Raw genomic sequence first — 114,796 nt, 5'->3', positions numbered from 1 at the left:
ATCGCCTGTCCGCAAGCTGGGATTATCACGAGATCTTCGTCGCCAGCGTCAACGCGCCCGACGCGGTGGAGCATCTCCAGCGAGCCCTTCAGGAAGAAGGCGTCGCGCACTCGGAGGAAGCCCTGCCGATGCGCGCCTCGGAGGATTTCGGCCTGTTCGGCCACAGCGCGACGTCGGCCATGTTCTTCCTCGGCGCCGGCGAACGCCACCCTGCCCTGCACAATCCGGACTATGATTTCCCCGACGATTTGATCCCGATCGGCTCGAGGATATTCATGCGCACGGCGCGCAATTTGCTGGGGTGAGAGCTGCCAAATGGCCGACCGGGGCGAGCCAGAACGCTGGGCTGTGGCGGAACAGCTTCGCTAAACGTCGAGAACGACCATCATTCCACGGACCTCGGCCATTTCGAGCAGCAGATCCTGCACGCTGTCCTCGGTAAGCGCCTCGCCGGTTCGCGCCACCAGTTCGTCAATGCTTTCCCTCATCGAAATGGCGGCAACCCCGGTTTTTTCGGAGAGCAACCGTCCGATGGCAGCGCGGATCCGGGCAGTCTGGTCAGGCATGATCTCCCTTTCATGCTGGGGTGACGACATACGTTTTCTCTAACGCGTTCCTTTGCCACAACTTCTGCGAGCTTTAGCTTAAGGGTGCAAGTCGTTCGAGAGGGACGATATTCACTATTTGGCGGATAGTTGCCCAACGACGACACCAACGACGCAACTCCTCGTTGCTGGATCCAGACTTCACCATTCCCGAAGGTACGTGACGCCCCATCCCGATTGGAGGTTGCATCGACAATCGCGATTGGCCCTTGCCGAGGTCGGCGGCCTCGCTCATCCATGGCGGGTGGAAACGACAGCCAGGACCAGAAGATGACCGATCCCAGCCTTCACATCGTCGAAGCGACGATCCAAGAGTTGCGGTGCGCACTCGACGAAGGCACGGTCACCAGCGTCGAACTTGTCGGTGCTTATCTCAGGCGCATCGCGCATTTCGACCGGCACGGCATCAGCCTCAATGCGGTCCCCATCCTCAACCCGGCCATGTTCGAGGAAGCCGCGGCATCGGACCGGCGCCGCAACCAGGGCAAGACGCTCGGCCCGCTCGATGGTATCCCCTACACCGCCAAGGACAGCTACAAGGTATCTGGCTTGACTGTCGCCGCCGGCTCGCCGGCCTTCGAGCATCTCATCGCCAACGAGGACGCCTTCACCGTCGCCCGGCTGCGCGCCGGCGGGGCGGTCCTGATCGGCCTCACCAACATGCCTCCGATGGCCAATGGCGGCATGCAGCGCGGCGTCTATGGCCGCGCCGAAAGCCCTTACAATGCCGATTACCTGACTGCCGCCTTCGCGTCCGGCTCCTCGAACGGCTCGGGCACCGCGACGGCGGCGAGTTTCTGCGCCTTCGGGCTTGGCGAGGAAACCTGGTCGTCCGGCCGTGCGCCGGCCACCAACAACGCGCTGGTCGCCTACACGCCTTCGCGGGGCGTCATTTCGGTGCGCGGCAACTGGCCCCTGGTGCCGACCATGGATGTCGTCGTGCCGCACACGCGCAGCGTGCCCGATATGCTCGAACTGCTGGATGTGATCGTCGCCGACGATCCCGAGACGCGGGGCGATTTCTGGCGCGCGCAGCCCTGGGTCGCGCTGCCGAAGAGTTCCGAACTGCGGCCGCCGCGCTACACCGGTCTCACAGTTGCGGGGTCGCTGGAAGGGATGCGGCTTGGCGTGCCCGGAATGTATATCGGCCGTGACAGCGGCGCCGACCGGCCGATCGAAACCCGCGCCTCCGTGCTTGATCTCTGGGAGCAGGCGGCGGCGGACCTCAGGCGGCTTGGGGCCGAAGTGGTGGAAGTCGATTTTCCCCTCGTCTCCAACTATGAGCGCGATCGCCCCGGCGCGCGCACCATGGTCGAGCGCCGCCTAGTGCCACGGGAGTTCGCCGACCGTGAAATCTGGGATCTCTGCATTTCAGCTTGGGACGATTTTTTGCGCGCGAACGCCGATCCGAACATCCCCGATCTCGCTTCGGTCGACGGTCCGAAGATTTTTCCGCAGCCACCGGGCACGCTGCCCGACCGCTATGAAGGCGGTTTCGACCTGGCGGAGTATGTCGAGCGCGCGAAATCCGGCGTCACGCCGTTCCGGGACATTCCGACGATGGAGGACGGGCTGAAAGGGCTGGAAGCGACGCGGGGGCTCGATTTCGAGGACTGGCTGGACGCCAACAGGCTTGATGCCGTCGTGCTGCCCGCAGTCGCCGATGTCGGGCCGGCGGATGCCGACATCAATGAGGCCTCCGCCGCGCTCGCCTGGCGCAACGGCACCTGGGTCGCCAACGGCAATCTGGTGTGGCGGCATTTCGGCATTCCGACCGTCACCGTGCCGATGGGTACGATGGCCGATATCGGCATGCCGGTCGGCCTGACCTTCGCCGGCAAAGCCTATGACGATGTAAGGCTGCTGCGCATGGCCGGCGACTTCGAACGCTCCACGCAGCGCCGCACGCGCCCGCCACGCACGCCGGAACTCGCCGATGATGTGTTTTCGCGCCGGTCCGCCCCAGCCGGCAATGGCAAGGCGCCTGCGCTCGCAATCAAGCTAGCGGCCGAGGCGCGCGGCACCGGCGATCAGGACGAGATCATCATCACGCTCGACCTCCCCGTCGACGCAACCGAGACGGAGCGCGCCAGCATCAAGGTGCACGTCAACGGCGAGGCCGTCGCGATGCAGCGGGCCGGCGCGCTTTTGACCGGCCGGGCGTTTGTCCCGGCCGCGGAGCATCAACGGATCCACAGCGTCTGGCGCGGCCCCTACGGCTCGATCGTCACGGCGGTGATGCGGCTGCGGGATGGATGCAGCGCGGGCGTCTATGTGGTCACCGGCGGGATTGGATGACGATGAGCCCGCGCGGGCCAATTTCGCGCCGGGCTCGCTATGTGAACCGGGGAATTATGAGGAGCCAGCCATGATCAAAGTCAAACAACTCGCCCATGTCTGCATCTTCGCCAACGATCTGGACGAGACACGGCGCTTCTACGAAAATGTCCTTGGCATGGATATCCAATTCAATTTCCTGCGCGATCGAGAGATTTTCGGTTTCTACCTCAATTGCGACGGCCGCAGCCATATCGAGGTTTTTCAGAAAGAGGGCGCGCGGTTCGGCGAGACGAACCAGATCAACCATTTCTGCCTGGAAGTGGAGGATATCGACGCCGCGATCGCGCATATTGCATCCAGGGGTGTGGAGGTCACCGCGAAAAAACTCGCCTGCGACGACACATATCAGGCCTGGCTGCGCGATCCCAACGGCGTGAAGATCGAACTGTTCGAATACACCGGCAAGAGCGCGCAATTCACCGGCGGCGACCGCGTCGCCGATTGGTAGGCTGTCGCGGTTTCAGTGGGCACTAGCCCCGCGCGGCCCAGAGCAAACCGCGCTCGACGATGACAGCCATTTCCGGCACGGCGAACTCATCCGCGGTGTGCCCGAGCGAACTGTAAAAAACCTTCCCCGCGCCATACCGTCGCTTCCAGACCACCGGCATGACCACGCCGCCAATGCCCGGAAAATGCGCACCGGTGAAAGTTGTCGTCGCCAGCACGTCGTTGCTCGGATCGACATGCATGTAATACTGCTCCGACCGGTAGGCGAAATCGCCGACGCCGCTCATGATCGGGTCGTCCGGCTGGGTGATGACGACCTTATAGTCGATGATATCGCCGGGATGCGCGACCCATTGGCCGCCGGTCATGAACTGGTAGTCCGGCTCGTTGCGGAAACTGTCGCCCATCGTGCCGTGGAAGCCGCCGAGCCCGCTTCCCTCGCGAACCGCACGCGTCAGGTTCTGCAGTTCGGCCTTCTCGATCGTCGACATGGTGATGACAGGCACGATGAGATCGAAGGAACCGAGCTCCGGATCGGCGAACATCGCCGTGCCCTCGCCCAGCGTGACGGTGAATCCATTGCGCTCCAGCATGTCGCGCACGACCTTGGCGCTGCGTTCCGGCGTGTGACCTTCCCAGCCGCCCCAGGCAATCAACGCCTTCTTCGCCATGCCGTGAACCTCCTGAATCGCCCGCTGCGGTCGATGGTTACACGGCGCGGCTTTCAGCGCCAGCCCAGCGCCGGCGCGACATGGGTCAGGATCGCCTCGATGACATGGGCGTTGTAGTCGACGCCGAGTTGGTTGGGCACGGTGAGCAGCAGCGTGTCGGCCTCGGCGATCGCCTCGTCCTCGGCCAACTCCTTGATCAGCACGTCAGGCTCGGCGGCATAGCTGCGGCCGAAGATCGCCCGCGTGTTTTCCTCGATGAAGCCGATCTGGTCGCGGCTCTCATTGCCGCGGCCGAAATAGGCGCGGTCGCGGTCGTCGATCAGCGCGAAGATGCTGCGGCTGACCGAGACGCGCGGCTCGCGCGCGTGGCCGGCGGCCTTCCAGGCCTCGCGATAGATCCGGATCTGCTCGGCCTGCTGGATGTGGAACGGCTTGCCGCTTTCGTCGAATTTGAGGGTTGAGCTCTGCAAATTCATGCCGAGCTTGGCCGCCCACTCCGAAGTGGCGTTGGTGGCGGCACCCCACCAGATGCGCTCGCGCAGACCCTCCGAATGCGGCTCGAGCCGCAGCAGGCCGGGCGGGTTGGGAAACATCGGCCGCGGATTAGGTTGGGCGAAGCCTTCGCCGCGCAGCGTGTCGAGGAAGACCTCGGCGTGATGCCGCGCCATGTCGGCGTCGCTTTTGCCTTCCTGCGGCGCGTAGCCGAAATAGCGCCAGCCATCGATGACCTGTTCGGGCGAGCCCCGGCTGATGCCGAGTTGCAAGCGTCCGCCGGCGATGATGTCGGCGGCACCCGCATCCTCGGCCATGTAGAGCGGATTCTCGTAACGCATGTCGATGACCGCCGTGCCGATCTCGATGCGGCTGGTCTTGGCGCCGACCGCCGCCAGCAGCGGAAATGGCGAGGCGAGCTGGCGGGCAAAATGGTGGACGCGGAAATACGCGCCGTCGGCGCCGAGTTGCTCGGCCGCGACGGCGAGATCAATGGATTGCAACAGCGCGTCCGATGCCGAGCGCACCTGCGATTGCGACGAGGGCGTCCAGTGCCCGAATGACAGGAAACCGATTTTTTTCATGGGCATGACGTATATGCGACCAGCACGTGCTTCAATGCCAAAAGAGCAGGGTTACACACCGTCGCCCCTGCGTGACACCAAAAGTGCGCCTTACCGAAAGTTTGAATGCCGTGGAGGGTAGGATGCTCAGGGGAATCCGCATCGTCGAGATCGAGGCGTTGGGGCCGGCGCCCTTTGCCGGCATGCTGCTCGCCGATCTCGGCGCCGATGTGATCGTCGTCCACCGCAAGCATGCATCCCTGCCGGGCCTTCCCGAGCGCTCGCTGCTCGATCGCGGCAAGCGCTCTATCGCGCTCGACCTCAGGAATGCCGAGGACGTTGCCGTGCTGATGCGCCTGATCGCCACCGCCGACGGCCTGATCGAGGGCTTCCGGCCGGGCGTGATGGAGCGTCTCCGACTTGGTCCAGATGTGTGTCTGGCCGCCAACCCTCGCCTGGCCTATGGCCGCATGACCGGCTGGGGGCAGGAAGGCCCGCTCGCCCGCACCGCCGGCCACGACATGAACTATACCGGCGTGTCGGGCGCACTCTGGTATGCCTCCCTGCCGGGCGAGCCGCCAATGGCGCCGCCGACGCTGGTCGGCGACATAGGCGGCGGCGCGCTCTATCTGGTGATCGGCATGCTGGCCGCCGTCATGAACGCCCGCGCCGGTGGTGAAGGCACGGTCGTCGACGCGGCGATCGTCGACGGCTCGGCCCATATGATGAACCTGTTGATGTCGCTCGCACAATCCGGCGCGCTTGCCGCCGAGCGTGGCCGGAGCCTTCTGGACGGACCGCATTGGTGCCGCGTCTACCGTACGTCAGATGGCGGCTTCATCAGCGTCCAGTGCGTCGAGCCGAAATTCTATGCGCTGTTCCTCGGCAGGCTTGGCCTGGGCGGCGATCCGCAGTTCGCCGCTCAGTTCGACCGCGACCTCTGGCCTGAGCTCGGCAGCCGGCTGGAAGCGATCTTTGCCGAAAAATCCCGAGACGAGTGGATGAAATTGTTCGAAGGAACGGATGCCTGCGTCGGGCCTGTGCTCAGCCCGCATGAGGCGGCGCTGCATCCGCACATGGCCGCACGCGGCTCCTGGCTGACGGTGGACGGCGCCCTTCAGGCGGCCGCCGCCCCGCGTTTCTCCGGAAGAACGGAGCGGACACCGGCGAAAAGCCCGGCACGCGGCGAACACGATGCGGAGATTCGCGCCGAACTGGCGAATCCTGCCGCAACCCGTTGAAATCGAGCACTTTTCACTGCTGAGTTCGCCATGATCCGGTTGCCGCGAAATAGGCGGCACTCGTTTGCGCCCGCATGGCACGCGTGTATGGCAGACCTGACGCGACGATCGCCAAGGTCCGCCGCCTACTTTCCGCAATGGTGGTCGTTGATCTTGTTCAACGCATTCGCATCCGGCCCCACCCGGTGGTAGGAGCAGGCGCCGGCGGCCGTCGTGACAAGCTGCCGGTCATAGTAGCGCGGGCCGCCGAACAGTATGTCGATAATATCGCCGTCAGCGGGAACATAGCGTTCGGGTTCGCCTTGGTGGTGGCGGTGCCTGGCCCCGGCGGACGCCGAAGAGACGATGCCGCAGCCCATCACAAGGGCGAGAGCGCAGATCGCAAAGCGTTTCGTCGTCATCGACAACACCTTCCTAGCCAACCGGAGTTCATCTTATACCCAAAAATCGCCGGATAAAGAAAAGTTCCTGAGAACGGTCGCCGGTTGATTTGCAGCCGGCGTGCATGAGCGGCAGCCTGAGAACCGGCGGCGCAGGCCGGCTCGCCTGACAACCGACAAAAACCTCAGTCGGTCTGGATCCACACCGACTTGGTCTCCAGATATTCGTGCAGATGCTCAACGCCGCCCTCGCGGCCGTAGCCCGACATCTTCATGCCGCCGAACGGCACGGCGGGGTCGATGGCGTGGTACATGTTGACCCAGACGGAACCCGCCTTGACCCGGCGGGCGAGCTTGTGTGCCGTGCCGAGATGGGTGGTGAAGATGCCGGCGGCCAGCCCATAGGGCGTCGCATTGGCGCGGACGACGGCTTCGTCGAGCGTGTCGAACGGCATCGCGGAAATGACCGGTCCAAAAATCTCCTCGCGCGCGATGGTCATCGTGTCGGACACCGCGCCGAAGACGGTTGGGGCGATGAAATTGCCGCCGTCATAGAGGTCGCCGGTCAGCCGCGATCCCCCGGCGACCAGTTCCGCGCCCTCCTCGCTGCCGGCCTTGATGTAACCCTCGACCTTGCCGGCCTGCCTCGCATTGATGAGCGGCCCTATTTCGGTTTCGGCCTCGATGCCGTGGCCGATGCGCAACCTGCCGGCAAAGTCAGCGAGCCGGCGCACGAACTCGTTATGGATTTCGCGTGCCACGAACAGCCGCGAACCGGCGATGCAGACCTGGCCCGAATGCACGAAGACGGCCATCGCCGCGATCGGAACGGCCTTGTCGATATCGGCGTCGCGGCATACGATGAGCGGCGACTTGCCGCCGAGCTCGAGTGAAACGCGCTTTAGATTGGCAACACCCGCCCGGGCGATCGCCTGGCCGGTGAGCGTCGAGCCGGTGAAGACGGTCTTGTTGACGTCGGGATGTTCGGCAAGCCGCGCGCCGGCTTCGGCCCCGGTTCCGGTGACGACGTTGACGACGCCGTCGGGAACGCCGGCTTCCTGCATCAGCCGCGCGATCAAAAGCGGCGTCAGCGATGCATCCTCGGAGGGTTTCAGCACGATGGTACAGCCGGTGGCGAGCGCCGGCGCGATCTTCCAGATCGAGGCGGCGGTCGGCGCGTTCCAGGGAATAATGGCGCCAACCACGCCCACCGGCTCGCGTCTTGTGAAGGTGACGATCTCGCCCGGGATCGAATTGTCGATTGATTCGCCGTGCAGCGCGGTCGCCATGCCGGCATAGAAGCGCAGCATGCCGATGACCCGGCGCCGGTTGGCGAGCGTGCGCGTGATCGGCAGCCCCATGTCGAGCGTGTCGGAGACGCAGAGCTCTTCCCAGTTCTTCTCGAAGAGATCTGCGATCCTGAGCAGCACGCACTGCCGTTCGTAAGGGGAAAATCCGGACCACGGACCTTGGAAAGCGATGCGCGCGGCCGCCACCGCCGCTTCGACGTCGGCGGCGCCTCCGCGCGGCACCGTCGCCAGCAATTCGCCCGTCGCCGGGTTGAGCGCCTGCATCTCCTGCCCGGACTGCGCCGCGACCCACTTACCGCCGATGAACATCGGCCGGAATTCGCCATGATAGAGCGTCGCGGCCTTCGCCCTCGGGTCGAAGTTCAGCGTCATATCCTCCTCCTCGCCATTCCGTCGCGACTATTACTCCGGTGCAGGCACACCTCAAGCAAGGAAGCCGACAAGCCGTCGAAATGACCGAACTGCGTCCCCTGGCTATCGGCCGCCTCACCCGCCGCAGGCGAAGCGGTAGCCCTCCAGCGCCTGCTGAACCGCGGCCACCAACACCGCCTCCGGATCGAGCGGCTGTCCGGCAAAGCGGTCGAGCGCGGGCAGATGCTGATGGAACAGCGTCGCCGGCACGGCCTTGCCCGACAAAGCGGTCATCAATTGCTGGACAGCGTCCATCGCCTCCTGATGGTTCCAGTAGTAACGTATGCGGTCCGACAGCGAATAGTGCCGCTGCACGCGCTGTTGCGCCGCAGAGCCGTGGTAGTGGCTGTGCCAGTCCTTGGCATCGGCCGTCATCAGCGCTTCCATGGTCTGATAAAGCGGGCGCGCGCCGTAATCAGGCAACAGATCGGAGGCGATCAGGTCCAGCCCGTAGAGCGCTTCGCGCAGGACGAAGGTCAGCTGCGGCCCCACCTTGAGGATGGCAAAGCCGTCCTCGACCAGTTCGCGCAGGGCCGCTTGCGTCTGATAGTCGGTGGAATGTGCCTCGTAGACCAGGCCGGCTTCCTGTTCGAGCAGCGCGCGCAGATGCAGCGCCTTGGCGCGATCGTAGAAGACCACGTTCTCGTTGCCGAACTCCACGCCCGGCTGCACGACCACGGCGATGACCCGCGAGAAGGCGTCAGCGAGGCCGTTCTCGTGGAAGACCTGCCGATGCACCGCCAATGTGTGCCGGACCGCGGACAGGCTTGTGGGGCTGATTTCGCCAATGAGATGATCCGCTCCGCCTGGCGGCGGAACCTCGGTGCCGATCACGTAAAGCGGCCGGTCGGGGCCGCTGGCGACGTCCTCGGCCTTGCGCGCCAGGCGCGCGGCGCGCCTGGCAATCGTAGCGTCATCCAGCGCCGCCGGCTCGCCCGCACATCCCATGGAGGCATCGAGATGGATCTTGCGGAAACCGGCCCGGACATAGGCGGACACCATGTCCTCGGCCTTCGCCATCGCCGCGCCGGCATCTTCCTTTCGCCATGGATTGGGACCGAGATGATCCCCGCCGAAGATGACCCGCTCGGGCGCAAGGCCTTCGGAGCCGGCAATAGCGGTCACCGCCGCGACGAAGTCAGCGGGCTGCATGCCGGTATAGCCGCCGAACTGGTTGACCTGGTTGCAGGTTGCCTCGATCAGCAGCGGCCGGGAGAACAGCACGGCGTCACGCGCCGCGGCCCGGATCACGACCGGATGGGACGAGCAGACGGAGGTGATGCCTTCCGCCACCCCCTGACGCCGGGACGTAGCAAGTTTCAGCAATGGATCGGTCACGGGCGTCGCCTCGGCGTGTTGGCAATGAACAGATCGAGTTCGGCACGCGTGCCGGCCCCTTCCATCGGACCTTGCCGCGTGACGTTGCGCGCCCCTGCCGCATTCGCATAATCGAGCGCGGTCACGGCAGGCATGCCGAGCCTGCGGCAGGCGATGTAGGCGCCGCCGAAACAGTCGCCCGCGCCGGTCGGATCGATCTCCTCGACCAGGAAGCCGGGCGCCTCGACGCGGCTGCCGTCAGCGCCGAACAGGGACGCGCCGAGCGCGCCGCGCTTGACGACGACCTCGCCGGCACCGCGGGCAAACAGCGAGACGAGCGCGTCGGCTTCATTGTCGTTGCCCGAAGCGGTGTGGAGTTCCTCACCCGACGGCAGGATCAGATCCGCAATGTCGAGAAGCCGCGCGAAGCGCTCGCGCGTCTGGCCATGGCCGAGCAGTTCCTTGCGGAGGTTGGGATCGAGCGAGATGCTTCCGCCACGCGCCTTGACGGCATCGATGGCATGGTCGAGCACCTCCCAAATGGCGGGAATGCTGAGCGCGGTGCCCATGACGTGCAGATGGCCCGAACGCGCCAGCAGCGCCCTGGCCTCAGGAGTCAAGCCGACCAGCGCTGCGGCCGATTTGCCGATATTGTAGACGAAGTCGCGCGAACCGTCCTCGCGGTAGCGCACGAAGGCGCTGCCCGTCGGATAGTCTGGACTGACGGCGATGGCCGAGACATCCGCACCGTCCCGGCGCAGGCGCTCGACGTTGATCCTGCCGAAATCATCGTTGCCGACGCAGGCGATGATGCCGGCCCGCCCGCCAAGCCTGGCGCATTGGTCGATGAAGATTGCCGGTGCCCCGCTCGGATAGGGTCCGGTCAGCTCCATGGGCTCGAGGAAGCCGTTGCCACGGCTCGTCGCCATGATCTCCACCAGGATCTCACCGACGGTGACGGTCGGCCCGAGTCCATCGGGCGCCAGTGTCTTCAATGGGGATTTGCTTGGCATAGCGAAAGACCCGGTGTGAAAGGCAAGGGAAATGCGAATTCGAAAAACGGATAGAGCGGTTGCGCGATTCTATCAAACGTGGGACGGCCCTGGCTCCGGCCCCCCGAACGCCCCGGGCGTCGGCGTCGTCACGACGACGGCGTCGCCGGGCTGAAGCACCGTCTGGTCGCAGGCTTTCAGCATCTCGACCGTGCCGTCCTTGCGGCGCACCTTGGTCGAGCCGGCCTCGCCATCGCCACCACCGGCCAGCCCTTGCGGCGGACGGTTGCGATGCGAGGAGAGGATGGCGCATTCCATCTTCTCCAGGAAGCGGATGGTGCGCTTCGTGCCGTCGCCGGCATTCCACCTGCCCTTGCCGCCGGAGCCCTCGCGGATGTGGAAATCCTCCAGCATCACAGGAAAGCGCAGCTCCAGTATTTCCGGGTCGGTGAGGCGCGAATTGGTCATATGGGTGTGAACGCCCGAAGTGCCGGCAAAGCCGCGGCCGGAATTCATCTGGCCGGCGGGCGAACCGGAACAGATCGTTTCGTAATACTGGTACTTGCTGTTGCCGAAGGTCAAATTGTTCATGGTGCCTTGCGCATTGGCCATGGCGCCCATGGCGCCGAACAGCGCGTTGGTGACGTGCTGCGAGGTCTCGACATTGCCGGCGACGACGGCGGCGGGATAAGCGGGTTTCAGCATCGAGCCGTCGGGGATGATGATGTTGATCGGCCTCAGGCAACCGGCATTCATCGGGATCATGTCCTCGACCATGACGCGGAAGGCATAAAGCACCGCTGCCCGGGCGACAGGCTCTGGCGCGTTGAAATTGTTTTTCATCACCGGCGACGTGCCGGTGAAGTCGACCGTCGCCTCGCGCTTTTGCCGGTCGACCGATATTTTCACCCTGATCACCTGGCCGGTGTCGGTGGGATATTCATAGGCCGATGTATCCGGCAGCCGCTCGATCACGCGCCGCACGCTCTCGGCCGCATTGTCCTGCACATGGCCCATATAGGCCTCCACGACATCGAGCCCGAAATGCGCCACCATCTTGCGCAGCTCCGTCACGCCCTTCTCGTTGGCGGCGAGCTGCGCCTTGAGATCGGCGATATTCTGGTGCGGATTGCGGGCGGGATAGCGGTGATCGGTGAGCAGCGCCCGCAGCTCATTTTCGCGGAACTTTCCGCGATCGACGATGCGGAAATTGTCGAACAACACGCCTTCCTCGTCCACCGTGGTGGCAAGTGGCGTCATCGAGCCCGGCGCGGTGCCGCCGATATCCGCGTGGTGCCCGCGCGAGGCTACCCAGAAGAGGATTTTCTGCTGGGGGTCATCGAACACCGGCGTCACGACAGTAATATCAGGCAGATGCGTGCCGCCATTATAGGGGGCGTTGAGCGCAAAGACATCGCCGGGATGGATGTCGCCTGAATTGAGCCGGATGATGGTTTCAACCGAGCGATCCATCGAGCCAAGATGCACCGGCATATGCGGCGCGTTGGCGACCAGCGCGCCATTTCGGTCGAAGACGGCGCAGGAGAAATCCAGCCTTTCCTTGATGTTGACGGAATAGGCGGTGTTCTGCAGCGTCACGCCCATCTGCTCGGCGATGGACATGAACAAATTGTTGAACACTTCCAGCATCACCGGATCGGCCTCGGTGCCAAGTGCTGCCTGCCGGCGTTTCTTGCTGGTGCGCCGCATCAGCACATGGTTCCTGGCCGTGATCTCGGCCTGCCAGCCCGGCTCCACGACGATGGTCTGGTTGGGCTCGATGATCAGTGTGGGGCCGGCGACCCGATCGGACGGCCGCAATGCCTCGCGCCGGCAGACGCCGGCTTCGTGCCATTTTCCTTCCGTGTAGATCCGCCGGGCCTCCTCGGCCCTGGCTTTTGATGGCTGCCCCACCGGAGCATAGGCTTCGGCAGCCTGCTCGCCGCCTGCCTCCATGCCCTCGACGCTCACCGCCTCGACGATCATAGGCTTGTCCTCATAGACGAAACCGAATCGCGCTTTGTGGGCAGCCTCGAAATCGGCCCTCGCGCGCAGCATCGAGCCATGCTCGAAATGCACCGGAAGTGCGGTGTCGGTGCCGTCGTAGCGGATCTGCAGCGCCGGTCTGGCCGCGACCGCGTCCTCGGCGATGCCTTGTGCGGCGAGTTCCGCGACGACGGCGGTTCGCAAGGCCGTGATCAGCTCTTCGATCGCCGGCCTGGATTCTTCCGCCAGCGGTGCAAGCAAGGCCTGCTGGCGTGAGGCAAAGACCGAGGACAAGCCGATGCCGTAGGCCGACAGCAAGCCGGAAAACGGATGGATCAGCACCGCCTCCATGCCGAGAGCGTCGGCGACCAGGCAGGCGTGCTGGCCGCCTGCGCCGCCAAAACAGTTCAGCAGATATTCGGTGACGTCGTAGCCGCGCTGCACCGAGATCTTCTTGATCGCGTTGGCCATGTTTTCGACCGCGATGGTGACGAAACCTTCGGCGACCGCTTCAGCCGAGCGGCCGTCGCCGATTTCGGCGGCGAGCGCATTGAATTTCTGGCGAACGGTCTCCACGTCGAGCGGCTCGTTCTGGCCGGGGCCGAAGATGGTCGGGAAAAAATCCGGCTGCAGCTTGCCGAGCATGACGTTGGCGTCGGTGACGGCGAGCGGGCCGCCGCGCCTGTAGGCGGCGGGGCCTGGATTGGCGCCGGCGGAGTCCGGGCCGGCGCGAAAGCGGCCTGCTTCGTAGTGCAGGACCGAGCCGCCGCCGGCCGCCACGGTGTGGATGCGCATCATCGGCGCGCGCACGCGCACGCCTGCGACCTCTGTATCGAAGGCGCGCTCATACTCGCCGTCATAATGGGCCACATCGGTGGAGGTGCCGCCCATGTCGAAACCGATGACCTTTTCGAAGCCGGCGAGCTTTGCGGTCTCGACCATGCCGACGACCCCACCGGCCGGGCCAGACAGCAGCGCATCCTTGCCCTGGAACAGATCCGCGGCGGTCAGCCCGCCAGAAGACATCATGAACATGAGGCGGGGCGATTGGCCGATCTCGTCGCCGGTGGGGGAGATTGGCGCCGTGCCCAGCTCCCCCGCTACCCTTTGCACATACCTCGACAGGATCGGAGACAGATAGGCGTCGACCACGGTGGTGTCGCCGCGGCCGACCAGCTTGATCAACGGCGATACCTCGTGGCTGACCGAAACCTGCCCGAAACCGAGCTTGCGGCAGACCTTTGCGACGGCCTTTTCGTGCTCGGGATATTTCCACGCATGCATGAAGACAATGGCGACCGCGTCGATACCGTCCGCCTTTGCCTGTTCGATCGCCGGGCGACAGGCAGCGATGTCGAGCAGCCGTTCGACGCAGCCGTCGGCAAGCACGCGCTCGTTGACCTCGATGACGCGCTCGTAGAGCTGTTCGGGGAGGATGATCTCCTTGGCGAAGATGTCGGGGCGCGCCTGATAGGCGATCCTCAACGCATCGCGAAATCCCTTGGTGATGAGCAAAAGCACGCGGTCGCCCTTGCGCTCCAGCAGCGCATTGGTGGCGACCGTTGTGCCCATCTTTACGTCGCCTATCAGCCCGGCGGGGATAGGCTCGCCGGGGCGCAGGCCGAGAAGGTCGCGAATGCCCTGGATGGCGGCGTCGGCATAGGCCTCGAGATTTTCGGACAGAAGCTTGCGCGGATGCAGGCCGCCCTCGGGATCACGGCCGATGACATCGGTGAACGTGCCGCCGCGGTCGATCCAGAAATCCCATTTTTGTTGCATTCCGACACCCTCTTTGTCGCGAGTATGGCAGCAAAGTCATACTCTTTGATACCCGAGTTCGCGCCGGAACAAGTCGTCGCGCCATTGCCTCTGCGACGAGGGTGGCTTTGGATGTCTGAGGCAATGGCAAGGCACGCGCCTCCGCGGCGCGCCGGCCGGAGCCGTGAGCGCAGCCGGGCTGGCTCGCCGGCCGCTATCTGGATCCAGGGTGGAAGAATGCACGGCAGGCCCGAACCTGCCTGCCGTGCAGGCCGGGCCTTCCGTCAATCGACCAGTGCGGCAACCACCGAGACGCAGTCGCCGGCCTTGACCAGGCCGGGGAAATGTCGCGCGGCCAACATGCCCGACATTTTTGCTCGGATCTCCTGGGGGGCGATGCCGGTTCGGCCAGTGGAATGGATGCGCGCCAGCACCGCGCCCTTCTCGACGGGCTCGCCGAGATCGACCATCGTCTCGACCATGCCGTCGTCCTCGGCGAAGGCAAAGCAATCGCCGGACGGCATGTCGAGCCATTGGGTTGGCGTCGTCTCGACCGCACCGGCGACGATGCCGGCATGCCGCAGCACGTTGAGCATGCCGCGCCGGGCGATCCGCACCGTCTCGGCTCTGGACGTGCCCCCACCGCCGAGCTCGGTGGTGACGAACACCTTGCCCATGTCCTCGGCGGCGGTATCGTACATGCCGACGGCATCGATCTCGATCATGCGCATCGAGAACGGCGCCGCGAAGGCTTCGACCGCCGCGAACGCCCTTTGTTCCAGGGCCTTGTCCGGCAGCGTATGGGCGGCGCAGAACGGTACGAAGTCCAGCGTCTTGCCGCCGGAATGGAAGTCGAACACGATATCCGCGCGGGGAAGCAGCTCCCGCTGGAAATAATCGGCGATCTTTTCCGTCACCGTACCGTCTGGCCTGCCTGGAAAGCTGCGGTTCATGTTGCCCTTGTCGATCGGCGAGGTACGTGTGCCGGCGCGGAAGGCGGGATAGTTCATCGCCGGCACGATGATGACCGTGCCGGTGACCTGGGCGGGATCAAGCGTGCGCGCCAGATCATAGAGCGCCAGCGGCCCTTCATACTCGTCGCCATGATTGCCGCCGGTCAGCAGGGCCGTCGGCCCCTTGCCGTTGCGGATGGCACAGATCGGGATCATCACCGAGCCCCACGCCGAATCGTCGCGGCTGTAGGGCAGGCGCAGGAAACCGTGCTGGGCGCCGTCGCGATCGAAATCGACTGACGGCGAGACCGGCGACGGGCGAAGGTCGGACATCGGTTTCAATTCTTCACCACCAGCTTGCGCGGCACATTGGCCAGGCACTCGACGCCCGTCTCGGTGATCAGGATGGATTCGGTGATTTCCAGCCCCATCGTCTCCAGCCACAGGCCGGTCATGAAATGGAAGGTCATGCCGGGCTTCAGCTCGGTGCGGTCGCCGGGGCGCAGGCTCATCGTGCGTTCGCCCCAGTCCGGCGGATAGGAAAGGCCGATCGGGTAGCCGGTGCGGTTGTCCTTGACGATGCCATATTTCTTCAACACCGCGAAGAAGGCGTTGGCGATGTCTTCGCACGTGTTGCCGGGCTTGGCTGCCGCGAGCCCCGCGTCCATGCCTTCGAGCGTCGCCTTCTCCGCATCGAGGAATTCCTGTGTCGGCTTGCCGAGGAACACTGTTCGCGACAGCGGGCAATGATACCTGTTGTAGCACCCGGCGATTTCGAAGAACGTGCCCTCGCCCGACTTCATCGGCTTGTCGTCCCAGGTCAGGTGCGGCGCCGAGGCGTCGGCGCCCGACGGCAGCAGCGGCACGATCGCTGGATAGTCGCCGCCAATGCCGTCGACGCCGCGCGTGCCGGCATCATAGATCTCGGCGACGAGATCGCATTTGCGCATGCCGACCTCTATCTTGTCGACGATGCGCTGGTGCATCGCCTCGACGATGCGGGCGGCCTTGCGCATATAGTCGATCTCGGTCGGGCTCTTCACCGCGCGCTGCCAGTTGACCAGCGCGGTGGCGTCGACGAAACGGGCATTGGGCAGGTGCTTCTGCAAAGAGGCGAAGGCGGCGGCCGAGAACCAGTAATTGTCCATCTCGACGCCGACGGTCAGCTTGCCCCAGCCGCGATCGGCAAGCACGCTCGACAGGAAATCCATCGGATGGCGTTCGGTCGACTGCACATAGTGATCAGCATAGCCGACGATGTTGTCATGCGCGAGATAGGCGGTGCGCTTGGCGCCGTTGGCGTCCTGGCCGCGGCCATACCAGACCGGCTCGCCCGACGGCGGCACGATGACCGCCTGATGCACATAAAAGGACCAGCCGTCATAGCCGGTGAGCCAGGCCATGTTGGAGGGGTCGCTGACAATAAGCAGATCGACGCCTTTCACGGCCATGGCTTTCCGCGTCTTGGCGAGGCGATCCGCATATTCGCTTCGCGAGAATTTCAAGTTCGGTTGCATTTTGTTGGTCCTCGTTTGTTAGGCCCTGGAACCCGCTTCGACTTCCGTTGAATCTGGCTCCAGGTGATTTTTTGTTTGAGCATGATATCCTCGAAAAACCGGTTCCCACTTTTCCGGATCATGCTCTTGCGGCCAGCATCAACTTTCAAAAATGGTTCCGGCTTTCGCAGTCCGGGCCCGGTCGCGGGCGAGCGTGGCGATCGCCGTGTCCTGCACGCCGGTGCCGGTCAGGTCGGCGATGGTGATGTCGTCCGCCGCGCGCCGGCCATGGCGTTCGCCGGCGATGATCTGGCCGAGTTCGGTCACCTCCGCCTCCGCCGCGATCACGCCGGCGGAGATGGCATGGTGCAATTCGCCGAGCCGGCGCGTCTGCCTTGCGCTGTCGGCGACATAGAGATCGGCCATGCGCAGGATTGCCGGCGCGATCTCGTTCTTGTGCTCGGCATCCGAGCCCATGGCGGTGATGTGCTGGCCGGCCGAGACGAAGCCGGCCTTGATCAATGGTTCGGTCGAGGGCGTGGTGGTGACGATGATGTCGGCGCCGGCGACCGCCTTGGCCGCATCCGGTTCTGCGCGCACCACGATGCCCAGTCTTTCGCTCAAGGCGCCGGCCGCGGCTTGCGCCTTGGCCGCGTCGCGCGCCCAGATGCGAGCTTCTTCGATCGGTCGCACCAGGCGCAGCGCCTCGAGCTGCAATCCGGCCTGCACACCGGCGCCGAAGATCGCGGCAACGGACGAATCCGGCCGCGACAGATGTTTTGCCGCGACCGCTCCGGCTGCGGCGGTGCGGACGTCGGTGAGATAGCCATTGTCGAGCAGCAGCGCCTCGACGAGACCGGTCTTTGCCGACAGCAGCACCATCATGCCGTTGACGCTGGGCAGGCCGAGCTTGGGATTGTCGAAGAAGCCGGGGCTGATCTTGATGGCGAAGCCGTCGATGCCGGGCACATAGGCGGTCTTCACGTCGACCTCGCCGCGACGCTCGGGAATGTCGAGCCGCAGGATCGGCGGCATCGCCACCGGCAGGGTAGCGAGCGCCCGGAAGGCGTTCTCGACACAGGCGACGGCGTTGAGATCGAGAGCTACGATTTCGCGTAATTGTTTCTCGGTAAGGATGGTCATCCGGCTCATCAGGCGCGCTCCGCAACGACTTCGCCGCAAACGATCTTTCTGTGCAGGCTCATATCGATATTGCGACCGGAAAGCAGAACGACCACCGGTCCGTTTGGCTTCACCTTGCCGGCGACGAGCGCAGCGATACCGACCGCGCCGGCGCCCTCGACGATCTCGCGCTCCTGTTCATAGGCATGGCGGATGCCGGTGGCGATCTCTTCTTCGGAAAGCAGCACGACGTCGTCGAGCAGGTCTCGGCACATGGAAAAGGTCAGCCGGTTGTCGAGGCCGATGCCGCCGCCGAGCGAATCCGCCAGCGTCGGCAGTTCCTCCACTTGCACCGGGCGCCCCGCATCGAGGCTGGCTTTCATCGCCGCACCGCGCGCCATCGAGATGCCGACGACCTTTGTGCTCGGCCTGACGCCCTTGACCGCTGCGGCAATCCCGGAGGCCAACCCGCCGCCGGAGAGCTGCACCAGCACCAGAGCGGCGTCAGGAACCTGCTCCATGATCTCCAGCCCGAGCGTGCCCTGCCCGGCGATGATGTCGGGATGGTCGAAGGGTGGCAGCATCACCAGACCCTCTTGCGCCACCAGCCGCTCGACCTCCTGTTGCGCGTCGTCCTGGCTGTCGCCGACAATGCGGATTTCCGCGCCGAGGCGGCGGATGGCATCGAGCTTGTTCCGAGGCACCAGCCGCGACATGCAGATCACCGCGCGCATGCCTTCGAGCCTGGCGGCATGGGCGAGTGCGCGGCCGTGATTGCCGGTCGAGGCCGCGACGACACCGCGTGCCCGCTGCTCGGCATTGAGCGAAGCAATGGCGTTCGAGGCGCCACGCAGCTTAAAGCTGCCCGTGGTCTGGCGGTGTTCCAGCTTAAGGTGAACGGGAAAGCCGAGCCGCTCCGACAGGCTCTCGGACGGCACGACCGGTGTCGGTTCGACCTTGCCGGTGATGCGTTGGCGCGCGGCGCGGATGTCTGAAAGGCCGACGGCGTGCGTCATGGGTCGCTCGTGCATGCAGGACATAACCTTACTGTCCAAGCGGCAAGGTCGTCAGCCGCCCGAACTCCGGACGCGGCACATCATCGCCACACAGTCGCAGGCAATTCCACGCGCTCGCCTGATTGCTGGTGACGACCGGACGGCCGATAGCCTGTTCCATCGCGGCGACCGCCAGCGCCGAGCGCAGCGCCGTGCAGGACACGAACAACGCCTCGGCCTGCGGGTCAGTCGCCTCGCGCGCCAGCTCGACGAGAGCCGCCGGCGCAATGCGCGCCATCTCGCGGTCGTCCTCGAATCCGAGACAGGTGAAGCTGGCGATCTCGAAGCCGCGTTCGGCGAAATAGGCCGCCATCGGCCGGCTGGTCTCGACGGTGTAGGGTGTGAGAATGCTGATCCTCTTCGCGCCCAGAGCCCTCAGTCCGCGCACGCCCGCCATCGGCGGCGTGACCACGGGCACGCCAGGCTTGGCCGCCTGGATCGCCGCCTCGATCTCGGCGTCGCCGATCACCACGGAGGCCGACGTGCAGGAGTAGCAGATGGCATCGAGCGGTTCGTCCGGCAGGATCAGCGCCGCGCCTGCCGTCAGTTCGGGCTGCATCTTGCGCAGATTCTGCGGTGTGGTCGGATTCTTATAGGGGATGCGGGCGACATAGATGCCGATCCTCTCACTCGCCACCATGCGGCGGAAGTCCGGCTCGCTGGTGTGGTCGGTGGCCAGGATGATCAGGCCGACGCGCTTTTCCAACGGGCGCGCCTCGAGTGCGGGCCTTGTCGGCATCAGCCTGATTTCGGGAAGCGGCTTCATGGGAACTACCTTTCGATCTTGCCGTAGCGATGTTCCAGCCAGCGCAGCAGCATAACCGAGAAAAGGCTGATGATCAGGAAGAAGGCGCCGACCAGCGTCATCGGCTCGACATAGCGGTAATAGGTGTTGGCGACGCTCTTGGCCTGGTTCATCAGCTCCAGCACGGTGATCGCCGACAGCAGCGGCGTCTCCTTGAACATGGCGATGAAATAATTGGCCAGCGCCGGGATCATCGGCGGGATCGCCTGCGGTATGACGATGTGGGTCCAGGTCTGGCGAGCGCTGAGATTGCAGGCTTTGGCCGCCTCCCACTGGCCGCGCGGCACGTTTTCGATGCCGGCGCGATAGACCTCCGCCGTATAGGTGCCGTAGTGCAGCCCAAGCCCGATGACGCCGGCCACAAGCGGCGGCAGCAGGATGCCGAAATCGGGCAGCACGTAGAAGATGAAGTAGAGCTGCACCAGCAGCGGCGTGCCGCGGATGAATTCGGCCGCCCAGCCGACCGTCCGCGACATCATCTTGTTCGGCGAGCGACGGGCCAGTGCGATGCCCAGCCCGACGATTGCCGCCAGCACCGAGCCGAGCACCGTCGCCAGGATGGTGATCTTCACCCCCTCGATCAGCGTCGGCAGGATCTGCCGGACGAAATCCCAGTCCCAATCCATTACAGGGCCCAATCCATCAGACGCGCACTCCGTCGAGGCCGCGCGCCATGCGGCGCTCCAGCGACCGCACACCCCATGAAATGACGAGCGCGAGCACGAAATAGATCACCAGGATGGTGGTGAACGGCATCAGCGTGCTGCCGGTCTGCGAACGCACCACCTGCGCCTGGAAGGTGAGATCGGCGAGTGAAATCAGCGAGACGACGGATGTCGCCTTGAGCAGTTCGATGGCGTTGTTGCCGAAGGTCGGCAGCATCACCAGAAGCGCCTGGGGCAGGATGACATGGCGCATGCCTTGCCAGCGGCCGAGATTGAGCGCCGTGCAGGCTTCGTATTGCTCGGCGCCGACCGACTGGATGGCGCCGCGCACCACTTCGGCCGCATAGGCGCCGACATTGAGGCCCAGCGCCAGCACGCCGGCTTGCAGCGGAGTGAGTTCGACGCCCGCTAGAGGCAACACGAAATAGGCCCAGAACAGCTGCACGAAAATCGATGTGCCGCGGAAGAATTCGATATAGGCGGTGGCGAGCGCCCGCAGCGCGAAGAAGCGCGACAGCCGCCCCATGCCGGCCAGGAAGGCCATGACGAGGGCCAGCACCGACCCCATCAGCGTCAGCTCGATGGTGACAAGCGCTCCCTGCAATATCAGGCCGAGATAGCCGGACCATTGGGTCATTTATCAGAGGCTTCCAACGTTTGGTTCTAGCATCTTCTCCCCTCTCACGAGGAGAAGATGCAGGTTCACCCTCCCTAGCCGCAGCACAGCTGCCGCGAAGGACGGGCAGGCGGATGAGGCGCGGCTCCCAGCTCGCAAAAATGCGCGCTGCCCGTCATCCGGCCCTTCGGGCTCCCTTCCCCCGTGGACGGGAGAAGGGAAAAGGCCTTATTTCGCCGCGCAGAGCTTATCGCGCGTCGTCGACATCGCCGCCGCAGCCGAGAAGCCGTAGGGCTCGATGATCTTGGCGAACTCGCCCGACTTCTTCATCTTGGCGAGCTCGACATCGAAGGCGTCGCGCAGTGCTTCGTCGCCCTTCTTGAAGGCGGCGCCGTCGCAATAGACAGGCGCGCCCTGCACGGGTGCTATGACTTCGAGGTTCGGGTCATTGGCCTTCTTCATCAGATCGTTGATCGACAGGACGGGGAGCGAATAGGCGTCGATGCGGCCGTCCTGCACCATCTTCAGCCCGCTCTGGCCGTCGGGCACGACGATGACGCGGTCACGCGGCACGCCGGCGTTGAGCGCGAGCTTCTCCTCGGTGCCGCCGCCGGGCGCGCCGATGGTGGCGGAGGTGTCCTTGGCGACATCCTCATAGCCCTTGAAGCCCTTCGGATTGCCCTTCTTCACCAGCATCGCCTCGGCGTCGCACAGCACCGGCTCGGAATAGGCAACCGCCGCACAACGTTCCGGCTTCATGAACAGGCCGGCAGTGACGACGTCGAAGCGGCCGGCCTGCAGGCCGGGGATCATGGCGCCATATTCCGAGATCGAGGCGGCGACATCGGCGACGCCCAGCCGCTTGAAGATTTCCCGCGCCACGTCGGGCGCGGCGCCCGAAACCTTGCCGTCGGCGGCGACCGCCGTGTAGGGTGGCTCGTTGGCGATGGCGAGGCGGGCGAAGCCTTGCGCCTTCAACTGCTCGAGCTTGCTGTCGTCGGCCGATCCGATGTTCGAGGCAGCGAGCACCGCGGTCAGCGCAAGACCGGCGACGCCGGCCAGAATGCCAAGTTTTTTCATTGTTCCCAACTCCATGTTTGTGTTCTTGGTTTGCAGTCATTCAAGGACGGCCATGCCGCCCTTGCGGACGGCGTCGCCGCCTCGGGCATGGCGGTCAGACGCGATGTCCGGCCGCGATGATCTTCTTCAGGAAACCTTGCGTGCGCTCCTGTTTGGGATGGCGGAAAATCTCGTCGGGTTTGCCCTCCTCGACGATGCGGCCGCGGTCGAAGAACAGCACCCGGTCGGCGAAGTCGTGGGCAAAGCCCATTTCATGGGTGACGAGCAGCATCGTCATGTCGGTTTCGGCAGCGAGCTTGCGCATCACATTAAGCACCTCCTCGACCAGTTCGGGATCGAGCGCCGAGGTGACCTCGTCGAACAGCATGATCCGGGGCGACAGTGCCAGCGCGCGGGCAATCGCGACACGCTGCTTCTGGCCGCCCGAAAGCTGCGCCGGCATGGCCTTGGCCTTGTCGGCCATGCCGACCATGTCGAGCAATTCCATCGCCCGCTTCTCGGCGGCGGCGCGCGGCGTGCCCTTGGTCAGCATCGGCGCCAGGGTAACGTTGTCGATGACGCATTTGTGCGGGAACAGATTGAACAGCTGGAAGACCATGCCGATCTTCTGGCGCATCCTGGCCAGATGCCGCTCGTCGGCGGCCAGCAGCTGGCCGTTTCGCTCCATGTGATAGAGATGCTCGCCATCGATCTGGATGTGGCCGCCATCGATCCGCTCCAGCGTCATCAGGATGCGCAGGATCGTCGTCTTGCCCGAGCCGGACGGGCCGATCAGCGCCAGCTTCTCGCCGGGCATGACCTGCATGGACAGGCCATCCAGCACCTTGAAGGTGCCGAAGCTTTTCGAAATGCCATCGACCTTGATGATAGGCGCGGATGCGGACAAACGAATTTCCCGTGCTGGAGAAGCCTATGCCCTTAACGATGCGGAACCCGCCAAATCATGTCAATCGGGAAAATAATATCATGACAATTATTCTGATCCCGCACAATTCTTGGGCATTCAGCGCCTAGCAATGTGCCGGGATCGAGATCAAGTCGAGCCGAAATGACGGCACGGGGACGCCTTTGGCGGGTCGGCCAATCGTCTGGATAGCGGCACATCTCGCTAGATTGCGAGCAGCAGATGCTCGGGGTCGCCAAGCAGCAGCTTGGTGACAACGCCGAGGCCGGCGCGCAGTTCCCCTTCGGTTGTCGAACCCAGCGAGATGCGCACCGCCGGTTGCCAAGGCGCTTGCGAGATACGGAAGGAGGCGCCGGGCGCGATCGCCACGCCTTGCAGGCGCGCCTGGGCGACGAAGCTCTCCTCGGCACGGTCGGCCGGCAACTGCAACCAGACATGGAGTCCGTCGCGCCGGGTGCGATAGTCGACGCCGGCCAGCACCTCGGCGACGATGTCCTGGCGTCGCCGCAATGCTGTGCGCTGCCAGCGCACGAGTTCCATCGCGGTGCCGTCGGTCACCCATTTGGTGGCGATCTCCGCCACCAGCGGCGTCGCCATCCAGTTGGAAACCAGATGGCGGTTGGCGACCGCGGCGACATAGCGGTCGGGCGCGGCTAGATAACCGATGCGCAGGCCAGGCACCACGATCTTGGTGAAAGACGTGACGTAGAGCGTGCGCTCAGGCGCGAAGGCGGCGACCGGCGGCGGCCGGTCCTCGACCAGCGGCCCCAGCACATCGTTCTCGATGATGGCTATGTCGTGCCTGCGGGCAACCGCCGCAATCTGCTCGCGCCGCGCCGCATCCATCAGCGTCGCCGTCGGGTTGATCACCGAAGGCTGCACGAACACGGCGCGGATGTCGGAGATCCGGCAGGCCTCGTCCAGCGCTTCCGGGATCAGGCCATTGCCGTCTATCGGCAGGCCTTCGAGGTTGAAGCCGAGATAGCGGGCGAGCGGCACCAGCGTATGGTGGCCGATCGCCTCGGTAGCGACCGTCGAGCCGGGCGGGGCCACGCTCATCAGCGCCACCGTCATGCCGGCGGTGGCGCCATTGGTCAGGCTGATATTCTGCGGCGAGGCATCGAGACCGCACAGTTTCAGCCACTCGACCGCCACGGCGCGGTGGCGGGGAAACACCATGTTGGGCCGGAACGACAGGGCCGAGCTCGACGGCAGGTTGTCGGCCAGCCAGCCCAAAGCCTGCTTCAGCCGCTCCAGATGCATCGGCTCGCAGACCGGCTTCAGGATCGAGAGATCGATCACCTCGCCCAGTCGCTCCGGCAGATAGGGCGGTTCCGGCTCGCGCCGCTGCGTCTGGACGAAGCTGCCGCGGCCGATCTCGCCCGAGATCAGGCCGCGGCGAATCAATTCCTCATAGGCGCGACTGACCGTCTGCACTGATAGTTTCAACTCGTCGGCCAGCCGGCGATGCGTCGGCAGCCGCGCGCCGTTGGCGAGCCGCCCGTCATGAATGGCGCGCGCGAACTGGTCGGCCAGCGACTGGTAGGCCGGCCGCCGGATGAGCGCGGGATCGGGTTGCCACAATGTCATGACTTATTAGAGATCGAAATCAGTGCAATTGACAATCGAAATAATGCGCCGTCATGGTACAGCGGACCAAAAAGTGGATACAGATGGCCGCCGCGAAACTCGACCCGATCGACCTCAGAATCCTCGACGCCATCCAGCGTGACGGGCGCATCACCAAGCTGGCGCTGGCCGACAAGGTCGGCCTGTCGCCGACACCGTGCTGGATGCGGCTGCGCAAGCTCGAAAAGGCCGGTATCGTCTCCGGCTATCATGCCTCGATTGCCATGCGCGTTGTCGCACCCGTCGCCACCGTGCTGATGGAGGTGACTTTGGCCAGCCACCGCCAGGCCGATTTCGACCGCTTTGAGCGCGTCATCCGCGACATACCCGAGATTGTGGCCTGCTGGTCGGTGGGCGGCGGCGTCGACTATGTTCTGAAGGTGATGGCGCGCGATATCGATACCTATCAGCGGCTGGTCGATGCCTTGCTCGACCGCGAAATCGGCATCGACCGCTACTTCACCTATATCGTGATTAAGACGGTGAAGGACGAGACCGTACTGCCGCTTGCCGATCTTTTGCCGGTGCAGGCCTGAGAACGAAACGCTCGGAGAATGCGCGAAAGCACCCGCCCCACCCCTGCGGCTAGACAGATCGTCCTGCTCTCCAGCCGAATAGAGAGAATCTCTCTATATAGCTGCACCTAAACAGCCTCATCCTTCGCGCCGACGCCCCTAGTCTTGCGGCATCACCCCAATCGGGAGCAATCGATGATGTCAGCGCATTTTGCCCGTTCGCACCGCCATGAAGCGCTCGACCGCCTCGCCGACCGCCGGCTGCTGCGCGAGCTTGCCTATGTCGACGGGCACTGGACGGCAAGCGAGGCGGCGGAGAGCTTCGAGGTCACCGATCCCGCGACCGGCGCCACGGTGGCCTTCGTCGCCGCGCTCGATGGCCGCCAGACGACAGGAGCGGTCGACGCGGCGGCGCGCGCTTTTCCCGCCTGGCGGGCGCTGTTGCCGCAGGAGCGCTCGAAAATCCTGCGCAAATGGTTCGACCTCATCATCGCCGCGAAAGACGATCTCGCTCTGCTGATGACGCTGGAACAGGGCAAGCCCTTGAAGGAATCGCTCGGCGAGATCGATTATGCCGCTTCCTTCGTCGAATGGTATGCCGAGGAAGCAAAGCGCCTCAATGCCGAATGCGTAACCAGCCATCTGGTGAACGCGGAAATGACGGTGCGGCGCGAGCCGCTCGGCGTCGTCGGCGTCGTGACGCCGTGGAACTTCCCGTCCGCCATGCTGACCCGCAAGGCGGCTGCGGCCCTTGCCGCCGGTTGCACCATCGTCGCTCACCCCTCTTCGGAAACGCCGCTCTCGGCGCTGGCGCTGGCCGAACTCGGCGAGCGCGCCGGCCTGCCCGCCGGCGTCTTCAACGTCGTCACAGGCAAGGCGTCGATCATTGTCGGGCGAATGTGCGAGGACCCTCGCGTGCGCGCCATGAGCTTCACCGGTTCGACCGAGATCGGCAGGCTGATCGCGGCCCAGAGCGCGCCGACGATGAAGCGGCTGGTTATGGAACTTGGCGGCCACGCGCCGCTGATCGTCTTTGCCGACGCCGACCTCGACAAGGCTCTGCGCATCGCCGTCGACGCCAAATTCGCCACGTCCGGCCAGGACTGCCTCGCGGCCAACCGCATCTATGTCCAGCGGCCCATCTACGACCGTTTCTGTGCCGCCTTCGCCAAGCGCATCGAGGCGATGCGGACCGGCAATGGCCTTGCCGACGAAAGCGACATCGGCCCGCTAATGCATGAGCGCGCCGTCAAGAAGGTCGAGGAGCAGGTCGCCGACGCGCTCGCCCATGGCGCCCGCTGCCTCGTCGGCGGCAGAAGGCACCAGGCCGGCCCGTTGTTCTACCAGCCGACGCTGCTGGCCGACGTATCTGACGAGGCACTGATCATGCGCGAAGAAACGTTTGGTCCGGTGGCAGCCGTGACACCATTCGACAGCGAGGACGAGGTGACCGCGCGCGCCAACGCCACCGAATATGGCCTGGTCGCCTATGTCGTGACCGAGAACGGCGCCCGACAGCAGCGCATGGGCCGTACGCTGGACTACGGCATGGTCGCCATCAACCGCGTCAAGATCACCGGTGCGCCGATCCCGTTCGGCGGCGTCAAGCAGTCCGGCATCGGCCGCGAGGGTTCGCGTCACGGGCTCGAAGCTTTCACCGATCTGAAGTATCTCTGCCTGGATGTCGCATAGCTTCGTCCGGCCATCCCTCAAGGAGTCAAAAAAATGCTCGACCAGTCCAACGAACTCGCCGCCTGGGACCGTGATCACTTCTTCCACCCCTCGACCCATATGGGTACGCATGCGCGCGGTGAATCGCCGACGCGCATCATGGCGGGTGGTGAAGGCGTCACCGTCTGGGACAGCAATGGCAGGAAAAGCATCGATGCCTTCGCCGGCCTCTATTGCGTCAATGTCGGCTACGGCCGCCAGAAGATCGCCGACGCCATCGCCGCCCAGGCCAAGAACCTCGCCTATTACCACGCCTATGTGGGCCACGGCACCGAGGCCTCGATCACGCTGTCGAAGATGATCATCGACCGTGCGCCGAAGGGCATGTCGAGGGTCTATTTCGGCCTCTCCGGTTCGGATGCCAACGAAACCAACATCAAGCTGATCTGGTACTACAACAACGTGCTTGGTCGCCCGGAGAAGAAGAAGATCATCTCGCGCTGGCGCGGCTATCACGGTTCCGGCATCATGACGGGGTCGCTGACCGGGCTCGATCTTTTCCACAATGCATTCGACCTGCCGCGCGCGCCGATCCTGCACACGGAGGCGCCCTATTATTTCCGCCGTGCCGACCGCTCGATGAGCGAGGAGCAGTTCTCGCAGCATTGCGCCGACAAGCTGGAAGAAATGATCCTGGCCGAAGGCCCCGAGACCGTCGCCGCCTTCATCGGCGAGCCGATTCTCGGCACCGGCGGCATCGTGCCGCCGCCCGCCGGCTATTGGGAGAAAATCCAGGCGGTGCTGAAGAAATACGACGTGCTGCTGGTCGCCGACGAAGTGGTGACGGGCTTCGGCCGGCTGGGCACCATGTTCGGCTCCGACCATTACGGCATCAAGCCGGACCTGATCACCATCGCCAAGGGCCTGACTTCCGCCTACGCGCCGCTGTCGGGCGTCATCGTCGCCGACAAGATGTGGCAGGTGCTGGTGCAGGGCTCCGACAAGCTCGGCTCGCTCGGGCACGGCTGGACCTATTCGGCGCATCCGATCTGCGTCGCCGCGGGTGTGGCCAACCTCGAACTGATCGATGAGATGGATCTGGTGAGGAATGCCGGCGAGACCGGCGCCTATTTCCGCGCCGAATTGGCGAAGGCCGTCGGCGGCCACAAAAACGTCGGCGAGGTGCGCGGTGACGGCATGCTGGCGGCGGTCGAGTTCGTCGCCGACAAGGACGACCGTGTGTTCTTCGATCCGGCGCAGAAGATCGGACCGCAGATCGCCACGGCCCTCGCCGCAAGCGGGGTCATCGGCCGCGCCATGCCGCAGGGCGATATTCTGGGCTTCGCCCCGCCGCTTTGCCTGACGCGCGAAGAGGCTGACACCGTGGTGGCCAAGACCGCCGATGCCGTAAGGAGCGTGTTCGCCAGTCTCTAATTGTCGATGATCGGCGTTGCCCCTCATCCGCCTGCGGCACCTCCTCGCCGTTCACGGAGAGAGGGTAAAGGTGAGAGGCAGCGCCAACCTACCAAGCATTCGGAAGTGAACGCGATGACCTCTCATCCCACCCTCCCCGCCACCATGGCGGCCGTGCAGCTTACCGGCCACGGCGGCCCGGAAAAGCTTGTCTACCGCACCGACGTGAAAGTGCCTGTGCCCGCCGCCGGCGAAGTGCTGGTCAAGGTCAGCGCCTGCGGCATGAACAACACCGACGTCTGGGTTCGCCAGGGCGCCTATGGCACGGAGGAGGACGCAGGGGCCGTGTCGACATGGCGGCGTCAGGGCAACACGCTGACCTTCCCGCGCATCCAGGGCACCGACACGGTCGGCACCGTCGCTGCCGTTGGCGCAGGGGTCTCGCCGGATCGCATCGGCGAACGAGTGATGGTCGATTTCTCGATCTACAATCGCGACGACGATTCGCTCGCCGACATTGACTATATGGGCCACGGCCGCGACGGCGGTTACGCCGAATACCAGGCCGTTCCGGCCGAGAACGCCCATGTCGTCGACACCGACTTGAGCGACGTCGAACTCGCCACCTTCTGCTGCGCCTATCTCACGGGCGAGCAGATGCTGGAACGTGCAGGGCTCAAGGCCGGCGAACGCGTGCTGGTCACCGGCGCCTCGGGCGGCGTCGGCTCCGGCATCGTGCAACTGGCGCGGGCGCGCGGAGCCATTCCCTATGCCGTGGTCGGCAAGGGCAAGGAGCAGGCGGTGCTCGACATCGGCGCCGAGGCCGTCATCACCCGTGGCGTGGCCGACCTGCCGCACGCCGTGGCCAAGGCGACCGGCGGCCAGCCCGTCGACGTCGTGGCCGACCTTGTCGGCGGCGCGATCTTCAATGACTTATTGCGTATCCTGAGGCCCGAGGGCCGCTACACCACCGCCGGCGCGATCGCCGGCCCGGTCGTCCAGCTCGATCTCAGGACCATGTATCTCAAGCAGCTCCAACTCCACGGCTCGAGCCAGGGCACACGTGCGGATTTCCGCCGTATCGTGCGGTATATCGAGGAAGGCAAGATCCGGCCGCTGGTCGGCGGCGTCTACAGGCTTTCCGATTTCCACCACGCCCAAGCCGATTTCATCGCCAAGGACTTCGTCGGCAAGCTGGTGGTGGTGCCTGATGCCGTGGCTGAACGGCGGCACCCCGAATAAAAGGAGGGAGCAGCAGCGCTTCTCGCCGCCGGCATGACAAGCTACGTCCCCGTGACAAAGGACGACCGTCAGGTCTTGCCGTCAAATTCATCATATCGGCCGGCATGGCGCATCATGCGCCGAAAGCTCATCGAGATATGGGCTCGCCTGATGTGCCCGATCGATTCCCAATCCCCGATTTCGGCGGCGGCCAGCACTTCCTCCATTTCGCGCCGGAAGGCCGTGAACTCCTCCACCAGGCCGAGCTGCGGCATCATCTTGAGGACTACGCGCGCAACCTGAAAATACAGCCTTTCGCTTATTTCGCGCAGAGGCTGGTTGCCGGTCATGCCGGACAGTTCAGTGAAGAAGTCCATATTCAACTGCAGGAAGGCACGCTGATCCGGGTTGAGCATATCGGAATCGCAGCGCGCGATGAGCGCTCGAATGCGATCGAGGTCGACCGCCGTTCGGGGAATTGGCGAAAGCTTGCCGACCAGCAGCGCGAGTTCCAGTCGCAGATGATAGACCTGTTGCAACTCCTCGATGTCGACGTCGGTAACGATCGTACCGACGCCGTGGACCGATTGCACAAGGCCTTCGGCCTCGAGTCGCGCCAGCACGCGTCGGACCGGTGTGCGGCTGATCTCGAATTCCTGGGCGAGTTCTTCCTCGGAGAGCCGGCTCCCCGGCGGGTAGTCGAGCAGGCAGATACGGTCGCGCAGGATCAGGTAGATGCGTTCGAACCGTTCGCGCGCCGAGAGCGGACGCGAAGGCGGCACGGTCTTGGCCGAGGCATCCGTATCAAGCGTCATCCAGCCTCCAGGACAGCGTGCAGGAACTGCCGCGTCCGCTCATTCTTGGGTGCGCCGAAAAGCTCTGCTGGCGGCCCCTGCTCGCAAATTTTGCCCTGGTAGAAGAAGCAGACGCGATCGGAAAATTCCTTGGCGAAGCCCATCTGGTGGGTGACCATGAGCATCGTCAAATCATGCTCGCGGCCGATTTGCCTTATCACTTGCAGCACTTCGCCGACAAGTTCCGGATCGAGCGCGGACGTCACCTCGTCGAACAGCATTATCTTGGGCCGCATCGCCAGCGCCCTGGCAATGGCGACGCGCTGTTGCTGGCCGCCGGAAAGCTGGGAAGGGTAGTGATCCTTCTTTTGCGACAGCCCGACCATGTCGAGAAGCTCGGCCGCCCGTGCCTCGGCATCGGCCCGCTTCATGCCAAGCACGGTCATCGGCGCCTCGATGCAATTGGCCATCGCCGTCATGTGTGGAAACAGGTTGAAGGACTGGAACACCATGCCGATCTTCGCCCGGATGCGGCGGATATGGGCGAGATTGGCGGGCACCAGCTTTCCGCCTTGCTTCATATGCGTCAGTGGCTCGCCTTCCACCCAGATGACGCCGTCGTTGATCGTCTCCAGCGTCATCAGCATGCGCAGGACCGTGGTCTTGCCGGAGCCGGACGGTCCGATGACGGAAACCTTCTCGCCGCGCGCGATTTCGAGGTTCAGCCCGTCGAGCACGGTGAGCGCGCCGTAACGCTTCGAGACATTGTCGAAACGGACCATCGGTTGTTCGGTCATCGCGCGGTCCTCCGGTTGAGCAGGCGTTCGAGGGCACGGATGAGCGCGGCCGAAACCAGGCTCATGGCCAGGAAGAACAGGCCGACCAGCGTGATCGGTTCGGTGTAGCGGAAGGTTTCGGAGCCAATGATCTTGGCCGTCTGCATGAGTTCCAGCACGGCGATGGCCGACAGCAGCGGCGTCTCCTTGAACAGCGCGACGAGATAGTTGCCGAGCGCCGGCACGATCGGCGGTATCGCCTGCGGGATGATGATGTCGCGAAAGGTCGTCCAGGAGGAGAGGTTGAGCGCGATCGAGGCTTCCCACTGGCCGCGATGGATGTTGTCGAAGCCCGCGCGGTAGACTTCCGAGCAATAGGCGGCGTAGTGGATGCCGATGGCCAGAACACCGGCCGTGAATGCGTCGAGCACGACGCCGAATTTCGGAAAGACGAAATAGAGAAAGAAGATCTGGATGAGCAGAGGCGTCGAGCGGATCAGTTCGACGAGCACCGAGATCGTCCAGCCGGTCCAGGGCACTGCGATACGGATTACCGCGAGGACCAGGCCGAGCAAAGCCGCGATGACGAAGCCGAGCAGCGTCGCCTCGATCGAGACGACGGCGGCGCGTGCCAGCACCGGGAGGATCTCCGCGGCAAAACTCCAATCCCAGATCATGCCGCCCTCCCCCGCGCCAGGCCGAGCGAGGCCCGCCTTTCGAGAAGCCGCATGCCGATGGAAACAACCAGTGACATGGCGAGATACATCAGCAGCACCAGCGTGAAGATGGGAATGGTCTTGAAGGTGTTCTGGTTCATCTGCTGCGCCTTGAAGGCAAGATCGGAGAGCGTGATCAGCGAAACCAGCGCCGTCGATTTCAAAAGCTCGATGAAAAGATTGCCCCAGGGCGGGATCATGGCGATGAAGGCCTGCGGCAGGATGATCCGGCGCAGCATTTGCGCGCGGCTCATGTTGAGCGCCGTTCCCGCCTCCCATTGGCCGCGCGCGACCGACTGGATGGCGCCGCGCACGCATTCGGATCCGTAAGCGCCAACATTCAGGCCAAGCGCCAGCACCGCGACGGGAAACGCGTCGAGCGTGACGCCGAATTGCGGCAGCACGAAAAACAGCCAGAACAATTGCACGAGCGCCGAGGTGCCGCGAAAGACTTCGACATAGACAGTCGCCAGCCATCTGAGCGGCGCCGGACCATACATGCGCGCAAGCGCGGCGAGCACGCCCATGACGACCGCCAGCAGGCTGCCGAGGATAGCGATCTCGATCGTCAGGACGGCGCCCTGCAATAGTCCCGGTAGGAACAGCCTGTATGTCTCCTGCGTCGCCAGCGCCGCGATCAAGGCCAGCGAAACGACCAGCATGGCAACGAGCGTACGGATACCCATCTGCTTCTCCGAGGAAAAAAGAGGGCGGCGCTTTCACGCCGCCCAGCAGTTGGGAATTTATTCGCCCTTGCAGAGCTCCGCAGTCGTCTTGTTCGGCAGATAGTCCTTGCCGAAGCCGAGCGGCTCGACCAGCGCGATATGCTCCGGCGTACCGAGAAACTTCTTCAGTTCGGCATTGAACGCTTCCTGCAGGTCGGTGTCCTCCTTGCGGAAGCCGAAGCCGCCATGCCCCTTCACCGACTTGCCGGCAACTTCACCGAAGGGCTTGGTCGATTCGACGCCATCGGCCTTCTTGGCCATATCGGCGATCGAGAGCGCGGTTAGCGCGGCAGCATCGGCACGGCCAGACTGGACGGCCGCGACCAGGCTGGATTGGTCGGGCAAGGAAACGACTTGTCCTTGGGCAACGCCGGCATCCTTCGCATATCCCCCCTCGACGGCGCCCGCCATCACGGCGAGCTTGAGATCGGGATTGTCCTTGATGCTCGAATAGTCCTTCACGCCTTTCGGATTGCCCTTCGCGACCAGCATGGCCTGGCCGATGCCATAGGACGGTTCGGAAAAATTGATCTCGGCGCAGCGCTTGGGATTGATGAACATGCCGGCGGCGATGATGTCGAAGCGGCCGGCCTTGAGACCCGGAATGAGCGAGCCGAATTCGGTCAGCACGCCGTCGACCTGCGCAATGCCCATCTTGGCGAGCACCGCCTTGGCGACTTCCGGCGCTTCGCCGGTCAATTTGCCGTCAGGCGTGGCGAAACCGAACGGCGCCTCATTGGCGAAGCCGACGCGGATATAGCCGTCCTTCTTGGCGCGTTCGAGCGTCGTTTCGGCATGGGCCGGCAGTGACGTGAATGCGGTCGCGGCAAGCGCAAGACAGGCGGCGGCCTTCACGAGCGCGCGGCGGGATATCTGTGACGTGAACATGCATTCCCCTTTTCTTCTTCGATAATTTCCGGCTCCAACGACGTTTCTCCACCATCGTGTCAAGCACACTAAGAGGTATACAACTCATCTGGACATATCGCAAGACGCACTGTACGAATCTCGAAAAATCGCCGTAGAGCTCGATTTGGCGGCTTGGCGATACGCAAGTTGTGCACAATTAAGGTGTGCTTTCTCGATGCAGATACGAACCGTATTTGGATGAGACAGGAAGGAAAACGGCTTTGGACGTGTCGGGCGGGTTCAGCAAGGCGGAATACGTGCAGCGACTGGCCGACGTGAGGCAACGCATGGCAAAGGCCGGCTTCGATCTCACCATCTGCCAGGATCCCAGCGTCACCGAAGGCGGCGGCGAGCGGCTCTGCGACGTGGCCCGCGATCCCATCGTCATTGACTGACCATCAGCCCAGGACCGGCAACTCAAGGACACCTCAATGGACCGCAATCCCTTTTCCGAAGCCGAGATCGCCGGCCGCTTGTCGAAAGTTCGCACGGCATTGGTAGAGCGCGAGATCGACGCCGCCGTCTTTGCCTCGCCGGAGACTGTTTTCTACCTCACCGGCCTCGACCATTGGGGTTATTTCGCGCCGCACCTCCTGATCGTCACGCTCGACCGGCGCCCCATCCTGGTCACCCGGTCGATGGAGAAAGTGACGATCGAGAACCAGGTGAAGGCAGCGGAATTCCGTGGCCATTCCGACAGCGAGACCGCGGCCGACCTCGCCGCGCGCATCATTTCCGAACTCGGCTTGGCAGGCAAACGAATAGGCCTCGAACACTGGACCTCCGGCCTCAGCCACGGCCTCGCCCTGAAGCTCGAGGCGCGGGCCGACGCCAAATGGAGCGACGTCTCGGGACTGGTCGACAAGATGCGGCTGGTGAAGAGCGCCGAGGAACAGGTGTTGATGCGCCACGCCGCCAAGGTCACGGATGCCGCGGCAGGTGCCGCGATCGCTGCCATCTCCGATGGCGCCGCCGAGCAGGAGGTTGCCGCTCAATGCGTGGCGGCGATGGTGCGCGCCGGCGGCCACGCGCCGGGCTTCGGCCCGTTCATCCGGCCGGCCGCCCGGCTCGGCGAGGAGCACACGACCTGGGGCGACGGCATCTATCGCAGCGGCGAGCCGGTCTTCGTCGAACTGTCGGGCTGCGTCTCGCGCTATCACGCACCGCTTGGCCGGCTGATCCGCATCGGCAACATAAAGGACGAAGACGCCGCCATGGCCGAGGTCACGGCCAAGGCATTCGATGCCGTCGTCAAGGCGCTCGAGCCCGGCGCCAGGGCGCGCGATGTCTACGCCGCCTGGCAAGGCGTCGCCGACGAGGCCGGCCTCTCCCATTATCGTCGCCATCATTGCGGCTATCTCGTCGGCATTGGCCAGCCGCCCTCATGGACCGGCGGCAATTCAGTGACGGGCCTCAGGCACGATTCCGATCTCGAAATCGAGACCGGGATGAGCTTCCACATCCTGTCCTGGCTGATGGGAACCGGCCGCGGCGACCATTTCATCTCCAACACCGTGCTGCTGACCGATGCGGGGGCCGAAGTGCTGACCCGCACCCCGGCCGGCCTGATCGTCCGCTAGACCATGAATATGGCGCGCTATTCGGCGTTTTCGATTTTCCGCAATGCCCTTTCCGGCCAGAAGAATTGGCAGCGCGCCTGGCGCGCGGCCGAGCCGAAGCCCGCCTATGACGTGATCGTCGTGGGCGGCGGCGGGCATGGCCTCGCGACGGCTTTCTACCTCGCCGAGAACCACGGCATCCGCAATGTCGCCGTTCTGGAGAAGGGCTATGTCGGCGGCGGCAATGTCGGCCGCAACACCACTGTGATCCGCTCCAACTACCTGCTCGACGGCAACACCCAGTTCTACGAATTCTCGGTCAAGCTGTGGGAAGGCCTGTCGCGGGCGCTGAACTTCAATGTGATGTTTTCGCAGCGCGGCCAGATCGTCACCGCCCATTCGGCCGATCAGCTCGACACATTCAGCCATCGCGCCAACATCATGCGCCTGAACGGCATCGACGCCGACATTCTCGACCGCGACGCGGTGCGCCGGATGGTGCCCTATCTCGATTTCTCCGAAACCGCGCGATTTCCGATCCATGGTGCGATCCTGCAGGGCCGCGCAGGGACCGCCCGACATGATGCCGTCGCCTGGGGCTATGCGCGCGCTGCCGACGGCCACGGCGTCGACATCATCCAGAACTGCGAGGTGACCGGCTTTGTCCGCGACGGCGAAAGGATCGTCGGCGTCGAGACCAGCAAGGGCCGGATCGGCGCCGGCAAGGTCGGCCTCGCCGTTGCCGGCCATACTTCGCTCCTTGCCGCCAAGGCCGGCCTGGAACTGCCGATCGAAAGCCACGTGCTCCAGGCTTTCGTCACCGAGCCGCTCAAGCCGCTGGTCGATCACGTCGTCGCTTATGGCGCAGATCATTTCTATGTCAGCCAGTCCGACAAGGGCGGGCTGGTCTTCGGCGGCAATCTCGACGGCTACAATTCCTACGCCCAGCGCGGCAATCTCGGCGTCGTACGCGAAGTGGCGGAGGCCGCGATAGCCCTGATGCCCTGCATCTCGCGTGTCAGGCTGCTGCGCCACTGGGGCGGCGTCATGGACATGACGCCGGACGCCAGTCCGATCATCTGCCCGACCCCGATAGAAGGGCTCTATCTCAACGGCGGCTGGTGCTATGGCGGCTTCAAGGCGACGCCGGCCTCCGGCTGGTGCTTTGCCCATATGCTGGCTACCGGCAAGCCGCATCCGCTGACCGCCGCCTACGCGCTCGACCGTTTCCGGACCGGCCACACGCTCGACGAGGCCGGCGCCGGCCCCTCGGCCTGGCTGCAATAGAGAGCGAGAGAAATGCTTCGTATCGACTGCCCATGCTGCGGCCCGCGCGACCATGACGAGTTCCGCTATGGCGGCGACGCTTCCGCGGTGCGTCCGGCGCATGACGATCCCGACCCGGAGGCGTGGTACCGCTATGTCTATGTGCGCAAGAACGCGGCGGGGCTGCACCGGGAATTCTGGCAGCATGTGACCGGCTGCCGGCAATGGCTGGTCATCGAGCGCGACACGAGAAACCACGCTATCGCATCGGTCGGCTTCGCCAGGAAAATGCCAGCATGAAAATGATTGGAAATCGTCTGGCCGCCGGCGGCCGCATCGACCTCACGCAGCCGCTCCGCTTCACATTCGACGGCCGCGAGCTGGGCGGCTATCGAGGTGATACGCTTGCTTCCGCGCTGCTTGCCAATCGGGTCATGCTGACAGGCCGCAGCTTCAAATACCATCGCCCGCGCGGCATCTTCTCGGCCGGCCCGGAAGAACCCAACGCGCTAGTCACGCTCGGAAGCGGCGGACGGCGCGAACCGAACCTGCCGGCCACGACACTGGAACTGGCTGAAGGTATGGCTGCCGAAAGCCAGAACCGCTGGCCGTCCCTTGCCTTCGACATGCAGAGCGTCAACGGCCTGTTTGCGCCGCTCCTTTCCGCCGGCTTCTACTACAAGACCTTCATGGGTCCGACCCGCCGCGCCTGGATGTTTTACGAGCATTTCATCCGCAAAGCCGCGGGATTGGGCCAGGCCGGCACCGAACCCGATCCCGACCGTTACGAGACCCGGCATGCATTTGCCGATATTGCAGTCGTCGGCGGCGGCCCTGCCGGCCTGTCGGCGGCGCGCGCCGCGGCAGCGAGCGGCGCCAGGGTCGTCCTCGTCGAGCGGGATTTTCTGCTCGGTGGCCAGCTTCTTGCCGAGCGCCCCGATGGTGAGGCGGCAGCTTGGCTGACAAAGATCGAGGCGGAACTTGCAGGCCAGCCCAACGTCACCGTGATGCGCAAGACGATGGCGTTCGGCACCTATGACGGCAACACGCTGGGGCTGATCGAGAGGCATGACGGCCAAGTCGCGCAAGACGCTGCTCGGCAGGTCTTCACCATGCTGCGCGCCCGCTCGATCGTCTTTGCAGCCGGAGCCATCGAGCGGCCGCTGGTGTTCTCCAACAACGACCGGCCGGGCGTCATGCTGGCGTCCGCCACCCGGACCTATCTCAACCGCTTTGCCGTGCGGCCAGGGAAAAACATCCTCGTTGCAACGATGAATGACGGCGCCTATCGCGCTGCTTTCGACCTCGCCGCCGCCGGCGCGCAAGTGACGATCGCGGACCAGCGCGGCGCTCCGCCCGCCGGTCTGGCGGCGGAAGCCGGACGCCTTAACGTAGCGATCCGATCAGGGACCCGGATCGCCGACCTGCGCGGCAGCCATGCGGTGAAGGCAGCACAGCTTGCCGGGCCGAACGGCAAATCGGAAATCGCCTGCGATTTCGTCTGCGTCTCCGGCGGCTGGTCGCCGACCGTGCATCTCACCTCGCATCTTGGCGTCAGGCCCGTCTATCGCGACGACATCGACGGCTTCGTTCCGGGCGGCTTTCCGGCAGGCCAGTTCGGCGCCGGCGCGATGATGGGGCGCTTCTCGATCGCCGGCGCAATCGAGGACGGCCACCGCGCCGGCGTCGAAGCGGCATGCTTCTGCGGAAAGTCAACGGCGTCGCCGGCGCCGTATGAACTCGATCTCGAAGAGGCCCCGGCCGCTCCCTTTCGTGCGATCTCTTCCGTGGGGCGCGGCAAGGCCTTCGTCGATCTCCAGATGGATGTGACCACGAAGGATATCGAGCTCGCCCATCGCGAGGGCTACGAATCGGTCGAACACCTGAAGCGCTACACCACACTCGGCATGGGAACCGACCAGGGCAAGACCAGCAATTTCGCCGCTCTTTCGGCCATGGCGGTGTTGCGCCGGGCGACGATCCCGCAAACCGGAACCACGACCTTTCGCCCGCCCTATGCGGCGGTCGCGATCGGCGCGCTGGCCGGCCGTGCCATCGGTCATCATTTCAAGCCGGTCCGCCGCACGCCGATGCACGACTGGCACCTGGCAAACGATGCCGAGATGCTCGAGGTCGGCCTCTGGATGCGGCCCTATTTCTACCGCGGCGCCGGATGCGATGTGAATGAAGCCTATGTCGCGGAGATGCGCATGGTGCGAGGCGGAGCCGGGCTGATGGACATTTCCACCCTCGGCAAGATCGACATGCAGGGACCGGACGCGGCCATCTTCCTCGACCGCGTCTACGCCAACGGTTTCGCCAAGCTTCCCGTTGGCCGCGCGCGCTACGGCGTCATGCTGCGCGACGACGGCATCGTCTCCGACGACGGCACCACCACGCGCTTGTCGCAAAATCGCTTCTTCATGACCACCTCTACCGCCAGGGCCGCCGATGTCCTGTCGCGGCTGGAATTCCTGCTCGACACCGCCTGGCCAGATTTGCGTGTCGCGGTCTCATCGGTAAGCGACGAGTGGGCGGCGATGTCGGTTGCCGGGCCAGGAAGCCGCGATGTCCTCGCCGCCGCCTTTCCCGCGCTCGATGTCTCCAACGAGACGCTGCCGCATATGGGCGTCATCGAAGCCGGGTTCGAGGGACGGGCCCTGCGCATCATCCGCCTCAGCTATTCCGGCGAGCGCGCCTACGAAATCTATGTCGGTGCCAGCGCCGGCGAACAGGCCTGGAGCCGTCTCATCGAAGCGGGCGCGCCGTTCGGCCTCAAGCCCTATGGCGTCGAGGCGCTTGGTGCGCTGCGCATCGAAAAGGGCCATGTCGCCGGGCCCGAGATCGATGGCCGCACCACGCTGGACGATCTCGGCCTCGGGCGCATGGTCGGCAAACGCGGCGGATTCATCGGCGACGTCCTGCGTCGCCGCCCGGCGTTTCAGGCGCCCGACCGCCAGCGCCTCATCGGGCTGGAATGCATCGAGGACGGCAAGCGCCTGCGCGGAGGCGCCATATTGTTCCTGCCTGGCGATGCGGTCACCGGCCACGGGCGCGGCCGGATCACTTCGGTCACCTTCAGCCCGGAGCTCGGCCACTATGTCGGCCTGGCGCTGTTCGCGGGCAATGCCGCGGCCGAAGGGGACGAGGTCATCGCGGCCTATCCGATGCGGACAGAGACCGTTCGCGCCCGCATCGTGCCCTCCGTCTTCCTCGATCCCAAGGGAGAGCGCATGCATGGTTGAACCTGTGCATTCGAAGGACTTCAATCTGTACTCGTCGGATTGTCCGATCGTTCAGATCGAGAGCTGGGAAGGAACGCTGGCGAGATTCGAAGCGAGCGTCTCGCAAGCCTTGGGCGCGATGCTTCCTGCCAGCGTCGGCGAGACGGTTCGGCATGCCGGCGCTCTCATCGTCAGGATCGCCCCCCGCCGTCTTTGGCTGATCGTCGAGACCGGTGCGGAACCGCCCGCCATTGCGATCGATCCGGAATTGGGCTGCTCGGTTCCGCTCGGCGAAGGCCGGGTGCGGTTCAGGATGGAGGGTGCCCGTCTTCGGGACATTCTCTCTGCCTGCATGCCGGTCGACTTGTCGTCCGCCGCTTCGGCCCCCGGCCGTGCCGTACAGACGTCCATCCATCATGTGCCGGCGCTCTATCTGCGAACGGGCGAGAGCAGCTGCGACCTGATTGTGCCGCGAAGCTTCGCCCGCAGCCTTGCCGACTGGATTGCCGCCGCGCGTTAAAGCAATTCCAGGAAAGGTGCGTGACGTTTTCCGCTCGCGATTGCGTAAGGAAAAAGCTGGACCTGTTCGGCGATCCTGTCGGCCGCTGAGCCCACACTGTCCGTCGCGTGAATTCGACAGTGCCTCCTGGCATGGCGAAAGCCGGTCACCCTGCCGCGGGTGATGCGGCTCAACCATCAATTATTCGCCGCCGGCACGACAGACATGATGATCTCCGTCCTGCCCGCAGCCCCCCGCTTCTCCTCAATATCAGGACTTCTGATACAGTCCAGATAATGCGTTGACATGACCTATGGTCTAATCGAAGATGCCTGACCTAGCGGCATGCCCTTGAGAGCAGCCGCAACGGGAGGATACGGCATGTTATCGAGGAGAACTTTCATTCTGCTCGCAGGGACGGCCCTCGCCAGCAGGAAAGCCTACGCGCAGGCGCAAATACCGACTTCGGACATTCCACGCGACCAGCTTCTGATACTCGAAAACCCGGAAGGCACGATCAAGAACGCAGGATGGTTCAACATCTGGGCCATCAATGCCGGCGGTCAGTCGACGGGCCTGCATCAGCAGGCGATGGACACGTTCTGGTATATCGATGCCGACCATGGGATCGACGGTGTCTGGGACAACTCCCTTGCTTCGGACAAGCCCCGGTACAATTCGGATTTCACTGAAATGACCGTGAAGCTGCGGTCCGGCATCTTCTGGAGCGACGGCGTCGAATTCACAGCCGACGACGTGATCTACACGGTGGAAACCCACATGAAGACCAACGGTCTACGGTGGAGCGCGCCCATCCAGATCAATGTCGCCTCAGTCGAGAAGAAAAGTCCGACCGAGATTCTCTTCAAACTGAAAAAGCCGAACTCACGCTTCCATGCGCTGTTTACGGTCCGCTGGAACGCGATGTGGATGATGCCGAAGCACGTCTTCGAAAAGGCCGGCGACGTGCTCAAATTCGACTTCAACCCACCAGTGTCGCTCGGCGCCTACAAGCTGAGGAACTACGACCAGGGGGGCAAATGGTTCATCTGGCAAAAGCGCGATGACTGGAAACGCACCAGCGTCGCCCGTTTCGGCGAACCCGGCCCGACATATCTGGCCTATATCGATCCGGGGCCACCGGAAAAGCGGGTGATCGAGCAGCGCAACCATCAGCTGGATGTCATCCACGACACTTCGCCGGAAGGCATGTTCACGCTGGCCAAGGAATCCCCTTCCTCGACCAGCTGGTTCAGGGGCTTCCCTTACGCTCATCCGGACCCGACATTGCCGGCCGTCATTTTCAATCACCAGATCGAGAAGTTCCAGAACAAGGACGTGCGCTGGGCGTTGGCCTTGCTGATCGACATCAAGGCCCTCGACATGGCCTCGTATCGTGGCGCGGCAACGATCTCGGCGATCGGCGTTCCACCGACGGGTCTTTATCCAAAATACTATTTCGAGCCCATGGAAGAATGGCTGACCAGCTTCGAGGTCGATACCGGCAAGCGAAAGATCAAGCCTTACGACCCGACAATGGGCCAGCAGATCGCGGAGATGCTGCGGCCCTCGATGGGAGACAAGGTACCATCGAAACCTGAAGACATCGCGACCGCCATCGGACGCGGCTGGTGGAAGCGCGACCAGCAGGCTGCCGCCGAGCTGCTGGAGAAGGCAGGCTTCACCAAAAAAGGCGACGAATGGTACCAACCCGACGGCAAGCGCTTCTCGGTCAAAGTCATGGTCGAGGGCGACCTTCGCCCGGTCATGACGCGGGCGGGCTCGCTGATCGTGCAGTTGTGGCGGCAGTTCGGCATCGACGCCCAGATCGACGTCGCGCAAGGCACTTTGATCGACCGTCGCGGCGTCGGCGACTTCGAAACCTTCATCGGGTGGAGCGTGGAGACCTGGGGCGGCCACCCCGATCTCTCCTTCTTCCTCGACAGCTGGCACTCGCAGTTCGTGGCAGAGCCCGGCAAGGTGCAGCCGCCGCGCAACTGGCAACGGTGGAAGGAGCCGCGTCTCGACAAGATCATCGAGGAGATCAGGACGATCGACTTCGATGCCCCCCGGGGCGTGGAGCTCGGTCTTGAATATCTGAAGCTCGCGACCGAAGAGATGCCCACGATACCTCTGATGTCCTACAATGTGTTCACCGTGATGGACACGACCTACTGGACCGGTTTCCCCAACGCAGAAAACGCGCCCTACACCGACCCGGTGCCGAACTGGGCCAATACCAAGTACATGATGGTGAAGCTCAAATCCACCAAGGCAGGCTAGCAGCGGACCCATCATCCTCAGGGCGGACGGAGGCGCACGCATGGTGCGCCCCCACCGCAGGGCAAGCCGCCAAACCGACCAGAGCGACCGATGCAAGCCTACGCCATCCATGTTCTCAAGCGTCTCGGGCAATTCATCCTGGTTGTCTACATCGGCATCACGATCACTTTCTTCATCACGCACCTGACCCCAGTCGACCCGGTCGAGCATGCGGTGGCGCAGGTTAGTTCGTTCGGCTTCTCCAGTCCTGAATCGATCGAACTCCTGCGCACCTCGCTGCGCGAAATGTACGGCGTGGGCGACGATCTCGGGCTGCAATATCTCAACTTCCTGAAACGGGTTGCGGTACTGGATTTCGGACCGTCCCTTTCGGCCTTTCCCACTCCTGTCGGCGTGCTGATCGGGCGCGCGCTGCCGTGGACGATCGGCCTGCTCGCGATCTCGACTCTGTTGAGCTGGTTTCTTGGCAACCTGCTGGGCGGCCTCGCCGGCTATTACCGGAAGAACCGGCTGCTCAAGGCGATCGGGGTGATCGCGATGGGAATGCATCCGGTACCCTATTACATCGTTGCCTTCGTCCTGCTCATTGTCTTCACCTTCCTCTTGCCGATCCTGCCCAGTGGCGGCGGATATGAGATGAATCTCACGCCCGGCTTCACGCCCCGCTTCATCGGCAGCGTCTTCATGCACTCAATTCTCCCAGCACTCTCACTGATCCTCGTCGGCATCGGCGGCTGGTTCATGGGCATGCGCGCACTCGTTTCCAACATCGTCACGGACGACTACGTCGTCTATGCGGAACTGGCGGGCGTACCGCGAGGCCGCATCCTCGCTTCCTACGTGATGCGCAACGCCTTCATGCCTCAGATCACTGGTTTGGCGATCTCTATCGGATCGATCTTCAACGGCGCCATCATCACTGAGCAGGTGTTCGGCTACCCCGGTATCGGGCGGCTGCTGGTCGATGCCGTTCACGCGGCCGACTACTCACTTGTCCTCGGCATCGCCTCGATTTCGATTATCTCGGTGTCGGCCGCCGTTTTCCTGATCGACATCATCTATCCGCTGATCGATCCGCGCGTGCAGGTGAAGGCATGATCCAGACCGTAAGGGATCTGTTCCGCTACAATGGCGAGTTCGCGATCGGCGCCATCATCATGCTGGCGGTGGTGGCGATGTCTCTCGCGTCTTTTTTCTCGCCCTACTCACCAATCGATTCCTACCTCGTCCCAATGGATGTGCCACCATCGGAACCCTATTGGTTCGGCACAAATTCGCGCGGCCAGGATGTCTTCTGGCAGCTCACTTTCGCCCTCCGCAACACGCTGGCCTTTGGCTTTGTGGTGGCTTTCATCAGCCGCGTGCTTTCTCTCATCGTCGGCCTCCTTTCGGGCTATCTCGGCGGCATGGTCGATCGCGTGCTCATGTCGATCAACGATACCTTTATCGTCATCCCGCTCTTTCCGCTTCTTGTCCTGCTCTACTTCGTCCTGCGTGACGAAATGACATGGATCATGCTTGCGCTGGTGATGTCTTGCCTCGGCTGGGCCTATGACGCCCGGCTGATACGCTCCGTGATGATCAGCCTGAAAACCCGCGAGTTCACCAATGCCGCCGTCTTCTCGGGCATGTCGACGCCGCGCATCGTCGCCGAAGAACATCTGCCCTATGTGCTGCCGATCGTATTCTCGACTTTCATGAACAACATGAACTGGTCCATCGGCCTCGAGGTCACGCTGGCGGTGCTCGGCTTCACCGACGTGGACACCCCTACCATCGGCAGCATGATCTTCTGGGCCAACCAGCATAGCGCCATGGTTTCGGGCACATGGTGGTGGTACCTGTTCCCGACCTTCTTCATCACCCTGACATTCATCGGCCTCTTCCTGCTGTCGATCTCGATGAACGAGTATATCGACCCACGCAGCCGGCTGAGCCGGATGGAGAACGGCTGATGTCGGACCGGGGTCTCGCGGTTGGCGACGCCAGGGACGCGGTGCTGCGGACCAAGAACCTGCGGGCCTACTACCAAATGAGCTATTTCGGTATCGACCGGGAAGTCCGCGCCGTCGATTCGATCACCATGCATGTCCGCCGCAACGAGATCTATGGACTGGCGGGCGAGTCCAGTTGCGGCAAGACGACGTTCATCAAGACCATCGCCGCCGCGATCCAGCCGCCTCTCAACGTTATCGGCGGCTCCATCCGCTACAGCTTTCTCGACCGCGACATCTATGCGCTGGCGCCCGAGCAACGCAACGCCATTCGCTGGCGGCATCTGTCCTACATCATGCAGGGCTCGATGAGCGTCCTCAATCCTGTTCGCCGGGTCCGGCGGACCTTCGAGGACTTTGCCTTCCGGCATATGGGCCTGCAAAAAGATGCATTCCTGGAGGCGGTGAAAACCCACCTTGCCCGCCTCCGCCTATCCCCCGATATCCTCCAGGCCTATCCGCATGAACTCTCCGGCGGCATGCGCCAGCGCGTCTGCATTGCGCTGGCGACGGTCTGTCGGCCCGATTTCATCATCGCCGACGAGCCCACCACCGCACTCGATGTCGTCGTCCAGAAGGACGTCCTCATCATGATCCGGGAAACGCAGCGTCAGTTCGGATCTTCGATGATCTTCGTGACGCACGATTTGACCGTGCATGCCAACATCGCCGATCGCCTTGGCATCATGTATGCCGGGCGCCTCGTCGAGGAGGGCCCGACGACCGCCGTCTTTGCCAACCCGCTGCACCCCTATACCGCACACTTGATGGCAAGCCTTCCCAGGATCGGCGACGCCACCGCGCGGCCGGCGCTGCCAGGAGCGCCTCCCAACCTGGCCGAGCCGCCGGCCGGATGCAGGTTTCATCCCCGTTGCCCCTTGGCGATGGACATATGCCGGCGCGAGGTTCCCGCCCTCACCAGGCTCGCGCCGGACCATCGCGTTGCCTGTTTTGCAGCCAGCACCGAGGTTCGCCCGGATGCGGCCGACACGGAGACTGCCGAAGAGATCGCAGAGGAAGGCGCATGACCGGGACCAGCCTTCTCGAGGTCAGCCATCTCACCAAGTCTTATGCTCGCGGTGGCATCCTTGGGCGGCAGAGCTTCGACGCCGTAGGCGACGTGAGTTTCACGCTGCCAGCCGGGCGACCAGAGGTATTCGCCATCATCGGCGAGTCGGGAAGCGGCAAGACAACCCTCGCCCGCATGATCCTGAACATGATTACGCCAACGGCCGGCAGCATACGATTCAAGGACGGGGATCTAACGGCGCTACGAAGACGGTCGGCGCGACTTGCCTTCATGAAGCAGGTCCAGCCCATCTTCCAGAATCCGTTCGAAGCGTTCAATCCGTTGAAGCGCGTGGATCGATATCTGCTGATATCGGCAAAGAACTTCATGGGGGCCAGGTCACGTGCCCGGCGTGAGGAGTCTGCCAACACCGCCCTAGAAAAAGTCGGCCTCTCCCTGGCGGAAATCCGCGGGCGCTTCCCGCACGAATTGTCCGGGGGACAACTTCAGCGCGTCGCGATCGCCCGCGCGCTCGTTTCCGAGCCCTCGCTGATCGTCGCAGACGAACCCGTGTCGATGGTCGATGCGTCGCTGCGCATGTCGATCGTCAACCTGTTCAGGACACTGCGCGACGATCTCGGCGTGTCGATCATCTACATCACGCACGATCTGGCCACCGCCTATCAAATCAGCGACCGGATCATCATCATGCGTAAGGGCGAGATTGTCGAGAGCGGCCCTGCGAAGGATATCCTCGACCATCCGCAGCACCCATATTCGCAGCTTCTCAAGAACTCCCTTCTGTCGCCGGATCCCTCGGGAGCGGGCGTGCTTACCGGTTCCGGCGTGGCCGCGCGGCAGGTGCGCGCCGGCGCCGGCAATCCCAAACCGGAGGCGGGGGCTGTCCGGATCGAGTGAATTTCGCACGCATTCATCCACCAGGAAACAGAGCGGTAGGACCATGCAAAAGGCACAAGTGCGCTTCGACAGAGACTTCATCATCGGCGAGACGGACAAACGTCTGTTCGGCGCTTTTGTCGAGCATCTCGGGCGATGCGTCTATGGCGGCATCTTCGAACCCGGCCATCCAACGGCGGACAAGGACGGCTTCCGCCGCGACGTCCTCGAGCTGGTGAAGGAACTGGCACCCACGATCATGCGCTATCCCGGCGGCAATTTTGTCTCGGGATACGATTGGGAAGATGGCGTCGGCCCTGTCGAAAAGCGCCCTCGCAGAATGGATCTCGCCTGGAAATCGATCGAGACCAACCAGTTCGGGACCAATGAATTCATCGACTGGTGCCAGCTTGCCGACATCGAACCGATGCTGGCCGTGAATCTCGGCACGCGCGGGCCGGACGAGGCAAGGCACTATCTCGAATACTGCAATCACCCCTCCGGCACCACGCTTTCCGACCTTCGCCGGTCGCACGGTTGGGACAAGCCGCATGACGTGAAATTCTGGTGCCTCGGCAACGAAATGGACGGTACCTGGCAAATGGGCGCCAAGACCGCCCAGGAATATGGGCGGATTGCAGCCGAAGCGGCGAAGATGATGAAGCTGACGGACCCGTCGATCGAACTTGCCGCCTGCGGTTCGTCGGGACGTAAGATGTCGACGTACGGGGAATGGGAAAGGATCGTGCTGGAACACACGCTCGATCATGTCGAGTACATCTCGCTCCACACCTATCTCAACAACTATGCCGACGACACGCCCTCCTTCCTCGCCAGCCCCGACCTGATGGACAGTTTCATCGAGGAAGTCGTCGCTATCGCCGATTCCGTGGCGGCACGGCGCAGGTCATCGAAGCGCATCATGCTGAGCTTCGACGAATGGAACGTCTGGTATCGGACGCGGCGCGGCGACGACAACCGCATTCAGACCGGATGGCCGGTCGCTCCGGCCATCCTCGAGGAGAAATACAACATGCAGGACGCACTGGCGTTCGGAGGCGCCTGCATCTCACTGCTTAATCATGCCGACAGGGTCAAGGCCGGATGCCTGGCCCAACTCGTCAACGCTATCGCCCCTATCATGACCGAAACGGGCGGACCAGCTTGGCGTCAGACGATCTTCTGGCCCTTTGCCGACTTCAGCAATCTGGGCCGCGGACGCGTGCTGCGCACATACGTGGATGTGCCGACCTATTCCGCTCGCTACTACGACCCGACGCGGACCGAAGAGCTTTACGACAAGATCGAAGCCGTGCCGTTTCTCAAGCTTTCCGTGGTTCACTCCGAGGCTGACCGCACGGTGACGCTGTTCATGCTTAACCGCAACCTTTCCGATGGCATCGACGTGAGCATCGAGGCAACCGGCTTCGGCACGTTGACGAAGCGCCTGGCCCATGAACTGCGACACAACGATCTCCTCGCCCTCAACACGAAGGAAAGGCCGGACGAGGTCAAACCGACTGAATTCAGTTCCATCGAAGCGACGAAAGATCGAATTAGCATCAAGCTTGAGCCGGCGTCCTGGACCGTCGTGCGGTTCGACACATCGAAATGACGGAACAGGTTGGAGGAGACACGAGCCTTACCGGGCAAGGTGAAGGCGCATGACGATGTCCTGGTCGTAATTGCCGAAGCCCCGGCCAAAGATGTTCACCCCGCCGGGATGTCGGGCATTGTCGTCGATACCGATCCTCATCCTTATGGAGTGATGCTCCGCAAGGCCGATATCGGCTACGGTCACGCCGGAGATCGAGATGCCGTCAATGAAGGAGCCGGATTTGTTGATACGCCAGGTCTTGAGCTTGCCGTATTGTGAGCCTTCGAGCTTCCACCAGTTCGGCGTATAGACGCCGCGCTTGTCACCGAAATCGCCGGGCGAAGTCCATGTGCCGATGCGGTGGTCGTTCACCCAGAGCGTGATGTCGGAGGGCCAATCGAGATTGGTCCCCGGCACCTCGGATGACAACTCCATCGAGAACTCCAAGGCCTCGACACGCGAGTTCACCAGCTTGGCGTTGTTGGGAAACTTGTATTCGACAAAACCACGCCCAAACCAGACAAGGGCAGCCTGGACGCGTCCTGGATCGAGGAAAAAGTCCGGTACATCGAGCAGACCGATCACTCCTTCGGTCGAACAAAGACCACACGGAGCGTTGACCTCGCAGCCCGTGAACAGTCCGAGGGGCATCGCAACCTCGATCTGATTGTCCTTGCGGCGCTCTTCTCCTGAATCGAAGCGGAGGATGATCTCGTCGTATTTGGGTGCGCAGATCTTCTGGTGACCTTTCTTGGCCTTGATCGGGTAGGTATCGACCAGGCCGGCCTCTTCCAGCATCTGAATATTCGTGGCGACGGTGGATTGAGGGAGTCCGAGCTCCTTGCTGATCTCGTTCACATTCAACTTTCCCGACTTGTGGAGAAGCTGGAGAATGCGCATGCGGACCGGGGATGCCAGTCCTTTGAGGACCGGGACACCGTTATCCGGCGTCACGTTCAGGAAACTGCGTCTCATGCAAACTGCTCATATGCGCTATATATCAGAAAGTCTGATCGCAAGCATACATGAGCGGGCGCTCAAAGCGCTATAGCGTGTTTTGGCCTGTCCGCGCATCTGGCGCGCCCGGCGACGACGGTCGATACAGTCGTCCGCATCGGCGAAGCACGCGGCATGACTGGTGGAGACCGACACGCCAGCGCGCCGGCCTCCGCCCTGGTTCGTGGCTCAGTTGTGGCGGATTTCCGTGCCGAGCACCTTCAGGCACTCACGGATGAAGGCGGCCAGCGCCGTCCATCCCTTGGCCGACACCATCGTGCCATCGACATAGGCTTCCGTCGGCGAGAGGTCGATATAGGTTCCGCCCGCGAGAGTGACTTCCGGCTCGCAAGCGCCCAGCGCACCGACCTTCTTGCCGCGCACGACACCGTCGACCGCGATCAGGATCTGCACGCCATGGCAGATCGTGAAGATCGGCTTCTTGGTCTCGTGAAAGTGTCGAACGATCGTCTGCACACGCTTGTCGGTGCGGATGTATTCCGGTCCGCGTCCGCCCGCGCAGTAGACCGCGTGGTACTGGTCGAGCTGCTTTTCCGCATCCGAGAACGTCTTGTTGATCAGCGCGTAGTGCCCCAGCTTTTCGGTGTAGGTCTGGTCGCCCTCGAAATCGTGCAGCGAGGTCTTGATCAGGTCGCCCGCATTCTTGCCGGGGCAGACGACATGGACCGTGTGACCGACGGCTTCCATCGCTTGCTGGTAAACGAAAATCTCGTATTCCTCGGTGAACTCACCGGTCAGCATCAGTATCTTCTTGCCTGGCATAGCTCTTCCTCTCTGTTGTTGGCAGGCAAGGCGCGTCACGCGCCTTGCCTCATTCGGATTGCGGCCTCAGAACGGGGAGTCCGGGAAATAGTATTCCTTGGCGTTGGCCTGGGTTATGAGCGGCGCGTCGAGTTTGACGGCACCGCGAACCGGAGCCTGGCCGATCAAGTTGGCCACGGTCATGTAGATCGCGGTCTTGATCATCGCCGGCGGATACGGCGTTTCGACCGGCGTCATCGCATCCCCGTCTATCACCTTCTTCACGATGTCCTTCATGCCGTTGCCGCCGAGCGCCAGCTTGATGTCGGTTCGGCCGGACTGCTTGACGGCCTCGAGCACACCGAGAAGCATGTCGTCGTCATTGGCCCAGACCGCATCGATGTGCGGGTGCTTGGCCAGGTAATCCTGCATGAGCTTGAAGGCCTCGTCGCTGTTCCAGTGGGCATACTGCATGTCGAGCACCTTCAGGCCGGTGCCCTTGATGGTGTCCTCGAAGCCCTTGATGCGCTCGTCGTCGATGACAGTGGGAATGCCGCGCAGCACGACGATGTCACCTTTGCCGCCCAGTTTGTCGATCATGAATTTTGCCGTATTGGTGCCAACCGCGATGTTGTCGCCGGCAAGATACAGGTCCTGGATGGAAGGATCGGTCAATCCCCTGTCGACGACGGTGATGAACGTGCCCATGTCCTTGATGGCCTTCACCGGCTGGGTCAATTCCTCCGAGGTGTAGGGCAGGATCACCAGCGCATCCAGCTTGCGGCTGGCCGACAGATCCTCCAGCGCGCTGACCTGGTCGGCCGCCGAGGGCGACGTCTTCACGACCACTTCCACATCCGGGAAGGCCGCGTTGATTTCCTTTGCGGCGGCCTGCGCGTGATAGACGATGCCGGCCGTCCAGCCATGATCCGCCGCCGGGATCGACACCGCGACCACCTTCTTGTCGGCTGCAAGCGCCTGGCCGGCCATCATCAGTGCGCCGGCTGCCGCGACGGCAACCCATTTTCTGCTAAACATAAATACCTCCCAGAGATATGGACCACACAACAGGCGCCCGTCCGGTCCGACGACGGGCTATTTCGAAAACCTTTGCACGAGCATGGCGATGATGATGATGACGCCCTGCACCGCGGCGACGAGGTATTCGGAAACGAAATCCGACAGCACCATCAGGTTGGCGATCAGCTCCAGGATCACCGCACCGGCGATGGTGCCCCAGATGCGGCCCTTGCCGCCGCGCAGCGCCGTTCCGCCAATGACGACGGCCGTTATCACCTGCAGCTCCCACAGCTGTCCGGTGGTCGGGGTCGCGGCTCCGAGACGAGGCACGTAACAGATGGCGGCGACCGCCACGCATGCACCCTGGATCACATATGCAATGGTGCGCGTCTTGACGACGGAGATGCCCGAATAGCGGGCGACATCCTCGTTGGCGCCCACCGCCGCGCATTTGCGGCCATATTTGGTCTTGTAAAGGACAAACGCGCCGACCACCGCAACGAGCGCCGAAAGCAGGATCGGCACCGGAATGCCCGCGACGGTGCCGAAATAGACCGGCCGGTACGCGTCCCGCAGCGAGCGATCGATCGGGATCGTGCCGCCATCGGTCATGTAGGTGATCAGTGCGCGGAAGATACCCATCGTGCCGAGCGTGGCAATGAACGGCTCGATCTTTCCGACCGTGACGATGAGACCGTTCGCGAGACCGCATAGAAGCCCCGCGACGACCGCTATCACCATGCCTGCAGGAATGGCCCAAAGGCCGAGGCTAGGGGCCATCATGTTCATGAACATGATCGTGACGCCGGCGATGAAGGCGACCATCGAGCCGACCGAAAGGTCGAGCCCGCCCGATGAGATCACGAATGTGGCGCCGACGGCTATGATGGCGACATAAGCGCTGCGCGTAATCACGTTGCCCAGATTTGTCGCGGAAAGAAAATCCGGATTGATGAGGAATCCCGCCACCAGCAGTGCGAACAGTGCAAGGAAAGGGCCGGCATCCGTCCACGAGAAATGGTGCTGCCTGCCACTTCGGGCAGACATGGAATGGGTAAGCGCCGTCACTGTCTTCCTCCTTGGGCCGCGCCATGGCCTTTGTCGCTGGTCGCCAGCAGCGCGATGTTGCTTTCGATCATCGTTTTGCCCGAGACCTCGCCGCTGATCCTGCCTTCGCGCATGACCAGGATGCGGTCGCAGATGCCGACAAGTTCCTGCATCTCCGAGGAGATGACGATGCAGGCTTTGCCTTGGCCCACGAGTTCCTGGATGAAGGCGTAGATCTGCGCCTTGTTGGCGATGTCGATCCCGCGCGTCGGCTCATCGATGATCACGACCGAAGGATTGGTCAGAAGCACCTTGGCCAGCAGAAGTTTCTGCTGGTTTCCGCCCGAAAGCTGTCCCGCCCTGGCGTTCGGGCTCTTCACCCGGATGTCGTAGCTGGAGACGGCCCGGGCGAGCGCGTCGGATTCGCGACCGCGCAGAACCAGCAGTCCCGGATGCAGAAGGCCAAGCGACGAGAGGGTCAGGTTCGGCGCCAGCCGCTCCTGCAAAAGCAGGCCCTTGCCCTTGCGATCTTCCGTCAGATAGCCGATGCCCGCCTCTATGGCCTCGCGCTGCGAGCGTATCTGTATCGGCGACCCGTTGAGCTCGATCGTCGCCGTCGCCGGCCTAAGCCCCACAATGCCTTCGAACAACTCGGTTCGCCCCGCCCCGATCATGCCGGCGAAGCCGAGAATCTCGCCTTTGTGAACGGTAAAGGACACGTCCCGTGCATAACCTGGAACAGTCGCGTTTCGGACGGTCAGCATGGGCCGGCTCGTCCGGACCTCGCGCTTGTGAGGGTAGAGCGCGGCGAGTTCGCGCCCGACCATAAGCCGCGCCATGTCGGCCTGACTCAATGCATGGCCGGGATAGGTGCCGATCATCTTGCCGTCACGCAGGACCGTGACCTTGTCCGCCAGCCGCTGCACCTCGTCGAGCCGATGGCTGATGTAGAGAACGGCGATACCGCGCGCCCTGAGCCCGAATATGATGGCGAGCAAACGCTCGACCTCATCGCCGGTGAGCACCGCCGTCGGCTCGTCGAAGATGACGACCCGGTGGTCGTCGAGCAACGCGCGGGCGATCTGCACGAGCTGGCGATCCGCCAGCGAGATGTCGCGGACGAGCGCGGTCGGCGACACCTCGCACCCGATCTCGGCCAGTTTCGCGGCCGCGATGCGGCGCATGGCGCCATCATCGACGATCCCGCGCCTGGAGAGCTCGCGGCCGAGAAAAAGATTGTCGGTCACCGTAAGCGCTTCGGCCAGGAGGATTTCCTGATGCACCAGCGCGATGCCGGCCGCCTGCGCCTGGTGCGGCGTCTTGAAACTCACACGGTCACCGGCCATGGACAGGCCGCCGGCTGTCGGTTCGATGTAACCGGAAAGCAAGCGCATGAACGTCGACTTGCCGGCGCCATTCTCGCCTATGACGGCATGGATTTCGCCAGGGAAAATATCCAGCGTGATGTCCGACAACACGGTCACCGGGCCGTATTGTTTGCAAAGGCCTTCCGCGCGCAGCACCGGGGACACAGGCGATGCGGGCTCCGGCGGCAAGGTGGTGACGCTTCCGTCGATGCGATTGGCAACGGACATCGCGGCCTACTCGAATGCAGGCAGGAGCCTGTCCCGCGAATTCTCTATGTGCACGCGCATCGCCTTTTCGGCGGCAACCGGATCGCCGGCGGCGAAAGCGGCGAGGATGGCTTCGTGCTCGTCAAGCGCCTCCTCGGTGACCCGCGAGTGATACATCAGCCGGAAGATGTGGAAGTGGGTGTGCTGGTGGTTCAGCGTCTCGCGGATGAGCTCGTTCTGCGCGAACTCCATGACCTTGTCGTGGAAGATGGCATCCTGGCGGGCGAAGTTCGAATAACGCAGGCGTTCGTCCTTGCCCACCCGCCTGGCCATCACGCCAGCCGCCTCCTGCAAAATCATCAGCCGCGTTTCATCCAGCGCAGCGGCTGCCTTTGCGGCGGCTGCGGGTTCAAGCAGCAGGCGCAGTTCATAGAGCTCGTCGAAACGGCGCCGTGTGATCTGGGGGGCGGCCCGGTACCCGATCAGATGGGTTTTCACCACCAGGCCCTCGCCTTCCAGCCGCCCAAGAGCTTCGCGGATGGGCGTATGCGAGACGTTGAACTCCTTGACCAGGTTGTCGACGGTGATCCGCGATCCCGGAGCTATCTTCAGCGACATCAGCTGCTGGAAGATCGCCTCGTAGACATCGCCCGACAGGCTGTTGGCGCGCTGGATGCGGCCCGTCAACCGGGCGTCGTTGTCGGCGGTAAGGTCTGGATTCTGCATGTTTTGCCTCTTGACAGGAGCGACCTCTAACACGATGCTTCGCGCAATTCAATCCTATATCCTATACGATTTTATAGAGGATATTTCGTGAGGCATGAAAACTCGACGACGGCTCTGGCCCGTGCCTTGCCCGAACCACGCCACGCACGCTGGGCAAGCGATGATCTCCGATCCCCCGCTCGCCAATCCATATTCGAAGGACACAGTTCATGACGCTATTTGCAGCAGCCCGGTTGCCGCGTGAGATTCTTTTCGGCAAAGGCCAGCGCCACGCGCTGCCTGATGTTGCCGCCAAATATGGCCGGCGCGCATTCATCTGCACGGATGAGCGTTTCGCCGGAACGCCAATGTTCGCGCAAATCAGCGCGGCACTGAGAGCAGGCTCGATCGAAACGCTCGTCTACGATCGCATCCTCCCGGATGTCCCCCGTGACAGCGTTGCCGTCTGCGCCGCCCATGCGAAGGACTTCAAGCCGGACATGGTGATCGGGATCGGTGGCGGCAGTTGCCTGGACATGGCCAAAAGCGCCGCGCTGCTGATCAGTCACGGCGGGCGGCTTCAGGACTACTACGGGGAATTCAAGGTGCCCGGCCCTACGCTCCCGGTAATCGCGGTGCCGACCACCGCCGGCACCGGCTCGGAAGTGACGCCGGTGGCGGTGATCTCCGATCCGGAACGGACGCTTAAGGTCGGCATTTCCAGTCCCCATCTCATTGCCGCGGTCGCGCTCTGCGATCCGGAACTCACCGCGACATGCCCGCCCTCTCTCACGGCGATTGCCGGAGCCGACGCGCTCACCCACGCAATCGAAGCCTTCACGTCCGCCAAACGCGGTACCGATCCGCAATTGCCGCAGCGGCATGTCTTTGTCGGCAAGAGCGCCCTGACCGATCATTTCGCGCTGCTGGCCATTCAGCTCCTGGGCCGCAGTCTCGAAAAAGCCTACCGGGACGGTTCGGATGAAGACGCACGCGCCGATGTCATGATGGGGGCGTTGGCGGCCGGCTGCGCTTTCGGCACGGCCGGAACGGCGGCTGCCCACGCCGTGCAATATCCCGTCGGTGCGCTTACCCACACGCCGCACGGATTGGGCGTGGCGACGATGCTTCCCTACGTGATGAGCTACAACCTGCCTGCCGCGACCGACGAAATCGCGGCGGTCGGCGCCGCTCTGGGGGTGACGGAGACAAGGAGCGCCGAGGCGACCGCGCGCGTCACCATCGATGAAGTGGCCCGGCTGTTCGGGGCGATCGGCATCACCCGCACGCTGGCCGATCTGGGTCTTCCACACGACAAGATCGACTGGACCGCCGAGCAGGCGCTCGGCATCGATCGGCTGATCAAGAACAACCCTCGTCCTTTCGACATCGCCGCGATGCGGCGGCTGGTGAGGGCCGCCTATGACGGCGACATGGCCGCAAGCTCAGTCTGACCAGAGGTGATGAGATGAACGTACCCCAAGGGCAACTCAACGAAGATCCGGACATGTTCGACTACACCACATTCTCGCACGGCCTCTACATCGACGGACACTGGCGACAGGCGTCCGACGGCCGCCTCATTGAGGTGATCGATCCCTCCACGGAAGCTGTGATTGCGGCTGTCCCGGACGCAACGATTGCCGATGCCGCCGCTGCCGTCGAGGCAGCCGCGAAGGCGGCTGCGGGCTGGCGCGCAACCGCGCCGCGCAAGCGTTCGGAAATCCTGCGGCGTTGTTTCGAATTGATGGTCGAGCGGTCCGACACGCTGGCGGCGCTGATCTCGCTGGAGAACGGCAAGGCGCTGCGCGACGCACGCGGCGAGGTCGCCTACGCGGCTGAATTCTTCCGCTGGAATGCCGAGGAAGCAGTCCGCATCAGCGGCGAGTTCGGCATGGCGCCGTCAGGCGCCAACCGGATCGTCGTCGATTATCATCCGATCGGCATCTGCGTGCTTATAACGCCCTGGAATTTCCCCGCCGCCATGGCCACACGCAAGATCGCGCCGGCGCTGGCCGCCGGCTGCACCGTCATTTTGAAGCCCGCCAGCGAGACGCCCCTGACCGCCTACGCGCTCGCCGCGCTCTACGAGGAGGCGGGCGTGCCTCCCGGCGTCGTCAACGTGCTCACCACCTCGAACCCCGGACCGGTGACCGCCGCCATGCTCGCCGACCCGCGCGTCCGCAAGCTATCCTTCACCGGTTCGACCGGCGTGGGTCGCGTTCTGCTGGCCGAAGCGGCCAAGCACGTCATCTCATGCTCGATGGAACTCGGCGGCAACGCCCCGTTCATCGTCTTCGATGACGCCGATCTGGACGCGGCCCTCGACGGCGCCATGGTCGCCAAGATGCGAAACGCCGGCGAGGCCTGCACGGCAGCCAACCGCATCTACGCACAGGCCGGCATCCATGACGCATTTGCCGAAGGTCTGCGCGAACGCATGGCCGCGCTCAAGCTCGGTTCAGGCACCGACCCGGACACCGAATGCGGTCCGATGATTACCAGGAAGGCCGTCGACAAGATCGATCGGTTGGTCAAGGACGCGGTCGCCCGCGGCGCCAGGATCCTGTGCGGCGGCGTGGTCGCCGACGACAAGGGCTATTTCTATCCGCCGACCGTCCTTCGGGACGTGCCCGCCAATGCCGAAATGGCCCAAGAGGAGATATTCGGTCCGGTGGCTCCGATCAGCCGCTTCGAGAACGAGGACGAAGTCATCGCGCGCGCCAACGACACGGAATACGGTCTTGCCGCCTATATCTATACGCGTGATCTGGCCAGGGGCATGCACGTGGCGTCGAAAATCGAAACGGGCATGGTCGCGCTCAATCGCGGCCTGATGTCGGATCCGGCGGCACCTTTCGGCGGCGTCAAGCAGAGCGGCCTTGGCCGCGAAGGCGGACAGAAGCACGGCATTGCCGAGTTCATGGAGGCGAAGTACATCGCCGTGACCATGTGAACGGGCAGCCAATGCAGAATGATCCTTTCCGCATCCGCGACCACGTCGCCGAGTTCGACGATATCGTCGCCGAGATCGTTCGCCGCAGCACGGAGGTGCGCGCAACAATACCGATGGTTGCCGATGTCGCCTATGGAGCGCATGCCACCGAGACCATCGACCTGTTCTTTCCGGAGGGCAAACGCGACCGCTTGCCGGTCCATATGTTCATCCATGGCGGCTACTGGCGCATGTTCTCCAAGCGCGACTATTCCTATGTCGCCGAGACGGTGACGCGCGCCGGCGCGATCGCGGTCATCGTCGATTATGCCCTGATGCCGGCAGTGAGGATGGCCACGATCGTCGACCAGGTGCGCCGCGCCAAAGGCTGGGTGCTCGACCATATCGGCAATCGCGGCGGCGATACCGAGCGCCTGACCGTGAGCGGACATTCAGCCGGCGCCCAGCTTGCGACGATGCTTTTCAATGACGGCGGCCGGACATCGACAATCAAAGGCGCGTTGCTGCTTGGCGGGCTCTACGACTTGAAGCCGCTTCAGACCTCCTTCCTTGCCGCCGAGATCGCGATAACCGACGAGGACGCAGCCAGGTTCTCGCCGCTCACCCGCCGTTTCGATCCGTCAGTGTCGGTCGAGATCGCTGTCGGAGCCGATGAGACGCCGCCATTCCACAGCCAGGCCGAGGCGTTTGCGCGGCATCTGAAGGAGCAGGGACTACAGGTCTCGCAGACCACCCTTCCTGCAACCAATCACATGAGCAGCGTTCGCGACCTCGGCTTGGCCGGCACCGAGGCGGCAACCCTGCTGACAAACCTGGTTTCCGGCTGAGGCCATTGGCGTTCCGTCAAAAGCTGTCACTTTAGCCAGGGACATCCAGCCGCCACGCTGTGCGAGCCTGTGGTCTTGGCCCCCTGCAGATCATGCCCCTCGGGCGGGGCATTTTGTTGTCGTGGGCTTGCTCGATCCTGAAACCGGTTGTTTGGCGCCGCAGATATTGCGAGGTGGGCATCCGGCAGCAAGCTCTCTGCGAAAACTCAGCCGGATATGGCCCTCACCTCTGCGGCCTTGTCGGCGCGCAGCAGCATGCCGAAGAGGTCGCGTGGTTCGTCCGGGTCCGCCAGCAGATCGAGCTCCTCGTAGAGGCCGGTGCGCTGAAGCTGGTCGCGGACGTAGCGCAGCGCGGAAAAGTCCTCGATCGCAAAGCCGACGGAATCGAACAAGGTTATCTGGCTGGCATCCCGGCGGCCAGCGGCCTTGCCGGTCATCACTTGCCACAACTCTGTCACGGGATGGTCCGGCTCGAGTTGCTGGACTTCACCTTCGATGCGCGATTGCGGCGGGTATTCGACGAAGATGTCGGAGCGCAGCAGTATGTCGCGATGCAGCTCCGTCTTGCCGGGGCAATCGCCGCCGACGGCATTTATGTGCACACCCGATCCGACCATGTTGTCCGTCAGGATGGTCGCGGAGCGTTTGTCGGCGGTGACCGTCGTGATGATGTGAGCCCCTTCCACCGCCTCCTGCGCCGAAGCGCAGATCGCGATGTCGAAACCGAACCCGGCAAGGTTTTTCGCGCATTTCAAGGATGCCGATCGATCGATGTCGTAGAGGCGAAGCCTGTCGATGCCGAGCAGGGCCTTGAAGGCGATGGCCTGGAATTCCGACTGGGCGCCATTGCCGATGATTGCCATGCAGTCCGCCGCATCGGGGGCGAGGTATTTGGCCGCGACGGCCGACGTCGCCGCCGTGCGCAATGCGGTCAGGATGGTCATTTCCGAAAGCAGCATCGGATAGCCATTGCCGACATCGGCCACCACGCCGAACGCCGTCACGGTCTGGCGCCCGTCGCGCGTGTTTTTTGGATGACCGTTGACGTATTTGAAGCCGTAGAGCTGTCCGTCGCTCGTCGGCATCAGTTCGATGACGCCGTCGATGCTGTGCGATGCGATGCGCGGGGTCTTGTCGAACAATTCCCAGCGTCGAAAATCCTCTTCGATATAGGCGGCGAGATCGATGAGAAAGCGATCGATGCCGACGGCAAGGACCAGCTTCATCATGTGATCGACGCTGACGAAGGGCACGATGTTCAGCTTGGGGGTCACAGCTCAATAACTCCGTGTGGGACGGTCCATGATCCGCCGGCCCATCAGGCTCGCGGTCAGGTCCACTAGAAGGGTCGCGGTGCGGTTGCGTTCGTCGAGTGCGGGATTGAGCTCGACCAGGTCGAGGCTGGTGACGAGACGGCTGTCATGCAACATCTCCATCACCAGATGAGCCTCGCGGAAGGTAGCGCCGCCGGGCACGGTGGTGCCCACGGCCGGCGCGATGGACGGGTCGAGAAAATCGACATCGAGGCTGACATGCAGCATGCCGTTTTCAGCGCTGACCCGCTCGAGAAAGGCGCGAAGCAGCGGGGCCATGCCATATTCGTCGATCGTGCGCATATCGTGCACGGTGACGCCCGCCTTACGAAGCGCTTCGCGCTCCGCCGGATCGACGCTGCGGATCCCCAGTGTGCAGATACGGGCCGGATCCACGTAAGCCGCCAGGCTGGGGAAGTAGCCCTCGAAGCCTGGTTGCCCGCTGGCATAAGCCAACGGCACGCCATGCAAATTGCCGCTGGTCGTGGTGTCGAGCGTGTGAAAATCAGGATGCGCGTCGAGCCACAGCACGAACAGCGGGCGGCCGGCTTCCGCCGCCCGGCGGGCGATGCCGGCCAGTGTGCCGGCGGAAATGCTGTGATCGCCACCAAGGAAGATCGGCATGGCGCCGGCGCTGGCGGCATAGGCCGCCTCGGTGATCGCCGCCGTCCATGCGACGATTTCCGGCAGCGCCTTCAAGGCGGCATTGCCGTGGCTGATCGGGCGCAGGTCGGCAGAGGCGACGGTGCCAAGATCGGCCAGCGTATGCCCAAGTTCCGTGAGCGCGGCCGCCAGGCCTGCGGTACGGAGCGCGCTGGGGCCCATCTCGCAACCCATCCGGCCCGAGCCGACCTGGATCGGTGCCCCGACGATCATGCAATGCATTCCTATGTCCCCGCGCGCGTTTTCGATCCCCTATTGGAGCGCGGATAGCTGGCAGGATGAACATATCAAATTGGCATATTTGTCGAAATGGCCTATCAAAATGGAATGATTTGATTACATTCTGAGCCATGGATCAGCTTGACGAACAGCTCATCACGCTTTTGCGGCATGACGCGCGGCGCAGCATCTCGGACCTTGCCATGGACGTCGGCGTCTCGCGGGCAACGGTCAGGTCCCGTATGGAACGTCTTGAAAAAGCCGGCGCGATCATCGGGTATACCGTCATCCTGCGAGCCGATGCCGTCGACCAGCGAGTACGCGGCATCATGATGGTGGAAATCGAAGGGCATGCCGCCGATCGTGTGATCCGCGCCCTTGGCGGCTTCTCGGAGGTTTCGACGATCCATACCACCAACGGCCGCTGGGATCTGGTGATAGAACTGGGGACGCAGACACTGACCGAATTCGACGCCGTGCTGCGGCGCATCCGCCTGATCCCCGGCATTACCGGCAGCGAGACCAGCCTGTTGTTGGCGACACCCCGGAGCACCAAGGCGCGGCTTTGATCGCTGTCTGTGAATAGGTTGGCTGGCCAAACCGGCAGTGCTGCCCCTGCATCGTTGTGCGCGACCCTTGAACGGCGGGATGTGTTCCCTGCCTTTCGAGGTTCAGCCTCGCCTCGAACTCGTGCGGCGACATCGCCCTGACGCCGCGCGCCTTTAGATGAACCGACGCGATGACGTACCGTGGTGGACCTCAAACTTGATCATGCCGCATCGACTGCGGGCTCACTCAAAACCCTGTGCTGCAAAGGTTTTCAAGATCCGTTTTTGCTATTCCCTCGAGGCCGAGCGCCGGAAGAATATCGTTATCCCCCCTGAGATCGCGACCGTAAGCCGCCGATAATATCGAAACTCCGGACTCGTGGAGCATCGCCGGTTTCTCGGTGATCTTCCCCAACAATACGGTCGGCAGCAGTCCGAACGGAACATCCTCGAGAATGTAGCGGCTTTCGATTGTTGTCGGACCAAAGCCGCCACGGCCTTGACGATCCATCTCCTGGTTCATCTCCGAAACGGTTCCCTTCGGAACGTGAAACGACAATGAAAAATGCTCCTGTACAGTGCGAACCGCGATACCAAAATGGGCGGCGATGGCTAGCCGTTCGGCATCCAGAGCCTCGATAAGGCGGCCAGCGGCAGGGGTGACGTTTCCCCCCTGGCTCCATTGCTCGGCTTTTTCCATGCGTGTCAGATTGAGAAGGGCAATTCCCAGGTGGTTTTGCGGATTGAGGTTGCTGAGCGCGATCGCGAGCATGCCGTCGCGCTTGACGAAACGATCACCGAATAAGCTCGTGCAAAGTCCGTATCCTTCATCCTGAGCTTTGAAAGGCAGCGTCGCGACGTCAAGCTTCTGGCGAATGGTGGTGACATGAACCTCGGTTGGTCCGAGTTGTCGCCCTGTCAACAGTGTTGTGCCCCAAAGGACGATCGGCAAGCTGACCTTGCGCTCCGCCAACCGCTTGGAGAGATACAGTGCCCCGAACGAACAATGCGAACTGATGATGACCGGGATTCCATCGATCAGATGAGGGGCGGCAGCATCCATCACCATCTTGTGGCCGTAAGCCGGAAGCGCAATCACCACCACGTCCGCGTTGGCGATGGCATCCTTGCAATCCTTGGCAATGCGCACCGGTACCTTCGCCGCGATATCTCCCGTCGCTTTCAACAATTCGCCGGTAGCCAACGCCCTGGTGCGCTGTCCCGACGGTGACCAAAGCATTGGCGAATGCCCCGATCCTGCCAAATAGGCAGCAAGACCGTAAGCGATTGCTCCTGCGCCCAGAATACTCACACGCATGACATTCCTCCTGTCGCAGGCTTTGCGGTTCGAAAATCCTTGCCGCCTTCACCTGAAGCCGGAGCCGCGTCTGGCGTCCCTGTCCGCCTCCGATCCCGGATTCTGGCGCTGAAGCCGGCATATGCACAAAGCCCGTAACGAACATTCGTTTCCGCTTGACATATATCAAAAACGAATGAGACGATGTCAATCATACGGATTACGCATGTAGGAGGAACATGGAAACCCGGGACCTTCAGACCTTCCTTGCGGTTGCTGCCAGCGGCAGCATCACCAGGGCGGCTGACATGCTCGGGCGCTCCCAGCCTGCGGTGACGCGCACCATTCAGGAGCTCGAGGCCGAACTTGGCTTCGAATTGCTGCATCGGATCGGTCGACGAGTGCAGTTGTCTGAAGAAGGAGTCGCGTTCGAGGAGGAAGCACGACGCCTGCTGATGTCCTTCACCGAACTCGCAGCGCGGGCCAAGATGATCGCCGCCGGCAGAGGGCGAATCCTGCAGATCGTCACCACCTCCGCGATCGGCACGGGCTTGATCCCGACGGCCTTGGCTGAACTCCAAGGTGCCGAGCTTCCGCACGAGACGCATCTCGGGCAGTTTCTTCCCTCGACCGTCGCTCAGGAAGTGCGCAGCGGACGTGCCGAGGTCGGGTTTTCAAGCCTGCCGCTCGATACGCCCGGTCTGGATGTCCTGCGGCTCTATTCGGCGCCTGATGTTGCTGCCGTGCGGGAGGATGATCCGCTGGCCGAACTAGATGTCATACCGCTTTCCGCTTTTGCCGGCCGCCGCGTCGCCACGTTGCTCAATCCGCTGCGTTTCCAGTTGCATGTCTCCAAGGCATTGGCGGCCAGGGGCATCGACACCGGGCCAGTAATCCGCACGAATACCGCCTATGGAGCGCTGCAGATCGTACGCCGGACTGGTGTTGCGGCTGTCATCGATCCCCTCACCGCCTATGGCGTGGGCTTGCCTGGGGTCGTCATCCGCCCGATCGACGTAACCGTCCTCTTTCATTGGGGTGTTGTGGCTGCCGAAAAACGCCCCCTTCGTCCAGTCGCGCAGGCGTTGGTGGATGCGGTCGAGGCGGTGGCTGAACGGTCGATCGTTGGCTTCAAGAAACTCGATCCGACTCTGGCCGGCCAATTGGTGACCGATCCTGCCTCCGGCACAAATCACGGAACGGGAATATGAAGCACACCCCCAGTTCGCTCCCCCCGAGAGGTCTAGCCGCGCTCGAAGCACAACTTGCTCAGGACCTCGATTTTCTCGAACTGCCTGCCAAGCCATGGGTTCCCGCGCGTTCGCGCGATGGCGTGTCGGTCCGTGACGTCGTTGTGATCGGCGCCGGCATGTGCGGACTTGCTGCCACCGCAAAGCTGGTGCTGACGGGGATAACCAATGTCGTTGCCTATGACGCGGCTCCGGCCGGCTTCGAAGGGCCATGGATAACGTTTGCCCGCATGCAAACGCTCCGGTCGCCGAAAACGCTGCACGGTCCGTCGCTCGGCCTGCCGCAGCTGACATTCCGCGCCTGGTTCACGGCACAATGGGGCGTTGAGGCATGGCGGTCGCTGGACAAAATCCCCAAAGGCCAGTGGATGGACTACCTGGTCTGGTACCGGAACGTTCTTGGTCTGCCAGTGCGCAACAGCGTGCGCATGACAGGCGTTGCAGCGGTTGGCGATCTGATTGCGATCGATGTCGAGGGCGCGGAAACCGGCCGGGTTCTCACCCGTCGTCTCGTTCTAGCCACCGGTCGGTCCGGTCTCGGCGGTTTTGCCGTGCCCGATTTCCTCAGGGGCATCGATCGCTCCTATTGGGCCCATTCTGCCGACGACATCGATTTTGATGCACTGAAGGGCAAGCGTGTGGCGGTTATCGGCGCCGGCGCCTCTTCGATGGACAATGCCGCGACGGCGCTCGAGGCGGGCGCCGGTTCAGTCGACATGTTGATCCGGCGCAAGGAAATGCCGCGCATCAACAAGCTGACCGGGATCGGCAGCCAGGGTGTCATCCTCGGCATGTATCATTTGCCTGACGCCTGGAAGTGGAGATTCTTCGACTACACCGCCTCGACCCAGACGCCGCCGCCGCGTTCATCGACGCTTCGCGTGTCTCATCATGCGAATGCCCGCTTCTTTCTCGACTGTGGCGTAGTCGCGGTAAAGGAAGATGCCGGAGGCCTTCTGGTCGAAACCACGCAAGGGCCGATGCGCTACGATTTCATGATCGCTGCGACCGGCTTTTCAAATGACTTCAGTGGTCGCCCGGAACTCGCTGCCCTTGCCCCACACATTCGCACCTGGTCGGATGGTCGATATACGCCGGACATGGGGCCGCCGCGCGCAGGCATGTTGGAGGCACCTGATCTCGGCCCCGCCTTCGAATTTCGCGAGCGCGTCCCCGGTTCCTGCCCGATGCTGGCGCATGTCCACTGCTTCAACGACGCCGCCATGCTGACCCATGGCAAGGTCTCCGGCGATATCCCGGCCGTCAGCGCCGGTGCCGACCGTCTGGTCCGCGGCATTGCCGCGTCGCTGTTCGCCGAAGATGTGGAAACCCACTTCGCCAATCTGATCGCCTACGACACCCCGGAACTTCTGGGCGACGAATGGGTCGATTCAACACCCCTGTTGCATAAGGAGGCCGCGCTGTGATCGACGCAATGGACAAGGCTGCAGGTCTTTCACCGGAAGATGCCCTTTTCGCTGCACGGCGGTTTCGGCCCGAATTCGTGCGAGGGGCCGAGGAATGTCGCCTCTCCGTCCTGCAGCCGGCAAACGATCAGGGGCTGGCGCCGAATTTGCGGGTCGCTCTGGCCCGTCGCATGGCAGCTCTGAACGCCGATCCCGTCCTGGTGGCCGAATATGATGCGCAACTGGCTCAGCTTGGTCCCACGGAGCAGCTTCTGTCCTTGGCCCGGGGGGAAACGGATTTGAATGAACCCCTGGCGATCATCGCCCGACATGTTGACCTGATCACCCTGACGCCGAAAAAGGCGGAAGCGAGCCACATTGCCCTGCTCGCCCAAGCCGGATTGAACAATCCCCAGATTGTTGCGCTCTCCGAATTGATTGCCTTCATCAACTTCCAGACCCGGGTCGCGACCGGCCTGCGATTGATGAGGCGGGCATGATTTCCTCGGTGCGCCTGAAGCCGCTGAATTGGCATCCCTATATCGCACCGGTCGAGCTATCGGAGGCAACGCCGGAACAGCTCGAAGCGATGAAGGTTACGCCGTCGGCCAAGAAAGTTTCGGAATATGTGCGCACCCTTGTGCATGACCCCGAGAGCTATCTTGCCCGCACGGTGTTGTTCAACGCGATCATGTACGTCGAGGGCGGGCTTGCCCGTCCCGACCGCGAGCTTGGCGCATTGGGTGCCTCGATCCTCAATGGCTGCAAATTCTGTGCCGTCGTTCACGCCCGCCGGCATGCTGAGCTGACCAGGAGCGATGAAGTGGTCACCGCGCTGTATCTCGACAAACCTGAAAAGCTTGGGTCGCGCGATGCGGCAATCTACAACTTTGCCCGCCGCCTGTCGGCGGCGCCGTCGGAAGCGACGGCAGACGACGTCGCCTCGCTGCGATCAGTCGGCATGAATGATGCCGAAATCATCGACCTTGTCCACGCCATAGCGATCTTCGGCTGGGCAAACCGGCTGATGCACGTGCTGGGCCATGCGGAGAGCGGGTGATGACGTCGCATACGGTCAAGCCAGTCCGTCCCACACTTTCCGAAGGGTCAACCAGCAATGCTTGAACTCAAAGATATAAAGCTGTCTTACGGAAGCACGCAGGTCCTGAACGGCGTCAATCTCTCGGTAAAGCGGGGTGACGTGGTGTCGATCATCGGCCCCAGTGGCACCGGCAAGACCACGCTGCTGAAATGCATCAACTATCTGGCCAAGCCGTCGTCAGGAACCATCGCGTTCGATCAGGTTCGGATGGATTACCAGCGTGCCGACAAGGCCGCTGTCCAGGCGATCCGGTTGCGGACCGCGATGGTCTTTCAGCAGTTCAACGTCTTCAAGAATATGACCGTCCTTCAGAACGTGATGGATCCGCTCGTTGTGGTGCAGCGCAAATCCAGGGAAGAGGCGCAGGAAATCGCGCTCAGAGAGCTCGATCGGGTCGGTCTCTCGTCGAAGCGAGACAGCTATCCATCCCAGCTCTCGGGCGGCCAGCTCCAGCGCACCGGCATCGCACGCGCGCTAGCGGTGCGTCCTGACGTCATCCTCTTCGATGAGCCTACGTCATCGCTGGATCCTGAACTTGTCGGTGAAGTTTTGAAGGTGATCAAGGATGTCACGTCGTCAGGGATCACGTCGCTGCTTGTGACCCACGAGATGCAATTCGCAAAGAACATCTCGAACCGGATCGTCTTCATGGACCGTGGCGTGGTTGCCGCCGACGGCAGTCCGGCTGAAATCTTCGACGCGCCTTCCAGTCCACGACTGGCTCAATTCCTGCAGTCAGAACTCGCTTTTCAATAGCTCAACAAGAAGGGAACCCAAGAAATGTCTGCAATCACATCCGGTTTTTCCCGCCGCTATGTCCTGGCCGTCGCTGGTGGCATCGCAATTGCCCTCGCCACCGCAGGGATCGGCTATGGTCAGACCGTCCGGACGATCAAGATCGCGACGTCTGCCGAATCCAAGCCGCTGGCCTGGGGCGCGATCGGCGTCGAACCGCAAGGCTATGAGCCCGATCTTCTGAGGGCGATCAATGCGAAGCTGCCGCAGTACAAGTTCGAAATGGAAGGTGTCTCTGACATCGCCCAGGAAACCGGCCTTGCCACCGGGAAGTACGACATCGCCGTAGGTGGCTACTACAAGTCGCCCGAGCGAGAGAAGCAATTCATCATTCCAGAGAACCCGATGGGCGCCAGTCTGATGAAAATCTATAGCAAGAAAGACAGCGGCATAAAGGAAATGAAGGACCTGGTCGGCAAGAGGATCGTTCCGACCACGGCAGGTGGCGGAACCTACAAGTTCATCATGAACTGGCAGAAAGAGAATCCGCAATACAAGCTCGACGTCACGGCATCGAGCGCCGGGATCCCCTACCCGAACCGCCTGGATGAAGTTCAGAACGGCAAGTTCGACGCATTGGTTCTACCGTCTAACCTCGGTGAGCAGACAGTCATCGACAATAAGAAGCTCGATATCGTCGCATCCGATCCGGTCTACAGCAACAACACCTACATGCTGATTCACCGATCAGCGGAAAACAAGGTCCTGGCCGAGGACGTCAACAAGGTGCTCAAGGAACTGAAGGACGACGGCACGATCGACAAGCTCTCGCAGAAGTGGTTCGGCGAGGACATCGTGAAATACATGAAGTAACAAGCGTCCTCAACTGCGTTTGGATGTTAGCGGCAAGGCCGAACTGCAAGAAGGAGTGTTCAAGGTGGATGTGTCTGCTATGATTCCCGAGTTGCTCTCAGCGTTGCCGCTGACGCTGGCCATCACTTTTACGGCCCTCATTGCTGGGTTCTGCCTCGCTCTCCTCGCGACAACTCTCCGGGTCCGCAGGGTAGCTGTGATCAGTCACCTGGCGGACCTCTACGTATCCTATGCCCGGAGTGTTCCCGTCGTCCTCCAATTGTTCGTTGCGTTTTACGGGCTTCCCTTGTTGGTAATCCTGTTCGGCTCAGAAGATTTTTTCTCGCCGACGATCGCTGCGATGGTGGCATTGAGCTTTTATCACGGCGGCTACCTGTCAGAAGTCCTGCGACCTGCATATCTGGCCGTCGATCGCGGCCAGCATGATGCGGCAGACAGTCTTGGATATACCTTTCGCCAGAAAATCTCGCGGGTCATTGGGCCACAAGCAGTGCACTTCGCGTTGCCGGGCTACGGGAACTCCGTCATCTACCTGATCCATAACGTTGCGCTGGTGATGTACATCGGGGCGGCGGATGTCATGGCGACCGCGCATTTGATCATGGAGCGCGACTATAATCAGTACCAGTTCGAAACCTATCTCGTGCTGGCGGTCATCTATTCGGTGATGTGCCTGATCGCATGGCTCATCGTCCGCTTCTTCGAGCTTCGTTCCCCGATGCAGGCACCAGAGGCTACGACATCTGCTCAGATCAAGAACACACTGATCGCGAGCGTGTGACCTAACAAGGGTATTTGACCATGTTTGATACCGATATCCTGCTTCAGGACTCGCGGGAAATTCTGGGCGCCGTACCCGTAACGCTTGCAATGGCCCTTACGATCTTCCTGCTCTCGACGATGGTCGGCAGCCTGTTTGCGTTCGTGGAATATAGACGGATTCCCGCACTGCGAGAGCTCGTCATGGCCTACAAGGTCATCTTCAAGGGCGTTCCGATGGTGATCGTGATCTTCCTCGCCTATTTCGGTCTTCCCCCCGCGCTCCAGTTTCTGTTTGCATTGGTTGGCATAGACTTCAACGCCCACCAAACGCCCAATTGGGTTATCCTTGTCATTGCGGTGACCGGCTGTGTCGCCGCGTTCCAGGCGGAGATTATCAAAGGAGCCCTCAACGCCTTTGACACCGGTCAGGCAGACGCAGCCTATTCGCTTGGCTATACAAGGGGCCAACTGTTTCGACGGGTGCTATTTCCCCAGGTCGCCCTGACAGCAATTCCCGATCTGACAACCTCGATGATGGTTATCATGAAGGCGCTTTCACTCGGATTCGCCATCGAGGTTGTCGATATCTTCGCGCAGTCACAGCTGACCGCCGCGTTGAATTTCTACTATCTCGAAGCCTTTGTGATTGCCGTCGTGATCTACATGGTGATTGCCTATATCGTCACACAGATCGCCGACAGGCTGGAGCAAGCCCTCAGGGTACGGACGTGAGGATGTGGAATAGAATCTTCAGGCTTCGAATATCAGGCCACACCTGTGAGGCAGTTTTTTTGGGTATGAAAAGCCTGAGGAGAAGCGCAAGTAGTCGATATATGTATCGGTGATTTTGATCCGATTTGCCTCGAGCCGCGCATCGCCAGGTCCGCGAACCGCCCCGGCGACCGACCTTATCTGGCGCGGCACTGGCCGGCGCCGGAGCCGCGGATTGGGCGTGCCTTCATTCCGAAACATCGAACGGATCGCGATTTTGGTCGACAGCTTGCTGACCAAAGATAAAGTGCCGATATCGATATTGGCGGAGTGCAGGCGTGAGAGTTCTTCAGCAATTGGCATCCCTCCGTTCCAAAGGACGTGCTGCTGTTTTCGATATGGACGACCTGGCGCAGGGGCGCATGACTTCTCGTCGGATAGCAGGCGGACCTGAATCCGAGATGCGGAGGGCCGTATTGGTTGCGACCACGTTGTTGGCGGCCCTCGTGGCTTTCGTCCAACCCGTGCAAGCAGAAAACCGGATGTGGGTCGCTGGCGAAATGCTAAGCGGCGCAGTTGTCCATCGATGGAATGCGGCATCGTCGGGATGCTGTTTTATCGTGAGACGGTCATCGTCTACGAGACGGACCACGAATGGTCGCGCATAACCGGCTATTCCAATGCCGGCTGCTACAAGGGAGTGTCCACCTTCGTGGAATCGGGACGCAATGACTGCAGCAAGGAGAACGGCATCTCAAACGGCAAATTCGCCGAATGGGTGAGATCGGATTTCCTCGCTCCGGCAAAGCCGCCATACGAGCCCGAGATCGAGGGGTAGAGCCGCGACAATTTGCGGCCTCTCGTTAAGAATGCGATAACCAATTGGTAACGGTGCCTGCCTAGCTTCGTGATCCGATGGCCGGATCGCCCGGCCACATTTTACACGGAGCGGCGACGGGCGGGCGGATGTATCTGGTATTGGAGAAGCTTGTCGCCTTCCCGGCGTCATTATTGAAATTCGCCTTGAGGATCTCGGTCGTCATCGTGTTTTGCGCCGCCTCTGCTTCCGCCGTGCAGGCCAATTCCAGATTTTCAGGCATTGTCATCGATGCCAAGACCGGCAAGACCCTCTACAAGGATCATGCGGACGCTCCGCGCTATCCAGCGTCTCTCACCAAGATGATGACGCTCTACCTCATCTTCGACGCGCTGGAGAGCGGCAGGATCTCGAAAGGCACGGCAATACCGGTGTCGTCTAATGCCGCCAACGAGGCCCCCTCCAAGCTCGGGCTGAAGCAAGGTCAAACGATCACCGTCGAACAGGTCATATTGGCGCTGGTAACGAAGTCCGCCAACGATGCCGCGACGGCCATTGGCGAGTTCCTCGGCGGGTCGGAGGCCGGCTTTGCACGTCTCATGACGCAAAAAGCACGACAGTTGGGAATGACCTCCACCACGTTCAGGAACGCCAACGGACTGCCCGATACCGCCCAGAAGACCACGGCACGCGACATGGCACGTCTGGGCCTGGCGCTTAGGGATCATCATCCTGGCTATTATTCCTACTTCAACACCCGATCCTTCAAATACAAAGGTCGGCGCTTCGGCAACCACAACCATCTGCTCGGCCGGGTGAAGGGCGTGGATGGGATCAAAACGGGGTACACGAATGCCTCGGGCTTCAACCTGGTCTCTTCCGTCGAGGCGCAGGGCCGCAGCATCGTCGCGGTGGTGATGGGCGGACAGACGGCCAGGAGCCGAGATGCGCGCATGAAGCGTCTCATCAGCCGCTATCTGGCCAAGGCTTCCAACGGTCCCGACCGGTTCAGGATCGATCGTGGCGGAGAAAGCGCATTGGTCGCGTCCGCGGCTTCGAGCGCACCGGTGCCCACTCCGACGTGGAAGCCGGCTCAAGTGACCGATTCCCGAGCCGCTGTCGCGGCTGAGGCGATGGGCGATGTACCCAGGGAGCAGGCGTTGTCTGCTGATGCCATCGATCCGATGAGCACCGCTTCCACCCACGAAGGTCAATGGATCATCCAGATTGGATCGATGCCAAGCAAGGCCGCAGCTCGTGAAATCCTTTCACTAGCGGCTCGCAAGGCGCCAAAACTGCTTTCGAATACTTCTGCTTTTACCGAGGCCTTCGAAAAAGACGGCGATGTGTACTACCGCGCCAGATATGCCGGCTTCGACAACAAGTCGGAAGCGTGGCGCGCTTGCGGGCGACTGGCGCTCAAAAACATCGATTGCTACGCGCTCACTCGGTAGGTGGGACCGAACGTCCATGCGAACGCTGCAACTCGCTTCTCCCGAGGTCGTCTCACCAGGACCATGCGGCAATATGGAAAGATGTCCTCGAGCCCTCTTCGATCCTTCGCATGGGGCTTCGCTGTGAAACGCCGCGGTCGTGCGCCTCGGAGCAACGTCGTCTCGTCAACTTATCAAGACACCGGTTACGGCTTTTTCGTCAGGGGTAGCCTCCTTCGTTGTTGCCTCATCGCTGCATTGTGTGTTGCAACCGTCACAAAGGCCGGCCCTCAAGCTGCCGCCAATGGGATTGCCTTGCCCCGCTTCGCGTCGTTGAAGAGTTCTCCTGTGAATATGCGGGTCGGACCGGGCACCCAATATGACGTCGAATGGGTTTATGTCCGGCCCAGGATTCCGCTTGAAATCTATCAGGAATATGGAAACTGGCGGCGCGTGCGAGACTGGCAGGGAACATCCGGCTGGGTCTTCGGTCCGCTTCTTTCGGGGCGAAGGACCGCTGTAACCGCCCCATGGGGCAAGGACAAGATCGCGCTGCGCCGGAAGCCTTCGGTTTCCAGCCTCGTCACCGCCTGGCTGGCGCCGGAAGTAATTGTCGAACTGGTGCGCTGCGACGGGCAATGGTGCAGGGTCGCGGTCAATTCGCTGGCAGGCTTCGTCAGGCAAACCCGCCTTTGGGGAATCTATCCTAACGATACACTCTAACAGCAGCACTCGTCGGAAGGCTGCTGCTGGTTGGCCGGTGATGGCGTCTCGCGTCGCCTTCAGCCAAATCAAACCTCGCGAGAAGAACGCCGAGTTGAGGGCGTTCCGCACAACCGTGGCTCACATCTGGCCGGCGACAGAGCCCCACCCACCTGTCGCGAGCCTTCGCAACGGCCTGCCCGACTATTCCGGCGGCCGTCGAGCAATGGACTTCCTCAAGTCAGCCATCGCCCAACACTACTCCGCGGGCAGTTTCCAAACATCATTCGGCAGCTTCGACCGATCTCGATGCCGGCACGATCCGCGCGGCACAATATTTGAACTCCGGGATCTTGCCGTAAGGATCGAGCATAGGGTTGGTAAGCATGTTGGCCGGGCTCTCGGCAAAGCAGAACGGCATGAAAACCATGCCATCGGCGACCTCTCGATCGGCCCGCAGAATGGCTTCGACGATGCCGCGCCGCGTCTCCACGTTGATAACGTCTCCCTGCGCCAGGCCGCGGCGCTTGATCTCGTAGGGATTCATCGCAGCAATGCCGTAGGGCTCGATGGCGTTGAGCACCCCGGCGCGGCGCGTCATGGCGCCCGTGTGCCAGTGCTCCAGCAGGCGCCCCGTGGTTAGCACCAGCGGATATTCGTCATCGGGCACCTCGTCGGGAGGCAGGAGGTCAGCGGGCACGATGCGCCCGCGACCATCCGCGGTCGGGAACCCGGTGGTGAAGACGATCTCGTTGCCAGGAACATCAGGACCATCGGCAGGATAGACGACGGACTCCTCGCGTTCGATGCGCTCCCAGGAAATGTGCTTCAGCGACGGCATTACTTGCGCCATTTCGGCGAAAACATCCGAAACGTGCCCGTAGTTCCAGCCCAGCCCCATGCGTCTGGCAAGCTCGATGATGAGATCGAGGTCCTGCCGCGCCTCGCCCGGCAGGTTGACGGCCGGTCGGCCGATCTGCACCTGCCGATTGGTATTGGTGTAAGTGCCGAGCTTCTCCGCATGCGCGGAGGCAGGGAGCACCACCTCGGCATGCCACGCTGTTTCGGTCAGGAAGATGTCCTGGACAACCAAATGCTCCAGTTTGGCGAGCGCGGCGCGCGCATGGCTCTGGTCGGGATCGGACATGGCCGGGTTCTCGCCCATGATGTACATGCCCCGGATCTCGCCGTCATGGATCGCGTCGACGATCTCGACGACGGTCAAGCCGCGCTTGGGATCGAGCGTTTGGCCCCAGAAATTCTCGTACTGGCCGCGGATGTCGGCATTCTCCACCGATTTGTAGTCGGGGAAATACATCGGGATGAGGCCCGCGTCCGAGGCGCCCTGGACATTGTTCTGGCCGCGCAGCGGATGCAGCCCTGTGCCGGCGCGCCCGACATGGCCGGTGATCAGCGCCAGCGCGATCAGGCAGCGCGAATTGTCCGTGCCGTGGGTGTGCTGCGAAATGCCCATACCCCAAAAAATCATCGAGCGTTCCGCCTTGGCATAGGTGCGCGCCACCTCGCGCAGCACACCGGCCTCGATGCCGCAGACGGGAGCCATCGCCTCGGGCGAGAAATCCTTGACCTTTGCCTTCAGCGCCTCGAAGCCGGAGACATTGGCCTGGATGTACTGCTCGTCATAGAGCCTCTCTTCTATGATGACGTGCAGCAGCGCGTTGAGCATCGCCACGTCGCTGCCCGGCTTGAAGCGCAGCGCATAGCTGGCGTGGCGCATCAGTTCCTGGCCGCGCGGATCCATGACGATCAGCTTGGTGCCGCGCTTTGCCGCTTGCTTGAAATAGGTGGCCGCCACTGGATGGTTTGTCGCCGGCCGCGCCCCGATAATGATCACGCATTCGGCCTTCATGGCGTCCATGAAAGGCGCCGAGACCGCGCCAGAGCCAACGCCCTCCATCAGAGCGGCCACGGAAGAGGCATGGCAGAGCCGGGTGCAGTGGTCGATATTGTTGGTACCGAAACCCTGCCGGACGAATTTCTGGAAGAGATAGGCCTCCTCGTTCGACCCCTTTGCCGAGCCGAAGCCAGCCAGCGCCTTGCCACCATGCTGGTCGCGGATGCGCTTCAGCCCGCTGGCGGCGCGCTCCAGCGCCTCTTCCCAGCTGGCCTCGCGGAACACTGTCAGCGGATCGACATTGCGCAGATCAATGTCGCCGGCCTTCGGCGCGTCGTCACGCCGGATCAGCGGCTTCGTCAGCCGTTCGGGCGACATCACATAGTCGAAGCCAAAGCGGCCCTTGACGCAGAGCCGGTTCTCGTTCGCCGGGCCGTTGCGGCCGTCGACCTGGACGATTTTATTGTCCTTGACGGCGACCTGCGTCTGGCAACCGACGCCGCAAAACGGACAGACCGTGTCGACGACCTTGTCGAACGCCTGGACGACACGTGTCTTGCCGGTCTCGTCCATCAGCGATTTCTCGTAGAGCGCACCAGTCGGACAAGCCTGGACGCATTCGCCGCAGGTGACGCAGGTCGACAGGCCCATCGGATCGTGCATATCGAAGACAGGAACCGAGTGATTGCCGCGCTCGGCCATGCCGATCACGTCGTTGACCTGCACCTCGCGGCAGGCGCGCACGCAAGCGCCGCAGGTGATGCAGGCGTCGAGATTGACGGCAATGGCCGGATTGGTGATGTCGAATTCCGGCTCCACGCCATCCCCGGCGAACTTCGAATTGAAGCGGCTGCCCGAAATCCCCATCGAACCGGCCCATTGCCAGAATGCCGACTGGTTGTCCGGACCGTCGCTCGCCGGCCGCATGTTGCTTGCGAGGAGCTCGAATACCATCTCGCGCGACTTGCGGGCGCGTTCGGTATCGGTTTTCACGACCATGCCGGCGGAAGGCTGGCGAACGCAGGAGGCAGCCAGCACGCGCTCGCCTTCGACGTCGACCATGCAGGCGCGGCAATTGCCGTCGGGGCGATAGCCCGGCATATCGACATGGCACAGATGCGGAATCTTTGTGCCCTGGCGCTTGGCGACGTCCCAGATAGTCTCGCCAGGGGCGGCGCTCACGGTTTGCCCATCGAGGGTGAATACCACGCTCTCGGCCATCAGAGGTCACTCCGGAAATGCGTCAGCAGATGATTGATCGGATTGGGCGCCGCCTGGCCCAGGCCGCAGATCGACGAATCGCGCATCACCGCTTCGAGGTCGCGAATCTTGTCTTCTGGCATAGGGCCCTGCTCCTGCAAGATAGCCACCAATTTCTCGGTTCCCTCGCGACACGGCGTGCACTTCCCGCAGCTCTCATGCTTGAAGAATTTCATGAGGTTGAGCGTGACCTGCTTTATATTGTCGGCCCGCGAGAACACGACTATAGCATGGGAGCCGACGAAGGCCCCCTGCTTGGCCAGATCGCCGCCGAAATCGAGCGGAATGTCCCCCAGTGCCGCTGGCAGGATGCCGCCTGAGGCGCCACCCGGCAAATAGGCCTTGAACTCATGACCGTCGGCCATGCCGCCGCAATAGTCGTCGATCAATTCGCGCACCGTGACGCCGGCCGGCGCCAGCTTGACACCGGGATTTTTCACCCGGCCGGACACGGACCATGAGCGGATGCCGGGGTGGCCGGGCCTGCCCTGCGCAGCGAACCATTGCGCGCCCTTTTCGACGATGTCGCGGATCCACCAGAGCGTCTCGACATTATGGTTGAGCGTCGGCCGTCCAAACAGGCCGACCTCGGCGATGTAGGGGGGGCGATGGCGCGGCATGCCGCGCTTGCCCTCGATGCTTTCCAGCATCGCACTCTCCTCGCCGCAGATATACGCGCCAGCGCCGCGGCGGAGTTCGATGAAGCCGGGCTTGACGATGCCGGTGGCCTCGAGCGAGGCGATCTCTTCGCGAAGAATGGCGAGCACCGCAGGGTATTCGTCGCGCATGTAGAGATAGATCCGTTCCGCCTCGACGGCGTGCGCCGCGATCAATGCACCCTCAAAGGCACGGTGCGGATCTCGCTCGAGATAGATGCGGTCCTTGAACGTGCCGGGCTCACCCTCGTCGCCATTGATCGACATCAGACGCGGGCCCGGATAGGAGCGTACGAACTGCCACTTCTTGCCAGCCGGAAAACCCGCACCGCCCAGACCCCTCAAGCCTGCATCGCCCAGGGTGGCGATGAGCTCGTCCGTGGTCAGCGCCCCAATCCGTACCCGCTGCAAAAGCTGGTAGCCGCCCGCCTGCCGATACGCCTCCAGCCCGACATAATCGGGCACGCTCACACCGGTCTCCGCTGCCGCGGCCATGCGCCTCAGGCCTTCGGCGGTTGCCTGGTCGACCTCGCGATCGCCGATACGCGCGGCAGGCGCGCCAGCGCAACGGCCCATGCAGGGCGCGCGCATGACCCTGATCGCCGCTGGATCGGCGCCCGCTTGCAATTCGGCCAGGAGGGTGTCGGCGCCCGCCAGCATGCAACTCACTGAATCGCACACGCGGATTGTCAACGGCGCAGGAGGCGTCTCGCCTTCCTTCACAACGTCGAAATGGTCGTAGAAGGTCGCCACCTCGTAGACCTCGGCCTGGGACAAGCGCATATCTTGCGCCAGCGCCCGCAAATGCCGCGCCGACAGGCAGCCATATCGATCCTGGATCAGATGGAGGAATTCGATCAGCAAGTCGCGCCGTCGCTGGCGCGCGCCCAGGAGCGCCTGGACCTCGGCGAGCGCGGCGTCATCCAGCGGCCTGCCCTTTGGTCCACGATCACGCGGCCGTCGTTCCTGGATCGTCATGTGCTCACCTCCCCGAGTGAAACGCTCTTACCTCTTAACGATATCCCGCGGGCCAGGATGTCGACTATGAGGCACGACATGTCCCCTGCACGACCAGCGCAAGCATTGCCTCGCAAATCTTGGGGCCGCCGCCGACGGGGTGCAACTCGTCACATCGTCGCGGGCTGCGTCTTTTCGATCATGAACACGACGCGATCGCCGTCGCGTTCCGTCGCTTCAAGTCGCTCGCCCATCTCGTTGAGCAGATTGGGGATATCGATGACCGCCAGCGGGTCCGTGCAGTGAACCTCGAGCCGCTCGCCTGGCTTCAAGGCTTTCAGTGCCTTACGAGTCTTCAGTGCTGGCAAAGGGCACTTAAGCCCGGTCAGATCCAACTTCGTCGTGGTTATCATGGTCGGCATGATGCCCGACAGGGCCTGGCCCCGTCAATCGAGCCCGGGTTGCGGCTCTCGTTTCGAGGACGCGGTCCGACGGCTCTCACATAAGACTGGAATAGGGGAGGAACTGGACCGTGTGACCGGGCTCGACACGGACTATCTCCTCTCCCAATTCGACGAGACCGTCGGTCGCGACCAGCGATGACAACAGTCCTGCGCCTTCCCTGGGAAACTTCGTCGCTTCGTAGCTACCATCCGCGGCCGTGCGTACGCTTGCTCGCACATATTCGCGCCGTCCCTGCTTTTTGCTATAGGAAAAGGCGGCCCGCATCGCGATCGGAGTCGGCGTTTGCTGGAGGGCCCCCGCAAGGGCGAGGATTGCCGGGCGGGCAATATGCGCGAAGGTGACGAAGCTCGCCACCGGATTGCCAGGAAGTCCGATCAGCGGGGTTCCATCGATCACCCCCATGGCGACCGGCCGGCCCGGCTTGATCGCGACGCGCCAGAACACCAGGGTTCCGGCACTCTCGACGGCGGCCTTCACGCAATCTGCCTCGCCCGTCGACACACCGCCCGAAGTCAGGATCAGGTCATGGCTCAATGCCGCTTCGCTCAGCTTTTCAGCGATCAGGCTACTGTCATCCACGAGGATACCGAGATCGGTGGTGTCGCAGCAGAGTCGAGCGAGCATCGCCGTCAGCATGAAACGGTTGGAGTCGAAAAGCTGCGCCGGTCCGCGCATGTCTCCCGGCGCGACGATTTCGTCCCCGGTCGAGAACACTGCCACGCGTATCCTGCGCCTGACCTGGAGTTCGGTGAGCCCCAATGCGGCGGCGAGCGCGATATCCTGCGGCCGCATCCGGTGGCCCGCCGGGAGGACGGCCTCGCCCAATGCGACATCTTCACCCGCAGGGCGTACATTGGCACCCTTTTTCAGGCCGGGCGGGAGAAGGATCCTGCCCGAGCCGTCGATGCTCACGTCTTCCTGCATGAACACCGTATCGACCCCGTCGGGCATTGGAGCGCCAGTGAAGATGCGTACCGTCTGGCCCGGCGGCACAGGTTCATTTGCCGCCATGCCGGCCTGAACCCTCCCGGCAACGGCGAACGCCGTCTCGACAGCCTGCGGCAGGTCTGCCCCTCGCACGGCGTAGCCGTCGACCGCGGAATTCGTGAAGGGCGGCAGCGGCAGCGAGGCTACCATCTTTTTTGCCAGGACGCGCCCATCCGCCAGCAAGAGCGGGACCGTCTCGACCTCCTGTACGGCGCTGAGTTTCGAGGCAATCAGCGCGGCAGTCTCGTCGATGGGCCGCATCTGTCCGCCGAAAGCGAAGCAGTCATCCGAGATCTGCGCCATTTATATTCCCACTCTACGAGCGTGCCGGCTTCTTCGTAATCGCATCAATCCGGCTTTTTTTAATCAGCTTCGGTTGAACAGCCTGTAAGATACGGCAAGCTAGCGCAGGCGCGAGCCAGAATACGACGTCAGGAGACTGCCATGCATTTGATGCTACGCCAACCGGAACACGCCATCATCACACCCGATCCGCAAGACCAACGGCTGACGGAGCTGGTTGCGGGCGTCGACCATACAGGCGCGACGGTGGAGGTCCGCGTACCGATCGAACGTGCCCTGACGCTCTATCTCAACGCTCAGGAGATCGTCACGATGATGACGGTCAACGACTACCCTGAATATCTCGCGCTCGGCTATCTGCTGAACCAGAACATGCTTCTGCCCACCGATGTGGTGACGGACGTCGAGTATGACGAGGACCTCCAGGTCGTGGTCGTTCGCACCGAGCGCAACACCGACTACGAGCAGAAGCTCCGAAAGCGAACGCAGACCTCGGGTTGCGCCCAAGGCACCGCCTTCGGCGACGTGCTGGAGGCGATCGAGGACATCACGCTCCCGCCTGCTGAGCTTCGCACCTCCTGGCTCTACGAGCTGACGCACAAGATCAACACCACGCCGTCGCTCTATCTGGAAGCAGGCGCGATCCATGGCTGCGTCCTTTGCAGGGAGGGCACGCCGATCTGCTATATGGAAGACGTCGGCCGCCATAACGCCGTCGACAAGATCGCCGGCTGGATGTACCGCCACGCCATCGATCCGGGGGATAAGATCATCTACACGACCGGGCGGCTGACCTCCGAGATGACGATCAAGACGGTTCGAATGGGGATTCCCATCCTGGTTTCGCGCTCCGGCTTCACCGCCTGGGGCGTGGCGCTGGCCCGCCAGGTGGGACTGACGCTGGTCGGCCGGGCGCGCGGCAAGCGCTTCACCGCACTTTCAGGCCAGGAGCGGATCGTCTTCGACCAGGATATCGCTTCGGTCGATGAGGAAGCGCCGCACCACCGCCGCAAGGGTGCCGAGCATGACGACTGAGCGGCCCATGACGCTGGGCGTCTTGCTCGCCGGCGGTCTGGGTCGGCGCATGGGCGGCGGCGACAAGCCGACGCGCATGATCGGCGGACGCACGATGCTCGAGCATGTTATCGAACGGCTGGGACCGCAGTGCGACGGGCTCGTTCTCAATGCCAATGGCGACCCCGTTCGCTTCGCCCGTTTTGGCCTGCCCGTCGTCGCCGACACGATCGAGGGTTATCCGGGGCCGCTCGCCGGCATGCTCGCCGCGCTCGACTGGACGGCGGACAACAGGCCCGACGTCGAGTGGGTGGTCAGCGCCGCCGGTGATTGTCCTTTCCTGCCGCGCGACCTCGTTGCACGTCTCCAGCGGACGCGCATGACCGAGGGGGCGGATTTGGCGGTGGCGGCATCCGGCGGTCAGGCGCATCCGGTCATCGGGCTCTGGAAAGTCGCCTTGCGGGACGAATTGCGGCATGCGTTGACCAACGAGGGCCTGCGCAAGATCGACCGGTGGACTACCCGCTACGGCCTTGCCATCGTGTCCTGGCCGGCAGAGCCGGTGGACCCGTTCTTCAACGCCAACACGGTCGACGACCTCGCCGAAGCCGAGCGGCTGGCCGCGCTGCTTGCCGCTAACCCGGCCGGCTGAATCCCGCGCGCTCCAGCGCCGAATGCATCTCGTCGGTCTGGAGAACTTCGAGGAACGCGTGCACCGCGGGCCGATCCTTTCGCGCGCAAACCAGCGCGAAGTCGTAGTGCTCTTCGGTCAACGGGATAAGACCGAGCCCGGCCGCACGCGCGACCGGCGCGATGGTGACGCCCCAGTCGGCGCGCTTCTGCGCTACCGCCGCTGCCACGGCATTGTGTGTGCGCGGCTGGTTCCAGTAGCCGTCCGGGCGTTCCGCGCCGAGGAGTTGGTCGATCAGGATACGCGTTCCCGAGCCTTGGTTGCGATTGACCATCATGCAATCGGGATCGGCGAGCGCGGCACGGACCGCGTCCTCCGCGCCGAGGCCCTCGAAGCGCTCGTCGCCTCGGCGGAACACCAAGCCTTGCATGCGCCGCCAGCCTGGCACGAGTTCGAGACCGTCACCAAGGAAGGGCGCGTTGTAGTTCCGCGTCTTCGGGTCGAAGAGATGGATGGGAGCGAGATCGCACTCGCCGCGCTTGGCCGCCGCAAGACCGCCCAGGCTTCCCACAGACAGCGAGCGCACCGAAATCCCGCGGCGCGAAAGTTCGCCAACGACCAGATCGAGGCCGACGCAATGACTGCCGATGACGACGAGGTCGGGAACGCGGACCCGCGGCGTGAACAGCGTTACCGGCACGTCGGCACCGGCAGGCACATGATCGGCCAGTGCCTCGATGCGGATGAAGCCGTCCGCCTGGGTAAAGGATGTTATCGCTCCCGAGCCCTTACCAGTCGGATAGGCCGTTAATCCTTTCTGCCCTTGCACAAGGGAGACCATCGCGAATTCGGTCCGTCCGAGTTCGGAAGGAACCCGCAATGGAAGGCTTGCGGTGACCTGAGCATCGACGCGCGGCGGCAGCCCCGCCATGCGCCGCAGGGCGGGTACCACCATGTCATGGAAGGTGAACATGGCCGAGGTCGGAAATCCCGGCAGGACGATGACCGGCTTGCCCCCGCACACCGCCAGGCAAAGCGGCTTTCCGGGCTTCAGCGCCACGCCGTGGGCGATGATGCCGGGCTTGCCCAGTCGGCCGATAATGCGATGCGTGACATCCCCTGCCCCTTTGGACGTGCCGCCCGACAGGATCAGTACGTCGTGGGCGGCGAGCGCCTCGCGCATAGCCGTCTCAAGCGTTGCCTCGTCGTCTGGGAAGGCACCGAGAAAATGTGCTTCGCCGCCATTTTCAGTGACCGCCGCAGCGATGATCGGTCCGTTGGCATCATAGATGCCGGCCGCCCGCAGTGGCTCGCCCGGCTGAACGAGTTCATCGCCAGTGGAGAGCACGGCCACGCGTGGCCTGCGCGCCACGGCCACTTGTGCGATTCCGCACGCGGCGAGCATGCCGATTTCGCGCGAGCCGATTTGCGTTCCGGTGCGCAGCACGACCTCTCCTCGCGCCATGTCAGATCCTGCATTGGAGACAAACTGGCCGGGCGAGATGCCGCGCCCCACCTCGATGGCACTCAACCCCACCGGATGGGTATGCTCCACCATGATGATCGCGTCCGCGCCACGCGGCAGCGGCCCGCCGGTTGCGATGGGCGTGGCGGTTCCGGTCAGAACGGGGAGTTGCGGAACCGTGCCGCAGGCAATCGCTTCCGCATTCAGCTCAAGCCGAACGGGACGGGTTTCAGAGGCGGCAGCCAGGTCGGCCGCACGTACCGCGAAGCCATCGACATTGGAGCGGTCAAAGGGCGGCACGTCGACCGGCGCCGCCACGTCTTCGGCAAGAACCAGCCCGAGCACGTCGGCCAGCGTCCGCGTCTCGGTCGGTAACGGGCGGGGAAACAACACTGCCTCGAAGCGCGCCAGCGCAGCTTCGCGCGATAATATCGTCAGGAACTGCTCCTGCCCGCTCTTCTGCTGGGCCGATGATGGAGAATTCGTCATAGGAGCTCACTCGATCAAAAGTTGCGGAGCGGAAAGGCGGAGACGGGCGTGCCGACGGCATACCCCTCGCTATCGCCCGGGACCGCAAGCCAGGCGTCGGCAAGCCGCATGGCGTCCAGCGAAAAGTCGCCGACGGCGAGCGGCGTCCACATATCCCGTTCCTTCCCGAGCAGAACGAGCTCGTAAAGTCCGACCGCGGATGAGATTTTCCGCGAGAGCGGCAAGATGATGCCGGGCCGTTCAGATCTGCCCGACAGGCGGTCCAGGACTGGCTGGACAAGCGCAAGGAACCCGGCGAAAGCGTGGAGCGGCGATCCGGCCAATGCGACCACCGGTGTCTTGCCGAGCCGGCCTATCGCCGTTGTCCCTCCGGGTCGTAAGGCCATGCGGTGCCTAATCAACACCCCGCGCCGCGCAAGAGCTTCGGCGGTCACGTCGGCGTGGCCGTCACCAGTACCACCGATCAGGAACAGAAAATCGCAGGCCTCGCCATCCAGAGCGGCAATGATCGATGCCGCGTCGCGCTTTACGGTCTCTATATCGGTAACCGAAGCGCCCGAGGCACTCAGGCTCTCGACCACGAGCCGCATTGAGAATGTCTCGTTGCTGTCGGCGGCGACGTCGATCGCGCGCACGCGCGGGCTCCTTACGGCAAGCTGGCTCAGTCCCACTTTGCGGGCGACCAGCAGGTCGGCGACGCCGATCGCCTTTCCCTCAAGCATTGGCGGGCGGGCCGCCGCCATATCCTCGCCCGCCCGGCGCACACCCTGACCGGGCACGGCTTCAGCTACCGCTTGGATCATCGGTCCACTGCAATCGACGAGGCCGGCCGGCAGCACACAGTCGCGATTTTTAGGCATTGCCTCACCCGTCTCGACCCAGATCGGCGCGACCGGCAAAACTAAGGGCGAATAGGCTGATGCCCCCACGAGGTCGAGGGCGCGACACGCCCAGCCGTCGATGGCAGCGATGTCTCGCGCAGGCTGAGCTGGCACGACAGCCGGCATCCCGGCAGCGACATAGCCTAGGGCTTGTTCAAGCGGCACCAAGCGGGGAGTGACGGGCATTACACCATCGAGCAGCGCATCGAGCGCCGCTTCCAGGGGAGTCAGCGGGCCCGTCGAAGAAAACGTTCTCGTCATGGCGCGATATTGAAGCAGACGCGAGCCTGTTTGCAACCAGCTTCAGGAACGCTCGCGCTGCGCGTTCGGGAAGAAGAGCTGCTGCCCGTCGATCTTGTACTCCCCGATCGCCTTCTGGCCCTCCGGAGAAACCAGCCAATCGATGAAGCGCTGGCCGGCCTCCACTTTGACGCTTGGATGTTTGTGAGGATTCACCAGCATCACGCCATACTGGTTGAACAGCCGCTTGTCGCCCTCGACGGCGATGTCCAACACGCCACGATTCTTGAACGACAGCCATGTGCCACGATCGGAAAGCGTATAGGCGTTCATCGCTGCCGCGGCGTTGAGCGCCGCCCCCATGCCCTGCCCGATCTCCTTGTACCACGGCCCCTCGGCCGCCTCGATGTCGATGCCGGCCGTCTTCCACAGACCCAATTCGGCCGAATGGGTGCCGGACCTGTCACCGCGCGACACGAAGGCCGCTTTCTTGGCTTCGATGGCGATCAGCGCGGCTGCGATGTCCTTGGTCCCGCTGATGCCCGCCGGGTCGCTCTTGGGGCCCACGAGGACGAAGTCGTTGTACATCACGTCGAAGCGCTTCACCCCGAAGCCTTCCTTTATGAACTTCTCCTCCTGCGCCTTGGCATGGACGAAGACCACGTCGGCATCGCCGCGCCGACCGGTGTCGAGCGCCTGACCGGTGCCCTGAGCGACGACCTTCACGCTGATGCCGGTTTTCTTCTCGAACAGCGGCAGGATGTAATCAAACAGGCCAGAATCCTGGGTCGAGGTCGTCGACGCCACGACGATCGACTGGTCCTGGGCAGGTGCGCCGCCGGCTAGCATCAGAAGCACCATAAGCGCAGAGAACATTCGGCGGATCAGCATCTCAATCTCGGTCCAGTTGATCAAAGCACGAGCTCGCCGCGCACGAAGGCAGCGGCTTGCGGGGTCGCGGGGCGGTCAAGGAAGTCGTCGGCGTCGGCGTGCTCGCAAACGCGCCCCCGGAGCAGAAAGACGACGTCTCCCGCGATCCTGCGTACCTGGCCGAGGTGGTGCGATGCCATGATGATCTTCGTGCCCGATTGGGCAGCCGTGATGATGATCTGCTCGACAAAACGCGTCGCCGCCGGATCGAGACTGGCTGTCGGCTCGTCGAGCAACAGGATTTCGGGCTGGCGCGCCAGGGCGCGCGCGAGGGCCAGCCGCTGCTGCTCGCCACCGGAGAGATGCCGTGCCGGACGTGCCGCGAGATCGAGAAGACCGACGCGCTCGAGCAGTTCCTCCGCGCGCGGGGCCCGCAGCCGGCGCGGACAGCCGGCTTGAGCCAGTGCATAGGCGACATTCGCGGCCGCCGAGCGGCGCAGCATCACCGGCTTCTGGAACAGGATCGCACGCCGTGTCGGCGGGGAAAACGTTCGTCCCCCCCAAGTCAGGGCTCCCGCAGAAGGTGCAACAAGCCCCATGCAGAGCCTCAGCAGGGAGGTTTTGCCCGATCCGTTCGGGCCGACGACCAGAGTCGGCGCGCGCGGCCCGATCGTCAGGTTCACCCGGTCCAGGATGGTCGTCGCACCGGCGACCAGCGACACGTCATCGAAGACAAGTGGAAGATCGCTCTGAGCAGCCCGCATCCCTAGCCCGCCCGTTGCTCGGACCAAACCCGCACGCCCCAGGCGGCGGCGTTGATCAGCAGGATGAGGAAAATCAGCATCAGGCCGAGTCCCATGGCGAGCGGCAGGTTTCCCTTCGAGGTCTCAAGTGCGATTGCCGTCGTCATGGTGCGGGTGAAGCCATCTATGTTGCCGCCGACGATCATCACGGTGCCGACCTCGGCCGCCGCCCTGCCGAAACCCGCCAGCAGAGCCGTGACGAGGCTGAAGCGGCCGTCCCACAAAAGCGTGGCGACCAGGCCCGCCGGCCCGACCTGCATCGCAGTCAGTTCCTCACGATACTCGCGCCACAGATCCTCGACCGTCTGGCGAGTCAGCGCTGCAATGATGGGCAGCACCAATAGCGCCTGCGCGATGACCATGGCGGCGGGTGTGAACAAAAGGCCGAACTCGCCAAGCGGCCCGGATCGCGATAGCAGCAGATAGACCGTCAGCCCGACCACCACCGGCGGCAGGCCCATGAAACCGTTCAGCAGCACGACGATCGCCGAACGACCGGGAAAGCGTGCCAGCGCGATAATTGCGCCCAGCGGCAGGCCTGCGACCATGGCGATCGCGACAGCCGAAAGGCTCACGGCGAGCGACAGGCGCACGATGGCAAACAGCGTGGCGTCGCCGCCCGCGATCAGTTGCCATGCACCCAGCCCTTCCGACATTGCTCCTCGCAGTCCTGTCCGGCGTCAATGTCCTGCAACTCCTCCGTCAGAGTCAAATCCTTGAACCTATTCAGGAATATGCATATCAATGCAGGATGAATTTGCTGACGACGTCCGAAGCCGCCGATTATCTGCGCATTGGCGAGCGCAAGCTTTATGACCTAATCGCGGAGGAGCGTATCCCGTGCAGCAAGGTGGCGGGCAAGTGGCTGTTTCCGCGGCATGAACTCGACCGTTGGGTCATGTCGGGGTTGGTCCGGCCCGCAGGAATGACCCAAACCGAGCCGCCGCCGATCGTCGGCGGCAGCCAGGACGACCTGCTCGAATGGGCTTTGCGGCAATCGGGCTCCGGTCTGGCCTTTCTGACGGAAGGCACGGAAGCCGGCGTGACACGCCTGCTGCGCGGCGAGGTGTCTGCCGCTGCGATCCATTTCCACAGCCGCGACCCGGACCCGAATGTCGCCGCGATTGCGACCAGGCCGCGGCTTTACGATGCGGTTCTGGTCGGATTCGCCCGCCGCGAGCAAGGGCTGCTGCTCGCGCCAGGCAATCCAAAATCGCTCAGCAACCTGACCGACGTACTTGCGACCGGGGCACGCATCGCGATTCGCCAACACGGCGCAGGCGCGGACATGCTGCTCACGCAATTGCTGGCGGACTCCGGCGCGAAACAAGACGACGTCAACCGGTTGGAGCCGCCCTGCCTGACTGGACCCGATCTCGCGGCTGCCGTGCGCATTGGTAGGGCCGATTGCGGAATAGCCACCCGCGCGGCCGCACGCGCCGCTGGCCTCGATTTCGTTCCATTGGCCTGGGAAAGCTTCGATCTCCTGATGCGGCAGCGGACCTACTTCCAACAACCGATCCAGGCGCTCCTGCGTTTGCTAGGGCAGGAGATCTTCGCCAGCCGCGCCGCCGAGCTTGCCGGATACGATTCATCGCCCGCCGGGCAGATACGGTTCTTCAAATAGCAGCCGACCCCGATCAAGCCGCAGCTCTCATCCCAGATCGATCTCGCCCTCGACGACATGGCGCAGGCCTGCCGGCTCCGAGGTGATGACGGCCCTCACGGTCAGTCGGCCCTGTCCTTTCAGGCCCTTCTCCGCCACGGCTTTCTCGATTGCCTGCTGCGAAGTCACGCCGACCTGCTTGAGGAACTTGCGCATGGAGACGTTGAAGGGATCGGTTTCCATATTCTGGGTCATATGATTGCCTCGAACGGTGTGAACGATATGGCCGGTCCGGCAAGCTTGGTGCCCGCAACGGCGGCGCTGCGCCAACGGAGCACGGAATGGCCCGGGGTGCAATGAGGACGACGCTCGCACTATGTCTGACGGCCGTTGGTCCGTTCCTCTGCGGCGTAGAAACGCGTGGTGCCGAGCTTCGCGGTCATGGCGGAGCGATGCGGGCGATTGCCGTGACGGCCGATGGGCAAACAGCGATCACCGGTGGTTCGACGCCAAGGCGATCATCTGGCCGGTCAGGACCGGCCAAGCGAGGGAGGTGCTGTTTCACGATAGCCAGTCGGCGACGTCCGCAAGGCCGTTTCGCGGGCACGGTCAGACGGCCCTCTTTGGCGGAAACCAGGCAGCAAGTGGCAATTGACGAAGAGCATGATGCATAGGGCGTTTTTCGCCCGTCAGCGCGCCCTAAGCAATCCTGGTGCCGCTACGAGCATCGAACAGATGCACCTTGGATATCATGATCTCCAACCCAACCTCTTGATCAAGTTTGAAGGGCGGCTGATCCCGCACCTCGGCCACCAGGTCGACTCCACCTGCACTTAATGTAAGCTCCTGGGCCTCACCGGTCGGCTCGACCACTTGCACCCTCGCCTGAGAGTGGTTGCCGCCAACCGAAACGTGCTGCGGACGAATCCCGTAAACTACCCCATCCCTGTCGCCCATCCGAGAAGCCGCCGGCAAGGGTAAGCGCAAGCCCTGATCGGCGACGAATGCGCCGTTGTCGATGCGGCCCTCGATCAGGTTCATTTCCGGCGAGCCGATAAAGCTTGCGACGAACAGATTAGCCGGGTTCTCGTAGAGCTCGGAAGGGCTGCCGATCTGTTCGATCCGGCCTTTGTTCAACACCACGATGCGGTCGGCGAGCGTCATCGCCTCGGTCTGGTCATGCGTGACATAGATGCTCGTTCGGCCGAGCCGTTGGTGAAGCTTCTTGATTTCGGCGCGCATCTTGACACGCAACTTGGCATCGAGGTTGCTGAGCGGCTCATCAAACAGGAAAGCGGCTGGATCGCGCACGATGGCGCGGCCCATGGCGACACGTTGGCGCTGGCCGCCAGACAACTGCCGCGGCATCCGGCCAAGCAGGTCCTGCAGGCCAAGGATTTCGGCAGCCGCCTTGACTCTCGAGACAATCTCTTCCCTGGGGACCTTGGCCAGTCGAAGCGCGAAGCTCATATTGTCGGCCACGCTCATATGCGGATAGAGCGCGTAGCTCTGGAAGACCATGGCTATGTCGCGCGACTTGGCCGGCATCTCGTCGACGACACGCCCGCCGATGCGGATCTCGCCGGTCGTCTGCTCTTCCAGCCCGGCGATCATGCGTAGCAGCGTTGACTTGCCGCAGCCTGACGGGCCGACCAGCACCACGAACTCGCCGCTGGCGATCTCGATATTGACGTCGCGCAAAACTTCCACGGCGCCGAAGCTCTTGCCGAGCTGTTCTATCTCAATTGCAGACATCTATTGTCCTCCCGTCCGGCACCACTCATTTTTGTTGAGCATGCCGCCATGCTCGGTATTCGGCCTCGCCCTCGGGGCTCAACGGGTAGTATTTCCGCAGGTCTCCCCCTTGCGCCAGGCGCGAGCGCGAAAACTCTTCCCACTCAATATGCGCTCCGGCGAGCTCGACCAATTTTGGAGCAAGGGCGACCGGCACGACGACCACGCCGTCATCGTCGGCGACGATGATATCGCCAGGGATGACCAGCACGTTCGAGCAGGCGATGGGAACGTTGACGGCGAACGGCACGATGTTGGTTTGGGCGTGGAAATTCGGCGTGACGTCCCTCACCCAGATGCCGATGTCCAAAGCCGCCGCCTGGGCGGAATCGCGGATGCAGCCGTCGACAACCACGCCGGCCCCGCCGCGCCCGGCGAAATAGGTCAGCATCATCTCGCCGAAGATGCCGCTTCCCAGATCGCCGCGCGCATCGACCACCACCATGTCGCCCGGCTGCGTGGGATAGAGCACGTGACGGTGCAACTGCCGCTCCGGCTCCTCATATTCGGTCTCGTTGTAGAGATCCTCGCGCTTCGGCATGCACTGGAGCGTGAGAGCAGGCCCCGCCGCCGTGCGGCCCAGCCTCAACGGACGCGGGCCCCGTATCTGCGGGTCGCGAATGCCCATCTTGTGGTAGAGTTCGCTGGCCAGCGTCGCCGAGCCGATCGCCGCAAGCGCATCGACCAATTGTCTCGGCGGTCGCGAAATGTCCGATATCGCCGGTATCTGATCAGCTGCCATTCCGTATCCTCCGATTGCGCGGCGAGGTCCCTGACCTCACCGATCGTCACTCAGTTGCGTATCCCGTCGTCGAAGCCGTCGAGCGTTTTGGGTGCATGTCCGTCATTCAGCCGCGGACGGCACCGGTGGTGAGACCCTTGACCAGCAGCCCCTGGGCAAACCAGACAAACACCAGGGTCGGGATGACCATCAGGACGCCGGCTGCCGACATGGCGCCCCAGTCGATGCCGAATTGCGAGACGAAGTTGGTGAGCCCGACCGGCAGAGTCTGAGCGGCCTTGCTGGAGGTCAGGGTCAGGGCAAGCAGCAGGTCGTTCCAGGTGAAGAGAAAGGTGATGACCGCGCTGGCGCCAATACCAGGAGCAATCAGCGGCGCCACGATCTGGACCAGCGTGCGCACCGTGCCGGCGCCGTCCGACTGGGCAGCCTCCTCGATCTCTTTCGGCACGTCCTGGATGAAGCCCAGAAGCAGCCAGATGGCGACAGGCAGTTTGGCGGCCGTATGGCTCAGGATCAGCGCCCAGATGGTGTCGAGCATGCCCAAGGCGGCAAACACGGCAAAGAGCGGAATGGCAAGCGCGATGACCGGGATCATGCGCATGATCAAAAGCAGCCCGAAAATCAGCATCGCGCCCGGCATCCTGAAACGCGACAAGGCATAGGCGCAAGGAATGGCCAGCAGATGGACGAGGATGACCGTCGCCACCGAGACGATGACGGTGTTCCAGACATAGTCCATAGTGTCGTACTCCGCGAAAACGGAGACGTATTGTGTTAGCGTCGCGGTCTCGGGGATGATGTGCACCGGCACCGAGAAGATGTCGGCCGAACTGCGGATCGACGTCAGGAATAGCCATACCAGCGGAAAGACGGTGAACGCGACGGTCAGGGCCAGCGCCATATACTGGCCGGCGATCCCCACCGTAAACCGACGGCGCCGGCGCTTTGGCCTGGGACGTGCGCTAACGATTGCGGCTTCGCTCATATCGCCCTCCGTTTCGCAATCAGCCACGGTATTCCGTAGAGGAGCCCGAGCACGAACAGCGACATCCCCAAAGCGATGTAGGAGACGGCCGCCGCATGTCCGAAATCCACCGCCTGAAACGCCAGCAGGTAGGAATAGACGGTGAGCAGGTTGGTGGCGCCGCCCGGCCCGCCCTGCGTCATCAGCCAGACGACGTCGAAGGTCCGGAACGTGTCGATGATGCGAAGCATCAGGGCGATCATGATGATCGGACGCATCAGCGGCAGCACGATATGCCAGAAGCGCTGCCATGGCGTCGCGCCGTCCACGGTGGCCGCCTCGAGCGGTTCCTGCGGCAAGGACTGCAGGCCGGCAAGGAACAGTAGCACCATCAACGGCGTGTTCTGCCAGACATCGGCGACGATCACGGAGACGAGCGCCCAGGTCGGATGGTTGAGCCATGGAATGTCGGGCAGATTGAACATGCGCAACAGCGCGTCGACCAGGCCGTACTGGGTGTTGAACAGCCACCGGAAATTCAGGCCCACCACTGCGGGCGCGATCATCGGAGGCACCAGGAGCAAGGTGCGCGCGAGCCGCATGCCGCGCAATTTGCCATTGACGAGCACGGCGATAGCCATTCCAGCCACCACTTCAATCGTGATCGAAATGATGCTGAATATCGTCTGATTTCGCAGTGCCTGGTCGAACTGGCGGCCGAAGAGTTCGTCGGTGTAATTTGCCATTCCGATGAAGGGCGCCGAACCGCTCAGATCCCAGCGGAAGAAACTCATGGTGAAAGAGTATCCGAGCGGATAGAGCAGGATAGCCAGCATGACGAGGAGCGCCGGGCTGGCCAGAAGGTATCCTCTCGGCCAGGTGTAGGGCAGCGGCGAACGTCGCCGACGCCCCGACACCGTATGCTGTGCGACGGACGGCATCGTCAATCGTAAGCTCCGGCCCGGCGCATGATCTCCTCAGCCTCCGTCGCCGCCTGGTTGAGCGAGTCCGCGGGAGAGACCTGGTCGGTCAAGGCCTGTTCGATGGCCGAAAACATCAGCGTGCAGACTTTCGAGAAGCCGGCCAGCTTCGGCCATTCCTTGCCGTTGGCTATCGTCGTCTCGAGCTGCTGCAGCCACACGGCCTGAGGCCCCTTTGCCGCTGATATCACTTCCTTGGCGATAGCCTGGCTGCTGGGGAAGTTGGTGAATTGGTCGAACTGCAACCGCTGCGCCTCGGGACCGACCGTATACTTGATGAATTCGACGGCGGCGTCCTTGCGTCCGGATTGTCCGTTGAGCGCCATGGCATGCGAAATGGCGCATGAAATCGCGGCCTTGTCCTTGACGTAGGGCGCAGTCGACCACTTGCCGACGACGCGTGAGGTCTCCGGATTCGACAGGGTCGCGAATGCGCCCGGCCAATCGAAATTCGCATACACGGTGCCGGACGAGAATTCGGTCGAATTCTCGTTCCACTGATAGCCGACCGCATCGGGTGGCACGATTTTGTGCTTCTGGATGAGATCGCGATAGAAGGTCAGGGCCTTGATGCCGGCTTCGGAATTGAAGGCCGGCTTATTGGCCTGGTCCACCCAATCGCCGCCGGCTTGCCAGAGCAGGTCGCTGAAGGTGCGTTGTGCTGGATCGCCCTGCCCCGGCACGACCAGCCCATAATGGCCATTGCCGGTCAGTTTCAGCCCGACATCGACGAGCTCCTCCCAGGTCTCAGCCGGCTTCAGGCCTTTTTCCTGATAGATGTCGCTGCGGTAGTACTGAACGCGCGAATCCATGTTGCGCGGAATGGCCGCCAGGTTTCCGGTCTTGGGATCGCGCAGATACTTGACCGCGACCGGGTAGAATTCCGCGAGTTCGCTGTCGCTGAAATAGCTGTTCAGCGGCGCAAAATGGTTGAAGTAGGAATCGATCTGCGCCGTATGGGTGCTATAGACGTCGTATTGGCTCGATCGCGCCGCGCTCAACGTGACCACCTTCGCCGTCAGCGGGGTGAATTCCAGCAAGTCGTAGCGAACCTTGATACCGGTCTTGGCGGTGAAATCCTGAACGATCTTTTCCCAGTATTTGGGATAGAGCGGGCCGCCGGTGATCAGCAGTGCGGTGATCTCGTTCGCGTCTGCCCTGGCGATCCATGGCGCGGCGAGCGAGCCGGCTGTCACTGCCGCACTCGCGGCCAGGAATTTGCGTCTCGACAGGTTTGCGGACATCATAATCTCCTCCTTGGTTTTGATTGGTCGGCCCATCCAAGGGTCGGCCGATGACTTCAACCTTTCCGGCAAATCCGCGGCGGCTTGCTCCTCCCGCAGCGAGATTGCCTGGATTACGTCCCGAACGACGCTTGCGAGCCCGCCGGGCGATCAGGCACCTTGTTCCAACGCGGCTGGGGCGTTCGCGAAGGCGTCTCGATCCTGATCTCGGACGACGGGAACCGGGATGGGACGACCTCCACCGTTCGATCCTCCCTTCACGCAGGCCGAGTTATAGGCTAGTGAGCACCATGAGATAAGTTGACTGCATATCTAGCTATCAGCCTATAAGCTTATCAGACAAGTGGATGTTAATGATGGATGCCATGGAGGTCAAGCTTCAAACTTTGCCCAAGCAGGTGGCCGGCGTGCTCGCGCGCCGCATCGCCAGCGGCGGCGTCGCCGGCGGCCAGGGACCGTCGGAGCAGCAGATCCTTCAGGAGTTCGGGGTTTCGCGCGCGGTGGCGCGGGAAGCGCTCAAGATCCTGGCGTCTCTCGACATGATCGAAATCGCGCAGGGACGGCGCGTGGTGCTGCGTCCCGCAGACGAATGGGACTACCTCAGTCCATTGCTTATCGACTGGCTGCCGCCCGAGCAGACCCGCGAGATCTTGGCGGAAGCGCACGCGACGCGGATAATCATCGAACCGGCCATCACCGCCATCGCGGCCAAGCATATGACCAAAGAAAACCTTGAGCGTCTTGGCACCCTGCTGGCAGCGATGTCGGCCAGCGAAGACAATGCGGACGCCTATCTGAAACTCGATCTGGATTTCCACATGGAGATTTGCCGGGCAGCCAAGAATAGGATCCTCGACCGCTTCATGTACTCGTCCCGGTGGTGGCAGATGGCAAGCAGGCGCATCAGCAACCAGGTGCCTCATGCCCTGCCCTCGGCGACTGAGATGCACAGAGCGATCTACGAGGCGCTCGTGGCGCGTGATGCAAAACGGGCGGAAGAGGCGATGCGCCGGCACCTGAAGATCACCACGGCCGTTGGCCTGCCCCCATAAGAAATCGCCAGCCGACGCTCCCGAGCGGCGCAGCCAGCAATCGGGCTGGCCGCGCCGCTGCGCGCCGGGAGGACGCGGCCGATATCAGGCGCTTTTTGCTTGCTGTTCCTGGCGCTGGCGCGCGCGAAAACCGAACATGTCGCCCTTGTCTTTGATTTCCGCCCATACCGGTCCGGTAATCTTGTCGATGGCCGCGACGTCCGCGTCGGAAATCGCCCAGCCTGCGCTCTCGGCATTTTCCTCGAGTTCCTTGACCGTGCGCGCGCCGACCAGCGGCGAACTCACGCCCGGCCTGCTGGTAAGCCACTGGATCGCAAGTTGCGGAACCGTCTTGCCGTAGCGCGCCGCAATCGGCTTCAGGGCGTCGACGGCGTCAACCGCGCGCTCGTAGGTGCCCGGCTGGAACAGAACGGTGGTGCGGCGCTCATCGCCTTCGACGAATTTAGTGTCCGGCGACAACAGCCCGGTAAGCAAACCCTGGGCGAGACCACTATAGGGCATCACGCCGATATTATGCTTGCGGCAATAGGGCAGCGTCTCAGCCTCAACCTCGCGCCACAGCATGTTGTAGGGTGGTTGGAGGACGTCGATCACGCCATGTTGACGAGCGTTGTCCATGTCGGCGGTGCTGAAATTCGAGACGCCGACTGCCTTGATACGTCCGGACGACCGCAGCCGCTCCATCATCTCCATGGTCGGGCCGATCGGAAAATCCGAGTTCGGCCAGTGGACAAAATAGATATCGACATAGTCCGTCTGCATCCGCTTCAGCGAACCGTCGAGCGCCGCCTCAATCATGGCGGGTTCGAGATGATTGGGCGCGACCTTGGTCGCGATAACGGCCTTGTCGCGGCGGCCGGCCAGTGCCTTTCCGACGATCTCCTCGGCATGGCCATGTCCATAGGCTTCGGCGGTGTCGATCAGCGTGATGCCAAGTTCCGCGGCGCGTCGGATCACCCGGATCGATTCCTCGTCGTCGGCCGCGCCCCAAAAGGCGCCGGACATACCCCAAGTGCCTAGACCGATCTCCGATACCTTGACCGGCGACGATCCCAACTGTCGCTGTTGCATCCTGTTCCTCCTGATTGGCAGCATGTATGGGCTATCACCCTGCTGGCATCCAATTTATACGCTTATATACTCGTCTAACAAGTAGGCTCCGGCGTATTTATTTCGCTTGGCGCGGAGCCACGAATTTCCCAAATGATTCAACGATACCTTCCGCTGCGAGGTGCATTTGCGCAAAATCGTTCAAAGGGGGTTTACGTCTCATCTTCTCATCTTGTATGCTTATTGGACAAGTTGACTTAGGTTGACGATATGCGTTTGAAGGGCGCCGCGCGCCGTCACGGGGAGGAGGTTTCGATGAAGATCACGGACATCAAGACAGCGGTCGTCGCCTATCACGGCAAGGCGACCCTGATCCGCATCGATACGGACGCCGGCATCTCCGGTTATGGCGAAGCAAATCCCGATGCAGGCGCCGCCGCAATCGTCGGGCTGATTTCGGAACTGAAGTCGGAGCTGATCGGCCAGGATCCGCGAAATGTCGAATATTGCTGGGACAAGATTCGCCGTGACCATGTGTTTTCCGGTGCGCAGGCCGGCATCTTTCTGATCGCGCTGACCGGGCTGGAGATGGCGCTGTGGGACGTGGCGGCGAAAGCCGCCGGCCAGCCGCTTTATCGCATGTTCGGCGGCAAGTTCCGCGATCGGATAAGACTCTATGCCGACTGCGGTGACGGCGATGAGGAATCGGGATCGCCGCAGGGATGCGCGGCACGCGCGCGCCGCATGGTGGCGGAAGGCTTCACGGCGCTGAAATTCGACATCGACAATCTGCGCCATCCGGCGAAGTTCGACGCGGTGAACCATACCATCAACGGCGCCGAACTGCGCTTCATGGTCGAGCGTGTCGCAGCGGTCCGCGATGCGGTCGGCCCCGACGTCGATCTCTGCATCGACCTGCACGCGCGCTACGACGTGCTCAGCGCCAGCCGCATAGCGGCCGAGATGGAACGCTTCAACCTTCTCTGGCTGGAAGAGCCGATCCCGGCGGAAAATGTCGAGGCCCTGAAGCAGATCCGCATGCGGACCAAGACGCCGATCTGCGTCGGCGAAAATCTCTACCTGCGCTGGGGCTTCCGCGAACTGTTCCAGAACTATGGCGCCGACGTCATCATGCCCGACGTGCCGAAATGCGGCGGCCTTGCGGAAAGCCGCAAGATCGCGAATCTCGCCGAGATGTACTATGTGCCGTTCGCGCCGCATCTGGTGTCGACGCCGCTGGGCACGATGGCGACATGCCATGTCTGCGCCAGCGTTCCGAACTTCCTCGTTCTGGAGTGGCACGCGCTTGAAGAGCGGGAGGCGTGGGACAGTTATGTGCGCCTTCCGGACGGCGCGAAGTCGATCGTCGAGGACGGCCACATCGTGGTGTCTGACGTACCTGGCATCGGCGTCGAGCTCGACGTGGAAGGCGTTCGCAAGCACGCCGTGCCAGGCTTCGGCATCTTTGAATAGCTGACGACCGGACCGGGCGGACTGCCCGATCAAACAAATCCGTTGTGAGGGACCCATGGGCAAGCGGATCATCTTCACCGGCGGCAGCGGCAAGATCGGCCGGCACGTCATACCCTATCTGCTCGAGCGCGGGCATCAGGTTCTGAATCTCGACCTGACACCGCTCGATGTGCTGGGCGTCGACACCGTCATCACCAATCTTGCGGACGCTGGCGAGACCTACAATGCACTGACGCTGCATTTCGGGTTCGACGAATATTTCGGCGGAAGGAGCCGCGGCCCGGTCGACGCCGTGGTCCATTTCGCGGCGATCCCGCGGATATTCCTGCGACCGGACAACGCCATGTTCGCCGCCAATGTGCAGTCGACCTACAATGTGATCGAAGCCGCCACCAAGCTTGGTATCCGCAAAATCGTCACTGCTTCCAGCGAAACGGTGTACGGCGTGTGCTTTGCCGAAGGCGACCGCGATTTCACATCGTTTCCCGTAGACGAGGATTATGACGTCGATCCGACCGACAGCTATGGTCTCTCCAAAGTGCTAGGCGAGAAGATTGCGCGCTCTTTCGCCTCCCGTACTGGAGCCGACGTGTATGCCCTGCGGATCGGCGGCGTCGTCGAACCGCAGGACTATGCCCGCTTCCCGGAATTCCTGGCCGACGCCTCGAAACGGCGGCGCGACGGCTGGACCTATATGGACGTGCGCGATCTCGGCCAGATCGTCGATCTGTGCATCGAGAGGAACGGCTTGGGGTTCCAGATATTCAACGCAGTCAACGACAACATCGTGGCCGAGATGCCGACGGCGGAATTTCTCGACAAGCACGCACCCAACATACCAGTCACACGCGCCATGGACGTATTCGAGGGACCGATCTCAAATCGGAAGCTGCGCGACATCCTTGGGTTCCGGCAAGAGTATGACTGGCGCACACAGCCTGCGGATTCTTGACTGGTGGCGGAGAAGGCTGTGGTAGATGGGGATGTTCCTGAGGCCAAGATTGGCGCAGAGACCTGATTTTCCTGAACTCAAGCAGCGCGCCGGGTAAACGTAGCACTCGGTCCACGAATATTGCCGGCGCGGTGCCACACGGCTTCAGGGCCTTTGGCCGGGCTAGTCCAACGTCTGCTCCCTAGCTCACGCAGTTTGGAGCTAAGCGGCGGGTTGGAGGCGCAAAGCTGCCGTCCGCAGAGGATGCGATCGGCGAGCGTCTAGACCATCGCATTGGCGAACCGCTTCGTAGCCTGATGGCGAATAACGACGATGGCGGGCCCGGAGGGCCGACGTTTTCTACTGGAAAGTCAACACGTTAGCGCACGGTCGGCAACCCGTTTCCTTCATATTCTCTGGTATGATCTGGCGAACCTAAGGACCGGGGCGAGCACTGGTTTTTAATACGCGTGGTATCTCTGTCTTATCGCGCAAAGGGGTCGATGCATGTTGACCCAGGACATGAGCTGACTGCTTAGGGGGCCAATAGCGGACGGGCGACTCCGAAGATATAAAAACCATAGGCCGACTTTATCCTGCGGTCCAACTCGAGGCGTAACACCCAAGTGACAACCAATCGTTTCCTTAGTATCTGGCGATCGCTCTCCGGTGCCGGCATGGCCCTCGGCATGCTGTTCTTCGCGGCCGCCCTGACGCCGACGCTCGTTCCCCGCACCGACCTGACGCAAGGCGTACTGGCGGGCGCGTGCTTCGCCATCGGCTACAGCCTTGGCGTCGCCTTGCGGTGGCTGTGGAAATATCTCGAGATCCCGGAACTGCCGCCACGGCCGCGCTTGCTGTCCAAGGCGATCATCCTGGTCCCGTGCCTGGGCCTTGCCCTTGTGGCACTGTGGCGATCCGGCGCGTGGCAGAACTCCATCCGCGCGGTGATGGGCATGCCGGCTGTCGATGGCGCCCATCCCGTCAATGTCTGCGCCCTGGCCATTTGCACCTTCATCGTCGTGCTGGCGCTGGCGCGCCTTGTCGCTTGGCTGGTGCGCGCCATCGCCGGGGCACTGAGACGCTACATACCCCGGCGCCTGGCGAATGTCGCCGGCGCCGCTGTCGCCGTGCTGCTCATCTGGTTGCTGGTGAGCGACGTCGCGATCCGCGCGATCTTCGGCGCGCTCGACTCCTCGTTCGCCAAGTTCGACGCACTTATGGAACCGGAGCGCCAGCAGCCGAGCGAAGCCTCCAGGACCGGAAGCCCCGCCTCACTGGTCAGGTGGGACGAGCTCGGCCGCGCCGGCCGCGAGTTCGTCGCGGACGGCCCCGCCGCCGCCGAGATAGGGACCTTCACCGGCCGGCCGGCGCAACAGCCGGTCCGGGTCTATGTCGGACTAGGAGCGGCGAACAGTCCGCAAGCCCGCGCGAAACTCGCGCTGGAGGAGCTGAAGCGGGCGGGCGGCTTCAGCAAATCCACGCTTGTGGTCATCACGCCGACCGGCACCGGGTGGGTCGATCCGGCCTCGATGGAGGCGCTCGAATATCTATGCCGCGGCGATGTCGCCAGCGTCGCCGCGCAATATTCCTATCTGAGCAGTCCGCTTTCGCTGCTGGCGCAGCCGGAATACGGCGCTGAGACGGCCCGCGCGCTGTTCCTCGAAATCTACGGCTACTGGACCACCCTGCCGAAGCAATCGCGGCCGAGGCTTTACCTACACGGGCTCAGCCTTGGCGCGATGAACTCCGAAAGATCGGCCGGGTTGTTCGAGATATTCAGCGACCCGATCAGCGGCGCGCTCTGGAGCGGGCCGCCCTTCGAGAGCCGGACCTGGCGCTCGGTCAGCGATACGCGCAACAACGGCTCGCCGCAGTGGCTGCCAATCTTCCGCGACAGCAGCCTGGTCCGGTTCATGAACCAGAACGGCCCGGCGGTGGCGCCGGACACGCCCTGGGGGCCGCTGAGGATCGTCTACCTGCAATATGCCAGCGACCCGATCGTGTTCTTCGACTATCGCGACGCCTACCGGCAGCCGGATTGGATGAAGGCGCCGCGCGGGCCGGACGTCTCGCCGCAACTGAGCTGGTACCCCGTGGTGACCATGCTGCAGCTCGGTCTCGATATGGCCGTGGCGACAACCACGCCGATCGGCTACGGCCATGTCTACGCGCCGCAGGACTATGTGGAAGCCTGGAGCGCAGTGTTGGGCGTGAAGGACTGGTCGCGGCAGGACCTCGCCGCCCTTAAAACCCATCTTGCCACCAAGGTTGCAGCACAGGCCGACAGAGGCGGCTAGCTGAGGCTTCAGGGCACGGCCGAAATCAGCAGGAACACTCCCTGAAGTCTCGTCGTGCGGCCCGTGCCGAGCGTGAGCGTGCTGACGAACATGGTGAGCAGAAGAATCACCGCGAGCCCCGACATCCGTTTAGGCTCACGACGCAGCCGATTTGCCACTGACGTAAATGGCGGAAAACGGCAGCGGGCGTAGGGAGCCCGCTGCCGCCAGGAGCGAGGCACGACGACTGATTGACGTGCGCGGCTCCTTGTTCCCGCAGCGGCTTGGCGGCACACATCGCCGCGGGAAATTGCTGGATGTTCCGCGGCTATCGCGGCGGCAGCATTTGGGGCGGGCGCCTCGAAACCAACAGGCTCCAGACCGCCTTCTGTCAGGCCTTGCCCACGGGCACCGCGACGAACCGGCTCGAGTCTTCGCGGGTGATCTGCATCAGTACGGCCTTGCGGCCGGCCTTGGCTGCATCGGCCATGGCCTTGGTGACGTCATCAGTGGTGTTCACCTTGGCCGAACTGACGGCGGTGATGACATCGCCCGGCTGGATGCCACGATCGGCCGCGTCGCTGTTGGGATCCACATCGGTGACGACCAGTCCTTTGCCATCGTCTGACTTGGCGATGGTCAGGCCAAGATCGGCCAATGCGTCGGCCTTGGCCGGCGCGACTTGCGTGCCGTCGTCGCCGGAGGCATGCTTGTCGCTGGCCGGCAGTGTGCCGAGATCGACCTTGATCGTCCGGCTTTTGCCATCACGCAATACGGTAAGATCGACCGACTTGCCCGGCGCATAGGCGCCGATCGTGCGGGCGAGGTCCTTGGGCGAATCGACATCCTTGCCGTCGACCTGGGTGATGACGTCACCGGCGGCAATGCCTGCCTTGTTGCCAGGACCAGCGTCCTGAGCGTTCGAAACCAGTGTGCCCTTGTCGGATTTCAGACCAAGCGATTCAGCAATTTCAGCGGTGACCGGCTGGATCTGGACGCCGAGCCAACCTCGCTTGATGGAGCCTTCCTTCATCAGGTCTTCCACGACCTGCTTGGCGGTCGAGGCCGGGATATCGAAGCCAATGCCGACACTGCCGCCCGACGGCGAGAAGATGGCTGTGTTGATACCGATCACCTGGCCATTGAGATTGAAAGTCGGGCCCCCCGAATTGCCATGATTGACCGGAGCATCGATCTGGATGAAGTCGTCATAGGGGCCGGCGCCGATATCGCGGCCCCGAGCGGATACGATGCCGGAAGTGACGGTGCCGCCGAGGCCGAACGGGTTGCCGACTGCCACCACCCAATCACCGATGCGGATCTTGGAGTCGTCGGCGAAGTCGACATAGGTGAACTTGCCGCCGCCATCGACCTTCAGCACAGCCAGGTCCGTCCGCGGATCGGTGCCGACCAGCTTGGCATCGAGTTCCTTGCGGTCACTGGTGACGACGGTGAAGGACGAGCCTTCCGAGACGACGTGATTGTTGGTGACGAGATATCCGTCCTCCGAGATGAAGAAGCCTGAACCCTGCGCCACCGGGCGCGGCTTGCCGTCGCCATGATTGAAGCCGCGCTGCTGCCGGTTGTCGGGCAGGCTCTCGAAACCATCCTGATCGTCGGAACCGTCGTCAGCGACCGGCTGGACCGTGGACTTGACCTTGACGCTGACGACCGCCGGCGAAACCTGCTCGACGACATCGGCGAAGCTCGGCATCTGCGGCGCCTGGACATGCACTGCGTCGGCCAGCGTGGGGACAGTGCCGGAGACAACAGCGCCGATGCCGATAGCGGTCAGTGACGCTACAGCCGCCGCCAAGCGCCGACGAGTTCTGGAATACGAATTGGGAAAAATATTCATGGCCTATCCTTTTGAGTGGGATGCACTGAGCATCCTTGCCAGGATGGCTAGAAGAAGCCACATTACGGCATCATTTCCATTTCATGAAAGTTTTGTCATTTTCTCTCGTAATATTTATAAGACTACATACTTCCATAGTTTGAAAATTGCGAATTTGTAACTTGCATATTGAAGCATTTTTTATTCGGTGACATCGAACCCAGCGGATTTGCGATGTCACGAAAATCGAAATCGAGACCAGAAAAGGTGAATGTCCCGTCCGATCTATTTGGAGTGTACGCGACGTTGAGTCGAGGATTGCACCACCGCGATTTCAGGTCGAATTTCATGGCGAGCTGTCTATATAATGATTGCATGGCGGCTCACTTGAAGGTGGCGCGCATGTCATTGGGCGCTCCTTTGTCACCGGAACGCCAAGAGGCCGCCCCGGACTGTGATTCTCAGCAGCGTGAAAGCCCCAGGGGATGATCATCGCCTAAGGAGAAGCGTCGAGAGGTCTGTCGCGGGCTCGCCATAGACCCACACACGGCCGCCACACCAATGGCCCTCCCATCTCCCGTCACCACCGGCATTCAAGGCACATTGGTGGCGCCCGTCGCGACAGGCGTCCTCGGCGGAAAGACATACTGTTCGACTGGTCTCATCATTCCGGAAGCAAGAAATAAACGCTCGATCCACGTTTGGGATTTACAGCATATTCCAAGAAAACGAGGTGCTGGCCTAGAGTTACCTGGATTTGATCTCATCCGCAGCGGCGGGGCGTACGGCGGGAGATGAAGTTTACGGGAGAAGCATATGAAGCGCATCATCGTCGCCGCGATCATCGCAAGCTTGGCAGCCCCCACCTGGGCAATGCCCGTCGGAGCGCTAAGGCCGTCGGTTTCCGATACGGTCACGAACATTGACCTAAGGAGGCCTTCCCGCCATCGACCGGGACATGGAGTACGGCCACCGCACCACAGGCCACCCCATTATCGGCCCTCCCGTCCGCCACGCCATCACCGGCATTCGAGGAACAATAATGGCGCCGTCGCCGCAGGCCTCATTGGCGGAATGCTGCTCGGCGGAATGGCGGTTTCGGCTGCCCGCCAGCACAATCACAGCGCTTGGAACAACCATGTGAACTGGTGCTCACAGCGCTACCGCTCTTTTCGGGTCTCGGACAACAGCTGGCAGCCGTATAATGGTCCACGCCGGCAGTGTATATCGCCCTTCTAAGCGTCCTCTGGACTCCTTGGGCTGGCGAGCCCACTTGCTGCAACGGCTGAATTCAAGCTTGCACGAGAGTGCAGGCCGACCTGGCAGAGGCCGGCAAAGCCATTGGCGTGAGCTAGCCGAAATGTCCCGCCTGTTCGAAGCGCAGTTCGCGAAGGCTTTTGCCGATCAGTTGATACAGCTTCTCTGTTTGATCCACGCGGATGCGCCAGTTGGGAGGACTATTGTGCAAAAAAATCTATCGATCGCGGCAATTGGCGCGGTGATGATTGTGAGCTTCAATTATTCCGCGTTCGCCACGTCGATCGGGGTAGGCAATCCCTATCCCGTCAGCAATTACAAGTGCGAGGACGGCACGCGTCTGGCAGTGCGTCTTCTGGGGGATCGCGCTTCTGTATCAGTCAACGACGCAGCCGAGGTCGACCTGCCCTCCAAAGGACCGGAAGGAACGACGTACTCGAACGGTCAGTGGACGCTGACCATCGTACAGGGACGCCTGTCGTGGGGCGTTGGTCGAGCTGTGCCGTCTTCATGCGTCGGCGGATGAGCGTCTCACCTCCGGAAAACTGACGAAGATTATTCAGTTCGGTCGCGCACTTCATCAGCTTTCGATATCTCGCGTCGACTCCTCGTGCATTTCAATGTTTCTGAACGCCTGCTGCCTCGGCGCGGCCGGTCACAAGAACAATGCCACCCGCGGCGATCTCTGTCCGTCAAACCAACCGTTAATCGCAAGACATACACCTTCCGCAATAAAACCGAAATCAGAGGCGCTCAGCCAAAGTGCTAAATGCAAGGAATCCAAAAACTAGGCATTGTGTCTCCAAATATCCAAGCCACCATGCAGAATTATTGACAACGTGTTCGCATGCGCGTGATGTCGGCTTAATTCACCAAAGAGGACGAAAGATATGCGGAGATATGCACTAGCTGCCCTGTTAAGTGCCGCACTCGGCTTTGGTATTCCTCTTGCCGCTGTGTCCCCAGCGGGAGCTGTGACCGTAAATATAAATATCGGATCAAACCTTAATAACGGCCGCGCGATTACTTGCGTCCAAGGCCAACGATTGATTCAGAGCAGAGGCTTCAGGGACGTGCGTCGCGTGGACTGCAGGGGACGCAATTTTGTTTATCACGCGCGTCGTATTGGCGGCAGCACTTTCGAGATAGTCCTGAATGCCCGTACTGGCCGCGTGGTGGATTTCCATCGCATTCGTAGATGACTCCGGGAGGAGGTGCGGGAATGGCACAGTTGTCGGAGGCTCAGCAACCGAGACAGTCTGCATGGGCGAGCTCGGCGATCGGAATCGTCTTTATTCTCGCCGGCGTCTTCGTGTTGGGCGACCTGGCGCTGGCCACCACCATCAGCGCGCTCGTCCTGGGCATTGCGATCGTATGCGCCGGCTTTCTTGAGATTGCGCTTGCCGTCTGGGCCGGCGGGTGGCGTGGTTTTCTCTGGCAGACGACGCTCGGCATCCTCTACGTCGTTTTTGGCTGCCTGCTCATCAGCCTGCCGGTGCTGGGATCTATTATCCTCACATGGGTGCTCGGTGTCGTGCTCGTGATATCTGGGCTCGGAAGAATGTCTTTGAGCCTGCGCTATCTGTCCACCGACCGATGGATGATGCTTGTTTCCGGCCTGTTCGGTCTCGCGGCGGGCTTCTTGATACTCATCGGATGGCCATCGACCGGGGTTTGGGTGATTGGGGCGTTCGTGGGTATCGACCTGGTCCTTCACGGCCTGGGCTGGCTCGTTACAGGCTTGCGGCCAACGAATACGCCCCGGTGATCCAGCCATCTTCACCGTGACCGGTGCCGCGACGGCCTTCGACGGCGGCCGCTTTTCGCAGGGTTCATTTTGTCCTGGACCATGGCGAACGGCCGCATGACGGTGACCAGCCACCCTTCAAGACGGCGCGGCCTCGCTGATCGTATGGAAGAAGCTCGGACGGCCCGGACCAGAATTCGTCGCGATGGGCCGAGCGCAACCGGCGAAGCGGTCGACGTTCAATGTCGAACCGGGAGATTGCCGGTCCGACAGGCGAGCAAAATGAGACGTGCTGCACACTATTCGGATTTCCGGCTCAATCTTTCACTTTCGAGGATGTGTATTACGTGGCCTTGAAGAAGTCTTAGCCTAGGAGTTCCCATGTCCGATCTGATCGTCATCGTCTATCCGAACGAGGCCAAGGCTGAAGAGGTACGTCAACGCCTCATAGGGCTTCAAAAGGAATACATCATTAAGCTTGGCGACGCGGTTATTGCCACCAAGACCGAAGCGGGCGCGATAAAGCTCAATCAACTTGTGAATACGACAGCGGCAGGTGCCGTGTCCGGTAGTTTCTGGGGCTTGCTCATCGGTGTTCTCTTCCTGAATCCGCTCATTGGGCTTGCGGTAGGCGCCACTTCCGGAGCGCTTGGCGGCGCCTTGACGGACGTAGGTATCAACGATGCGTTCATGCGCGATCTGTCAGCCAGCATCCAGCCTGGGGACGCTGCCCTGTTCGTGCTTGCGCATGAAATGACGGCGGACAAGGTGCTCAAGGAAATCAAGGCCTTTGGCGGTGTGGTGCTTAAGACGTCGCTGGATGAAACGAAGGAACAGGTCCTGCGCGATGCATTGCAACGCGCGACGGCCACAGCCGGCCAAGGCGCCACCGCGACCGCCTGAGCGCGGTCGCCGAAACATCCAGAACCGGAAATCTGCTTGTCGGTGGGGCGATGGCCGGAGAGCAAGTGGGCGATGCAAGCATGTCCGGCCTTGCGACAGCGGCCCTGCTTTTGATCGAAGCTCTCTGCGGGGCGGGCGGAGCTTTCGCCACGGCCCGGTTTTGGCGCATGGCTGCACTGAGCTGGAGATCTGTCGCGGCGGCTGGCGTCGTGGGTGGGCTGGCCCTGACATTGCTGGCTGGTCAGATTCCCGCCTTGGCAAACTTCGTCGGCAACGTCGAAAATGCTGTCGATGCCACCGCTCGTGGTGTCGGCACCCTCACGCCCCGCGTGCTGATCGGCGTCGGCATTGCGGGCCTTCTTGGCGGCATCCTGTCGGTGTGTGTCATCGGCCTCGTCCGGGGCGCGGAATCCGGACGTCGTTAGGGGCGCGGCCAATCGAGTTTCCCAGCGGCTATCACGCGTTCCGCCGATCGGCGGACCCAAGCAATTGAGCGATCCAGAGGGTTGCCGACGATTGCGAGCAAAAAGTAACCAGCGCGATGGTGATGGGCACACCTATGAACGCGCCGAACACCCCCCAAAGAAACGACCAGAAGAAGACCGAAAACAGCACCACAAAAGGCGACATCGCCAACACGTAACCGGCAACCCGCGGTTCTATGTAGCTGCCGATGACGAACTGAATGATGTTGAGGCCGGCAAAAATCGAGACGGCGGCCTGTGGCGATCCGAACTGCGCGAGCGCGTAAAGCGTCGGCAAGAATGTCGCGACGAACGGCCCGATAAACGGAATATAGTTCAAGGTGAAGGCGATAACGCCCCACTCGGCGGCAAACCGCAATCCGAAAGCCGCCGAAAGCGCCCAGACCATCGAGCCCGTTGCAAGGCTCATCAATGTCCGAACCAGCATGTAACGCCGCCATTTCGAGGCCGTCTGACTGCTGCCATTGATCAGTGCGTCCGCCGCCTGGGCGCTCAGCGCTACACGAGCATTGCGAGCCGCCGCTTCAGCGTCGAGAAGACCCAGAAGCACGTAAACGACCACAACGATCCAGAACGAGATCACGGTATTCAGCCTTGCGGTCACACCCTGAGCTATCCGCACGAACCAGCCGACATTGAAATGCTCGGCCCAGGCGCCGGCCATAACGACACCGTGCCCTTCCAACCACTCGGCGAGTTGACTGTAGAGCCCTTGAAAGCGGGCGCTGTCGGCGAGGACCGATCGGCCAATGCGGCCAAACCCCCAACTGGCGATCGATGCAAAGGCGAAGAATGCCAGGACGACGACACAGACGACTATCGCCAGTGCGATCAGCTTTGGAAGAAGCCGCTGCAGGTTGCGCTGCAATGGCCACACCAGCGCGATGAGGAAAAGAGCGCACACGACTGGCGCGAAAATGGAGGCAGCGGCCTGCAGCGCCCATATGACGGCGATAACCGCCAGAATATACGTAGGCGCAAAGAGCGTTCGCTTTGCCATGGTATGGTCTGTTCCCGGCCGGCTGGATCGCGTTACAGACAACTCCGAAATTGGTCCGGAAGCTTACTCAGCGCCCAGACCAATGTTCATCGATATCGGTCAACCGGAATAAAGCTGATCTTACGCATCGCGCCTAGCAACGTTCTGTGATGGGTCGACCCTGACGATCGCGAACCGTGTGGCCCCAGCGATCACGAACCCAGCATTCGCGATGATGCGCGCGCGGTGCCGTCGCGGCGCCGACCACAGCCCCTGTGCCGCCACCGACCGCCGCGCCTACAAGGGCACCTCGACTGCCGTTTGCAAGGCCGCCGATGACCGCACCCGTTCCGGCTCCTGCCAACGCCGTGCCTGCTGTTCGCTGTTCCGTGGCAGTACAACCCGCAGCCATCAGAGCCAAAGCAGAAACGAATATGACACTTTTCATGTCTTTATCTCCTGGTACATTTACATTTTCTCGCCAACAACGAGCATTCCGCCCAAACACGATTGTTCCTAAAGGATTGGAAGCGACTCCAACGCTCCAGAAGCAATTCTGGGCAAACGGTCTTTATGTGCTGGAGGCCGTCCGACTGCGTATGGCCTTCAGACTATCTGGGAGCCGACCGGCCGCCTGTATCGAGCCTGGCCGGATTGCTATCAATAGTCGACTGCATCACGGATGATGGGGCAGGTCATGCAATGACCCCCGCCCCGGCCGCGACCGAGCTCCGCGCCTGTGATAGTGATGACTTCTATGCCTTCCTTGCGCAGCAGCGTATTTGTGTACGTGTTGCGATCGTAGGCAAAAACGACACCAGGCGAGGCGCAAACCAGGTTGGCGCCGCTGTCCCACTGGGTGCGCTCGCGCATGTAGTCGTTGCCGCCGGTTTCAACGACGCGCATCTTCTTGAGACCAAGCGAGTCACGCACCGTCTCAATGAAACTGCCTTTGTCCTTGTGGAGTTCGACGCCGCCCTTGCCGTCAGGGCGATAGGAGAATGCGTCAATGCCGTTGACGATGTCCGGATACATCAGCACGCAGTCACGATCGGCAAACGTGAATACCGTGTCGAGATGCATTGCCGCGCGCAGCTTAGGCATTGCGGCGACGATCACACGTTCGGCAGCTCCTTTCTCGAACAGGGCCGCCGCCACCTGGCTGATAGCCTGGCGCGAAGTGCGCTCGCTCATGCCGATAAGGACATTGCCCTTGCCGATCGGCATGACGTCCCCACCCTCGAATGTGGCGAGCCCCCAATCCTTGGTCGGGTCACCCCACCAGACATTGACCTTGCCGGCGAAGTCCGGATGGAACTTGTATATTGACGTGGTGAGGATGGTCTCCTCGTGGCGCGCGGGCCAATAAAGGGCGTTCAGCGTCACGCCGCCATAGATCCAGCAGGTGGTGTCGCGGGTATAGAGCGTATTGGGCAAAGGCGGCAGCAGATATTCGTTGACGCCGGCCGCGTCACGGATCAGCGCCAGTTGTTCGCCGCCGATGTTTTCCGGGAATTCGAAGGTCGACAGCCCGCCGATCAGTGTCTCAGCGAGGTCGCGATTGGAGAGGCCGTCGAGATAGGAGCGGACCTCGTCGATCAGGCCGAGGCCGACCTGGTTCGGCACGATCTGCTGGTCGAGGATCCACTTCTTGGCTTCCGGAATCGCGACCGTCTCGGCGAGCAGATTGTGCATCTCGACCACCTCGACGCCCCTGTCGCGCATCTTGGTCATGAAGTCGAAATGATCGCGCTTGGCATTGTCTACCCAGAGCACGTCATCGAAGAGGAGTGCGTCACAATTGCTGGGTGTCAGCCGCTGGTGGGCCCGGCCGGGCGCGCATACCATGACCTTGCGCAACTGACCAACCTCGGAATGAACGCCGAACGAAGCATTGTTTGTCATGACCTTCCTGCCTTCTGTTCAAGGTGCGATGGTGCCCGTCAGCAGCCCGTAGGCTCCGATCAGGCCAGCGACGAGCGTGACGGCAAACACGAAGAGTTCAGTGAGCGTGAACAGCTGCAATTTCTGCTCTCGCCGCGCCCAGACGTAGAGGATGGTTCCGGGCACGAAGAGGACGGCGACCAGCAGCACGTATTTGAGCCCGGCGGCGACGAACATGAAGATCGTGTAGATCGCCGCGACCCAGGCGAAGAGCTGGTCACGACCGCGTTGATCCGGCGTCTCTTCATAGCCAACGCCGCTGCGGGCGAGCAGGATGCCGTAGCCGGCCACCAGCAGGTAGGGCAGCAGCGCGGTGACGCTCGTCATGTCGAGCATGAAGTTGAACGCGTCCCTGGACCAGTAGGTGGAGATCACGAAGAGCGACACCACGATGTTGGTGAGCCAGAGTGCGTTGGCGGGGACCCTGTTGCCATTCTGAGCTGCGAAGAGCTTTGGCATGTCCTGCGACTTCGCCGCCGCGAACAGCACCTCGGCGCAGATGAGGGACCAGGCGAGATAGGCGCCGAGCACCGAGATCAGAACGCCGATCGAGATGAAGACCGCACCCCAGTGACCGACGACCGCTTCGAGAACGCCGGCCATCGACGGCTGCTGGACACCGGCGACAGCCGATTGTGGCAGAGCCGCGTAGGGCAACAGCGTGACCGCTACCATCAGGCCTGTGACGCCGACGAAGCCGAGGATCGTCGCCGTACCGACGTCGGAACGCACCTTGGCAAAGCGGGAATAGACGCTGGCGCCCTCGATGCCGAGGAAGACGAAGACCGTGATCAGCATTGTGTCACGCACCTGGGCGATCAGGGACTTCGGCGGCATGTCCACGCCGCCGAAGAAATTCTCGCGGAACTGCCCGAAATGGAAGAAGAAGATCAGGAGCAGGATGAAGACCAGGATCGGCACGATCTTGGCGATCGTCACGACAGTGTTGATGAAGGTCGCCTGCTCGACGCCGCGCAGGATCATGAAGTGGAAAGCCCAGATGCCGATCAGCGAGACGATGATGGCGATGGCGCTGCTGCCGTCCCCAAAGATCCCGGGAAAGAACCGCCCCAGCGTCGAGCCGATGAGCACCCAATAGAAGACGTTGCCTAGGCAACTACCGAGCCAGTAGCCGAAGGCGGACAGGAAGCCCATGTAGTTGCCGAAGCCGGCCTTGGCATAGGCGAAGACGCCTGAGTCGATGTCTGGCCTCTTCTCGGCCAACGCCTGGAAGACCCGCGCCAGCATGTACATGCCGATTCCCGCAATTGCCCAGGCGATGATCGCGCCGAACGGACCTGTCGCAGTCGCGAACCGGCCAGGCAGATTGAAGATGCCCGCGCCGACCATCGATCCCACAACCATGCTGGTCAGCGCAAACAGCGAAAGCTTCTGATTTTCGTTTGAAGTCATAAACCGCTCTCCTGGCTGCGCGAACCAGAGTTCGCGATCAGACGCCTCGCCGACACGTCTCGGTCCAGCAAGGTTAGGTCTGATCAGAAGCAGTAAATGCGAATGTCGGCAACCGGTTAAACGAGCCAAGGCAAAGGTTTTGGACGTCAGGTATACTAGTGGGATTTTATGCCAATCACGTGGGCGCTAGATTCGAGCTAGGTTGCAGGCGTAACAAAGAGGCCGCTGGACCGCCGTCCGCCAAAGGAATTGTTGATCCAATTCAATGAACTCGACCGTCCAGCAAAAATTCTCGATATGGACCCTGACGGCTATGGTCGTCGGTTCGATGGTCGGCGCGGGCATCTTCTCGTTGCCGCAGGCCTTTGGTCGCGAAACCGGTCCGTTCGGGGCCATGATCGCTTGGACCATCGCCGGCGTCGGAATGCTGATGTTGGCCTTCGTCTTCCAGACTTTGTCGGTTCGCAAGCCGGACCTCGATGCGGGCGTGTATGCCTATGCCAAGGCTGGCTTTGGCAACTATCTTGGCTTCCTCTCGGCCCTCGGTTACTGGTCTGCCGCCGTTCTCGGTAACGTTTCCTATTTCGTGCTGATAAAGTCGACGCTGGGGCTCTTCTTTCCTGTGTTCGGCGATGGCAATACCATCACGGCGATCGTCATTTCCTCGATGCTTCTGTGGATCGTACATTCGCTGGTCCTGCGGGGCGTCAAGGAAGCGGCGGCGATCAACACCATTGTCACCTACGCCAAGATCATTCCGATCTTTCTCTTTATCATCTTCGTTATCCACGGCTTCAGCGCCGATATCTTCACGGCCAATTTCTGGGGCGGGGAAGAAGTCAGCGTTGGCAGCATCGCGAGCCAGGTTCGCGGCACCATGTTGGTGACCGTGTTCGTCTTTGTCGGAATCGAAGGTGCGAGCGTCTATTCGCGTTATGCACGCAACCGCGGGGATGTCGGGGTCGCGACGCTCCTTGGTTTTCTCGGCGTGCTCTGTCTGCTTGTGCTGGTCACCATTCCCTCCTACGGGATCATGCTTCGTCCCGAGCTGACAGCGCTGCGCAATCCTTCCATGGCCGGCGTATTGGAAGCGGTGGTCGGGCCATGGGGCGCCAAGTTCATCAGCTTCGGCCTGCTGATCTCCGTTGCCGGCGCCTATCTGTCCTGGGTGCTGCTGGCCGCTGAAATCCTGTTCACCGCATCACATCACCAGACCATGCCGCGTTTTCTTGCGCATAAAAACAAGCATGGCGTGCCGTCGCGGGCGCTCTGGCTGACCAATACGGTCGTGCAGGTCTTTCTGGTCCTGACGCTCTTTGCTCAACAGGCCTTCAGGCTTGCGCTCGAGCTGACCAGTTCCATGATCCTCATCCCCTATCTTCTTGTCGCCGCTTACGGGTTCAAGCTCGCATGGGGCGGTGAGAGCTACGAGAACGATCCCGCAGCGCGGCGTGTCGATTTCGCAAGGGCAGCGATAGCATTGATCTATACGGCCGGTCTCATCTACGCCGCCAGCGCCAAGCACCTGCTGCTCTCGGCCGTCATCTATGGACCGGGCACGATCCTCTTCGTGATGGCTCGGAAGGAGCGGGGGCAGAGGGTGTTTACTCCCGCCGAGATGGGGATGTTCGTCGTCGCCGCACTTGGCGCGGTCGCGGCAATCTACGGCATCCTTGCCGGCGCCATCGCAGTCTAGGGCCCAAAGCTGTTTCGCAGCAGAAGACCACTCAGCGTGTGCGCCCTGCTGTCAGCCTGCATGATCTGCTGCGAGCTCGAGGCCTGGGCGCCTTGCCAGCCTTCCACGCGGGCCTCCTTTGGCGTAATGCCGAATTCCTTCCTGAACATCCGGCTATACGCCGACGGATCCGTGAAGCCCCAATCCCCGGCAATGGCGGAGATCGGTCGCCCATCCAGGCTGTTGGAAAGTATATCGCGTGTCTTGAGCAGGCGTTTGTGGCGAATATAATTCGAAACACCTCCAGCCGGTTCAAATATCCGGTAGAGGCGAGAGCGGGACACACCGAGTTCGCGGCAAAGCCTGTCGGATGCCAAGGACTGATCATTCAAACTTTGTGCAATGATTTTGGCAGCGCGCTCGGCGATCACGGCGTCGATCACACGCTTCGCCTCGGTGATGCGGTCATGCGAGGGAGACACGCACGCAGCCAGCAGATTGGTGGTGGCAGTGGCAATGTGCGATACATCCACGGCCCTCAAATCGGAAAGGGAACGGTGCAGCAGAAGCATGTAGTCTGCCAGGAGTCTTTTCGACTCCTCACGTATTTCAATCCTGGATGATTGGATGAAAGGCAGGTCGCGTGGCAGGAAAACGGCAAGGAGGGCATCGTTCTCCGTCACGCACTCATAGGGCTCTGCAAATGATTGCAGCGTCGTTTTCACGACCTGCCAATTTCCAGGATGCCTGCCCTTGGACAAGGGCAGGCTCAAATACCAATTGTCTACCGAAGGGTTTTTCAAATGCCGCCAACGGCAGCGGTAGCCACTGCCAGGCAATTCGAGGAACATGACCGTCAACGTTCCCAAATCCCACACTGTTTCATGCGCTGGAAACGAATGGCTCTGTTTTTGCAGAAGTTCAGTATCGGCAACACCCTGATACCAGCTTCGAAACAGGTCGAATTGCTCGGCAGGTGGTGCCGTGGAGGTATCGATGTCGACGGCGCATTGCAGCGCCTTCTCGGCACCTGCTCCTCTGGATAGCCCAGCGGCATGAACTATAGCATCCATAGCAATTATCCGTCTTTTGTTGGCGCAATACGGACTATCGCAAGTACATTAGTTCGTTCTAAAATAGACGATCCAAGCAGCAGTGTCGGGACGGATGTACTGCCTGTCTACCGTCAGCATGAAATCATGTTAACAAATCGTCAACGTGCCATCTAGCCCACTTGATGTAATCAGTAGCGGACTGGTCTGAATTGCGCCCGACGGCAGTCGCGAAGGTGGCTTGAGTCATATCGAACGCTTTTTCACACGGGTTGTTGTGGTGGCTCTCAACTCAGTATGCAAAGCATCCCAATCATAGACTACCGGTCCATTTTTCTTCTTGGAGGCTGTACTCCCTGAAACGTCTTGTGGACTAATGCCCGGAGACCACGTGCTCAACGGGGATCGGTGAGGATGATCCAGCGCCCTCGCAGGCATCACGAGATCCAACATGATCCTCATCCGGCAGGGACCACAGCCATGGCGAATGGAACCAGCGAGGGCCTCGGACGTCGCGACTTCATGATCGCATCGGTCGCTACGATCGGCGCCGCCGCTGCGCTCATCGCCGGGCCGGCGCAGGCGCAAACGGGCTCGGCAGCTGCAAGTGCGTCTCCCGCAGGGACGTCGGGGACCATCTATACCGGCGATGTCATCGACGGAAAGAAAGTCATCAGTTCGCTTGACATCGCGGATCTGGAACCAGGCAAGCACAGCTTTTATTTCCAGGGCGTACAGATGCCGACGGGCCAGCACTGGTACGTCTCGGTGATGGTCGCCAAGGGGGCAGCCCCGGGCAAACGGCTGGGGCTGACGAGCGGGGTGCATGGCGACGAAATGAGCCCCATTCACACGGTGCAATCCGTAATGCGCGAGCTCGATCCGGCCGCGATGTCCGGATCCGTGATGGCCGTATTCGACATTTCACGCCCCGCAATGGAGGGCATGGAACGGCGATGGCCGAATTCTGGGCGCGGGATCGACCTGATCGACATCAATCGGTTGTTCCCTGGCAATGAGGGCGCTCCCGACGCCCCGACGCGCCACGCCGGCCTGATATTCAATCGGCTTTTGCGGTCAAACCTCGACTACGCGATCGATTTTCATACGGCCGCCACAGGTATGGACGCGACGGCGTTCCACCTCGCGCGCATGGATCTCCCCGAAGTGCGCGCGATGGCGGAACTCTATCCGGTCGATCAGATTTTCGACAACTTTGGCGAGCCGGGCCTTCTTGCCAATGCCCTCATCGATGCGGGCATTCCAGCCTTCACGCCCGAGATCGGCAAGCCGCGGATCTTCGATCACGCGATGATCACCCTGTTCATCGAAGGGACGATGAACGTCATCAAGCATCACGGAATAATTTCAGGTCCTGTCGGCAGAACCAGCAAGGATTCGAACGTTTTCGTCGCGGACGGCATGTTCCCCGTCATCGCAACGCATGGCGGCTTCGTCGAATTGCTGGTCGAGCTCAATGAAACTGTGCAGCCCGGCCGGAAGGTTGCCATCCAGAGGAACACGTTCGGTGAAGTCGTGGCGGAATATCCCGTGACCCTCGGCGGCAAAGTTGGCGCCAGGCGGACCGATGCGACAGCCGAACCCGGAACTCCGATCGTATTCCTCATCTTTGACAGCGCCAATCCTGTCGGCGGCGATGTGTTGGTCGAGTAACGGGACCTGAAACGACAAGAACCGCGACACGAAGCCGCCGTCGGCAACGTGCAGTGTCGCTCAACCGGAGGCAAAAGAGACATGCTGCGGCTAGGCTCGAAGTACGGTCACCTTGTTCACAGATCCGGTTGCGGCTGTTTCAATCCCGATCTTCAAAGGGCTTCCCGTCGCCTGGAAGCCTTTTCCCGGCGTAGCTTTCTTTCCGGCATCGGGGTCGCGACCATTGCCGGCGTCCTGACCAAGCCGTCGTTCGCGCAGACGGCTACGCCGCCCTCCAAAATCCTGTTTCGCGAGGTTCGGTTATTCGACGGCAAGTCAGGCATGGTGAAGGATGGCGCTCAAATCCTGGTGGAGGACAACAGGATTTCCGGAATCGATATGACGAATGCCCCTCCCCCGAACGACGCTACCATCATCAAATGCCGCAATGGCGTCCTCATGCCAGGGCTGATCGACGCGCATTGGCATGCAATCTTCGCGGCGGTCCCTGTCAACATCCTGCTCAACGGCGACCCGGGAATTATCTTCGCCGCGTCCACCGCCGAGGCGGATCGCACGCTCAGTCGCGGCTTCACCGCCATACGCGATCTGGGAGGCCCTTCCTTCTCCTTCAAGCAGGCCATCGACACGGGGCTGATCCCTGGCCCGCGCATCTATCCCTCAGGCGCAATGATCACGACCTCCGGGGGCCACGCCGATCTTCGCCTGCCGAGCGAGATTCCGCGCGACGGCGGCAAGCTCAGCAAAGGAGAGCTGCTGGGCGGCTCGGCCATAGTCGACGATATCGGCGACCTGAAGATGCGTATCCGGGAACAGCTTCTTCAAGGCGCCTCACAGATAAAGTTGGTGGGCAGCGGTGGCGTATCGTCGCCGCGCAGTCCGCTGGACATAGTCACCTTCAGCGAAGAAGAGTTGCGGGCGGGCGTCGAGGTGGCACAGGATTGGAACACCTACGTTACCGTGCACGCCTATACGTCTCGCGCGATACGGCGCGCGCTGGCAGCGGGGGTGCAGTCGATCGAGCACGCGCATCTGATGGATGAGGACACGGCGGCCATGATCGCCGAGAAGGGCGCATGGCTCAGCACCCAGCCTTTCCTGACAGCGGAGGACACCGGCCCGCTGACCGGACCTAGCGCCGACCGCGCCCAGCAGCTTTTCTCAGGCACGCCGAAGATATATGCCTTCGCTCGCAAGCACGGCATCAAGACGGCC

105 protein-coding genes (2 of these 105 only partly in view) are annotated in these 114,796 nt (G+C 62.5%); 50 read left to right on the top strand and 55 right to left on the bottom strand.

The window, feature by feature from the left end; all coding sequences use genetic code 11:
• Positions 1–305, top strand: the 3' end of a protein-coding gene (locus LB551_RS01940; RefSeq protein ID WP_224658011.1) for an amidohydrolase. Its footprint begins 844 nt before the window's first position; the window shows 305 of its 1,149 coding nt (coding positions 845–1,149); its start codon lies beyond the left edge, outside the window; the stop codon is at positions 303–305.
• 60 nt (positions 306–365) lie between these two features.
• On the opposite strand, the gene LB551_RS01935 is transcribed toward LB551_RS01940, so the two are convergent.
• Positions 366–566, bottom strand: coding sequence for a hypothetical protein (locus LB551_RS01935; protein ID WP_224658010.1), 201 nt, complete (start codon positions 564–566; stop codon positions 366–368).
• Between the two features lie 309 nt (positions 567–875).
• Between LB551_RS01935 and LB551_RS01930 the strand changes: the two genes are divergently transcribed.
• Both LB551_RS01930 and LB551_RS01925 read left to right on the top strand, forming a co-directional pair.
• A complete protein-coding gene (locus tag LB551_RS01930; protein WP_224658009.1) occupies positions 876–2,903 on the top strand; it encodes an amidase in 2,028 nt (675 codons plus the stop codon).
• Between the two features lie 70 nt (positions 2,904–2,973).
• Positions 2,974–3,393 carry a VOC family protein gene (locus tag LB551_RS01925; protein ID WP_224658008.1) on the top strand — a complete coding sequence of 140 codons (420 nt, stop codon included), beginning with the start codon at positions 2,974–2,976 and terminating at the stop codon, positions 3,391–3,393.
• A gap of 22 nt (positions 3,394–3,415) precedes the next feature.
• On the opposite strand, the gene LB551_RS01920 is transcribed toward LB551_RS01925, so the two are convergent.
• Complete coding sequence (locus tag LB551_RS01920) at positions 3,416–4,063, bottom strand: ThuA domain-containing protein (protein ID WP_224658007.1); 648 nt, start codon at positions 4,061–4,063, stop codon at positions 3,416–3,418.
• A 53-nt stretch (positions 4,064–4,116) separates the two neighbouring features.
• Positions 4,117–5,139, bottom strand: a complete 1,023-nt coding sequence (locus LB551_RS01915) for an LLM class flavin-dependent oxidoreductase (RefSeq protein ID WP_224658187.1) — start codon at positions 5,137–5,139, stop codon at positions 4,117–4,119.
• Between the two features lie 122 nt (positions 5,140–5,261).
• Between LB551_RS01915 and LB551_RS01910 the strand changes: the two genes are divergently transcribed.
• The gene (locus LB551_RS01910) at positions 5,262–6,359 is read left to right on the top strand and encodes a CaiB/BaiF CoA transferase family protein (RefSeq protein WP_224658006.1); all 1,098 of its coding nucleotides are present in this window, start codon (positions 5,262–5,264) and stop codon (positions 6,357–6,359) included.
• Between the two features lie 125 nt (positions 6,360–6,484).
• On the opposite strand, the gene LB551_RS01905 is transcribed toward LB551_RS01910, so the two are convergent.
• The 15 genes from LB551_RS01905 to LB551_RS01835 form a co-directional block, all read right to left on the bottom strand.
• Positions 6,485–6,760, bottom strand: coding sequence for a hypothetical protein (locus LB551_RS01905; RefSeq protein ID WP_140517323.1), 276 nt, complete (start codon positions 6,758–6,760; stop codon positions 6,485–6,487).
• A gap of 164 nt (positions 6,761–6,924) precedes the next feature.
• Positions 6,925–8,421: an aldehyde dehydrogenase family protein gene (locus LB551_RS01900; RefSeq protein WP_224658005.1), complete on the bottom strand. Its 1,497-nt coding sequence runs from the start codon at positions 8,419–8,421 to the stop codon at positions 6,925–6,927.
• A 114-nt stretch (positions 8,422–8,535) separates the two neighbouring features.
• Positions 8,536–9,798, bottom strand: coding sequence for a D-tagatose-bisphosphate aldolase, class II, non-catalytic subunit (locus LB551_RS01895; protein WP_224658004.1), 1,263 nt, complete (start codon positions 9,796–9,798; stop codon positions 8,536–8,538).
• The gene (locus tag LB551_RS01890; RefSeq protein WP_224658003.1) at positions 9,795–10,790 is read right to left on the bottom strand and encodes a sugar kinase; all 996 of its coding nucleotides are present in this window, start codon (positions 10,788–10,790) and stop codon (positions 9,795–9,797) included. Before LB551_RS01890 ends, LB551_RS01895 begins: the two co-directional genes overlap by 4 nt.
• A gap of 72 nt (positions 10,791–10,862) precedes the next feature.
• Entirely contained in the window at positions 10,863–14,534 is a 3,672-nt protein-coding gene (locus LB551_RS01885) for a hydantoinase B/oxoprolinase family protein (protein ID WP_224658002.1), read from the bottom strand.
• 263 nt (positions 14,535–14,797) lie between these two features.
• The gene (gene doeB, locus LB551_RS01880) at positions 14,798–15,799 is read right to left on the bottom strand and encodes a N(2)-acetyl-L-2,4-diaminobutanoate deacetylase DoeB (protein WP_224658001.1); all 1,002 of its coding nucleotides are present in this window, start codon (positions 15,797–15,799) and stop codon (positions 14,798–14,800) included.
• Between the two features lie 5 nt (positions 15,800–15,804).
• Positions 15,805–16,983: an ectoine hydrolase DoeA gene (gene doeA / locus LB551_RS01875; protein WP_224624216.1), complete on the bottom strand. Its 1,179-nt coding sequence runs from the start codon at positions 16,981–16,983 to the stop codon at positions 15,805–15,807.
• Between the two features lie 138 nt (positions 16,984–17,121).
• On the bottom strand, positions 17,122–18,114 hold the full coding sequence (locus LB551_RS01870; RefSeq protein ID WP_224658000.1) for a cyclodeaminase: 993 nt from the start codon (positions 18,112–18,114) through the stop codon (positions 17,122–17,124).
• The gene (eutB, locus tag LB551_RS01865; protein WP_224657999.1) at positions 18,114–19,100 is read right to left on the bottom strand and encodes a hydroxyectoine utilization dehydratase EutB; all 987 of its coding nucleotides are present in this window, start codon (positions 19,098–19,100) and stop codon (positions 18,114–18,116) included. The genes LB551_RS01870 and eutB overlap by 1 nt, the downstream gene beginning before the upstream one ends.
• Positions 19,101–19,128: 28 nt before the next feature.
• Complete coding sequence (eutA, locus tag LB551_RS01860; protein ID WP_140552063.1) at positions 19,129–19,905, bottom strand: ectoine utilization protein EutA; 777 nt, start codon at positions 19,903–19,905, stop codon at positions 19,129–19,131.
• Between the two features lie 5 nt (positions 19,906–19,910).
• Entirely contained in the window at positions 19,911–20,570 is a 660-nt protein-coding gene (gene ehuD / locus LB551_RS01855) for an ectoine/hydroxyectoine ABC transporter permease subunit EhuD (protein WP_140521357.1), read from the bottom strand.
• A 16-nt stretch (positions 20,571–20,586) separates the two neighbouring features.
• The gene (ehuC, locus tag LB551_RS01850; protein WP_140552065.1) at positions 20,587–21,246 is read right to left on the bottom strand and encodes an ectoine/hydroxyectoine ABC transporter permease subunit EhuC; all 660 of its coding nucleotides are present in this window, start codon (positions 21,244–21,246) and stop codon (positions 20,587–20,589) included.
• A gap of 207 nt (positions 21,247–21,453) precedes the next feature.
• The gene (ehuB, locus tag LB551_RS01845) at positions 21,454–22,305 is read right to left on the bottom strand and encodes an ectoine/hydroxyectoine ABC transporter substrate-binding protein EhuB (RefSeq protein ID WP_224657998.1); all 852 of its coding nucleotides are present in this window, start codon (positions 22,303–22,305) and stop codon (positions 21,454–21,456) included.
• 94 nt (positions 22,306–22,399) lie between these two features.
• Positions 22,400–23,191, bottom strand: a complete 792-nt coding sequence (gene ehuA, locus LB551_RS01840; RefSeq protein ID WP_140499274.1) for an ectoine/hydroxyectoine ABC transporter ATP-binding protein EhuA — start codon at positions 23,189–23,191, stop codon at positions 22,400–22,402.
• A gap of 222 nt (positions 23,192–23,413) precedes the next feature.
• Entirely contained in the window at positions 23,414–24,799 is a 1,386-nt protein-coding gene (locus LB551_RS01835; protein WP_140499275.1) for a PLP-dependent aminotransferase family protein, read from the bottom strand.
• 83 nt (positions 24,800–24,882) lie between these two features.
• Between LB551_RS01835 and LB551_RS01830 the strand changes: the two genes are divergently transcribed.
• From LB551_RS01830 to LB551_RS01815, 4 genes are all read left to right on the top strand, one after another.
• Positions 24,883–25,374, top strand: coding sequence for an Lrp/AsnC family transcriptional regulator (locus LB551_RS01830; RefSeq protein WP_140552067.1), 492 nt, complete (start codon positions 24,883–24,885; stop codon positions 25,372–25,374).
• 177 nt (positions 25,375–25,551) lie between these two features.
• Positions 25,552–27,045 carry an NAD-dependent succinate-semialdehyde dehydrogenase gene (locus LB551_RS01825; protein ID WP_224658186.1) on the top strand — a complete coding sequence of 498 codons (1,494 nt, stop codon included), beginning with the start codon at positions 25,552–25,554 and terminating at the stop codon, positions 27,043–27,045.
• Between the two features lie 33 nt (positions 27,046–27,078).
• A complete protein-coding gene (locus LB551_RS01820; protein ID WP_224657997.1) occupies positions 27,079–28,458 on the top strand; it encodes an aspartate aminotransferase family protein in 1,380 nt (459 codons plus the stop codon).
• A 105-nt stretch (positions 28,459–28,563) separates the two neighbouring features.
• The gene (locus LB551_RS01815) at positions 28,564–29,679 is read left to right on the top strand and encodes an alcohol dehydrogenase family protein (RefSeq protein WP_224657996.1); all 1,116 of its coding nucleotides are present in this window, start codon (positions 28,564–28,566) and stop codon (positions 29,677–29,679) included.
• Positions 29,680–29,747: 68 nt separating this feature from the next.
• On the opposite strand, the gene LB551_RS01810 is transcribed toward LB551_RS01815, so the two are convergent.
• The 5 genes from LB551_RS01810 to ehuB (LB551_RS01790) are packed head-to-tail and all read right to left on the bottom strand — an operon-like array spanning position 29,748 to position 33,557.
• Positions 29,748–30,473, bottom strand: coding sequence for a GntR family transcriptional regulator (locus LB551_RS01810; protein ID WP_224657995.1), 726 nt, complete (start codon positions 30,471–30,473; stop codon positions 29,748–29,750).
• Positions 30,470–31,249, bottom strand: coding sequence for an ectoine/hydroxyectoine ABC transporter ATP-binding protein EhuA (ehuA, locus tag LB551_RS01805; protein ID WP_140499280.1), 780 nt, complete (start codon positions 31,247–31,249; stop codon positions 30,470–30,472). Before ehuA (LB551_RS01805) ends, LB551_RS01810 begins: the two co-directional genes overlap by 4 nt.
• The gene (gene ehuD, locus LB551_RS01800; protein WP_140499281.1) at positions 31,246–31,905 is read right to left on the bottom strand and encodes an ectoine/hydroxyectoine ABC transporter permease subunit EhuD; all 660 of its coding nucleotides are present in this window, start codon (positions 31,903–31,905) and stop codon (positions 31,246–31,248) included. Before ehuD (LB551_RS01800) ends, ehuA (LB551_RS01805) begins: the two co-directional genes overlap by 4 nt.
• A complete protein-coding gene (ehuC, locus tag LB551_RS01795; protein WP_224657994.1) occupies positions 31,902–32,630 on the bottom strand; it encodes an ectoine/hydroxyectoine ABC transporter permease subunit EhuC in 729 nt (242 codons plus the stop codon). Before ehuC (LB551_RS01795) ends, ehuD (LB551_RS01800) begins: the two co-directional genes overlap by 4 nt.
• Positions 32,631–32,687: 57 nt before the next feature.
• The gene (ehuB, locus tag LB551_RS01790) at positions 32,688–33,557 is read right to left on the bottom strand and encodes an ectoine/hydroxyectoine ABC transporter substrate-binding protein EhuB (protein WP_140499283.1); all 870 of its coding nucleotides are present in this window, start codon (positions 33,555–33,557) and stop codon (positions 32,688–32,690) included.
• Between the two features lie 242 nt (positions 33,558–33,799).
• Here ehuB (LB551_RS01790) and LB551_RS01785 point away from each other — a divergent pair, with 242 nt between their 5' ends.
• The 12 genes from LB551_RS01785 (at position 33,800) to LB551_RS01730 (ending at position 47,924) form a co-directional block, all read left to right on the top strand.
• Positions 33,800–33,973, top strand: a complete 174-nt coding sequence (locus LB551_RS01785) for a hypothetical protein (RefSeq protein ID WP_224657993.1) — start codon at positions 33,800–33,802, stop codon at positions 33,971–33,973.
• 36 nt (positions 33,974–34,009) lie between these two features.
• The gene (locus tag LB551_RS01780; RefSeq protein ID WP_224657992.1) at positions 34,010–35,158 is read left to right on the top strand and encodes a M24 family metallopeptidase; all 1,149 of its coding nucleotides are present in this window, start codon (positions 34,010–34,012) and stop codon (positions 35,156–35,158) included.
• A gap of 9 nt (positions 35,159–35,167) precedes the next feature.
• A complete protein-coding gene (locus LB551_RS01775; RefSeq protein ID WP_140552074.1) occupies positions 35,168–36,424 on the top strand; it encodes a sarcosine oxidase subunit beta family protein in 1,257 nt (418 codons plus the stop codon).
• A gap of 12 nt (positions 36,425–36,436) precedes the next feature.
• The gene (locus LB551_RS01770) at positions 36,437–36,703 is read left to right on the top strand and encodes a sarcosine oxidase subunit delta (RefSeq protein ID WP_140552075.1); all 267 of its coding nucleotides are present in this window, start codon (positions 36,437–36,439) and stop codon (positions 36,701–36,703) included.
• Positions 36,700–39,648, top strand: a complete 2,949-nt coding sequence (locus LB551_RS01765) for a sarcosine oxidase subunit alpha family protein (RefSeq protein WP_224657991.1) — start codon at positions 36,700–36,702, stop codon at positions 39,646–39,648. Before LB551_RS01770 ends, LB551_RS01765 begins: the two co-directional genes overlap by 4 nt.
• A complete protein-coding gene (locus LB551_RS01760) occupies positions 39,641–40,147 on the top strand; it encodes a sarcosine oxidase subunit gamma (RefSeq protein WP_224657990.1) in 507 nt (168 codons plus the stop codon). Before LB551_RS01765 ends, LB551_RS01760 begins: the two co-directional genes overlap by 8 nt.
• Positions 40,148–40,507: 360 nt before the next feature.
• Entirely contained in the window at positions 40,508–42,409 is a 1,902-nt protein-coding gene (locus tag LB551_RS01755) for an ABC transporter substrate-binding protein (protein WP_224657989.1), read from the top strand.
• Between the two features lie 90 nt (positions 42,410–42,499).
• Complete coding sequence (locus tag LB551_RS01750) at positions 42,500–43,507, top strand: ABC transporter permease (protein WP_140552077.1); 1,008 nt, start codon at positions 42,500–42,502, stop codon at positions 43,505–43,507.
• Entirely contained in the window at positions 43,504–44,364 is an 861-nt protein-coding gene (locus LB551_RS01745) for an ABC transporter permease (RefSeq protein WP_224657988.1), read from the top strand. Before LB551_RS01750 ends, LB551_RS01745 begins: the two co-directional genes overlap by 4 nt.
• Positions 44,364–45,431 (top strand): ABC transporter ATP-binding protein, encoded by a 1,068-nt coding sequence (locus LB551_RS01740; RefSeq protein WP_224657987.1) that lies wholly within the window; start codon positions 44,364–44,366, stop codon positions 45,429–45,431. The genes LB551_RS01745 and LB551_RS01740 overlap by 1 nt, the downstream gene beginning before the upstream one ends.
• The gene (locus LB551_RS01735; RefSeq protein ID WP_224657986.1) at positions 45,428–46,330 is read left to right on the top strand and encodes an ABC transporter ATP-binding protein; all 903 of its coding nucleotides are present in this window, start codon (positions 45,428–45,430) and stop codon (positions 46,328–46,330) included. Before LB551_RS01740 ends, LB551_RS01735 begins: the two co-directional genes overlap by 4 nt.
• 43 nt (positions 46,331–46,373) lie before the next feature.
• Complete coding sequence (locus LB551_RS01730; protein ID WP_224657985.1) at positions 46,374–47,924, top strand: alpha-N-arabinofuranosidase; 1,551 nt, start codon at positions 46,374–46,376, stop codon at positions 47,922–47,924.
• 27 nt (positions 47,925–47,951) lie between these two features.
• Here LB551_RS01730 and LB551_RS01725 read toward each other — a convergent pair whose 3' ends face one another.
• From LB551_RS01725 to LB551_RS01700, 6 genes are all read right to left on the bottom strand, one after another.
• On the bottom strand, positions 47,952–48,881 hold the full coding sequence (locus LB551_RS01725) for an ArsR/SmtB family transcription factor (RefSeq protein WP_140552082.1): 930 nt from the start codon (positions 48,879–48,881) through the stop codon (positions 47,952–47,954).
• 210 nt (positions 48,882–49,091) lie between these two features.
• Positions 49,092–49,685 (bottom strand): DJ-1/PfpI family protein, encoded by a 594-nt coding sequence (locus LB551_RS01720; RefSeq protein WP_224657984.1) that lies wholly within the window; start codon positions 49,683–49,685, stop codon positions 49,092–49,094.
• Between the two features lie 66 nt (positions 49,686–49,751).
• Complete coding sequence (locus LB551_RS01715) at positions 49,752–50,702, bottom strand: substrate-binding domain-containing protein (protein ID WP_224657983.1); 951 nt, start codon at positions 50,700–50,702, stop codon at positions 49,752–49,754.
• 57 nt (positions 50,703–50,759) lie between these two features.
• Positions 50,760–51,731, bottom strand: a complete 972-nt coding sequence (locus LB551_RS01710; RefSeq protein ID WP_224658185.1) for an ABC transporter permease — start codon at positions 51,729–51,731, stop codon at positions 50,760–50,762.
• A 17-nt stretch (positions 51,732–51,748) separates the two neighbouring features.
• Positions 51,749–53,326 (bottom strand): sugar ABC transporter ATP-binding protein, encoded by a 1,578-nt coding sequence (locus LB551_RS01705; RefSeq protein ID WP_224657982.1) that lies wholly within the window; start codon positions 53,324–53,326, stop codon positions 51,749–51,751.
• 6 nt (positions 53,327–53,332) lie between these two features.
• Positions 53,333–54,031: a GntR family transcriptional regulator gene (locus LB551_RS01700; RefSeq protein WP_224657981.1), complete on the bottom strand. Its 699-nt coding sequence runs from the start codon at positions 54,029–54,031 to the stop codon at positions 53,333–53,335.
• Positions 54,032–54,240: 209 nt separating this feature from the next.
• On the opposite strand from LB551_RS01700, the gene LB551_RS01695 reads away from it, so the two are divergent.
• Genes LB551_RS01695 through LB551_RS01685 form a run of 3 tightly spaced genes read left to right on the top strand, consistent with a single transcriptional unit; the run spans position 54,241 to position 57,793 of the window.
• Positions 54,241–55,464 (top strand): iron-containing alcohol dehydrogenase, encoded by a 1,224-nt coding sequence (locus LB551_RS01695; protein WP_224657980.1) that lies wholly within the window; start codon positions 54,241–54,243, stop codon positions 55,462–55,464.
• 14 nt (positions 55,465–55,478) lie between these two features.
• Positions 55,479–56,966, top strand: coding sequence for an NAD-dependent succinate-semialdehyde dehydrogenase (locus LB551_RS01690; protein ID WP_140552087.1), 1,488 nt, complete (start codon positions 55,479–55,481; stop codon positions 56,964–56,966).
• Between the two features lie 11 nt (positions 56,967–56,977).
• A complete protein-coding gene (locus tag LB551_RS01685) occupies positions 56,978–57,793 on the top strand; it encodes an alpha/beta hydrolase (RefSeq protein WP_224657979.1) in 816 nt (271 codons plus the stop codon).
• Positions 57,794–57,999: 206 nt separating this feature from the next.
• Here the strand turns inward: LB551_RS01685 and LB551_RS01680 are convergent, their stop codons facing one another.
• Both LB551_RS01680 and rocF read right to left on the bottom strand, forming a co-directional pair.
• Positions 58,000–59,067: an ornithine cyclodeaminase gene (locus LB551_RS01680; protein WP_224657978.1), complete on the bottom strand. Its 1,068-nt coding sequence runs from the start codon at positions 59,065–59,067 to the stop codon at positions 58,000–58,002.
• 3 nt (positions 59,068–59,070) lie between these two features.
• Positions 59,071–59,991: an arginase gene (rocF, locus tag LB551_RS01675; RefSeq protein WP_224657977.1), complete on the bottom strand. Its 921-nt coding sequence runs from the start codon at positions 59,989–59,991 to the stop codon at positions 59,071–59,073.
• Between the two features lie 128 nt (positions 59,992–60,119).
• Between rocF and LB551_RS01670 the strand changes: the two genes are divergently transcribed.
• Positions 60,120–60,557 (top strand): Lrp/AsnC family transcriptional regulator, encoded by a 438-nt coding sequence (locus tag LB551_RS01670; protein WP_140552091.1) that lies wholly within the window; start codon positions 60,120–60,122, stop codon positions 60,555–60,557.
• Between the two features lie 226 nt (positions 60,558–60,783).
• Here LB551_RS01670 and LB551_RS01665 read toward each other — a convergent pair whose 3' ends face one another.
• A complete protein-coding gene (locus LB551_RS01665; protein WP_224657976.1) occupies positions 60,784–61,854 on the bottom strand; it encodes an NAD/NADP-dependent octopine/nopaline dehydrogenase family protein in 1,071 nt (356 codons plus the stop codon).
• Positions 61,855–62,072: 218 nt separating this feature from the next.
• Between LB551_RS01665 and LB551_RS01660 the strand changes: the two genes are divergently transcribed.
• The 8 genes from LB551_RS01660 (at position 62,073) to LB551_RS01625 (ending at position 68,693) form a co-directional block, all read left to right on the top strand.
• The gene (locus LB551_RS01660) at positions 62,073–63,044 is read left to right on the top strand and encodes a LysR family transcriptional regulator (RefSeq protein WP_224624192.1); all 972 of its coding nucleotides are present in this window, start codon (positions 62,073–62,075) and stop codon (positions 63,042–63,044) included.
• Positions 63,041–64,510: a flavin-containing monooxygenase gene (locus tag LB551_RS01655; protein ID WP_224657975.1), complete on the top strand. Its 1,470-nt coding sequence runs from the start codon at positions 63,041–63,043 to the stop codon at positions 64,508–64,510. The genes LB551_RS01660 and LB551_RS01655 overlap by 4 nt, the downstream gene beginning before the upstream one ends.
• Positions 64,507–64,989, top strand: coding sequence for a CMD domain-containing protein (locus tag LB551_RS01650; protein WP_224657974.1), 483 nt, complete (start codon positions 64,507–64,509; stop codon positions 64,987–64,989). Before LB551_RS01655 ends, LB551_RS01650 begins: the two co-directional genes overlap by 4 nt.
• On the top strand, positions 64,986–65,549 hold the full coding sequence (locus tag LB551_RS01645; RefSeq protein ID WP_224657973.1) for a peroxidase-related enzyme: 564 nt from the start codon (positions 64,986–64,988) through the stop codon (positions 65,547–65,549). Before LB551_RS01650 ends, LB551_RS01645 begins: the two co-directional genes overlap by 4 nt.
• 57 nt (positions 65,550–65,606) lie before the next feature.
• The gene (locus LB551_RS01640; protein WP_224624188.1) at positions 65,607–66,347 is read left to right on the top strand and encodes an amino acid ABC transporter ATP-binding protein; all 741 of its coding nucleotides are present in this window, start codon (positions 65,607–65,609) and stop codon (positions 66,345–66,347) included.
• 24 nt (positions 66,348–66,371) lie between these two features.
• Positions 66,372–67,199 (top strand): transporter substrate-binding domain-containing protein, encoded by an 828-nt coding sequence (locus tag LB551_RS01635; RefSeq protein WP_224657972.1) that lies wholly within the window; start codon positions 66,372–66,374, stop codon positions 67,197–67,199.
• Positions 67,200–67,263: 64 nt separating this feature from the next.
• Positions 67,264–67,980 carry an amino acid ABC transporter permease gene (locus tag LB551_RS01630; RefSeq protein ID WP_224658184.1) on the top strand — a complete coding sequence of 239 codons (717 nt, stop codon included), beginning with the start codon at positions 67,264–67,266 and terminating at the stop codon, positions 67,978–67,980.
• A 20-nt stretch (positions 67,981–68,000) separates the two neighbouring features.
• Positions 68,001–68,693: an amino acid ABC transporter permease gene (locus LB551_RS01625; protein ID WP_224657971.1), complete on the top strand. Its 693-nt coding sequence runs from the start codon at positions 68,001–68,003 to the stop codon at positions 68,691–68,693.
• Between the two features lie 18 nt (positions 68,694–68,711).
• On the opposite strand, the gene LB551_RS01620 is transcribed toward LB551_RS01625, so the two are convergent.
• Positions 68,712–69,035: a hypothetical protein gene (locus LB551_RS01620; protein ID WP_224657970.1), complete on the bottom strand. Its 324-nt coding sequence runs from the start codon at positions 69,033–69,035 to the stop codon at positions 68,712–68,714.
• A 244-nt stretch (positions 69,036–69,279) separates the two neighbouring features.
• Between LB551_RS01620 and LB551_RS01615 the strand changes: the two genes are divergently transcribed.
• From LB551_RS01615 to LB551_RS01605, 3 genes are all read left to right on the top strand, one after another.
• A complete protein-coding gene (locus LB551_RS01615) occupies positions 69,280–69,510 on the top strand; it encodes a hypothetical protein (RefSeq protein WP_224657969.1) in 231 nt (76 codons plus the stop codon).
• Between the two features lie 128 nt (positions 69,511–69,638).
• Complete coding sequence (locus LB551_RS01610) at positions 69,639–70,943, top strand: D-alanyl-D-alanine carboxypeptidase (protein WP_224657968.1); 1,305 nt, start codon at positions 69,639–69,641, stop codon at positions 70,941–70,943.
• Between the two features lie 294 nt (positions 70,944–71,237).
• Entirely contained in the window at positions 71,238–71,645 is a 408-nt protein-coding gene (locus tag LB551_RS01605; RefSeq protein WP_224657967.1) for an SH3 domain-containing protein, read from the top strand.
• Positions 71,646–71,907: 262 nt separating this feature from the next.
• Here the strand turns inward: LB551_RS01605 and fdhF are convergent, their stop codons facing one another.
• From fdhF to glp, 4 genes are all read right to left on the bottom strand, one after another.
• Complete coding sequence (gene fdhF / locus LB551_RS01600; protein WP_224657966.1) at positions 71,908–74,700, bottom strand: formate dehydrogenase subunit alpha; 2,793 nt, start codon at positions 74,698–74,700, stop codon at positions 71,908–71,910.
• Entirely contained in the window at positions 74,700–76,373 is a 1,674-nt protein-coding gene (locus tag LB551_RS01595) for an NAD(P)H-dependent oxidoreductase subunit E (protein ID WP_224657965.1), read from the bottom strand. Before LB551_RS01595 ends, fdhF begins: the two co-directional genes overlap by 1 nt.
• 149 nt (positions 76,374–76,522) lie before the next feature.
• Entirely contained in the window at positions 76,523–76,774 is a 252-nt protein-coding gene (locus tag LB551_RS01590) for a sulfurtransferase TusA family protein (protein ID WP_224624179.1), read from the bottom strand.
• Between the two features lie 76 nt (positions 76,775–76,850).
• Entirely contained in the window at positions 76,851–78,107 is a 1,257-nt protein-coding gene (gene glp / locus LB551_RS01585; protein ID WP_224657964.1) for a gephyrin-like molybdotransferase Glp, read from the bottom strand.
• Between the two features lie 150 nt (positions 78,108–78,257).
• On the opposite strand from glp, the gene LB551_RS01580 reads away from it, so the two are divergent.
• Both LB551_RS01580 and mobA read left to right on the top strand, forming a co-directional pair.
• Complete coding sequence (locus LB551_RS01580) at positions 78,258–79,142, top strand: formate dehydrogenase accessory sulfurtransferase FdhD (RefSeq protein WP_411970927.1); 885 nt, start codon at positions 78,258–78,260, stop codon at positions 79,140–79,142.
• Positions 79,132–79,773 carry a molybdenum cofactor guanylyltransferase MobA gene (mobA, locus tag LB551_RS01575; RefSeq protein ID WP_224657962.1) on the top strand — a complete coding sequence of 214 codons (642 nt, stop codon included), beginning with the start codon at positions 79,132–79,134 and terminating at the stop codon, positions 79,771–79,773. The genes LB551_RS01580 and mobA overlap by 11 nt, the downstream gene beginning before the upstream one ends.
• Here the strand turns inward: mobA and LB551_RS01570 are convergent.
• Genes LB551_RS01570 through LB551_RS01550 form a run of 5 tightly spaced genes read right to left on the bottom strand, consistent with a single transcriptional unit; the run spans position 79,757 to position 85,156 of the window.
• The gene (locus tag LB551_RS01570; protein ID WP_224657961.1) at positions 79,757–81,706 is read right to left on the bottom strand and encodes a molybdopterin biosynthesis protein; all 1,950 of its coding nucleotides are present in this window, start codon (positions 81,704–81,706) and stop codon (positions 79,757–79,759) included. The genes mobA and LB551_RS01570 overlap by 17 nt on opposite strands.
• 14 nt (positions 81,707–81,720) lie before the next feature.
• On the bottom strand, positions 81,721–82,848 hold the full coding sequence (locus tag LB551_RS01565) for a molybdopterin-binding protein (RefSeq protein WP_224657960.1): 1,128 nt from the start codon (positions 82,846–82,848) through the stop codon (positions 81,721–81,723).
• A gap of 42 nt (positions 82,849–82,890) precedes the next feature.
• Positions 82,891–83,703 carry an extracellular solute-binding protein gene (locus tag LB551_RS01560; RefSeq protein WP_224657959.1) on the bottom strand — a complete coding sequence of 271 codons (813 nt, stop codon included), beginning with the start codon at positions 83,701–83,703 and terminating at the stop codon, positions 82,891–82,893.
• 35 nt (positions 83,704–83,738) lie between these two features.
• Positions 83,739–84,461, bottom strand: a complete 723-nt coding sequence (locus LB551_RS01555; protein ID WP_224657958.1) for an ATP-binding cassette domain-containing protein — start codon at positions 84,459–84,461, stop codon at positions 83,739–83,741.
• 2 nt (positions 84,462–84,463) lie between these two features.
• Entirely contained in the window at positions 84,464–85,156 is a 693-nt protein-coding gene (locus tag LB551_RS01550; protein WP_224657957.1) for an ABC transporter permease, read from the bottom strand.
• Between the two features lie 95 nt (positions 85,157–85,251).
• Here LB551_RS01550 and LB551_RS01545 point away from each other — a divergent pair, with 95 nt between their 5' ends.
• Complete coding sequence (locus LB551_RS01545) at positions 85,252–86,127, top strand: helix-turn-helix transcriptional regulator (RefSeq protein WP_224658183.1); 876 nt, start codon at positions 85,252–85,254, stop codon at positions 86,125–86,127.
• A gap of 27 nt (positions 86,128–86,154) precedes the next feature.
• On the opposite strand, the gene LB551_RS01540 is transcribed toward LB551_RS01545, so the two are convergent.
• From LB551_RS01540 to LB551_RS01515, 6 genes are all read right to left on the bottom strand, one after another.
• Positions 86,155–86,361, bottom strand: coding sequence for a DUF6494 family protein (locus tag LB551_RS01540; protein ID WP_140499366.1), 207 nt, complete (start codon positions 86,359–86,361; stop codon positions 86,155–86,157).
• Between the two features lie 444 nt (positions 86,362–86,805).
• Entirely contained in the window at positions 86,806–87,861 is a 1,056-nt protein-coding gene (locus tag LB551_RS01535) for an ABC transporter ATP-binding protein (RefSeq protein ID WP_224657956.1), read from the bottom strand.
• A 25-nt stretch (positions 87,862–87,886) separates the two neighbouring features.
• Positions 87,887–88,642 (bottom strand): ribonuclease activity regulator RraA, encoded by a 756-nt coding sequence (locus LB551_RS01530; protein ID WP_140521326.1) that lies wholly within the window; start codon positions 88,640–88,642, stop codon positions 87,887–87,889.
• A 106-nt stretch (positions 88,643–88,748) separates the two neighbouring features.
• Positions 88,749–89,627: a carbohydrate ABC transporter permease gene (locus tag LB551_RS01525; RefSeq protein ID WP_224657955.1), complete on the bottom strand. Its 879-nt coding sequence runs from the start codon at positions 89,625–89,627 to the stop codon at positions 88,749–88,751.
• Positions 89,624–90,547 (bottom strand): carbohydrate ABC transporter permease, encoded by a 924-nt coding sequence (locus tag LB551_RS01520; protein WP_224658182.1) that lies wholly within the window; start codon positions 90,545–90,547, stop codon positions 89,624–89,626. The genes LB551_RS01525 and LB551_RS01520 overlap by 4 nt, the downstream gene beginning before the upstream one ends.
• A 2-nt stretch (positions 90,548–90,549) precedes the next feature.
• On the bottom strand, positions 90,550–91,833 hold the full coding sequence (locus tag LB551_RS01515; protein ID WP_140499374.1) for an ABC transporter substrate-binding protein: 1,284 nt from the start codon (positions 91,831–91,833) through the stop codon (positions 90,550–90,552).
• Positions 91,834–92,186: 353 nt separating this feature from the next.
• On the opposite strand from LB551_RS01515, the gene LB551_RS01510 reads away from it, so the two are divergent.
• On the top strand, positions 92,187–92,882 hold the full coding sequence (locus tag LB551_RS01510) for a FadR/GntR family transcriptional regulator (RefSeq protein ID WP_224624169.1): 696 nt from the start codon (positions 92,187–92,189) through the stop codon (positions 92,880–92,882).
• An 84-nt stretch (positions 92,883–92,966) separates the two neighbouring features.
• Here the strand turns inward: LB551_RS01510 and LB551_RS01505 are convergent, their stop codons facing one another.
• Positions 92,967–93,953: an aldo/keto reductase gene (locus LB551_RS01505; RefSeq protein ID WP_224624168.1), complete on the bottom strand. Its 987-nt coding sequence runs from the start codon at positions 93,951–93,953 to the stop codon at positions 92,967–92,969.
• 294 nt (positions 93,954–94,247) lie between these two features.
• Between LB551_RS01505 and LB551_RS01500 the strand changes: the two genes are divergently transcribed.
• The 3 genes from LB551_RS01500 (at position 94,248) to LB551_RS01490 (ending at position 98,636) form a co-directional block, all read left to right on the top strand.
• A complete protein-coding gene (locus LB551_RS01500) occupies positions 94,248–95,405 on the top strand; it encodes a mandelate racemase/muconate lactonizing enzyme family protein (RefSeq protein WP_224657954.1) in 1,158 nt (385 codons plus the stop codon).
• A 55-nt stretch (positions 95,406–95,460) separates the two neighbouring features.
• Positions 95,461–96,357, top strand: coding sequence for an NAD-dependent epimerase/dehydratase family protein (locus LB551_RS01495; protein ID WP_224657953.1), 897 nt, complete (start codon positions 95,461–95,463; stop codon positions 96,355–96,357).
• Between the two features lie 656 nt (positions 96,358–97,013).
• Complete coding sequence (locus LB551_RS01490; RefSeq protein ID WP_224658181.1) at positions 97,014–98,636, top strand: alpha/beta hydrolase; 1,623 nt, start codon at positions 97,014–97,016, stop codon at positions 98,634–98,636.
• A gap of 370 nt (positions 98,637–99,006) precedes the next feature.
• On the opposite strand, the gene LB551_RS01485 is transcribed toward LB551_RS01490, so the two are convergent.
• Positions 99,007–100,473, bottom strand: coding sequence for a Do family serine endopeptidase (locus LB551_RS01485; protein WP_224657952.1), 1,467 nt, complete (start codon positions 100,471–100,473; stop codon positions 99,007–99,009).
• Between the two features lie 795 nt (positions 100,474–101,268).
• On the opposite strand from LB551_RS01485, the gene LB551_RS30015 reads away from it, so the two are divergent.
• The 5 genes from LB551_RS30015 (at position 101,269) to LB551_RS01460 (ending at position 104,784) form a co-directional block, all read left to right on the top strand.
• Positions 101,269–101,691, top strand: coding sequence for a BA14K family protein (locus LB551_RS30015; protein WP_140552122.1), 423 nt, complete (start codon positions 101,269–101,271; stop codon positions 101,689–101,691).
• Positions 101,692–101,812: 121 nt separating this feature from the next.
• Entirely contained in the window at positions 101,813–102,235 is a 423-nt protein-coding gene (locus LB551_RS01475; RefSeq protein ID WP_224624164.1) for a hypothetical protein, read from the top strand.
• A 696-nt stretch (positions 102,236–102,931) separates the two neighbouring features.
• Positions 102,932–103,477 carry an HdeD family acid-resistance protein gene (locus LB551_RS01470; protein ID WP_224657951.1) on the top strand — a complete coding sequence of 182 codons (546 nt, stop codon included), beginning with the start codon at positions 102,932–102,934 and terminating at the stop codon, positions 103,475–103,477.
• A 360-nt stretch (positions 103,478–103,837) separates the two neighbouring features.
• Entirely contained in the window at positions 103,838–104,359 is a 522-nt protein-coding gene (locus LB551_RS01465) for a DUF1269 domain-containing protein (protein WP_224657950.1), read from the top strand.
• 80 nt (positions 104,360–104,439) lie between these two features.
• A complete protein-coding gene (locus tag LB551_RS01460) occupies positions 104,440–104,784 on the top strand; it encodes a hypothetical protein (RefSeq protein ID WP_224657949.1) in 345 nt (114 codons plus the stop codon).
• A 31-nt stretch (positions 104,785–104,815) separates the two neighbouring features.
• On the opposite strand, the gene LB551_RS01455 is transcribed toward LB551_RS01460, so the two are convergent.
• The 4 genes from LB551_RS01455 to LB551_RS01445 form a co-directional block, all read right to left on the bottom strand.
• Complete coding sequence (locus LB551_RS01455) at positions 104,816–105,844, bottom strand: AI-2E family transporter (protein WP_140552127.1); 1,029 nt, start codon at positions 105,842–105,844, stop codon at positions 104,816–104,818.
• A 133-nt stretch (positions 105,845–105,977) separates the two neighbouring features.
• Positions 105,978–106,235 (bottom strand): YMGG-like glycine zipper-containing protein, encoded by a 258-nt coding sequence (locus LB551_RS30075; protein ID WP_348640082.1) that lies wholly within the window; start codon positions 106,233–106,235, stop codon positions 105,978–105,980.
• A gap of 248 nt (positions 106,236–106,483) precedes the next feature.
• Positions 106,484–107,728: an arginine deiminase gene (locus LB551_RS01450; protein ID WP_224657948.1), complete on the bottom strand. Its 1,245-nt coding sequence runs from the start codon at positions 107,726–107,728 to the stop codon at positions 106,484–106,486.
• Between the two features lie 18 nt (positions 107,729–107,746).
• Positions 107,747–109,180 (bottom strand): basic amino acid/polyamine antiporter, encoded by a 1,434-nt coding sequence (locus LB551_RS01445; protein ID WP_140552130.1) that lies wholly within the window; start codon positions 109,178–109,180, stop codon positions 107,747–107,749.
• Positions 109,181–109,445: 265 nt separating this feature from the next.
• Here LB551_RS01445 and LB551_RS01440 point away from each other — a divergent pair, with 265 nt between their 5' ends.
• Positions 109,446–110,876: a basic amino acid/polyamine antiporter gene (locus LB551_RS01440; RefSeq protein WP_140552131.1), complete on the top strand. Its 1,431-nt coding sequence runs from the start codon at positions 109,446–109,448 to the stop codon at positions 110,874–110,876.
• On the opposite strand, the gene LB551_RS01435 is transcribed toward LB551_RS01440, so the two are convergent.
• Positions 110,873–111,928 (bottom strand): helix-turn-helix domain-containing protein, encoded by a 1,056-nt coding sequence (locus tag LB551_RS01435; protein ID WP_140552132.1) that lies wholly within the window; start codon positions 111,926–111,928, stop codon positions 110,873–110,875. The two genes, LB551_RS01440 and LB551_RS01435, sit on opposite strands and share 4 nt — an antisense overlap.
• Positions 111,929–112,429: 501 nt before the next feature.
• Between LB551_RS01435 and LB551_RS01430 the strand changes: the two genes are divergently transcribed.
• On the top strand, positions 112,430–113,581 hold the full coding sequence (locus LB551_RS01430; RefSeq protein ID WP_411970922.1) for a succinylglutamate desuccinylase/aspartoacylase family protein: 1,152 nt from the start codon (positions 112,430–112,432) through the stop codon (positions 113,579–113,581).
• An 81-nt stretch (positions 113,582–113,662) separates the two neighbouring features.
• A protein-coding gene (locus LB551_RS01425; protein WP_224624157.1) for a metal-dependent hydrolase family protein crosses the window boundary here: on the top strand, positions 113,663–114,796 show its 5' portion. Its footprint extends 309 nt past the window's final position; 1,134 of the gene's 1,443 nt are visible here — the first part of the coding sequence; it begins with the start codon at positions 113,663–113,665; its stop codon lies off the right edge, out of view.

Source organism: Mesorhizobium sp. BR1-1-2 (assembly GCF_020165435.1).
GTDB lineage: Bacteria > Pseudomonadota > Alphaproteobacteria > Rhizobiales > Rhizobiaceae > Mesorhizobium.
Note: the sequence above shows the minus strand (reverse complement) of the source record. Positions and strands in the feature narration are given on the sequence as shown.

Excerpts from the sequence above, each read along its gene's own strand:
- LB551_RS01935 (WP_224658010.1), bottom strand. The coding sequence starts at position 566 with ATGCCTGACCAGACTGCCCGGATCCGCGCTGCCATCGGACGGTTGCTC.
- LB551_RS01930 (WP_224658009.1), top strand. The coding sequence starts at position 876 with ATGACCGATCCCAGCCTTCACATCGTCGAAGCGACGATCCAAGAGTTG.
- LB551_RS01925 (WP_224658008.1), top strand. The coding sequence starts at position 2,974 with ATGATCAAAGTCAAACAACTCGCCCATGTCTGCATCTTCGCCAACGAT.
- LB551_RS01920 (WP_224658007.1), bottom strand. The coding sequence starts at position 4,063 with ATGGCGAAGAAGGCGTTGATTGCCTGGGGCGGCTGGGAAGGTCACACG.
- LB551_RS01915 (WP_224658187.1), bottom strand. The coding sequence starts at position 5,139 with ATGAAAAAAATCGGTTTCCTGTCATTCGGGCACTGGACGCCCTCGTCG.
- LB551_RS01910 (WP_224658006.1), top strand. The coding sequence starts at position 5,262 with ATGCTCAGGGGAATCCGCATCGTCGAGATCGAGGCGTTGGGGCCGGCG.
- LB551_RS01905 (WP_140517323.1), bottom strand. The coding sequence starts at position 6,760 with ATGACGACGAAACGCTTTGCGATCTGCGCTCTCGCCCTTGTGATGGGC.
- LB551_RS01900 (WP_224658005.1), bottom strand. The coding sequence starts at position 8,421 with ATGACGCTGAACTTCGACCCGAGGGCGAAGGCCGCGACGCTCTATCAT.
- LB551_RS01890 (WP_224658003.1), bottom strand. The coding sequence starts at position 10,790 with ATGCCAAGCAAATCCCCATTGAAGACACTGGCGCCCGATGGACTCGGG.
- LB551_RS01885 (WP_224658002.1), bottom strand. The coding sequence starts at position 14,534 with ATGCAACAAAAATGGGATTTCTGGATCGACCGCGGCGGCACGTTCACC.
- doeB (WP_224658001.1), bottom strand. The coding sequence starts at position 15,799 with ATGTCCGACCTTCGCCCGTCGCCGGTCTCGCCGTCAGTCGATTTCGAT.
- doeA (WP_224624216.1), bottom strand. The coding sequence starts at position 16,983 with ATGCAACCGAACTTGAAATTCTCGCGAAGCGAATATGCGGATCGCCTC.
- LB551_RS01870 (WP_224658000.1), bottom strand. The coding sequence starts at position 18,114 with ATGAGCCGGATGACCATCCTTACCGAGAAACAATTACGCGAAATCGTA.
- eutB (WP_224657999.1), bottom strand. The coding sequence starts at position 19,100 with ATGACGCACGCCGTCGGCCTTTCAGACATCCGCGCCGCGCGCCAACGC.
- eutA (WP_140552063.1), bottom strand. The coding sequence starts at position 19,905 with ATGAAGCCGCTTCCCGAAATCAGGCTGATGCCGACAAGGCCCGCACTC.
- ehuD (WP_140521357.1), bottom strand. The coding sequence starts at position 20,570 with ATGGATTGGGACTGGGATTTCGTCCGGCAGATCCTGCCGACGCTGATC.
- ehuC (WP_140552065.1), bottom strand. The coding sequence starts at position 21,246 with ATGACCCAATGGTCCGGCTATCTCGGCCTGATATTGCAGGGAGCGCTT.
- ehuB (WP_224657998.1), bottom strand. The coding sequence starts at position 22,305 with ATGAAAAAACTTGGCATTCTGGCCGGCGTCGCCGGTCTTGCGCTGACC.
- LB551_RS01835 (WP_140499275.1), bottom strand. The coding sequence starts at position 24,799 with ATGACATTGTGGCAACCCGATCCCGCGCTCATCCGGCGGCCGGCCTAC.
- LB551_RS01830 (WP_140552067.1), top strand. The coding sequence starts at position 24,883 with ATGGCCGCCGCGAAACTCGACCCGATCGACCTCAGAATCCTCGACGCC.
- LB551_RS01825 (WP_224658186.1), top strand. The coding sequence starts at position 25,552 with ATGTCAGCGCATTTTGCCCGTTCGCACCGCCATGAAGCGCTCGACCGC.
- LB551_RS01820 (WP_224657997.1), top strand. The coding sequence starts at position 27,079 with ATGCTCGACCAGTCCAACGAACTCGCCGCCTGGGACCGTGATCACTTC.
- LB551_RS01810 (WP_224657995.1), bottom strand. The coding sequence starts at position 30,473 with ATGACGCTTGATACGGATGCCTCGGCCAAGACCGTGCCGCCTTCGCGT.
- ehuA (WP_140499280.1), bottom strand. The coding sequence starts at position 31,249 with ATGACCGAACAACCGATGGTCCGTTTCGACAATGTCTCGAAGCGTTAC.
- ehuD (WP_140499281.1), bottom strand. The coding sequence starts at position 31,905 with ATGATCTGGGATTGGAGTTTTGCCGCGGAGATCCTCCCGGTGCTGGCA.
- ehuC (WP_224657994.1), bottom strand. The coding sequence starts at position 32,630 with ATGGGTATCCGTACGCTCGTTGCCATGCTGGTCGTTTCGCTGGCCTTG.
- ehuB (WP_140499283.1), bottom strand. The coding sequence starts at position 33,557 with ATGTTCACGTCACAGATATCCCGCCGCGCGCTCGTGAAGGCCGCCGCC.
- LB551_RS01780 (WP_224657992.1), top strand. The coding sequence starts at position 34,010 with ATGGACCGCAATCCCTTTTCCGAAGCCGAGATCGCCGGCCGCTTGTCG.
- LB551_RS01775 (WP_140552074.1), top strand. The coding sequence starts at position 35,168 with ATGGCGCGCTATTCGGCGTTTTCGATTTTCCGCAATGCCCTTTCCGGC.
- LB551_RS01770 (WP_140552075.1), top strand. The coding sequence starts at position 36,437 with ATGCTTCGTATCGACTGCCCATGCTGCGGCCCGCGCGACCATGACGAG.
- LB551_RS01765 (WP_224657991.1), top strand. The coding sequence starts at position 36,700 with ATGAAAATGATTGGAAATCGTCTGGCCGCCGGCGGCCGCATCGACCTC.
- LB551_RS01760 (WP_224657990.1), top strand. The coding sequence starts at position 39,641 with ATGGTTGAACCTGTGCATTCGAAGGACTTCAATCTGTACTCGTCGGAT.
- LB551_RS01755 (WP_224657989.1), top strand. The coding sequence starts at position 40,508 with ATGTTATCGAGGAGAACTTTCATTCTGCTCGCAGGGACGGCCCTCGCC.
- LB551_RS01750 (WP_140552077.1), top strand. The coding sequence starts at position 42,500 with ATGCAAGCCTACGCCATCCATGTTCTCAAGCGTCTCGGGCAATTCATC.
- LB551_RS01745 (WP_224657988.1), top strand. The coding sequence starts at position 43,504 with ATGATCCAGACCGTAAGGGATCTGTTCCGCTACAATGGCGAGTTCGCG.
- LB551_RS01740 (WP_224657987.1), top strand. The coding sequence starts at position 44,364 with ATGTCGGACCGGGGTCTCGCGGTTGGCGACGCCAGGGACGCGGTGCTG.
- LB551_RS01735 (WP_224657986.1), top strand. The coding sequence starts at position 45,428 with ATGACCGGGACCAGCCTTCTCGAGGTCAGCCATCTCACCAAGTCTTAT.
- LB551_RS01730 (WP_224657985.1), top strand. The coding sequence starts at position 46,374 with ATGCAAAAGGCACAAGTGCGCTTCGACAGAGACTTCATCATCGGCGAG.
- LB551_RS01725 (WP_140552082.1), bottom strand. The coding sequence starts at position 48,881 with ATGAGACGCAGTTTCCTGAACGTGACGCCGGATAACGGTGTCCCGGTC.
- LB551_RS01720 (WP_224657984.1), bottom strand. The coding sequence starts at position 49,685 with ATGCCAGGCAAGAAGATACTGATGCTGACCGGTGAGTTCACCGAGGAA.
- LB551_RS01715 (WP_224657983.1), bottom strand. The coding sequence starts at position 50,702 with ATGTTTAGCAGAAAATGGGTTGCCGTCGCGGCAGCCGGCGCACTGATG.
- LB551_RS01710 (WP_224658185.1), bottom strand. The coding sequence starts at position 51,731 with ATGTCTGCCCGAAGTGGCAGGCAGCACCATTTCTCGTGGACGGATGCC.
- LB551_RS01705 (WP_224657982.1), bottom strand. The coding sequence starts at position 53,326 with ATGTCCGTTGCCAATCGCATCGACGGAAGCGTCACCACCTTGCCGCCG.
- LB551_RS01700 (WP_224657981.1), bottom strand. The coding sequence starts at position 54,031 with ATGCAGAATCCAGACCTTACCGCCGACAACGACGCCCGGTTGACGGGC.
- LB551_RS01695 (WP_224657980.1), top strand. The coding sequence starts at position 54,241 with ATGACGCTATTTGCAGCAGCCCGGTTGCCGCGTGAGATTCTTTTCGGC.
- LB551_RS01690 (WP_140552087.1), top strand. The coding sequence starts at position 55,479 with ATGAACGTACCCCAAGGGCAACTCAACGAAGATCCGGACATGTTCGAC.
- LB551_RS01685 (WP_224657979.1), top strand. The coding sequence starts at position 56,978 with ATGCAGAATGATCCTTTCCGCATCCGCGACCACGTCGCCGAGTTCGAC.
- rocF (WP_224657977.1), bottom strand. The coding sequence starts at position 59,991 with ATGCATTGCATGATCGTCGGGGCACCGATCCAGGTCGGCTCGGGCCGG.
- LB551_RS01670 (WP_140552091.1), top strand. The coding sequence starts at position 60,120 with ATGGATCAGCTTGACGAACAGCTCATCACGCTTTTGCGGCATGACGCG.
- LB551_RS01665 (WP_224657976.1), bottom strand. The coding sequence starts at position 61,854 with ATGCGTGTGAGTATTCTGGGCGCAGGAGCAATCGCTTACGGTCTTGCT.
- LB551_RS01660 (WP_224624192.1), top strand. The coding sequence starts at position 62,073 with ATGGAAACCCGGGACCTTCAGACCTTCCTTGCGGTTGCTGCCAGCGGC.
- LB551_RS01655 (WP_224657975.1), top strand. The coding sequence starts at position 63,041 with ATGAAGCACACCCCCAGTTCGCTCCCCCCGAGAGGTCTAGCCGCGCTC.
- LB551_RS01645 (WP_224657973.1), top strand. The coding sequence starts at position 64,986 with ATGATTTCCTCGGTGCGCCTGAAGCCGCTGAATTGGCATCCCTATATC.
- LB551_RS01640 (WP_224624188.1), top strand. The coding sequence starts at position 65,607 with ATGCTTGAACTCAAAGATATAAAGCTGTCTTACGGAAGCACGCAGGTC.
- LB551_RS01635 (WP_224657972.1), top strand. The coding sequence starts at position 66,372 with ATGTCTGCAATCACATCCGGTTTTTCCCGCCGCTATGTCCTGGCCGTC.
- LB551_RS01625 (WP_224657971.1), top strand. The coding sequence starts at position 68,001 with ATGTTTGATACCGATATCCTGCTTCAGGACTCGCGGGAAATTCTGGGC.
- LB551_RS01620 (WP_224657970.1), bottom strand. The coding sequence starts at position 69,035 with ATGCCAATTGCTGAAGAACTCTCACGCCTGCACTCCGCCAATATCGAT.
- LB551_RS01615 (WP_224657969.1), top strand. The coding sequence starts at position 69,280 with ATGCTGTTTTATCGTGAGACGGTCATCGTCTACGAGACGGACCACGAA.
- LB551_RS01610 (WP_224657968.1), top strand. The coding sequence starts at position 69,639 with ATGTATCTGGTATTGGAGAAGCTTGTCGCCTTCCCGGCGTCATTATTG.
- fdhF (WP_224657966.1), bottom strand. The coding sequence starts at position 74,700 with ATGGCCGAGAGCGTGGTATTCACCCTCGATGGGCAAACCGTGAGCGCC.
- LB551_RS01595 (WP_224657965.1), bottom strand. The coding sequence starts at position 76,373 with ATGACGATCCAGGAACGACGGCCGCGTGATCGTGGACCAAAGGGCAGG.
- LB551_RS01590 (WP_224624179.1), bottom strand. The coding sequence starts at position 76,774 with ATGCCGACCATGATAACCACGACGAAGTTGGATCTGACCGGGCTTAAG.
- glp (WP_224657964.1), bottom strand. The coding sequence starts at position 78,107 with ATGGCGCAGATCTCGGATGACTGCTTCGCTTTCGGCGGACAGATGCGG.
- LB551_RS01580 (WP_411970927.1), top strand. The coding sequence starts at position 78,258 with ATGCTACGCCAACCGGAACACGCCATCATCACACCCGATCCGCAAGAC.
- mobA (WP_224657962.1), top strand. The coding sequence starts at position 79,132 with ATGACGACTGAGCGGCCCATGACGCTGGGCGTCTTGCTCGCCGGCGGT.
- LB551_RS01570 (WP_224657961.1), bottom strand. The coding sequence starts at position 81,706 with ATGACGAATTCTCCATCATCGGCCCAGCAGAAGAGCGGGCAGGAGCAG.
- LB551_RS01565 (WP_224657960.1), bottom strand. The coding sequence starts at position 82,848 with ATGACGAGAACGTTTTCTTCGACGGGCCCGCTGACTCCCCTGGAAGCG.
- LB551_RS01560 (WP_224657959.1), bottom strand. The coding sequence starts at position 83,703 with ATGTTCTCTGCGCTTATGGTGCTTCTGATGCTAGCCGGCGGCGCACCT.
- LB551_RS01555 (WP_224657958.1), bottom strand. The coding sequence starts at position 84,461 with ATGCGGGCTGCTCAGAGCGATCTTCCACTTGTCTTCGATGACGTGTCG.
- LB551_RS01550 (WP_224657957.1), bottom strand. The coding sequence starts at position 85,156 with ATGTCGGAAGGGCTGGGTGCATGGCAACTGATCGCGGGCGGCGACGCC.
- LB551_RS01545 (WP_224658183.1), top strand. The coding sequence starts at position 85,252 with ATGAATTTGCTGACGACGTCCGAAGCCGCCGATTATCTGCGCATTGGC.
- LB551_RS01540 (WP_140499366.1), bottom strand. The coding sequence starts at position 86,361 with ATGACCCAGAATATGGAAACCGATCCCTTCAACGTCTCCATGCGCAAG.
- LB551_RS01535 (WP_224657956.1), bottom strand. The coding sequence starts at position 87,861 with ATGTCTGCAATTGAGATAGAACAGCTCGGCAAGAGCTTCGGCGCCGTG.
- LB551_RS01530 (WP_140521326.1), bottom strand. The coding sequence starts at position 88,642 with ATGGCAGCTGATCAGATACCGGCGATATCGGACATTTCGCGACCGCCG.
- LB551_RS01525 (WP_224657955.1), bottom strand. The coding sequence starts at position 89,627 with ATGAGCGAAGCCGCAATCGTTAGCGCACGTCCCAGGCCAAAGCGCCGG.
- LB551_RS01520 (WP_224658182.1), bottom strand. The coding sequence starts at position 90,547 with ATGCCGTCCGTCGCACAGCATACGGTGTCGGGGCGTCGGCGACGTTCG.
- LB551_RS01515 (WP_140499374.1), bottom strand. The coding sequence starts at position 91,833 with ATGATGTCCGCAAACCTGTCGAGACGCAAATTCCTGGCCGCGAGTGCG.
- LB551_RS01510 (WP_224624169.1), top strand. The coding sequence starts at position 92,187 with ATGGATGCCATGGAGGTCAAGCTTCAAACTTTGCCCAAGCAGGTGGCC.
- LB551_RS01505 (WP_224624168.1), bottom strand. The coding sequence starts at position 93,953 with ATGCAACAGCGACAGTTGGGATCGTCGCCGGTCAAGGTATCGGAGATC.
- LB551_RS01500 (WP_224657954.1), top strand. The coding sequence starts at position 94,248 with ATGAAGATCACGGACATCAAGACAGCGGTCGTCGCCTATCACGGCAAG.
- LB551_RS01495 (WP_224657953.1), top strand. The coding sequence starts at position 95,461 with ATGGGCAAGCGGATCATCTTCACCGGCGGCAGCGGCAAGATCGGCCGG.
- LB551_RS01490 (WP_224658181.1), top strand. The coding sequence starts at position 97,014 with ATGGCCCTCGGCATGCTGTTCTTCGCGGCCGCCCTGACGCCGACGCTC.
- LB551_RS01485 (WP_224657952.1), bottom strand. The coding sequence starts at position 100,473 with ATGAATATTTTTCCCAATTCGTATTCCAGAACTCGTCGGCGCTTGGCG.
- LB551_RS30015 (WP_140552122.1), top strand. The coding sequence starts at position 101,269 with ATGAAGCGCATCATCGTCGCCGCGATCATCGCAAGCTTGGCAGCCCCC.
- LB551_RS01475 (WP_224624164.1), top strand. The coding sequence starts at position 101,813 with ATGTCCCGCCTGTTCGAAGCGCAGTTCGCGAAGGCTTTTGCCGATCAG.
- LB551_RS01470 (WP_224657951.1), top strand. The coding sequence starts at position 102,932 with ATGGCACAGTTGTCGGAGGCTCAGCAACCGAGACAGTCTGCATGGGCG.
- LB551_RS01465 (WP_224657950.1), top strand. The coding sequence starts at position 103,838 with ATGTCCGATCTGATCGTCATCGTCTATCCGAACGAGGCCAAGGCTGAA.
- LB551_RS01460 (WP_224657949.1), top strand. The coding sequence starts at position 104,440 with ATGTCCGGCCTTGCGACAGCGGCCCTGCTTTTGATCGAAGCTCTCTGC.
- LB551_RS01455 (WP_140552127.1), bottom strand. The coding sequence starts at position 105,844 with ATGGCAAAGCGAACGCTCTTTGCGCCTACGTATATTCTGGCGGTTATC.
- LB551_RS30075 (WP_348640082.1), bottom strand. The coding sequence starts at position 106,235 with ATGGCTGCGGGTTGTACTGCCACGGAACAGCGAACAGCAGGCACGGCG.
- LB551_RS01450 (WP_224657948.1), bottom strand. The coding sequence starts at position 107,728 with ATGACAAACAATGCTTCGTTCGGCGTTCATTCCGAGGTTGGTCAGTTG.
- LB551_RS01445 (WP_140552130.1), bottom strand. The coding sequence starts at position 109,180 with ATGACTTCAAACGAAAATCAGAAGCTTTCGCTGTTTGCGCTGACCAGC.
- LB551_RS01440 (WP_140552131.1), top strand. The coding sequence starts at position 109,446 with ATGAACTCGACCGTCCAGCAAAAATTCTCGATATGGACCCTGACGGCT.
- LB551_RS01435 (WP_140552132.1), bottom strand. The coding sequence starts at position 111,928 with ATGGATGCTATAGTTCATGCCGCTGGGCTATCCAGAGGAGCAGGTGCC.
- LB551_RS01430 (WP_411970922.1), top strand. The coding sequence starts at position 112,430 with ATGATCGCATCGGTCGCTACGATCGGCGCCGCCGCTGCGCTCATCGCC.